102 protein-coding genes, 3 tRNA genes and 2 pseudogenes (1 of these 107 cut by a window edge) are annotated in these 114967 nt (G+C 70.0%); 50 read left to right on the top strand and 57 right to left on the bottom strand.

The window, feature by feature from the left end; all coding sequences use genetic code 11:
* Positions 1-293: the 5' portion of a VWA domain-containing protein gene (locus ABZS54_RS04285; RefSeq protein ID WP_355530877.1), read on the bottom strand. It extends 1114 nt beyond the left edge of the window; 293 of the gene's 1407 nt are visible here — the first part of the coding sequence; the start codon lies at positions 291-293; the stop codon falls past the left edge of the window.
* A gap of 137 nt (positions 294-430) precedes the next feature.
* On the opposite strand from ABZS54_RS04285, the gene ABZS54_RS04280 reads away from it, so the two are divergent.
* Complete coding sequence (locus tag ABZS54_RS04280; RefSeq protein ID WP_355530875.1) at positions 431-607, top strand: hypothetical protein; 177 nt, start codon at positions 431-433, stop codon at positions 605-607.
* A 314-nt stretch (positions 608-921) separates the two neighbouring features.
* Here ABZS54_RS04280 and ABZS54_RS04275 read toward each other — a convergent pair whose 3' ends face one another.
* From ABZS54_RS04275 to ABZS54_RS04245, 7 genes and pseudogenes are all read right to left on the bottom strand, one after another.
* Positions 922-1626 carry a transglycosylase family protein gene (locus ABZS54_RS04275; protein ID WP_355530873.1) on the bottom strand — a complete coding sequence of 235 codons (705 nt, stop codon included), beginning with the start codon at positions 1624-1626 and terminating at the stop codon, positions 922-924.
* Positions 1627-2671: 1045 nt separating this feature from the next.
* Complete coding sequence (locus ABZS54_RS04270) at positions 2672-3328, bottom strand: response regulator transcription factor (protein WP_355530871.1); 657 nt, start codon at positions 3326-3328, stop codon at positions 2672-2674.
* A 5-nt stretch (positions 3329-3333) separates the two neighbouring features.
* Positions 3334-4518 carry a sensor histidine kinase gene (locus ABZS54_RS04265; protein WP_355530869.1) on the bottom strand — a complete coding sequence of 395 codons (1185 nt, stop codon included), beginning with the start codon at positions 4516-4518 and terminating at the stop codon, positions 3334-3336.
* 5 nt (positions 4519-4523) lie between these two features.
* A complete protein-coding gene (locus ABZS54_RS04260) occupies positions 4524-6740 on the bottom strand; it encodes an MMPL family transporter (RefSeq protein WP_355530867.1) in 2217 nt (738 codons plus the stop codon).
* A gap of 585 nt (positions 6741-7325) precedes the next feature.
* Positions 7326-7562, bottom strand: a pseudogene (locus ABZS54_RS04255) (type I-U CRISPR-associated protein Cas7); the annotation flags it as partial.
* 43 nt (positions 7563-7605) lie between these two features.
* Complete coding sequence (locus ABZS54_RS04250; RefSeq protein ID WP_355530865.1) at positions 7606-9990, bottom strand: tetratricopeptide repeat protein; 2385 nt, start codon at positions 9988-9990, stop codon at positions 7606-7608.
* A 118-nt stretch (positions 9991-10108) separates the two neighbouring features.
* A complete protein-coding gene (locus ABZS54_RS04245; protein WP_355530863.1) occupies positions 10109-11005 on the bottom strand; it encodes a DUF2520 domain-containing protein in 897 nt (298 codons plus the stop codon).
* 1021 nt (positions 11006-12026) lie between these two features.
* Between ABZS54_RS04245 and ABZS54_RS04240 the strand changes: the two genes are divergently transcribed.
* On the top strand, positions 12027-12152 hold the full coding sequence (locus tag ABZS54_RS04240; RefSeq protein WP_355530861.1) for a hypothetical protein: 126 nt from the start codon (positions 12027-12029) through the stop codon (positions 12150-12152).
* Between the two features lie 51 nt (positions 12153-12203).
* On the opposite strand, the gene ABZS54_RS04235 is transcribed toward ABZS54_RS04240, so the two are convergent.
* Positions 12204-12292, bottom strand: a tRNA-Ser gene (locus ABZS54_RS04235).
* Between the two features lie 103 nt (positions 12293-12395).
* A complete protein-coding gene (locus ABZS54_RS04230) occupies positions 12396-13913 on the bottom strand; it encodes a trypsin-like peptidase domain-containing protein (RefSeq protein WP_355530859.1) in 1518 nt (505 codons plus the stop codon).
* A gap of 339 nt (positions 13914-14252) precedes the next feature.
* Here ABZS54_RS04230 and ABZS54_RS04225 point away from each other — a divergent pair, with 339 nt between their 5' ends.
* The 5 genes from ABZS54_RS04225 to ABZS54_RS04205 all read left to right on the top strand — a co-directional run bounded on the left by ABZS54_RS04225 (position 14253) and on the right by ABZS54_RS04205 (position 18454).
* Positions 14253-15080 carry a glycerophosphodiester phosphodiesterase gene (locus ABZS54_RS04225; protein WP_355530857.1) on the top strand — a complete coding sequence of 276 codons (828 nt, stop codon included), beginning with the start codon at positions 14253-14255 and terminating at the stop codon, positions 15078-15080.
* Between the two features lie 200 nt (positions 15081-15280).
* On the top strand, positions 15281-15754 hold the full coding sequence (locus ABZS54_RS04220) for an ATP-binding protein (protein WP_355530897.1): 474 nt from the start codon (positions 15281-15283) through the stop codon (positions 15752-15754).
* Positions 15755-15960: 206 nt separating this feature from the next.
* Complete coding sequence (locus ABZS54_RS04215) at positions 15961-16932, top strand: DUF5926 family protein (protein ID WP_355530855.1); 972 nt, start codon at positions 15961-15963, stop codon at positions 16930-16932.
* A gap of 401 nt (positions 16933-17333) precedes the next feature.
* Positions 17334-17615, top strand: coding sequence for a hypothetical protein (locus ABZS54_RS04210; protein ID WP_355530853.1), 282 nt, complete (start codon positions 17334-17336; stop codon positions 17613-17615).
* On the top strand, positions 17612-18454 hold the full coding sequence (locus tag ABZS54_RS04205; RefSeq protein WP_355530851.1) for a hypothetical protein: 843 nt from the start codon (positions 17612-17614) through the stop codon (positions 18452-18454). The genes ABZS54_RS04210 and ABZS54_RS04205 overlap by 4 nt, the downstream gene beginning before the upstream one ends.
* Before the next feature lie 172 nt (positions 18455-18626).
* Here ABZS54_RS04205 and ABZS54_RS04200 read toward each other — a convergent pair whose 3' ends face one another.
* Positions 18627-20192 carry a HAMP domain-containing sensor histidine kinase gene (locus tag ABZS54_RS04200; protein WP_355530849.1) on the bottom strand — a complete coding sequence of 522 codons (1566 nt, stop codon included), beginning with the start codon at positions 20190-20192 and terminating at the stop codon, positions 18627-18629.
* A 182-nt stretch (positions 20193-20374) separates the two neighbouring features.
* Positions 20375-21118, bottom strand: a complete 744-nt coding sequence (locus ABZS54_RS04195; protein WP_355530847.1) for a response regulator transcription factor — start codon at positions 21116-21118, stop codon at positions 20375-20377.
* A gap of 158 nt (positions 21119-21276) precedes the next feature.
* Here ABZS54_RS04195 and ABZS54_RS04190 point away from each other — a divergent pair, with 158 nt between their 5' ends.
* Entirely contained in the window at positions 21277-23520 is a 2244-nt protein-coding gene (locus tag ABZS54_RS04190; protein ID WP_355530845.1) for an MMPL family transporter, read from the top strand.
* Between the two features lie 322 nt (positions 23521-23842).
* On the opposite strand, the gene ABZS54_RS04185 is transcribed toward ABZS54_RS04190, so the two are convergent.
* Positions 23843-24466: a hypothetical protein gene (locus ABZS54_RS04185; RefSeq protein WP_355530843.1), complete on the bottom strand. Its 624-nt coding sequence runs from the start codon at positions 24464-24466 to the stop codon at positions 23843-23845.
* A 177-nt stretch (positions 24467-24643) separates the two neighbouring features.
* A complete protein-coding gene (locus tag ABZS54_RS04180; protein WP_355530895.1) occupies positions 24644-25297 on the bottom strand; it encodes a bifunctional DNA primase/polymerase in 654 nt (217 codons plus the stop codon).
* A gap of 498 nt (positions 25298-25795) precedes the next feature.
* On the opposite strand from ABZS54_RS04180, the gene ABZS54_RS04175 reads away from it, so the two are divergent.
* Both ABZS54_RS04175 and ABZS54_RS04170 read left to right on the top strand, forming a co-directional pair.
* Positions 25796-26557 (top strand): glycosyltransferase, encoded by a 762-nt coding sequence (locus ABZS54_RS04175; protein WP_355530841.1) that lies wholly within the window; start codon positions 25796-25798, stop codon positions 26555-26557.
* A gap of 49 nt (positions 26558-26606) precedes the next feature.
* On the top strand, positions 26607-28124 hold the full coding sequence (locus tag ABZS54_RS04170; protein ID WP_355530839.1) for a glycosyltransferase family 87 protein: 1518 nt from the start codon (positions 26607-26609) through the stop codon (positions 28122-28124).
* On the opposite strand, the gene ABZS54_RS04165 is transcribed toward ABZS54_RS04170, so the two are convergent.
* From ABZS54_RS04165 to ABZS54_RS04150, 4 genes are all read right to left on the bottom strand, one after another.
* Positions 28015-30186, bottom strand: coding sequence for a hypothetical protein (locus tag ABZS54_RS04165; protein ID WP_355530837.1), 2172 nt, complete (start codon positions 30184-30186; stop codon positions 28015-28017). The two genes, ABZS54_RS04170 and ABZS54_RS04165, sit on opposite strands and share 110 nt — an antisense overlap.
* 81 nt (positions 30187-30267) lie before the next feature.
* Positions 30268-31461, bottom strand: a complete 1194-nt coding sequence (gene larC, locus ABZS54_RS04160; RefSeq protein WP_355530835.1) for a nickel pincer cofactor biosynthesis protein LarC — start codon at positions 31459-31461, stop codon at positions 30268-30270.
* 124 nt (positions 31462-31585) lie between these two features.
* Positions 31586-32371, bottom strand: coding sequence for a nickel pincer cofactor biosynthesis protein LarB (larB, locus tag ABZS54_RS04155; RefSeq protein WP_355530833.1), 786 nt, complete (start codon positions 32369-32371; stop codon positions 31586-31588).
* An 81-nt stretch (positions 32372-32452) separates the two neighbouring features.
* A complete protein-coding gene (locus tag ABZS54_RS04150) occupies positions 32453-32893 on the bottom strand; it encodes an ATP-binding protein (protein WP_355530831.1) in 441 nt (146 codons plus the stop codon).
* Positions 32894-33155: 262 nt separating this feature from the next.
* On the opposite strand from ABZS54_RS04150, the gene ABZS54_RS04145 reads away from it, so the two are divergent.
* The 7 genes from ABZS54_RS04145 (at position 33156) to ABZS54_RS04115 (ending at position 40982) form a co-directional block, all read left to right on the top strand.
* Positions 33156-33905, top strand: a complete 750-nt coding sequence (locus ABZS54_RS04145) for a hypothetical protein (protein ID WP_355530829.1) — start codon at positions 33156-33158, stop codon at positions 33903-33905.
* Positions 33906-34033: 128 nt separating this feature from the next.
* Positions 34034-34783 carry a YcnI family protein gene (locus ABZS54_RS04140; protein WP_355530827.1) on the top strand — a complete coding sequence of 250 codons (750 nt, stop codon included), beginning with the start codon at positions 34034-34036 and terminating at the stop codon, positions 34781-34783.
* Between the two features lie 168 nt (positions 34784-34951).
* Entirely contained in the window at positions 34952-35671 is a 720-nt protein-coding gene (locus ABZS54_RS04135) for an SCO family protein (protein ID WP_355530825.1), read from the top strand.
* Positions 35668-36327: a copper chaperone PCu(A)C gene (locus tag ABZS54_RS04130; protein ID WP_355530823.1), complete on the top strand. Its 660-nt coding sequence runs from the start codon at positions 35668-35670 to the stop codon at positions 36325-36327. The genes ABZS54_RS04135 and ABZS54_RS04130 overlap by 4 nt, the downstream gene beginning before the upstream one ends.
* Positions 36314-38143: a copper resistance protein CopC gene (locus tag ABZS54_RS04125; protein WP_355530821.1), complete on the top strand. Its 1830-nt coding sequence runs from the start codon at positions 36314-36316 to the stop codon at positions 38141-38143. Before ABZS54_RS04130 ends, ABZS54_RS04125 begins: the two co-directional genes overlap by 14 nt.
* Before the next feature lie 1139 nt (positions 38144-39282).
* Positions 39283-40551 carry an iron uptake transporter deferrochelatase/peroxidase subunit gene (gene efeB / locus ABZS54_RS04120; protein ID WP_355530893.1) on the top strand — a complete coding sequence of 423 codons (1269 nt, stop codon included), beginning with the start codon at positions 39283-39285 and terminating at the stop codon, positions 40549-40551.
* 5 nt (positions 40552-40556) lie between these two features.
* On the top strand, positions 40557-40982 hold the full coding sequence (locus tag ABZS54_RS04115) for a hypothetical protein (RefSeq protein WP_355530819.1): 426 nt from the start codon (positions 40557-40559) through the stop codon (positions 40980-40982).
* A 132-nt stretch (positions 40983-41114) separates the two neighbouring features.
* Here the strand turns inward: ABZS54_RS04115 and ABZS54_RS04110 are convergent, their stop codons facing one another.
* The gene (locus tag ABZS54_RS04110; protein WP_355530817.1) at positions 41115-42056 is read right to left on the bottom strand and encodes an NADP-dependent oxidoreductase; all 942 of its coding nucleotides are present in this window, start codon (positions 42054-42056) and stop codon (positions 41115-41117) included.
* A 67-nt stretch (positions 42057-42123) separates the two neighbouring features.
* Between ABZS54_RS04110 and ABZS54_RS04105 the strand changes: the two genes are divergently transcribed.
* Positions 42124-42531 (top strand): helix-turn-helix domain-containing protein, encoded by a 408-nt coding sequence (locus ABZS54_RS04105; RefSeq protein ID WP_020557069.1) that lies wholly within the window; start codon positions 42124-42126, stop codon positions 42529-42531.
* 47 nt (positions 42532-42578) lie between these two features.
* Here ABZS54_RS04105 and ABZS54_RS04100 read toward each other — a convergent pair whose 3' ends face one another.
* Positions 42579-43637 carry a hypothetical protein gene (locus ABZS54_RS04100; RefSeq protein ID WP_355530815.1) on the bottom strand — a complete coding sequence of 353 codons (1059 nt, stop codon included), beginning with the start codon at positions 43635-43637 and terminating at the stop codon, positions 42579-42581.
* Between the two features lie 503 nt (positions 43638-44140).
* Between ABZS54_RS04100 and ABZS54_RS04095 the strand changes: the two genes are divergently transcribed.
* Positions 44141-45622: a serine/threonine-protein kinase gene (locus ABZS54_RS04095; RefSeq protein WP_355530813.1), complete on the top strand. Its 1482-nt coding sequence runs from the start codon at positions 44141-44143 to the stop codon at positions 45620-45622.
* Positions 45623-45925: 303 nt separating this feature from the next.
* Here the strand turns inward: ABZS54_RS04095 and ABZS54_RS04090 are convergent, their stop codons facing one another.
* Complete coding sequence (locus ABZS54_RS04090) at positions 45926-46156, bottom strand: DUF397 domain-containing protein (protein WP_355530811.1); 231 nt, start codon at positions 46154-46156, stop codon at positions 45926-45928.
* 15 nt (positions 46157-46171) lie between these two features.
* Positions 46172-47020, bottom strand: coding sequence for a helix-turn-helix transcriptional regulator (locus ABZS54_RS04085; RefSeq protein ID WP_355530809.1), 849 nt, complete (start codon positions 47018-47020; stop codon positions 46172-46174).
* Positions 47021-47273: 253 nt separating this feature from the next.
* On the opposite strand from ABZS54_RS04085, the gene ABZS54_RS04080 reads away from it, so the two are divergent.
* Together ABZS54_RS04080 and ABZS54_RS04075 are read left to right on the top strand one after the other, a co-directional pair.
* Positions 47274-47765 carry an ATP-binding protein gene (locus ABZS54_RS04080; RefSeq protein ID WP_355530807.1) on the top strand — a complete coding sequence of 164 codons (492 nt, stop codon included), beginning with the start codon at positions 47274-47276 and terminating at the stop codon, positions 47763-47765.
* A gap of 1153 nt (positions 47766-48918) precedes the next feature.
* On the top strand, positions 48919-50844 hold the full coding sequence (locus ABZS54_RS04075; protein WP_355530805.1) for an FGLLP motif-containing membrane protein: 1926 nt from the start codon (positions 48919-48921) through the stop codon (positions 50842-50844).
* A gap of 469 nt (positions 50845-51313) precedes the next feature.
* On the opposite strand, the gene ABZS54_RS04070 is transcribed toward ABZS54_RS04075, so the two are convergent.
* The 4 genes from ABZS54_RS04070 to ABZS54_RS04055 form a co-directional block, all read right to left on the bottom strand.
* Positions 51314-51484: a transposase family protein gene (locus ABZS54_RS04070; RefSeq protein ID WP_355530891.1), complete on the bottom strand. Its 171-nt coding sequence runs from the start codon at positions 51482-51484 to the stop codon at positions 51314-51316.
* Positions 51485-51661: 177 nt separating this feature from the next.
* Entirely contained in the window at positions 51662-52138 is a 477-nt protein-coding gene (locus tag ABZS54_RS04065) for a hypothetical protein (protein ID WP_355530803.1), read from the bottom strand.
* Positions 52135-53766 carry an alpha/beta hydrolase gene (locus ABZS54_RS04060; protein ID WP_355530801.1) on the bottom strand — a complete coding sequence of 544 codons (1632 nt, stop codon included), beginning with the start codon at positions 53764-53766 and terminating at the stop codon, positions 52135-52137. Before ABZS54_RS04060 ends, ABZS54_RS04065 begins: the two co-directional genes overlap by 4 nt.
* Entirely contained in the window at positions 53766-54089 is a 324-nt protein-coding gene (locus ABZS54_RS04055; protein WP_355530799.1) for a hypothetical protein, read from the bottom strand. Before ABZS54_RS04055 ends, ABZS54_RS04060 begins: the two co-directional genes overlap by 1 nt.
* A gap of 267 nt (positions 54090-54356) precedes the next feature.
* Here ABZS54_RS04055 and ABZS54_RS04050 point away from each other — a divergent pair, with 267 nt between their 5' ends.
* Positions 54357-54722, top strand: coding sequence for a BRO family protein (locus tag ABZS54_RS04050; protein WP_355530797.1), 366 nt, complete (start codon positions 54357-54359; stop codon positions 54720-54722).
* 334 nt (positions 54723-55056) lie between these two features.
* On the opposite strand, the gene ABZS54_RS04045 is transcribed toward ABZS54_RS04050, so the two are convergent.
* A complete protein-coding gene (locus tag ABZS54_RS04045; RefSeq protein ID WP_355530795.1) occupies positions 55057-55842 on the bottom strand; it encodes an ABC transporter permease in 786 nt (261 codons plus the stop codon).
* Between the two features lie 117 nt (positions 55843-55959).
* Here ABZS54_RS04045 and pheA point away from each other — a divergent pair, with 117 nt between their 5' ends.
* Positions 55960-56910 carry a prephenate dehydratase gene (gene pheA, locus ABZS54_RS04040; protein ID WP_355530793.1) on the top strand — a complete coding sequence of 317 codons (951 nt, stop codon included), beginning with the start codon at positions 55960-55962 and terminating at the stop codon, positions 56908-56910.
* A gap of 23 nt (positions 56911-56933) precedes the next feature.
* On the opposite strand, the gene ABZS54_RS04035 is transcribed toward pheA, so the two are convergent.
* Together ABZS54_RS04035 and ABZS54_RS04030 are read right to left on the bottom strand one after the other, a co-directional pair.
* Positions 56934-58580: a diacylglycerol kinase family protein gene (locus ABZS54_RS04035; protein ID WP_355530791.1), complete on the bottom strand. Its 1647-nt coding sequence runs from the start codon at positions 58578-58580 to the stop codon at positions 56934-56936.
* A gap of 30 nt (positions 58581-58610) precedes the next feature.
* Entirely contained in the window at positions 58611-59426 is an 816-nt protein-coding gene (locus tag ABZS54_RS04030) for a phosphatase PAP2 family protein (protein ID WP_355530789.1), read from the bottom strand.
* A 102-nt stretch (positions 59427-59528) separates the two neighbouring features.
* On the opposite strand from ABZS54_RS04030, the gene serS reads away from it, so the two are divergent.
* Together serS and ABZS54_RS04020 are read left to right on the top strand one after the other, a co-directional pair.
* A complete protein-coding gene (serS, locus tag ABZS54_RS04025) occupies positions 59529-60806 on the top strand; it encodes a serine--tRNA ligase (protein ID WP_355530787.1) in 1278 nt (425 codons plus the stop codon).
* Complete coding sequence (locus ABZS54_RS04020; RefSeq protein ID WP_355530785.1) at positions 60803-61600, top strand: HAD family hydrolase; 798 nt, start codon at positions 60803-60805, stop codon at positions 61598-61600. Before serS ends, ABZS54_RS04020 begins: the two co-directional genes overlap by 4 nt.
* Positions 61601-61677: 77 nt before the next feature.
* Here the strand turns inward: ABZS54_RS04020 and ABZS54_RS04015 are convergent, their stop codons facing one another.
* The 5 genes from ABZS54_RS04015 to ABZS54_RS03995 form a co-directional block, all read right to left on the bottom strand.
* A complete protein-coding gene (locus tag ABZS54_RS04015; RefSeq protein ID WP_355530783.1) occupies positions 61678-62943 on the bottom strand; it encodes an MFS transporter in 1266 nt (421 codons plus the stop codon).
* On the bottom strand, positions 62940-63740 hold the full coding sequence (locus ABZS54_RS04010) for a FadR/GntR family transcriptional regulator (RefSeq protein ID WP_355530781.1): 801 nt from the start codon (positions 63738-63740) through the stop codon (positions 62940-62942). The genes ABZS54_RS04015 and ABZS54_RS04010 overlap by 4 nt, the downstream gene beginning before the upstream one ends.
* 142 nt (positions 63741-63882) lie before the next feature.
* On the bottom strand, positions 63883-64476 hold the full coding sequence (locus ABZS54_RS04005) for a hypothetical protein (RefSeq protein WP_355530779.1): 594 nt from the start codon (positions 64474-64476) through the stop codon (positions 63883-63885).
* Positions 64473-65291, bottom strand: coding sequence for an alpha/beta hydrolase fold domain-containing protein (locus ABZS54_RS04000; protein WP_355530777.1), 819 nt, complete (start codon positions 65289-65291; stop codon positions 64473-64475). Before ABZS54_RS04000 ends, ABZS54_RS04005 begins: the two co-directional genes overlap by 4 nt.
* A gap of 187 nt (positions 65292-65478) precedes the next feature.
* The gene (locus tag ABZS54_RS03995; protein ID WP_355530889.1) at positions 65479-66873 is read right to left on the bottom strand and encodes an MFS transporter; all 1395 of its coding nucleotides are present in this window, start codon (positions 66871-66873) and stop codon (positions 65479-65481) included.
* 172 nt (positions 66874-67045) lie between these two features.
* Between ABZS54_RS03995 and ABZS54_RS03990 the strand changes: the two genes are divergently transcribed.
* From ABZS54_RS03990 to ABZS54_RS03975, 4 genes are all read left to right on the top strand, one after another.
* Positions 67046-67714 carry a TetR/AcrR family transcriptional regulator gene (locus tag ABZS54_RS03990; RefSeq protein WP_355530887.1) on the top strand — a complete coding sequence of 223 codons (669 nt, stop codon included), beginning with the start codon at positions 67046-67048 and terminating at the stop codon, positions 67712-67714.
* A 60-nt stretch (positions 67715-67774) separates the two neighbouring features.
* Positions 67775-68662, top strand: a complete 888-nt coding sequence (locus ABZS54_RS03985; protein WP_355530775.1) for an LLM class flavin-dependent oxidoreductase — start codon at positions 67775-67777, stop codon at positions 68660-68662.
* Between the two features lie 84 nt (positions 68663-68746).
* Positions 68747-69550: an HAD-IIB family hydrolase gene (locus tag ABZS54_RS03980; RefSeq protein WP_355530773.1), complete on the top strand. Its 804-nt coding sequence runs from the start codon at positions 68747-68749 to the stop codon at positions 69548-69550.
* Positions 69551-69721: 171 nt separating this feature from the next.
* Complete coding sequence (locus ABZS54_RS03975; RefSeq protein ID WP_355530771.1) at positions 69722-70696, top strand: phosphotransferase; 975 nt, start codon at positions 69722-69724, stop codon at positions 70694-70696.
* Between the two features lie 69 nt (positions 70697-70765).
* On the opposite strand, the gene ABZS54_RS03970 is transcribed toward ABZS54_RS03975, so the two are convergent.
* The 16 genes from ABZS54_RS03970 to ABZS54_RS03895 all read right to left on the bottom strand — a co-directional run bounded on the left by ABZS54_RS03970 (position 70766) and on the right by ABZS54_RS03895 (position 89858).
* Positions 70766-72352: a protein kinase gene (locus tag ABZS54_RS03970; protein WP_355530769.1), complete on the bottom strand. Its 1587-nt coding sequence runs from the start codon at positions 72350-72352 to the stop codon at positions 70766-70768.
* Between the two features lie 408 nt (positions 72353-72760).
* Complete coding sequence (locus tag ABZS54_RS03965) at positions 72761-73930, bottom strand: protein kinase (RefSeq protein ID WP_355530767.1); 1170 nt, start codon at positions 73928-73930, stop codon at positions 72761-72763.
* Between the two features lie 165 nt (positions 73931-74095).
* Positions 74096-74629, bottom strand: coding sequence for a bacterial proteasome activator family protein (locus ABZS54_RS03960; RefSeq protein ID WP_355530765.1), 534 nt, complete (start codon positions 74627-74629; stop codon positions 74096-74098).
* Between the two features lie 27 nt (positions 74630-74656).
* Positions 74657-77503 carry an FtsX-like permease family protein gene (locus ABZS54_RS03955; RefSeq protein ID WP_355530763.1) on the bottom strand — a complete coding sequence of 949 codons (2847 nt, stop codon included), beginning with the start codon at positions 77501-77503 and terminating at the stop codon, positions 74657-74659.
* Entirely contained in the window at positions 77500-78249 is a 750-nt protein-coding gene (locus tag ABZS54_RS03950; protein WP_355530761.1) for an ABC transporter ATP-binding protein, read from the bottom strand. Before ABZS54_RS03950 ends, ABZS54_RS03955 begins: the two co-directional genes overlap by 4 nt.
* On the bottom strand, positions 78246-78830 hold the full coding sequence (locus tag ABZS54_RS03945; protein WP_355530759.1) for a PadR family transcriptional regulator: 585 nt from the start codon (positions 78828-78830) through the stop codon (positions 78246-78248). The genes ABZS54_RS03950 and ABZS54_RS03945 overlap by 4 nt, the downstream gene beginning before the upstream one ends.
* A 98-nt stretch (positions 78831-78928) precedes the next feature.
* On the bottom strand, positions 78929-79741 hold the full coding sequence (locus ABZS54_RS03940) for a hypothetical protein (protein ID WP_355530757.1): 813 nt from the start codon (positions 79739-79741) through the stop codon (positions 78929-78931).
* Between the two features lie 144 nt (positions 79742-79885).
* Positions 79886-80644, bottom strand: a complete 759-nt coding sequence (locus tag ABZS54_RS03935) for a hypothetical protein (RefSeq protein ID WP_355530755.1) — start codon at positions 80642-80644, stop codon at positions 79886-79888.
* Positions 80645-80842: 198 nt separating this feature from the next.
* Positions 80843-81823: an NAD(P)H-quinone oxidoreductase gene (locus ABZS54_RS03930; protein WP_355530753.1), complete on the bottom strand. Its 981-nt coding sequence runs from the start codon at positions 81821-81823 to the stop codon at positions 80843-80845.
* 10 nt (positions 81824-81833) lie between these two features.
* The gene (locus ABZS54_RS03925; RefSeq protein ID WP_355530751.1) at positions 81834-82982 is read right to left on the bottom strand and encodes a potassium channel family protein; all 1149 of its coding nucleotides are present in this window, start codon (positions 82980-82982) and stop codon (positions 81834-81836) included.
* On the bottom strand, positions 82979-84169 hold the full coding sequence (locus ABZS54_RS03920; RefSeq protein ID WP_355530749.1) for a molybdopterin molybdotransferase MoeA: 1191 nt from the start codon (positions 84167-84169) through the stop codon (positions 82979-82981). Before ABZS54_RS03920 ends, ABZS54_RS03925 begins: the two co-directional genes overlap by 4 nt.
* Positions 84170-84192: 23 nt before the next feature.
* A complete protein-coding gene (locus ABZS54_RS03915; RefSeq protein ID WP_355530747.1) occupies positions 84193-85050 on the bottom strand; it encodes an NTP transferase domain-containing protein in 858 nt (285 codons plus the stop codon).
* The gene (locus ABZS54_RS03910; RefSeq protein ID WP_355530745.1) at positions 85047-85793 is read right to left on the bottom strand and encodes an RNA methyltransferase; all 747 of its coding nucleotides are present in this window, start codon (positions 85791-85793) and stop codon (positions 85047-85049) included. The genes ABZS54_RS03915 and ABZS54_RS03910 overlap by 4 nt, the downstream gene beginning before the upstream one ends.
* A gap of 88 nt (positions 85794-85881) precedes the next feature.
* Positions 85882-87171 (bottom strand): HTTM domain-containing protein, encoded by a 1290-nt coding sequence (locus tag ABZS54_RS03905; protein ID WP_355530743.1) that lies wholly within the window; start codon positions 87169-87171, stop codon positions 85882-85884.
* Positions 87158-87982: a DUF5819 family protein gene (locus ABZS54_RS03900; protein ID WP_355530741.1), complete on the bottom strand. Its 825-nt coding sequence runs from the start codon at positions 87980-87982 to the stop codon at positions 87158-87160. Before ABZS54_RS03900 ends, ABZS54_RS03905 begins: the two co-directional genes overlap by 14 nt.
* A gap of 229 nt (positions 87983-88211) precedes the next feature.
* Entirely contained in the window at positions 88212-89858 is a 1647-nt protein-coding gene (locus ABZS54_RS03895) for an AMP-binding protein (RefSeq protein ID WP_355530739.1), read from the bottom strand.
* A gap of 122 nt (positions 89859-89980) precedes the next feature.
* Between ABZS54_RS03895 and ABZS54_RS03890 the strand changes: the two genes are divergently transcribed.
* Positions 89981-90670: a PaaI family thioesterase gene (locus ABZS54_RS03890; protein ID WP_355530737.1), complete on the top strand. Its 690-nt coding sequence runs from the start codon at positions 89981-89983 to the stop codon at positions 90668-90670.
* Positions 90671-90694: 24 nt separating this feature from the next.
* On the opposite strand, the gene ABZS54_RS03885 is transcribed toward ABZS54_RS03890, so the two are convergent.
* Positions 90695-91027: a rhodanese-like domain-containing protein gene (locus ABZS54_RS03885; RefSeq protein WP_355530735.1), complete on the bottom strand. Its 333-nt coding sequence runs from the start codon at positions 91025-91027 to the stop codon at positions 90695-90697.
* Between the two features lie 242 nt (positions 91028-91269).
* Complete coding sequence (locus ABZS54_RS03880; protein WP_355530885.1) at positions 91270-92079, bottom strand: hypothetical protein; 810 nt, start codon at positions 92077-92079, stop codon at positions 91270-91272.
* Between the two features lie 182 nt (positions 92080-92261).
* Here ABZS54_RS03880 and ABZS54_RS03875 point away from each other — a divergent pair, with 182 nt between their 5' ends.
* Positions 92262-92849, top strand: coding sequence for a TetR family transcriptional regulator (locus ABZS54_RS03875; RefSeq protein WP_355530733.1), 588 nt, complete (start codon positions 92262-92264; stop codon positions 92847-92849).
* Positions 92850-93221: 372 nt separating this feature from the next.
* Here the strand turns inward: ABZS54_RS03875 and ABZS54_RS03870 are convergent, their stop codons facing one another.
* Complete coding sequence (locus tag ABZS54_RS03870; protein WP_355530731.1) at positions 93222-94544, bottom strand: DUF2252 domain-containing protein; 1323 nt, start codon at positions 94542-94544, stop codon at positions 93222-93224.
* Between the two features lie 171 nt (positions 94545-94715).
* Positions 94716-94799: transfer RNA gene (locus ABZS54_RS03865), tRNA-Leu, on the bottom strand.
* 387 nt (positions 94800-95186) lie between these two features.
* Between ABZS54_RS03865 and ABZS54_RS03860 the strand changes: the two genes are divergently transcribed.
* From ABZS54_RS03860 to ABZS54_RS03825, 8 genes and pseudogenes are all read left to right on the top strand, one after another.
* The gene (locus ABZS54_RS03860) at positions 95187-96077 is read left to right on the top strand and encodes a DUF3662 and FHA domain-containing protein (protein ID WP_355530728.1); all 891 of its coding nucleotides are present in this window, start codon (positions 95187-95189) and stop codon (positions 96075-96077) included.
* A 10-nt stretch (positions 96078-96087) separates the two neighbouring features.
* Positions 96088-96621 (top strand): FHA domain-containing protein, encoded by a 534-nt coding sequence (locus ABZS54_RS03855; protein ID WP_355530725.1) that lies wholly within the window; start codon positions 96088-96090, stop codon positions 96619-96621.
* A gap of 5 nt (positions 96622-96626) precedes the next feature.
* The gene (locus ABZS54_RS03850; RefSeq protein WP_355530722.1) at positions 96627-98213 is read left to right on the top strand and encodes a PP2C family serine/threonine-protein phosphatase; all 1587 of its coding nucleotides are present in this window, start codon (positions 96627-96629) and stop codon (positions 98211-98213) included.
* Positions 98214-98223: 10 nt separating this feature from the next.
* A pseudogene (locus ABZS54_RS03845) lies at positions 98224-99588 on the top strand (FtsW/RodA/SpoVE family cell cycle protein); the annotation flags it as partial.
* A gap of 337 nt (positions 99589-99925) precedes the next feature.
* A complete protein-coding gene (locus ABZS54_RS03840) occupies positions 99926-101449 on the top strand; it encodes a penicillin-binding transpeptidase domain-containing protein (RefSeq protein WP_355530719.1) in 1524 nt (507 codons plus the stop codon).
* Between the two features lie 206 nt (positions 101450-101655).
* On the top strand, positions 101656-103557 hold the full coding sequence (gene pknB / locus ABZS54_RS03835) for a Stk1 family PASTA domain-containing Ser/Thr kinase (protein ID WP_355530716.1): 1902 nt from the start codon (positions 101656-101658) through the stop codon (positions 103555-103557).
* 228 nt (positions 103558-103785) lie between these two features.
* Positions 103786-103923 (top strand): DLW-39 family protein, encoded by a 138-nt coding sequence (locus ABZS54_RS03830; protein WP_020557117.1) that lies wholly within the window; start codon positions 103786-103788, stop codon positions 103921-103923.
* 136 nt (positions 103924-104059) lie between these two features.
* Positions 104060-104132, top strand: a tRNA-Ala gene (locus tag ABZS54_RS03825).
* 135 nt (positions 104133-104267) lie between these two features.
* Here the strand turns inward: ABZS54_RS03825 and ABZS54_RS03820 are convergent.
* Positions 104268-104870, bottom strand: coding sequence for a DUF5324 family protein (locus ABZS54_RS03820; RefSeq protein WP_355530883.1), 603 nt, complete (start codon positions 104868-104870; stop codon positions 104268-104270).
* Between the two features lie 201 nt (positions 104871-105071).
* Between ABZS54_RS03820 and ABZS54_RS03815 the strand changes: the two genes are divergently transcribed.
* Together ABZS54_RS03815 and ABZS54_RS03810 are read left to right on the top strand one after the other, a co-directional pair.
* Complete coding sequence (locus ABZS54_RS03815; protein WP_355530713.1) at positions 105072-105602, top strand: peptidylprolyl isomerase; 531 nt, start codon at positions 105072-105074, stop codon at positions 105600-105602.
* A gap of 62 nt (positions 105603-105664) precedes the next feature.
* Complete coding sequence (locus tag ABZS54_RS03810; protein ID WP_355530710.1) at positions 105665-106546, top strand: rhomboid family intramembrane serine protease; 882 nt, start codon at positions 105665-105667, stop codon at positions 106544-106546.
* Positions 106547-106739: 193 nt separating this feature from the next.
* On the opposite strand, the gene crgA is transcribed toward ABZS54_RS03810, so the two are convergent.
* Positions 106740-106991: a cell division protein CrgA gene (crgA, locus tag ABZS54_RS03805; protein WP_355530707.1), complete on the bottom strand. Its 252-nt coding sequence runs from the start codon at positions 106989-106991 to the stop codon at positions 106740-106742.
* Between the two features lie 172 nt (positions 106992-107163).
* Between crgA and ABZS54_RS03800 the strand changes: the two genes are divergently transcribed.
* The 7 genes from ABZS54_RS03800 to ABZS54_RS03770 all read left to right on the top strand — a co-directional run bounded on the left by ABZS54_RS03800 (position 107164) and on the right by ABZS54_RS03770 (position 113253).
* Positions 107164-107871 carry a DUF881 domain-containing protein gene (locus ABZS54_RS03800; RefSeq protein ID WP_321184055.1) on the top strand — a complete coding sequence of 236 codons (708 nt, stop codon included), beginning with the start codon at positions 107164-107166 and terminating at the stop codon, positions 107869-107871.
* A gap of 49 nt (positions 107872-107920) precedes the next feature.
* Positions 107921-108613, top strand: a complete 693-nt coding sequence (locus ABZS54_RS03795) for a class E sortase (protein WP_355530704.1) — start codon at positions 107921-107923, stop codon at positions 108611-108613.
* A 46-nt stretch (positions 108614-108659) separates the two neighbouring features.
* A complete protein-coding gene (locus ABZS54_RS03790; protein ID WP_355530701.1) occupies positions 108660-108917 on the top strand; it encodes a hypothetical protein in 258 nt (85 codons plus the stop codon).
* A complete protein-coding gene (locus ABZS54_RS03785) occupies positions 108914-109552 on the top strand; it encodes an aminodeoxychorismate/anthranilate synthase component II (RefSeq protein WP_355530698.1) in 639 nt (212 codons plus the stop codon). Before ABZS54_RS03790 ends, ABZS54_RS03785 begins: the two co-directional genes overlap by 4 nt.
* 233 nt (positions 109553-109785) lie before the next feature.
* The gene (locus ABZS54_RS03780; protein ID WP_355530695.1) at positions 109786-110886 is read left to right on the top strand and encodes a class E sortase; all 1101 of its coding nucleotides are present in this window, start codon (positions 109786-109788) and stop codon (positions 110884-110886) included.
* A 70-nt stretch (positions 110887-110956) separates the two neighbouring features.
* Entirely contained in the window at positions 110957-111715 is a 759-nt protein-coding gene (locus tag ABZS54_RS03775) for a class E sortase (protein WP_355530692.1), read from the top strand.
* A gap of 242 nt (positions 111716-111957) precedes the next feature.
* A complete protein-coding gene (locus ABZS54_RS03770) occupies positions 111958-113253 on the top strand; it encodes a hypothetical protein (RefSeq protein ID WP_355530689.1) in 1296 nt (431 codons plus the stop codon).
* Positions 113254-113631: 378 nt separating this feature from the next.
* Here the strand turns inward: ABZS54_RS03770 and ABZS54_RS03765 are convergent, their stop codons facing one another.
* On the bottom strand, positions 113632-113913 hold the full coding sequence (locus tag ABZS54_RS03765; protein WP_355530686.1) for a hypothetical protein: 282 nt from the start codon (positions 113911-113913) through the stop codon (positions 113632-113634).
* A 68-nt stretch (positions 113914-113981) separates the two neighbouring features.
* Between ABZS54_RS03765 and ABZS54_RS03760 the strand changes: the two genes are divergently transcribed.
* On the top strand, positions 113982-114290 hold the full coding sequence (locus ABZS54_RS03760) for a transposase (protein ID WP_355530683.1): 309 nt from the start codon (positions 113982-113984) through the stop codon (positions 114288-114290).
* Positions 114287-114967: IS3 family transposase (locus ABZS54_RS03755; RefSeq protein ID WP_355530680.1), on the top strand; the 681-nt coding region annotated here is incomplete at its 3' end. The genes ABZS54_RS03760 and ABZS54_RS03755, both read left to right, overlap by 4 nt.

The following is a 114967-nucleotide window of genomic DNA, read 5'->3' as shown; positions in this document are numbered from 1 at the left end:
GTGCCCTCGTGCACCGATGCGGCCAGCACCACCCGATCCACGTCGGCGGGCAGCACGGCCAAGTCCACCGTGACCGCCTCGCCGCCTGCCGCCGGGCCGATGTGGCGCACCGCACCGCCGGCCGCGGCCGGTTGGTTGTAGAACACGAAGTCCTCGTCCGAGCGCACCTTGCCGTGCGATCCGAGCAGCAGCGCCGAGACGTCCGCGGTAGGCGCGTCCGCCGCGCGGCGGATCACCAGGGTCAGCGGGCCCGTGGGAACCGGGACATTGGCCCCGGCGATCAGAGTCGTCATGGTCGTCAGTGTGGCCCGAATCGACCACCTGCCGCAGAGGTGTGGGCGGCGACCGGAAGACGGACGTGATCGGCATCACGGGTGATGGACCATCACATCGTGAATGATCGCCCCCATCCGGTGGGAACCAAGCGGTTATGGGCAACAACGGTCATCATCCGGGCGGACATCGCGCGGACCCCGGCGAGTGGAGCGAGGCCGAGCACGAACGTGCCCGGCTGCTGATCGAGCGCGCGGCCTCGATCGCCCGCCGCCTGGAGTCGCTGTGCGCCGCCGAGGCGGCCGCGAGACAGCTCGGCCCGGGCCACACCTGACGGTGCAACCCCGGGCCGGTCGAGATGCCCGTGGGCCCCTCGCGACGCCCCGTCCCCTCCACGGCACGTCGTGGTACTGCCGTTCGTCGCTGCGGCCGAAGAAGCACCACACCGACCAAACCGCATGAAACGGCCGAAGGCGACCGCATCTCCCGGTGTTCACACAGGAGATACGGCCGCCCTCGACCGAACGCGCAGGACTCGCCTGCGGGCACTGCTTGTTCCACGCACCACTCACTCGACGCCGTGCACCGCGTCGTGGGCACCACACGGCGCACGCCGAACACTCGGGACCGGACCGGCCCCGGGGCGTTCTAGCGCAGGACCAGCTGCTGGCCCGGGAGGATCAGGTCGGGGTTGGTACCGACCACGCCCTGGTTCTTCGCGTACAGCGCCTGCCAGCCGCCGCCCACGTTGTTCGCCGCGGCGATGCCGCTGAGCGTGTCACCGGGCTTGACCACGTAGTTGCCGGCGGTCGACGCGGTCTCGGCGACCGGAGCTGCGGCGGGCTTGCTCGCCGGAGCGGCCTTCTTCGGCGTCTCGCTCTGGGGCGCGACGGCGACCTTCTTGGGGGTGGTGCTCTTGGGAGTGCTGCTCTTGGAGGTCGACTCCTTCTTCGGAGTCGTCGCCTTCTTGGGGGTGGTGCTGCCGGCGTCGGTGGACGGGCTGCCGCCACCGCGGGTCAGACCGGCCTTGACCGAGCACACCGGCCAGGCGCCCGGGCCCTGGGACTTGAGCACGTTCTCGGCGACCCGGATCTGCTCGGCCTTCGAGGCGTTCTGCGGGCTGCCGGTACCGCCGTTGGCGCGCCACGTGCTCTGCGTGAACTGCAGACCGCCGTAGAAGCCGTTGCCGGTGTTGATGGACCAGTTGCCGCCGCTCTCGCACTGGGCGACCTTGTCCCACGTGGAAGTCGTGGCAGCGCCGGCCGAGGTCGCGGTCGCGAGCCCGACGAGCGGGGTGGCGGCGACGACGCCGACGATGGTCGCGGTGCGCAGACGGCGCTGGGTACGACCCATGCCGCGGTGCGTGTTGGTGCGACCGAAAGCGTTGCGGAGAGACATACATTCCTCTCGGAATTCCCCTGGGGCGGATGGACCGGCGCGATCCTCGCGGATCACCCCCGCCCGGAACCGAACGGTCACGTCCAGGACGTGATGTCCGATGCCGCAACCCCGCGGCCCTCCCAGACCGCGAGTTCCGCCATGCCGTGCCGGCGGGAACCCAGGAGGTGCGATTTGCACATCGCCAGGACCATAAACAGGTTATCCGGCCCTTATCAACCCGCTCGGGCATTTATGCAGGTCAGGATAGGTATTAGAAATGCCCGGCGCACCCTGCGGGACGGCCTTCCGGGCCGGATTCGCGTTTACCGGGGCCCAAACCTGGGAACGTTTTGCCCCTTTTAGCCCCCACTCATACACGGTCCGCAGTGGATCTGTGACACATTGTCGAATCCTCACCGAAGGCGACCGGGCAATCACGCGGTCCGACGGGGCGAAAGTCGCATTCCAGCCGGGCTTTAAATGCCTTTATGTCCGGCTTACGCGTCCCGCGTGAGCGGCATCACAATTCTGCCGATGGCAGTCCGCGCGGGCACCGGGTATAACCGGCCGGCCATGGCCCGGCAGACCCTTCCCGGCCTGCGCGTATTCACCCTGCGAGAGCACTCCGCCACCGGCCGGAAAAGTATGCCGAATGCGATCCGGGCCACATCGGGAACTGTGACCCACGCCACTTTCACCCGCGCGTGGAACTATTCACGCCCCCTTTCGACGGACACCGACGCGGAACGCGATCCTCCGGAAGCCCGGACCCCCGGAAAGCGCGCCGATATCACGATGCGTGGCGCCGGGAAAGCAGATTCCGCGCGCCGAAAATCGCGCCGTCGCACCCCTATATATAGGAGCGCTCTTTCGCAGTCCGATGTGCCCCGATACGGGCGAATGTGTACTCCGGCGCGGATCGAGGCCCACCCGGCTCGTCGGGGGTCGCCGGGTATGCCGTGCGCGCCCGGACACCCGGTTCGGGAAATGTTGGGATACCGCACTTTTTCACCCGGGTTCAGTCGCGTATTCCGTCGCCGGACCGCGACAGCAGGCCGCTCTCGATCGCGGTGACCACCGCGTGCGTGCGGTCGCTGACATCGAGCTTGGCGAAGACGCGCAGCAGATGCGTCTTCACCGTCGCCTCGGCGATCACCAGCCGCTTGCCGATGTCCGCGTTGGAGAGCCCGTCGGCCACCGCGTCGAGCACCTGCACCTCGCGTGTGGTCAACACCACCGGGGCGGGCCGGCGCATCCGGGCGACCAGCCGCTCGGCCACCCTCGGGGCCGGCACGGTCTGGCCCCGGGCCGCCGAGCGAATGGCCTCCACGAGTTGCTCGCGGGTGGTGTCCTTGAGCAGGTAGCCGATCGCGCCGGCCTCGACTGCACGCTCGATTTCGACGTCGGTGTCGTATGTGGTCACGATCAACACCCGGGTCCGGCTGCCGAGACCAACGATCCGAGCGGTGGCGGCCACCCCGTCCAGGACCGGCATCCGCAGGTCGATCAGCGCCACATCGGGCTCCAGCCGCTCGACCAGTTCGATGGCGGCGAGGCCGTCGCCCGCCTCGCCGACGATCTCGATGGTGGGCTCCGAGGCCAACAGCGCAACCACCCCGGCCCGCATCACCGAGTGGTCGTCCACCACGACGACGCGCAGCGTGTCCTGTGTCATGTCCTTCACTCCTGACCATCGGTGGGAATCATCGCCAGGACCCGGGTGCCGTCACCGAGCGAGCTGGTGACGGTGAACTCGCCGCCCAGTTCGGCCAGTCGTCTGCGCATGCCGTCGAGACCGAAGCCGCAGGCCCGATCGACCACGAACCCTCGGCCGTCGTCGGTGATCTCCAGTTCGACGCCGTGGGCATGCCGGGCGAGCACGACACCGACCGTGCCGGCGCCCGCGTGCTTGCGTACATTCGCCAGCGACTCCTGGGTGCAGCGCAGCAGCGCGATCCGGGTCTGCTGGTCGCATTCGACGTCGGGCAGTTCCGCGTCCACGGTGATCCCGGTGTCCTCGACGAACCGGTCCAGGGTGCGGCGCAGGGCCCGGGCGACCGACCCGGGGACCACGCCGCTCTGCGGGGCCGAGCCGAGCAGCACCCGGGCCTCGGCCAGGTTTTCCCGGGCGGTGTGCTCGATCGAGAGCCACTGCCGACCACTGGTCGCGGGGTCGGCCGCAATGCCCGAACGCGCCGCCTCGGCCGGCACGATGATGGACGCGAACCCCTGGGCGAGGGTGTCGTGGATCTCCCGGGCCAGCCTCTCCCGCTCCTCCGCCGCGCCCCGGCGCTGATTGGCCTCGGCTAACCGCTGCTGGGCACTGGCCAGTTCGCTGCCCAGGACGCGCATCCGCTCATCGCTCTGCCCGACGAGCCGGTGGATCGACAGCCCGAGCGGCACGCTCACCGCGTAGGCGATCACGGTCGCCAGGGTATTGCCGGTGAGCAGATCCGGGCTCCAGCCCTGCGGGGCGACGCCGCCGAGCACGGTTGCGGCGGCGGCGAGGCCGCTGTACCCGATCGCGGACCCGGGAGCCGCGGCCGTGAACCAGAAATGCGGGAGGCTCGCCACGTAGGCCGTGGCACCGCCGTCGCGGGTGTAGGCCATCGCGCCCAGACCGCCGATCAGCACGCTCGGGAAGACCCTCGGCCGCAGCACCGGATTGTTGGGAAACACCCGGGTGATCAGGTAGCACAGGCCGAGAACGACCGGCAGCCCCATCGACCCGTACCTGCTCGCCCCCGGGTCGTCCTTCCCGGCGATGACCATCGGGATCAGACCCAGCAGCACCCAGAACAGGATGTACCAGCGGTGTGGCGTCCACGCCCGGAATCGGTCGATGGTCTGCGGCCGTTCGGACATACCGATCAGCCTACTTTCGCGGCCGGGTGCACGACGGCGGCGGGGTTTTGCTCCCGGGCCCGGCGCATCCCGATCGACGGCCACCAGCTGCGCTCACCCAGCAGCAGCATGGTGGCGGGCAGGATCATGATCCGGATCACGAACGCGTCCAGGAGTACGGCCACCGCGAGGCTGAAGCCGAACTGCTTCATCTCGATCAGATGCAGGCCGATGAAACTGGCGAACACGGTGACCATCACGAACGCGGCACTGGTCACCACGCCCGCCGAACTGCCGATGCCGTCGAGTACCGCCTGCCGGGTCGACGCTCCACGCAGCGCGGCTTCCCGGATCCGACTGATCACGAACACCTGGTAGTCCATCGACAGCCCGAACAGGATCACGAACAGGAACAGCGGTACCCGCGAGCCGATCGAACCGGTCGAGTCGAAGTCGAGCAGCCTTTCGGCCCAGGTCCCCTGAAAGACCAGGACCAGCAGCCCGAGGGCGGCACCGGCCGAGAGCAGGTTCAACACCACGCCGACCAGGCCCAGGGCCACGGAGCGGAACGCGAATACGGTGATCACGAAGGTCACCAGGAGCAGCGTCGCGATGATCAGCGGCAACTTCCCCTTCTGGTGCTCGGGGTAGTCCGCGTACCGGGCCACGTCGCCGGTCACCGCGATGTCGACGCCGGGCAGCCTGCCCACGGTGGCCGGCACATGGTCCTCGCGGACCCGGTCGAGCGAGTCCTGCGCCACGGCGGAGCTGACGAAGTGCGGTACCCGCAGCTCCAGCATGGTGATCCGGCGGTCGGGGGACGTGCGCAGCTCGGCGAGGCCGGCGAGTTGCGGGTCGGCGTGCGCGCGTCGTTCCAACTCGCGCAGGGCGCCCGCCACGTCGTCGGCGCGACCGGCTTCGGCCCGGACCACGATCTGGTGCATCGCCTTCAGCTCCGGGAACGCCTGGTTCTGCCGGTGCCAGGTGTCCATCGCGGGCAGGTCGCGGGAGTAGGTCTCCCGACCGATGTCGGTCAGCTCGAGGTTCGCGAGCGGGGCGGTCAGGGCCAGCATGGCGAGCACGGCGACGGCGAGCGTGGCGGCGGGGCTTCGGCTGGTGATCCGCAGCACGGCTGCGGTGAGCCGACCGGCGCCGGTGCGTCGCGACTTGGCCGCCGGCGTCTCGCCGCGTTGTGCCGCGCGCTCGGCCCGGCGGGCCGCGCGGCGCTCCGCCCGGACACCGAGCTTGACCAGCAGCGCGGGCAACACGGTCAGCGAGCCGACCACCGCGACCAGGCTGACCAGGATCGCGCCGGTGGCGATCGAGGAGAAGATGACGTCGTCCGCGAGGAAGAGGGTGGCGCTGGAGGCGGCGACCGCAAGCCCGGACACCACGACGGCGTGTCCGGAGGTGGCCGCGGCCAGTTCCACCAGGGCTCGGGTGTCGAGCCGGCCGCCGGACCGGGCCCGTTCCTCGCGTTCGCGCTTGAGATAGAAGAGTGCGTAGTCGACGCCGACCGCCAGGCCGATCAGCAAAATGACGTTGGTGCCGACCCCGGCGTCCGGGAAGACGTGCGATGCGAGCATCGACAGCCCGATGGCCGCCGCGATCGCGGACAGTGCGAGCAGCAGCGGCACGGTGGCCATCGCCACCGAGCGGAACACGATCAGCAGCGTGATCAGGGTGATCGGCAGTGCGATCAGTTCGGTGCGCGAGAGGTCCTCGCCACGCTGGCCCTGGACGTCCTTGCTGATCGAGGGACCACCGCTCTCCGCGATCCGCAGCCCGGGATAGCCGGCCCGCACCTTCGCGGTCTGCGCCAGCAGCGGGTCGACGTGGTTCTTCCCGTCCAGCTCGGCGCCCTTCATGGTGACGTCCACCCGGACCGCCGTACCGTCCGCCGAGCGCACCGGCGCGGCCACGGACAACACCTCGGGCAGCTTTCGCATCCGGTCCACGATCTCGCCGGCCGCGGCGTTCGCGGCGCCCGCGTCCAACGCCCCCGCCCCGGCCTTCGCGGTGATCAACACCCGCTCCACCGGTCGCTGTTGCAGGCCACCCTCGGTGGCCATCGCCTCACCGCGACCGGCCTCGCCGACCCGGAAGTCGTCGGCCGTGGCCGCGTTGGTCCCGGCGGCCATGCCGCCGCCGAGGCACAACGCGACAAAGAGAACCCAGCCGGCGATGGCTCGCCAGGGGTGCCCGGCGCTCCACCGCGCCACCCGAACAGGAAGTTTCGTCATGCCCGAAATCCTGGTCGCCGGGCCCGGGCCCCGGACAGGCTCGACCGATGGAACCCGCCGTCCATCGATCGGTGGACAAGGCCGCAACAACCGCGCACACCGAGGGCCTCGGGAGCCGATCGACCCCGCAGGGCCGGTTCGCAGGCGCCCGGCCACACCTCGGGCACACCAGGACGTCGCCGAGTCCGAGGGTGCCGAGGTTGTCCGAGACGAGGTATTGCCTCGCCCAATGGCCGGCCCGCTTGGTCCACCCGGCCGACCGGTCGTCGTCGAGGGCGAGTCCGGCGAGGGCCGGTTCGACGGGTGCGTCATTCGGCTCGCGTCCTCGCACCGCGCGCGGCCACCGGTGATCGGCACCGCTCTCCCGAGCCTCGACGGCCCACCCGCGCACCGGCGAACACCGATCCACGTCGGGAGACTCGGGGCCGGCAAAGCGGCATAATCAATGACAAGCCGGACGTGAAACCGGGCGACCCGGATCACCTGATCAAGCACCGGCCCGTCTTCCGGGCCAACAAACCCGGCGCCCCGATCAGCGCCCACCTGGTTGAGGGCTGCGAGAGGTCGGTAAGGCCACGCCTCGAGAACGGCGGAGGTAGCGCGGGGGAAGCGGGGTTGTCCGTGCCAGGGCTTCTGGTTGAAGAACACACCTTGCAGGAGGCTGAACGGGTCCAGTCGGGTAATGGCGTCGGCCATGGCGGGGGCGCCGAGGGGCTTGTCGTTGGCGAGTCCAAGGCGCTCGGTGATCGCGTCGACCATCTTGCGGTCGCCGAGGGCGGAGTCGCGTACGAGCGCATAGGTGAGGCGGTGGGCTTCCCATCGGCTGGAGGTCTTGTCTCAGCACAGGTATACCGAATCGTTGGGATCAGTGTAAATCCTGCTCCAGTTCGACCTCTGCTGTCGCAACGTCCTTGTCCAGACGTAGCCACTCCGGAATGGGCAAGGAGTCGTCGGCACCGGATGCAAGCCAGATTGCTCGAGCCCTCGCACCGACTGCCACGCTGCCCGTATTTCCGATCGCCTGCAACGACGCGCTGAGATTGGACAGTGCGACTGACACATCGACGTGATCCGGAGACAGGCTTGTCTCGAGGATTTGCACTGCCTTTTCCAAGAAAACCCTGGATTCCTGGTGTTGTGATTTCCTGGCTTTGACAACACCCAGGTTATTGAGTGTGACCCCTGTATCAGCATGTTCTGGCCCCATGGCGACCTCGTTGACATTCAACGCAGCTTCCAGTTCCCTCTCAGCAGCACTTGTTTCGCCGTGCTCGCAGAGGATAATCCCGTAGCCGATCCGATCCGCTGCCACCGCAGGGTGACGATCTCCGAAGACCTGTGTATCGATTCGAACGGCGCGTTCTGCGGATAGCCGAGCTCCTCCAAAGTCACCCAGATCGGCTTGCGCATTCGCAAGGTTGTTGAGTGTGGTACCGACATCGGGATGATCGGGGCCCAGAGTTTCTTCTCTGATGCGCAGAGCCCGCGTGTGCGACCTCACGGCCTCTCCTGGATTCCTTAAAACGCGTTCCACGTTTCCCAGGTTATTCAGAGTCACAGCACAGTTCGGGTGGTCCGAGCCCAGCGAGGTCTGGTCGATCAACAGAGCTCGGACGTGGCATTCCCGGGCTTCCTCAAGCAATCCGAGACCGCGTAGCACGGTACCGAGTGAATTCAACGAGACGGCAACCCGCGGATGCCGATCACCGCGACTTTCCTCCTGAATTCTAACGGACTCCTCTAGGACACTTTTGGCGCGATTAAGCAGACCACGCGCTCTCAGCACCATTCCCTGGCTATTTAGTACGTCTGAGAGATCCGGCCGCATAAAATCGTGCGGTCGGCGCAGTATTGCTTCGAGCTTTTCCCAGATTTCCAATGACTCTGGATAGAGTCCCTGGACGCGGAAATAAGTCGCCACGCGCTCATAGATCAAACTGACATCGCGCAGAGAAATTCCCAAACCTTCGGCGTGGCCCGCAGAACTCAAGGCGTGCGGAAGCAACGCAGCGCAGCGACTCCACGAGCTGGAGTTGGAGACTTCCTCAGGAAATGCAATACGCATCAATTCTACCGAAACTCCGGCCCACCGCCTCCGGTCGCTCGAGGTCATTGACTGTCGGATCATCAATTGGACGAGTCGATGGAACGTCAATTCATCTTGATTGATCTGGGCAAGCGAATAGCGGGACAATTGGCCCAGGGCGCGATTATAGGCGATGCGATCGTTGGCCAAAGCCCGCATGCGACGTGGTGACGAGGGTGCCATGGTTCGCATAAGTGAATGCGGGATTCCCTCTGAGGCATAAAATGACGCCACTCTCTGAAGGTCCTGCGTGACCGGCACTCTCGCTTGCGCAGCCTCCATGGCAACTTTCCAGGTAGTGGAAATAGTCCGCGGATAGTTCGCCACGCTACCCAGCGCTATCACTTCCGAAGTGCGCTCTTTCAACAAGGACAGGTAATCCGTGACGCTTGTGCTGGTTTCTCGCATATAAGCCGAAGCTTGATCCAAAGCCAGAGGCAGGTCGCCTAGATAGGAGGCTAGTGAACTTGCGGCCTCGGCTTCAGCGTGATTCGGTGCGAGAAATTCCAGGGACTCATCTCTGGTCCACGGCGGAACGATGACCACCCGAGAATCACGCCAAGCGCTTTCTCGACTGGTAATCAGAACGTGCCCTGAGGTCGGGATGTATGAATCCAGAATTTCTTCCGAATCTGCGTTGTCGAAAACCAGGAGCAATCGATTCTGTGTCTCGAGCCAGTTCCGCACGGTATCGATCTTCTGGACTACGGGAAGACCATCGGGAATGGTCAACCCGTACATCCGCGCGATCTCCATATAGTCGTTGCCCAGTGTGACGCTCTCCTCTGCCCGAACCCAGCAAATCAAATCATATGAACTACGGTTTCGATGAATGTAGGCCAAGGCCGTCTGCGTCTTTCCGATCCCGCCAAGGCCCACCAGTGATACACGCCCATGTTCGGCGAGAAAACCCGCGATATTGGCCAGGAGTGCGATACGCCCTGTGAAGCGTGAGGATAACCTTGGACGCGGTGTGGGCGACGGAAAGGAATCCGTGTCTCTTGTATTCATGGGGGCATCCTCATTATCTTCCGAACGCTCAAGGAACCCGAGCCCAAACAGAGCCGATCCTAGGATCGCGAGAGCTAATTGGCGGGGCCAGGAGTCCACAGCCGGAAGTTGAACGCCGGCCGCCTCGACGCTTCCTGCGCCGATGGCAGCCATCAGACACACTGCTCCGGCCGTCAAAGCTGACGGATTGATCTGGCGGCGGCTGCCTCGGCCCTTGAACCGAATACTACGGAAAAACCTCACTGTCCCCCCCCGATTAACGGTGTCAGGATCAATCTCCCTGCTCGGAGGTATTCACGTGTCGGAGGGTCGCTAATACCTTGTGTAGAATTTCCGGCGCGTTCAGTTCCTCGTTCAGGGCCATCTCGGCGGTAAAGCGAGCGAAGTCGACATATCCGGTAATCAATCCAGGCATTTCTTCCCGCAATGCCTTGATATGCCCGACCACCGTCCCGACATCACCCCGTCGTACCGGCCCGGTCAACGCCTTCGGGCCAAGAACAATTGCGTTCTCCAGAGAAGCTCGCAAAATTGGCGCCAGGAACCGCCCTGCATCATCGATACCCGCCGCCTTCATTGCCTGAATCGACGTCGCAACGAGCGAAATTAGATTGTTCGCACCGAAGACCATTGCGGCGTGATACATTGTGCGCTTTTCATCAGGGATCCATACGGGATTTCCACCGATGGCCTGCACGAAACCCTCGGCATAGTGTTTATGCTCTGGCAATGATGTGATCCCGAAAGGCGAACTTGCCAATAGATTCGCATCCTCATCCGTACCGGCGAATGTCATCGCTGGATGGCAGGCGAGGGGAATGGCCGAGACCATCCGGGCAGATCCAAGAACATCCAGCCCACAGCGCCCGCTCAAATGTACGACCAGGTCGCCTGCAACGATGGCGCCCGCCGCGACGATCTCATCGGACACCGCTGAGATGGCATCGTCCGGCACTGTAAGAATGATGCAATCTGCGCGCTCGGCAACTTCCTGCGGGCATAGAATCGGAATGTTGGGGATGCACTTTTCGGCGCGCCTTCGGGAGACATCGGATCGTGCCGAAACCGCTACCAACTCATAACCGGAACGTTGGAATACCTCGGCGGACGCAGCACCCAGGCGCCCGAGTCCAATGATGCCGATTTTTGTATCACGAGCTAACGTCATGCCCATCCTTTAACTTCACTGCCGAACGGTAAGCACTGGAGTGATCCACTGATTCATGGCGATGCGGCTTCAGGCAAAGAATCGTAGTGATGAGCTGCGTGTCACACAAGACCACTAGGTGTAATGGATCATGTCATGTCGCATCGATCTTCTGTCCGGACGATGGAATCCCACATCCGTGGCAACCATGCTCCGCGTCCTCGCTGTCGGCTGTGCTGCCTGGTACCGGATGATTTCGGAAGCGCGTTCGGTCGAGCAAGCGCGACGAGTGAGATCGCAGAGCAGGCCATCCCGTGACGGATCTGCGGGCAAATTTTCGAGTGCAGGTCCGATGTTTGGTCCAGGCCCACCGCAGAGCTTTTCGGATCAACGTTCTCACGAGTGAAGATCCTTTTTGGATGACCGTTAGGGGTGTGGCAGTCGGTCGTCGACCCGCCTGAGGCCGAAGGCCGCCAGTGCTTGAGAACCGCAAACAATCCTGGCAGACACTTTCCGGCGCCATGTGCGCGTGTAATACCCCGCCGAATGGATCCTGGGTGCTGTGGCGTGGGGATTGCGCTGGTCACGGATGGATGATGTATCTCGATGAACACGGCCAGCTTGGCCCGGAGCGCCCACAGGAAGGGCTTGACGAAAACGCCGCCCGTCCGCAGAACATCACCTTCGTTGGCGTCCTGGACGCCTGCCTGGCCCTGACTGGTGTTGCCGGGGAACTCAGTCGATTCGACCGGGCCGTCAAGGACGGGCTGTGTTGCCGCCCGATCGCCGAGACGGTCGCTGATACATGGGCATGGCTGCACTTGGGAGGGCGGGGCCCGTTGGCCTCTCCCGGGCTTCCCACGGCATCGACCCCGGGAAGGAGCAGGCGTTGTTGTCCCTGCTGTCGCCCGCCGGGGGTCGAGACTCTGACGAACTTGTGGACGGTTGGGCGAGGCCAGCGGGCCCCGGAGGAGCCGTGTCTTACGCGAGGCAGCGACGTTCGGAGAAGATCGGGCATCGGCCGGTCAACCGTTACAGAGGCATGACCGTCGGGAGCAGACGTCTACGCGACGCCGAGGAGGTCGCCGCCGCGTCGGCCGAGACCGCCGAGCAGTTCATCCCGCGCGCCAACGAGAAAACCGCCGGGCACACCTCGGGCACACCATAGGTCCCGAGCCGCGCACCGGCGGTCTCTCATCTCCACCTGACAGCAGGTCTGCGGAGGACGTGGGATTCGAACCCACGAGCAGAGTCACCCCTGCTAGCAGTTTTCAAGACTGCCGCCATCGGCCACTAGGCGAGTCCTCCAGCGCCGCGACCGGGTTGGGGCGCGGGCGGCATCAGTCTCTCATGAGCGATGGCTCGGATCACTGGGGATTCCGGACCGGCCCATGTGTGGCCGGGGCGGAGGTCAGTTGTCGCCCACCCGCTGGCCCAGGGTGACCTCGGTGGTGGCTTCCTTGCCGTCGCGCTGGTAGGTGACCTTCACCTTGTCGCCCGGGCGGTGGCTCCAGATCTCGCTGAACAGGTCCTCGTAGGAGCCGATCGCCCGGTTGTTGAGCCTGGTGATCACATCGCCGGCCTTCAGGCCCGCCTTCGCCGCCGGGCCGTTCGCGGTGACCGGGTCCTGGCCGTTGGTGCTCTGGGCCATGATCTGCGCGCCCGTGCCTGTGTAGCGCGAGTCGGGCAGGATGCCCATCTGCGCGTAGACCGGCTTGTTGCCCTGGATCAGCGTGTCCGCGACCCATCGGGCCTGGTTGATCGGGATCGCGAAGCCCAGGCCGATGCTGCCGGACTCCTGCTGCTGGCCGAACGGCGACTGGCCGCCGCCGCCGCCGGTCGAGCGGATCGCCGAGTTGATCCCGATCACCTCGCCGGCCGCGTTCAGAAGCGGACCGCCGGAGTTGCCGGGGTTGATTGCCGCGTCGGTCTGGATCGCGTTCATGTACGAGACCTTTTGCTGGTCGCCGGAGGCCACCGGGCGGTCCTTGGCACTCACGATGCCCGTGGTCACCGTGTTGGAGAGGGTGAACGGCGCGCCGATCGCGATCACCGGGTCGCCGACCGCGACCTTGTCGTTGTCGCCCAGCGCCAGCGGCTGGATGTTGGTGGGCATGTCGTCGACCTTGATCACCGCGAGGTCGTAGCCCTCGGCGCGGCCGACGATCTTGGCCGGCTTGGTGGTGCCGTCGGAGAAGGTCACGCTCAGCTCGCCGCCGGCGGCGGCCAGCGACACCACGTGGTTGTTGGTCAGGATGTGGCCCTGCTTGTCGTACACGAAGCCCGCGCCGGTGCCGCTCTCGGTGCCCTGGCCGGACACCTTGCCCTTGGTCTTGATCGTCACCGTGCTGGGGACCGCCTGCTTGGCGATGCCCGCCACGCTCGTGGGCGAGCGGTTGAGCGAGGCCGGGTCCGCCGGTGAGGAGGACGGGCCGACGCCCGCCGAGGCCGGCTTGTCGTCCCGCTCCACGATCCACGCGCCCACCCCGCCGCCGACGCCGCCGGCGAGCAGTGCGGCCACCACGGCCGCGACCAGGATCCCGGACGGCCGGCGCTTGGGCTTGGGCGGTGCGCCGAAACCGGGGTAGCCCGGGTAGCCGGGATAGGCACCGGTCGCTCCGAACGGCGGCACCCCCGCGCCGCCCGCGCCGCCTGCGGTGGGTCCGGCCGCGAACGCGGCGGGCACCTCGGCCATCGGTTCACCCGCCGGCGGCAGCGCGGTGGTCGACGACCCGGCCTCCCCGTGCGGCTGTCCCACGGTGGGCGCCCCGACCGGCTTGGCGGGCACCTCGGAGCGGAACTCCGGCTCCGCCGACGCCGGGCCGACCCCGGGCTCCGCCGGCAGTGGTGTGGCGGAGGACGATCCGTGGCCCTCCCCTGGCACCGGTGAACCGACTTCGCCGCCGGTCACGTCGCGGTCGTCGCTCACGGTCTTCCTCCCACACACATTCGGAATGTTGATGCCCACAGACTTCCCGACGGCCTGTCTGAACACCGTAAGCGCCGGACGTCCCGGCCGCCCGTCCCGCTTATCCCGTGGTTATCCGCGCAGGTCGCGCCGCTCGCACCGGGGTGGAAATCCCGGAAGAATCACCGAAGGTCGGTCCCGAAAAGACCGCGGCGTCCCGGTCCACGAGCCCCGGAAACGCCATCGACCGCCCGCCGAGGCCAGGCCAGGCCCCACCCGACCCACCCGCCGAGCGCAGGACACCACCGCCGGACACCCGGCCGTCACCGTGCGCTCACCTCGGGATGGCACGATTGTTCCGTGTCCACCACCGGGGCGCGCCCGCTGCGCGCCAACGTGCAGGTCGTCGCCCACCGAGGCGCGTCCGACACCGTCCCCGAGCACACGCTCGCGGCCTATCTCCAGGCCATCGAGGACGGCGCCGACGCCCTGGAATGCGACGTCCGACTGACCGCCGACGGCCATCTGGTGTGCGTGCACGACCGCAAGGTCGACCGCACCTCCAACGGCAGCGGCATCGTCTCGACGCTGGAGCTGGCGGACCTGTCCGCGCTCGACTTCGGCTCCTGGAAGGAATCCGGCGTCGAACGCGAACGCCCGCAGGAACCGGAGGCCCCCGACTGGGACCGCCGCTCGGTGCTCACGCTGGCACGCCTGCTCGAACTGGTCGTGGACTCACCCCGCCCGGTGCGCCTGGCGATCGAGACCAAACACCCCACCCGGTACGCGGGCCTGGTCGAGCGCCGGCTGGTCGATCTGCTGGAGCGGTTCGGGCTGTCCCGGCCCGGCGCGGAGGAGCCGTCGCCGATCCGGGTGATGAGCTTCTCCCAGTTGTCCCTGCGCCGGATGCGACTGATGGCGCCCGAGTTGCCCACCGTGTTCCTGATGGAGCACGTGCCGCTGCTGTTCCGCGACGGCACGCTGCCCCGCGAAGTGCGCATCGCCGGCCCCAGCATCGACATCGTGCGGGCCCACCCCCGCTACGTCGCTCGCCTGCATCGGGCCGGGCACCGAGTGCACGTGTGGACCGTGGACGCCGCCGAGGACGTCGAGCTGTGCCTGCGGCTCGGTGTGGACGCCATCATCACGAATCGGCCACGACAGGTATTGGCCCAAGTGTCCGGTTAGACCCCATTAGGGGGCGTACGCTGGTAGCCTTTCGAGCCGTTATATCCGTCTTGGCAGGATCGCATACCCCTATACGCCCCTGGGCGAGTCGGAGCGCGCGGTGCCCTGCCGTTTCCCGTCCGTCGGCATCGGGCATCTCAAGCCCGACGCGCGAGACATGCGCGAGGCAGGCGTGTGCACTAAGGAGGCCGGGGGTGGCAATGGTCGTGGCCCGTGGGGTGCCCGATTCCGCGGCGGTGTTGGTACCGCACGCTCCGGTCGGTGTTTCCGCGGCTCGGCACCGCCTGGCCACCGACCTCGACGAACGCGGCATCGCCGGGGACGTCGTGGACGACGCGGTGCTGATCCTGTCCGAATTGTTGAGCAATGCGCTGCGGCACGCCCGAGCCCTGCCGTCCGGCAACGTCCGCGCGGCCTGGTGGGTGCGTCCCGACGGGCTGCTGGCCATCGAGGTCACCGACGGCGGCAGTTCCACTCGTCCCCGACAGGCCAGCCCGTCACTGAGCGCACACGGCGGTCGCGGTCTGTCCATCATCGGCACCCTCGCGGCCGACTGGGGCGTGCGCGGCACGCCGGACGAGGTCACCGTGTGGGCGCTGGTTCCGATCAAGTCCCACGCGGCCGACCGCCTGTGGGATGAATTCGACCTGGACGCGGTGGAACCGCTCGACTGAACCCGGGCCGAGAGAGCCGTCCCATCGACGCACCGCGTACCGACGGTACCCGCGTGATCACACCCGGCCGGCCCCGCCCCCGCCCGGTCGACCGCCGCGTAGCGCACACATTCGAGCGTCAACCCGTGCCCGCGGAACTCAGTACCCTCGGAGCTGGTGAGTCGTCGACCACCATCCCCCCGACACCGAGGCGGAGAGACCGCAGCATGGGCAAGAAGGCCGCGCTGAAGGGCCACACCGGCAACAAGACCCAGACCGCAGCCGCCACGGGATCCGTCCCGGTCGTCGGCGGTCGCGAACCGTGCCCGTGCAACTCGGGCCGCCGGTACAAGGCATGTCACGGGCGCGAGGCGGCCTCCGCCGCCGAGACGCTCGTCCTGCGTCCCTTCCAGGGGCTACCGAACGAGTGCGACTGGATCGCGCTGCGCGAACTGGTCCCGGCCGCGACCGCGCGGCTGACCATGACCGGCGAGCACGCCGACCAGGTGGTCACGCTCGCGACCGTGCTGCCAATGGCCTGGCCCGCGCTGCGGCGCGCCGACGGTGCGATCCTGGTGGGTCTGCAGACCCACACCAGCTCGGGCGACGTCAGTCGGGACCTCGCGCACGCCTTGGAACGCGCGCTCGCCCAGGAGGACGGCACCTCGGTCGCGCCCGGCCCGCTGCCCGAGTCCGGTGACCGGCTGCAGGACCTGCTCGACCTGTCCAAGCCGCTGGAGATCACCGTCCACCCCGGCTTCGACTTCTGGGTGGACGACCCGGCCTCGATGAACGCCGAGGTGAGCGCGTCGCTGGAGCGGGCGAACGCGGCGGCCATGCCGACCGTCCGGCTGACCTCGGTGGACGCCGCGTACTGGTGCGGCACCACCGAGAAGAATCACCTGCGCTGGGTCATGCCGCACGCGGAGGAGGACCTGCTCGACGCCATCGCGCGGCTGCACGCGGCCGGCGAGTCGAGCCTGGGCGAGGGCACCCGCTTCGTCGGCTCGTTCCGCGCGCACGGGCTGCTCGTACCGGTGTGGGACCTGCCGACCACGATGACCGCCGAGGACGTGGAGAAGCCGGCCCGTGAATTCGGTGAGCGCCTCGCCGCCGCAATGGCGGACACCAGCCCGCTGACGCCGCGTCAGCGCAGCGCCCGCAACGGTCTGCTGAATCGCCAGATCACGCTGAACTAGTTCGACCCCCCGCTGACCTGCGGTAACGCGGGTTTTTATGACTCAGGGGGCACAAGTAGGGCACAAGCGGTTCGACCCCGGGTCATCGGCCGGGCTGAAAAACGCCCGGTCGATGGCCCTTCGCGCACGGCTCCCGCTGTTCGACAGCAGGTGTGTATGGACACGCAACATGAACGAATATTGACGCACCGCGACTCGACCGGGCTCGGCATGCGGACGTACGCCATCCCGGGGCAGCGCGACGGGGAGCCGGCGGGTTGGCGCTGATGCCCGACCATCCACTGATCGGGCTAACGCGCGCTCCGTCACCGGGTCGCCTCCCATCAGCTCTGGCAGAGTCGATGAGGGTTCAGGGATCCGTGGTCGACGGCGCCCAAACCTCAGTGACCTGGGGAGATGCCATGAGTGAAGCGGGAGACGGCCCTCGCCCGAATGCGGATGGGACTGCCGAGCCCCATACGCCTGCGGGCCCGGGAGGACCTACCGCAACACAGGGCACCGACCAGGGGCTCAAGCCGCCGTCCTGGCGTGCGCTGATCACGGGCCTGCTGATCGCCCTCGTGATGGCCACGATCATGGTCACGACAAACGGCCGCCTGCTGTGGTGGCGCGGAGCCAAGAGGCGACGCTCCCTCATCAGCCCCGAGGAGGAGGGCGGCATCGCTGCCCTCCCGCCCGCATGAGACGGCCCGAACAGCACGCCGAGGGCGCCGGACCGTTCACCACGCGGCTCACTTGGCAGCCGCCCGGCGGCGGTACCGCGGTCTGGGAATCCCGGCTCGCCCGGCGCCGCGGACTCATCACCGTCCACCCGCCCGGAGCGGCCGCCGCCCATCACGCCGGCGCCGACGACACCGCCGTCGCCCGGCTGCGCAGGCTCAACGCGATCGCCGCCACCGCCTTCGTCCTCGGCGGAGCGCTCTTCGCCGCGGGTGCCACCGTCGCCCAGTTCGGCTCCGGCGACGCCACCACCTGCGCGTCGATCTACTTCGCCGGCGGCCTGTGCTTCAACACCGGCGGCTATGTGTCCCTGCTCCAGGTGATCAACGCGCCTCGCCACGTGCCCGGGGGCGAAGGCGCCCTGGTCACCCGGCGCTGGCAATGGTGGAGCTATGAGCCGGCGCGGGCCGACTGGCTGAGCACGTTCATTCTGTTCGCCGGCACCCTGGTGTTCGCCGTCGACCTGCTCGACTCCTTCCTGCAAGGTCTGACCGTGCACCAGATCAACCGGCTGGTCTGGGCGCCCGACGTGATCGGCTGCGTCCTCTTCATGATCTCCGGGCACCTTGCCCTCGTCGAGATCTGCCACGGTCGGCCGCGCCTGCTGCCGCGCTACCTCGGCTGGTGGATCGTCGCCGTGAACCAGCTCGGTTCCGTCCTCTTCATGGTCTCGGCACTCGCCGCCTACACCCGCCCAGCCACCGGCAGCCTGATCAACGCCGACATCGCCAACTGGGGCACCCTCACCGGCGCCCTCTGCTTCTCCGTCGGCGGTCTCCTCCAGCTCTTCGAACGGCCCTAGCCTTCAGGCTCATCGGGCAGCCGTTGACGCCATCCGGCCTCGGGGATCAATGGAACCGTGGTCGGCGCTGAGACTGATCATGGTGGCGGAGGCGGTCGCACCGTCCGGCACCGCGTCGAACTTCGGCCCGACGACCCGTCGGCCGCGGCACCGACCTCGCGGGTGCGTACACCTAGCGGGATTCCGAGGTCGGGGACACGAGCGATGGCGGTTGCGGGCCGAGAGCGCCGTCCTTTCTCTGGTCCGGCGCGCTGCCGGGCCGGCGCGCGTCGGCGTCCGCCGCCGGCAGCTCGACGACGACGGTCAGGCCCGCCCCCGGTTCGGTCTCGACCCGCACACTGCCCCGGTTCGCGGCCACCCCCGCCCACACGATCGCCATGCCGAGCCCGCTACCGGTATCCGAACCGCTCCCCGAGCCGGCGCCGGCCGCCGTGCCGTTCCCACCACGTTCGCGCGCGGCCCGGAAGAAGCGGTCGAAGATGCGCTCGGCATCCTGCGCTCGCATGCCGGGCCCCTCGTCGCGCACACGCAGCACGGCGCGCCGCTCCCCGTCGTCGCCCACGGCCTCTGACACCGACACATGCACATCCGCGGACATCGGCGTGTGGGCGCGCACGTTGGTCAGCAGATTGCCGACGACCTGACTCAGCGTCGCCTCGTCGGCCAGCACCACGCAGGTGTCCGGCACGTCCGTATGCACCTGCCGAGCCGCCTGCTGCGCACGCAGGTCGGCGACCGCCCCCCGCACCATGTTCGCCAGGTCGATGGGGCGCGGCCGCAACTGCGGGCGTTGGTCCAGCCGCGCCAGCGCCAGCAACTCGTCGACCAGCCGGGCCATCCGCTCGGCCTCGACCCCCATGCGGTTCAGGGCCCGGGTGCGCTCGTCCTCCGACGCCAGCATGCCCTTCTCGTACAACTGGAGGTAGCCACGAATCGCCGCCAACGGCGTACGCAGCTCGTGCGACGCGTCGGCCACGAACCGCTTGAGGTGCGTCGCCGCGTGTACCCGGATCTCGAACGCCGACTCGACCTGCTGCAACATCGCGTTCAACGCGGTACGCAGTTGCTCGACCTCGCTGAACGACCTCTTGCGCGTTGCCACCCGCGCCGACAGATCGGGCCGGTCCGGGCCGCCCTCGGCGATGCCCGACGCGGTCTCGACCATGTCCTCCAAAGGCCGCAGCCGCCACCGGGCGACGAAGTAGATGGACCCGCCCAGGAGCACCAGCAGGGCGCCGCCGACCAGCAGTTCGAAGTGCACGACCCGGTCGACCACACCGTCGACGTCCTCGACCGAGCGCGCGAGCAGGATGTAGTGGCCGTCGCCGAGGCGCACCGCGACGGCCCGGTAGTCGTCTCCCGCGAGGGAGACGCCGCGCGGCTCGGCGTGCGGCGTCATGCCGCGTGGGTCCCGGAACACCGCCGCCAGAGCGCGTTGCAGGGCGTCCGGCGCCCGGTCGGCGAGCGGCAGGGCGATGCCCTGTTCATCGACCAGCACGAAGATCTTGCCGTGCAGCCCGGCCGACATCAACACGTCGCGCAGGCTCGCGGTCGGGCCCGGTTCGGACAACTGCGCACGGGTGACGCCGGTCCGCTCGATGGCGGCCCGGCCCGTGGTCAGGTCGTCGTCGACACCCGACTCCAGATAGTGCCGCACCCCCATCATGCTGAACCAGATCAGCAGCGCCAGCCCGATCGCGAGCACCGCGATGCTGCTCAGCGCCAGCGTCGCCCGCATGGCGACGATGTGCGGACGCTTTCGCGCGCCGCGCAGCGAAAAGCGCCGACGGACCCGGCCCGGCCGCGCGCCCTCGCCTGCGCTCGCGGGCCCGCCCGCCTTCCCCTCCCGACGCAGGCGCGGTCCTCCGCCCGATCGCCCGTCCACCCCGCCCACGTCACTCCGCTCCTCGAACCCGCCGGTCATCTCCCGCAGTCCGCCGGTCGGAGTCCGTATCCCACGCCCCGCCGCGTCGTGATCAGCGGTGGTCCGTCCGGCACCAGGGGGTCGAGCTTGCGGCGCAGATAGCTGATGTACGTCTCGACCACCGTCGACTCCACGACGTGCTCGTACTTCCACACCTCGCGCAGCAGTTGCTCCTTCGGCACGATCCGGTCGCCATGCCGGATCAGGTGGCGCAGGAGCGCGAACTCGGTCGGGGTCAGCTCCACGCCGTGTCCGCCCCGGCGCGCGGTGTACGTCGCCTCGTCCAACTCCAAGTCCCCGTGCCGCAGTACGGGCGGACGCGAGACCCGCGGCGCGCTCTCGTCCGGCGTCGGCCGGGTGCGCCGCAACACCGCGCGCGTTCGCGCGACCAACTCGTCCACATTGAACGGCTTGGTGATGTAGTCGTCGCCGCCGAGGGTGAGCCCCTTGACGACGTCCGCGGGCGCATCGCGGGCGGTGAGGAACACGACTGCGATTTCCGGTCGTTCGGCACGCAGCACGCGGCACACCTGGCGTCCGTCGCCGTCCGGGAGCGAGATGTCCAGCAGCACGACATCGGGCCGCACCCTGCGGGCGGCGGCCAATGCCGCGTGCACGCCGTCCGCCGTGACCACCTCGAAGCCGTGGAATCGCAGGGTGATGGCGAGGACGTCGGAGATGCTCGGCTCGTCCTCGACAACCAGGACCGTGGCGCCCGCGCGCGGCTGACTGCTGCTCATGTCCCCAGTATCCGGTGGAAGTTTGCGGAACTTCGGGGGACTGATTGTGAGCTTCCTGTGAGTCCGCCGCCCGCCCGCCTCGGCGCCCCCGAATCGACCGAATCTGGCCCGGAGACGGATGACCGGGCCACGAGGCCCGCACGAGGAAGGAAGCGATCATGGCGGCTTGGGCGCGCTGGTGCCTCAATCATCGGTTGGCGGTGCTCCTGCTCTGGGTGGCCGCGCTGTTCGGAACCGTCGCGGCGAGCGTGGCTACGGGCAGTGCGTACTCCAACGTGTTCAAGATTCCCGGGACCGAGTCGTCGAGCGCGTACGAGCGCCTGGAGAAGGCATTCCCCGACACGGCCGGCGATGTGGACAACGTCGTGTGGCAGACCGAGCACGGCACCGTGCACGATCCCGCGGTACGCGACCGGATGACCGCACTGCTCGCCGACATCGCGCGCATGCCCGACGTCGGCCGCGTGGTCGGCCCGTACGACCCGGACGGCGCCGCGCAGGTCAGCGCCGACGGCCGCATCGCGTTCGCCCAGGTGACCTTCGTCAAGCAGCAGTTCGAGCTGGACACCAAGGACCTGAAGCACCTGATCGAGCGCGCCGAGCAGGCGCGCGCCCCGGGGCTGCGCGTCGAACTCGGCGGACCCGCGATCGAGGATGCCCAGGAGCCCCCGGCCGGGCTCGCCGAGGTCGTGGGCATCGTCGCGGCGGGCGTCATCCTCTTCCTCGCCTTCGGATCGTTGTTCGCGATGCTGCTCCCGCTGGTCAGCGGAGTGTTCGCGGTCGGCACCGGGATCTCGACGGTCGTCCTGCTCAGCCACGTCACCGACATCCCCGAGACCGCGACGCTGCTGGGCAGCCTGATCGGACTCGGCGTGGGTATCGACTACGCCCTGTTCATCGTGACGCGGCACCGCAATGGCCTCAAGGCCGGCCTCTCCCCCGAGGAGGCCGCGGTACGAGCGCTGAACACCTCCGGTCGGGCCGTCGTGTTCGCGGGCGGCACGGTGTGCGTCGCGCTGCTCGCGCTGTTCACCGTAGACATCACCCTGTTCGACGGGATCGCGGTCAGCACCACACTCGTCGTGGTGCTCAGCGTGCTCGCGTCCGCCACTCTGCTGCCCGCGCTGCTCGGCTTCCTCGGCACGCGCGCGCTCAGCCGCCGCGAACGCCGGGACCTCGCCGCGAAGTCCGCCGCCGGTGCCGCCGGCGCACAGCACGAGGAAGCCGGGCGCGCCGCCATACGTTGGGCGAGCCTGGTACAGCGCCGGCCCCGATTCCTCGGACTTGTCGCCCTGGTCGTCATGGCGATGTTGTCGATCCCGGCTCTCTCGCTCCGCCTGGGCGCCAACGACCAGGGCAACCAGCCGACTTCGCAGACCGTCCGGCAGGCGTACGACATGCTCGCCGAGGGTTTCGGCCCCGGCTTCAACGGCCCGCTGCTGATGGTCGCCGAGCTCGACGCCCCGCAGGACCGGCAGGCACTGGACACCCTGATCGCCGAAGTACGCCGCACCCCCGGCGTCGTGCGCGTGGTCGAGGCCCCGGTGCCCGCCGACGCCCGCGGCCTCGCCGCCGGCACCCGGGCCGTGCAGGTCGTGCCCGCAACCTCCCCGCAGGCCGAGGCCACCGACAAGCTGATCGACACGCTGCGCGACAAGACCGTCCCCGCCGCCGCGAAGGGCAGCACGCTGAAGGTCCACATCGGCGGCGAAACCGCGTTGCAGAAGGACTTCGCCGCCGTGGTCGGCGACCGGATGCCGGGCTTCATCGCCCTCATCGTGGGGCTGGGCGCACTGCTCATGCTGGTCGCGTTCCGCAGCCTGCTGGTGCCGCTGACCGCCGCGCTGATGAACCTGATCGCCGCGTGCGCGTCGTTCGGCATGCTGGTCGCGATCTTCCAGTGGGGCTGGGGCATGGACCTGTTGGGACTCGGCAAGGAGGGGCCGATCATCTCCTTCCTGCCGGTCATCATGTTGCCGCTGCTGTTCGGGCTCTCGATGGACTACCAGGTGTTCCTGGTCAGTCGCATGCACGAGGAATGGCTGCAAACGCGCGACAACGGCCGTGCGGTACGCGTGGGCCAGGCCGGGACCGGGCGGGTGATCAACTCGGCCGCGCTCATCATGATCTTCGTGTTCGGCTCGTTCGTCCTCAGCGGCGACCGCGGCGCCATGATGGCCGGCCTCGGCCTGGCGGGCGCGGTCGCGCTGGACGCGTTCATCCTGCGCATGCTGCTCGTCCCCGCCATGATGCACATATTCGGACGCGCCAACTGGTGGCTGCCCGAGTGGCTCGACAAGCGGCTGCCGCACCTGGCGGTGGACCCGCCCGACCGGCCCGCCGGCGGCACGCCCGGCACCGCCGAGGACCCCGCGGAGAAGGTGTTGACACCCAGTCTGTAAGGGATCGAAACGGGGGGCCGAACGAACGACGATCGCCCGCACGCCCGACAACGGGCGTGCGGGATCGGTCGTGATCGGTCGACAACCGGCCCCGGATTGGAGATCCGCCGGCTTGTTGTTACCTTTGACCCAGCTCGGTCGCTGATGCATCCCCCGTCTTCAGCGGCCGGGCCTTTCACTTTTCCGGGGTCTTTTCCGGGCTTTTCCCGTGCTCTTTCCGGGTTGCCGATGGAGCTTTCCTCGACCGTTCCACAAGGAATTTCCGCATTCGCCGGCCGGTGTGTCGACCCGCATTCGTGCGCGCGTCGGGGGTGGTGCGGACTCAGCGCTGAGCGGTCGCCGACCCCGAACGAAGCAGCTTGGTCAGGCCGTCCTTGGAGGCCAGCTCGGCCACCGCGGACCAGCCGTCGAGGCCCTTGGGCGAGCGCACGCGCGGGGTGTCGCAGCGGCCCTCGGTCTCCTTGGGCTCGACCGCGCAGGTCACCCGCAGCGTGCTGCCGCCGGGCTGTAGGACGCTCATCACCAGCAACAGCGGTTCGGGCGTGGGGTTTCGGTAGTAGACCCGACCCCAGACCTCCGAGCCGTCGCGCTCGACACAGGTCTGCGCGCGGACCGCCTTGGGGCCGTCGATCGCCTTGCCGCACACGCTCTCCGTGCCCGCGGCCGGCAAAGTGGCGGTCCCCGCCGAGGACTTCGCGGCGGGCTTGCCGCCGATCAGTTCGAGCAGTCCGGCCGAGCCGGCCCGATCGCCGTCGCCCACCCCGTTGCCGAACTCGGCCGCCTTGGCGGCGCTCGGGCGGGTGGTCGGCCCCGAGTCGGCGGTGTGGCGACCCTTGTCCGGGCCCGCCGAGTCCGCGGAGGCGGCGGCGAGCGGGACGATCAGGCACAGACCCACGACCGCGCCCAGAGCCACCGTGCGGATGTGACCCGTGCGTGGGCGCTGCATGGTCTCTCCTAGCGCGCGAAGCCCCCTTCACGCGCGGCCCGACGGGCGGGATTGCAGCGCGGAACGGGGCGGGAATGATCGGCGCGCCGAGCCTATCGCGCCGCCACGACGTGCAGCGATCACACATGTTGCGGTTACGCCACAACGATCACTCCATTGCGTGACGGCGCGTCTCGCTCAGGCCCTGGGCCCGGCGTGTTGGCAGGTGTCCACGAGCGTGCGGACCAGGTCGGCCACACCCGGCAACCACGGTCCGCCGGCCGTCGGATCCCCGGAGGGCGCCGGTGGTCGGGCCCAGCGCAACAGGCCACCCTGCACCCGGGACGGCGGCAGCGCGAGATAGCCGCCGTCGCCGTGGAAGCGCAGGGTCGAGGGCACCGTGCCGTACCGATCGAGGCCGTATCGGTCCAGCAACTCACCCAGTTCGTCCAACTCGTATGGCTCAACCAGGAACGCGTAGCGGCCCGGCGCGGCAACGACCGGACCGGTACGCACACCGAGCCGGGCGAGTTGGTCGAGCGAGCGGGCACCGGCTTCCGACGGCACACTCAATGCCGCCACCCGCCCACCCGTCGCCAGGATCACCGACGCGTCGGGGGTCTGTTGCCACCACCAGCACGCCATGCGTTCGTCACATGTGGCCGCGAGCAGGGGAGGTTCACCCGGATGGGCGCCCGGCACGCGACAATCGGTCGCACCACAACGACACACGCCCGACCAGCGGTCGTATCCGACGCCGGGAACCACCGGCCAGCGCCATCTCGCACACGTCAGCACGGCCGACATCAATGCGGTGCGTTCCCTCCGTCGTCTTCCGAGGATCTCGCGCAGCATGCGCTCGTTCCTTTCCGTGAACGTGGAAGCACTATGCGTGACACTCAGGTACTCCGCAGCCGACCATGACGAGGCCGCTTGGCGGCACATGGCGCGAGGTGGCGCAGGGGTGGCGAATTACGGCGCCCGGTACGGGTGTTGCCCTCGCGGATCGGGCCTCGGGCGGGAGATGGGGGCTCCCGAGCGGACCGTTGTGCCATCCATTGCTGCGGTTTGCGCTGCGGTTGGGTCTGTTGGTCTCTGCCTGGGGAGACACCGCGTCGGATGCGACGCCGCGCCCTGTTCCAGCACTCCTCACCGAGGACGACGAACGGCCGGCCCTCGGAGGTTCCGCAGATCTCACGAGACCGCGATCACAGGATCCTGGAGCATACCCGCGATGTGGCTCCCTTCCGTTGTACCCCCAACGCCGGTGACCTTCACGCCGCCGCGCCGCGTCGTTGGGCAGGACGGGTGGAATCGGCCGGTATCCGGGTCGGCTCGTAGGATCACGCCATGGCGGAGCACACGACCGGCACACCGACCGGCGACACGGCCGTGGTGATCCCGGCATACGACGAGGCACAACGAATTTCGGCCACGGTCGAGGCGGCGCGATCGATCGCAGGCGTGGACCTCGTGGTGGTGGTGGACGACGGTTCGCGGGACGAGACCGCTGCCGCGGCCCGGGCGGCGGGAGCCGTGGTCGCCCGACACGGGCGCAACCGCGGCAAGGCGGGCGCGATGGAGACCGGGGCCGCCGTGGTGGCCGCGATCGACGAGCGCGAGGCCCGAGGCCGGCCGCGCCATCTGCTGTTCCTGGACGCCGACCTGGAGCACACGGCCGCCGCTGCGGCTCCGCTGATCGACTCGGTGCGGTCCGGGACGGCCGCGATGACCATCGCGGTGCTGCCGCCGCAGCTGCGCGCCGGGGGCGGACACGGGTTCGTGGTCCGGGCCGCCCGGGACGGGATCGCCCGCGCCTGCGGGTTCACCGCGACGCAGCCGCTTTCCGGCCAGCGCGCTCTGACCCGGGCGGCGTTCGAGGCGGCGCTGCCGCTCGCGGCCGGCTTCGGCGTCGAGACCGGGCTGACCATCGACCTGGTCCGCAAGGGCTTCCCGGTCGAGGAGGTCGAGGTCGAGCTGCACCACCGGGTGACCGGCACGGACTTCGCCGCGCAGCGCCATCGGGCCCGGCAGTACGCGCACGTGGCTCGGGCATTGGCCGAGCGAGGCGCGGCCGGGGCGTTGCCCGGGGCGATCCGCGGTCGTGGCTGAACCGATGGCGGCACGGCCCGCCGCGACGCGTCGCCCGTCGATGTTTCACGTGGAACACCCGTTTGGGACGCTCGCGCTCGGCCTGTGTGTGCTTGCGATCGCCCTGGTCGTGCTGACCGGCCTGCTCGGGCCCTCCGCCGCGCAGCCGCCGCTGCCAGGTGGGCCGTCGTGGTTGCCGCCGTACCACTTCGAGGCCCGTCCTGCCGCGGGGCTGGCGACCGGCCTGTTGCTCACGGCGGCCCTGATGGGCGCCATCGGCCTCGCCCTGGCGCTGCGCGCACTGGGCCGTGGCTGGGCACCGGACCCCGGTCGGCTCACCCTCGGCGGCGCGGTGGCCGCGCTCGCGGTGGTGTGCGTACCGCCGATGGGCTCGGCCGACCACCTGGTCTACGCCGCGTACGGCCGACTCGCGGCCACCGGCGGCGACCCGTACCGGGACACCGCCGCGACGCTGGTGCGGGAGGGGGATCCGGTCGGCGTCGCGGTCGAGGCGCCGTGGACCGACGTGCCGTCCGTGTACGGGCCGGTGGCCACCGCGGAGCAGTGGCTCGCGGCCCGGATCGGCGGCACCTCGGTGCATACGATCGTGCTGGTGCTGACCCTGCTCGGGGCGGCCGCCTTCGTGCTGACCGGGCTGCTGCTCCAGCGCGCGGCCGGCCCGGATCGCATCGCCCGGGCCCGGGTGGCGATCCTGTGGTCGCTCAATCCGCTGCTGCTGTTCGTGGCGGTGGGCGCCGGCCACCTGGACGCGTTCGCGCTGGTGTTCGCGGTGGGCGCGCTGCTCGCGGTGCGCCGCTCCCCCGTGCTCGCGGGTGTTCTGGTCGGCCTGGCCTGCGCGGCGAAGATCTCGCTCGGGCTGTACGTACTGGCCCTGGCCTGGGGCCTGCGCGGGCGACCGCGTGCGCTCGCCGCGATGATCGGGTCGGCGCTCGTGGTCGGCATCGCGACCTATCTGCCGGTGGGCTTCGGCGCGTTCGATCAAATGCGCGAGAACACCAAACTGGTCTCGCTCGCGGTGCCGCTGCGCCTCGTGCTGAAACCGCTGGAGTCGGCCGTCGGCCACGACACCGCCCGCTCGCTGATCGGCCTGCTGGGCTGGCTGCTGGCCGCGCTGGTGGTGTGGCTGCTGGCCCGAACGGCCGCCCGGGCCCGGCCCGCGGCGATGGCGCACGTGCTGCGCGACAGCGCTGCGGCGGCTGCGCTGTTGTCCCTGGCCTGGCTGCTGACCACGCCGTACAGCCTGCCCTGGTACGACGTCGCGGCCTGGGCACCGCTCGTGCTGCTCGCACCCTCCGCGCTCGACGGGCTGCTGTTGGCCCGCAGCACGCTCCTGGTGTGCGCGTACGTCCCGGGCCGGGTGATCCCACTGCCGGACGCGGTGGACACCCTCCAACGCACCCTGCGCGGCACCGTCGGCCCGTGGGCGGGCGCGGCGATCCTGGTCGCGGCGGTGCTGGTCAGTCGACGCGCGGGCGGGCTTCCCGAGGCGGGTTCTCAAACGCCGGCCGGGTTCGAGAACCCGTCTCGGCCGCGATCACCGCGATCGCCAGGGGTGCCGCGATCGTGAGCGCGACCGCCGGGATCTGGATGCCGGAGTCGTTCACCGCGTAGCCGACCACCGCGGTCAGCCAGCACGCGATCAGCGTCGAGCGCAGCCACGGCACCGCCTCGAAAGACCGGGCCAGGGCCGGCGCACGCCACTTCGCCGGGTCGCGCACGGCGAGGATGAGCAGCACGAACACGACCGGGATGATCAGCGTGAACGGCGTAGTGAACGAGTGCAGGTTGCCCATGATCTTGCGGTGCAGCGTGTCCCCCGCGTCGCCGTCGACGACTTCCTGCACGAACCGGCCCAGGTGCGAACGGCTCGCCGCCGGGCGACGCCAGTCCAGCACGGCGATGGTGCCGATCACCACCACCGCGCCCAGACCGACCAGGCCGACCTTGGCCCACGAGATCCGGGTGCCGGTCAGGAGCAGGCCGAGCACCGCCAGGCCCGGGATCAGCGCGAGCACGCCACCGAAGTCGCTGCCGAAGGCGGGCCATCCGTCGGCCACCACCGCGACCGCGCCCACCGCCGAGAGCACCACGATCGCCGCACGCCGGCGGTCGGCGGCGAGCAACCGGCCCACTGGCCACCCGACCGCGAGCAGCACGGCCATCGCGAAGATCGTCCAGGCGACGTTGCCGAAGCCGTAGAACCGGCCCGCGACCAGCGGGGACAGCCCGAACAGGGTATTCAGCTGGAGCGGTGAGCCGACCATCACGTCGCCGGCCAGGATCACCGCCGTGGCCGCGGCGACCACGCCAGCCGGGCCGTACGGGTGCCTGCGCCAGGGGCCGAGCAGGGCGAGGGCCGCGAGCACGGCGGCGAACGCGACGGTGAGTCCGAGCAGCGTCCAGGCCGGGTCGCCGGCCTGCTCCCACGGCAGCAGACCGACCAGGAACGACCCGCCGGGAACCGCGCCGAAGAACACCCCGATCACGGTCGCGGCGCGGATCACCGTGCCCCGGGCCCGAATCCGACCGCTGCGGCCGAATCGCACCGCGAGCCACAGCGCGATCGCCGCGCAGACGATCGGCAGCAGGGTGAGCCAGGTGAAGAAGTACCAGACCTCGCGCACCGTGCGCGAAGCCTGGGCACCCGCGTCGAACAGGCGCAGTTCGTCGATCGCGGCGCTGCCGGACGGGCCGGCCACCCGGGTGTACACCGCGCCGACCAGCGCGCTCGGCGCATCGATGCCCAGTGGCGCGAGCAGGCTCGGGGCCAGGTCGGTGAGCTGGACCAGGCCGTCGTTGCGGGTCGAGGTCGCGGTCAGATAGCCGGAGGCGAACGTCGTTCCCGACGCGGTGCCGGTGCCGCTCACCAGGAGCGCGCGCAGGTGCGGGGTGCCGGTGTCGTCGGCGAGGCCGGCCACCACGAGTTGGGTGCGCGGCGGCAGCGCGGCAGCGATCCGGGCCACCTGCGCGTCCACCACCCGCAGCCGCTCGGCGCGGTCGACGCCGGGTCCGGTCAGGCCGCCGAGGTCGACCAGGGTCAGCGCGGAGCGCTCGATCGACGCGGTGTCCACGGCGGTCGGGTCCGGCAGGTAGGCGCCACGCACCCGACCGGTCGGGTCGGCGCTCGCGTAGGCCGCGCCGGGGCCGACCGAGGTGACCGCTCCGCCGTGCTCGACAACCGAGGCGGCCAGTTGCCCGTACCCGGGGTTGTAGCCGAACTTCTCGTTGCGCTTGACGATCGCGCGCATGTTCGCCACCGTCGCCGCGCCGTCCGGGGCCAGGGTCGGCGGCAGCGGCTCGGCGCACGGCTCGGCGCTCTTGGCACTGGTGCGGACATCCGTGGAGCGGGCGCCCGCACCCGTGGTGAGCCACCCGTCGACGGGACACGCGCGCGGATGCACGGTGCGCACCGACATCGCGGCCGAGGTCGCGTGCCCGGCCAGGGCGGCCAGGCCCGGAGTGCGTCCGGCATCGATGTCGGCCCAGGTCAGGCCCGGGATCCCGAGCAGCACGACATGGTCGGCGGCGGCCGCGCGGGCGGGCGCGGCGCCGGCCGAGCCGGGCAGCGCCGACAACGCGACCACCGCCGTGAGCAGCGCGAGCAGCAACCGGAGGGGACGAGCGATCACGGGTGCCTGCTCCTCGACGTACGCGGCCTACACGGGGACGGATGATCGCCCCAGGCTATGCGGCGCGCCCCGCTGCCACATTCAGGGCAACAGTCCGGCCGCGTACGCCGCCGCGGTCGCCGCTCCCATCACCACCTTCACCGGTCGGCCCAGCGACGCCGCCACGGCGGCCACGTCCTCGTATTCCGGCTGGGCGTTGACCACCCTGCCGTCGAACATCGCGGTCTTGACCCGCACCGGCAGCCCCTCCACCCGTACCGTGCCGAACTCGCGGGCCAGCGCGCGCTTGGCCACCGGCACGATCCGTGCCCCTATCGTCGAGGTCTCCACGAACACCGTGTGCAACGCGGCGTCCACCCGGTCCGCCGGGACCAGCACGCACAGCGTGTGGGCGGGGCGGCCCTTCTTCATCAGAATCGGCACCAACCACGCGTCGCCCGCGCCGATCGCGAGCAGCTTGCTCAACACCGCCGGCCACAGGCGCGGGTCGAGATCGTCCACGTTGGTCTCGATCAAGACGTCCTCGCCGGTCGGTTGCACCCGTTGTGCTTCGTGCCGCTCGCCGAGTACGACCCGCAGGATGTTGGGCACCTCCTCGACCCGACGGCTGCCCGCGCCGGTCCCGGCCGCGGTGATCCGCAGGGCCGGCATCGGCCCCCAGGTCCGGCACACCGAGGTGAGCAGGGCCGCGCCGGTGGGCGTGCACATCTCGTACGGGGCCGGGCCCGCGTACACCGGGGCTGCGGCCACCCGCATCAGTTCGAGCACGGCCGGCACCGGCACCGGCAGGACGCCGTGCGCGGCCCGGACGCTGCCGCTGCCCAGCGCGACCGGCGAGCCGACCGCGTCCTCGACGCCCAGTGCGTGCAGCGCCGTGCAGGTGCCGACCACGTCCGCGATCGCGTCCAGCGCGCCGACCTCGTGGAAGTGCACCTCCTCGGGCAGACATCCGTGCGCGCGGGCCTCGGCGTGCGCGAGACGACCGAACACGTCGTGTGCCCGGGCATGCACGGGTTCGGCCAGATCGGCCCGATCGAGCAGGTCGCGGACGTCGTTCCAGGTGCGATGCACGTGGCTGTGCACGGTCTTGACCCCGGCCCGGGTCGCGGCGATCCCGTGTCGATCGGTGCGTTCGGCGGTGATCAGAATCGGTTCGACGCCCACCGCGTCGACGGCTTGCTGGACGGCCTCCAGCGGGGCGCCGGCGTCGATCAGGGCCCCGAGCAGCATGTCGCCGCTCGCACCGGCCTGGCACTGGAACCATGCGATGGCCAAGCGGATACCTCCCGTCGCGGCCACTGTGGCAGCCGACGGGGGACCCTGCCGGGAAAACGACGAAGCGACCGAAACCGACCGCTTTCTTGCGTTTGGCTGTTCTCGTGCTTCGGTGCGCGCTTGGTTACGGCGCCGTGTCGGGCCGGTCCGCCTGTGCGGACCGCGCCACCCGGGCCGCGAACACGCCTGCCCCGAAGCCGTTGTCGATGTTGCACACCGCGACCCCGGGCGCACACGAGTTGAGCATCGCCAGCAGCGCCGCGAGGCCGCCGAAGGACGCGCCGTAGCCCACGCTGGTGGGCACCGCGAGCACCGGCACCGAAACCAGGCCCGCCACCACGCTGGGCAGCGCGCCCTCCATGCCGGCGACCACTATCAGACAGTCCGCCGCGTCGAGTTCGGCGTGCACCGCGAGCAGCCGATGGATGCCGGCCACGCCCACGTCCTCGATCCGCTCCACCTCGGCGCCGTACAGGCGCGCGGTGAACGCGGCCTCGCCCGCCACTGCCGCGTCCGAGGTGCCCGCGGAGACCACCCGGACCAGGCCGCGGGTCGCCGGCGGCGTGCCCACCGCAACGCAGGTGCCGGCGTCGTCGGTGTACGCCTCGCCGGGAAACGCCGCGCGCACCGCGTCGACCACGGCCGCCGAGGCCCGGGTGGCGAACGCGGGCCGCCGACTCGTCTCGCGCAGTCGGCGAAAGAGCGCGACGGTCTGTTCCGGGGTCTTGCCGGCCGCGAAGACCACCTCGGGATCACCGGTGCGCAGTTCCCGATGGGTGTCCATCCGGGCGAATCCCAGGTCCGCGAAACCCGCTGCGGGCCCGCGCACGAGATCGTCGAGAACCTCGTCCACGCCCGCCTCGCCGGCAGCCACGCGGTCGAGCAATTCCCGTAACTCGGCCCGGTCCACTCCCCCGATCGTAACCTTCCACCGGAACGGCTCAGTCCGGCACGGCCGTTCGGGACCGGCGCCGGCCCGCTCGCCCACCGATCACGACACCGGGACCAACGCGTCCTTGCGCCAGCGCAGCGTCTTCTCGAAGCGCAGCACCGCCCCGCGCCGGGGATGGTTGCTGAGCTGCACGTGGTCGGTCATCGCCCGGATCAGCATCAGCCCGCGGCCGTTCTCCGCGCCCGGGCCGACCGTCACCGCCGACCCGCGCAGCCGATCGGGCGGAAAACCCGGGCCGCCGTCGATGATCTCGACCCGACAACAGTCACCGGTAATACCCGCACGAATCTGATATTCCGAATATGGGCCACCTCGGGCGTGCTCCACCACATTCGCGCACGCCTCGGACAGTGCGAGGCCGATCTCCATCGCGATCTCGCGATCCACCCCCGCAGTCTCCATCGCGCCGACCAAAAGCCTGCGCGCCATCGGCACGCTCGCCGTATCCCGTGGCAGGTGGACAGTCCACCTCATGTCCATGAGCGGCCTTTCGACTTCTCTGGGAGTCCGGCTGAATCCGGCGGATGACACACCTGTTTTTATTGCCGCCGGTCGGTCCCGGTATGCGCACATCACTTGATCGGTCGTCAATAGTCCGTGAAGACGATTCGTTCGGCCGCATCCCGGGGACACCACCTGCCCGCCCGGTCGGCGTCGGGTCGGCGGCGGCGGCCGGCTGCCGTTGTCGGCCCCGGGCACAGGGGGCTGTCGCGCGATGAGACGATGGGTCGTCATGCAGGCCGTGTCCGTACCTTTCCGCGCTGTGCGCGCCGCCGTGTTCGCGGCGGTCTGCGCCGCGCTTGCGGCATGCGGTCACGCGTGGATGTCGAGCGCGCCACTGCCGCTGTGGGCACCCATCGCCGGCTTCGGCGTGGTGTTCGTCTCGGCCTTCGCCGGCGCCGGTCGCCAACGCTCGCTCGGCTCGATCACCGCGCTGCTCGCGGTGGGCCAACTCGCGCTGCACTCCCTGTTCGCCACCGCCGCGAGCACCGGCACGCCGACCGGCTCGGCAGGCCCCGGCGGCTCGGGAACGAGCGCCCTGCTGGACCGACTGCTGTGCGGCCCGCGCGACTCGGCCGGACACATCCTGCTGCCCTCGGGCTGGACGTCCGAGCAGATCATCCGCACCGCGCGGGTGGATCCCGCGCTGTTCCCGGCTCCGGCGTCGGGCGGGCACCACCACATGTCCGGCTCGGGCCCGATGCTGCTGGACGGCGGCACCGGCATGGTGTGCGCGCACCTCGTGGCGGCCCTGCTCACCGGCTGGTGGCTGCGGCGCGGCGAAGCCGCGCTGTTCGCCCTGATCGAACTGGCCAAAGCGCCGCTGCGCGTGGTGCTCGCGGTGCTGTGTGGCCTGGTGATCCCGGCCGCCGAGCCGGCGGGTCGGGCCCGGCGGACCGGCGCGGAGCCGGACCTGACCACTCATCAGACGCTGCTTCGGCATGCGGTGACCCGGCGCGGCCCGCCGGCGGAGTACGCGCTCGCCTGCTGATCCCGTGTGATCCCGCTCGAACGGGTGGCGGATCGGCAGTGGCGCGCGTCCGCCCTCCCGCCGTCCCCTCCCGAACCGAGGCCGACCCCGTGTGCCCTCGGCCGGATCACCCATGGAGCAGACACCCCATGACCATGACCCCCACGCGCCGCCGGTTGTCCGTGCTGGCCGCCTCGACCGGCGCCGGCATCCTCGTCTTCGCGGGCTCGGCCTCCGCGCACGTGAGCGTGCAGCCCGGCACTGCGGACCAGGGCTCCTACGCCAAGGTCGCCTTCCGGGTCCCCAACGAGCGCGACGACGCGGGGACCACCAAGCTCGAGGTCACCCTGCCCGCCGACAAGCCGCTCACCTCGGTGCAGACCCGGGCGATGCCGGGCTGGAAGGCCGAGGTCGAGAAGACCAAGCTCGCCACCCCGATCGACAACCACGGCAAGCCGCTCACCGAGGTGGTCTCCAAGATCACCTGGACCGCGGACGCGGGCACCCGGGTCAACCCGGGCACGTTCGAGGAGTTCGAGGTGTCCATGGGCAAGCTGCCCACCGACACCGACAAGCTCGTCTTCAAGGCCGTGCAGACCTACGACAGCGGCGAGGTCGTGCGCTGGATCGACCTGCCCGGTCCGGACGGCAAGGAGCCGCAGTACCCGGCGCCGACCCTCAAGCTCACCGCCAAGGCGGGCGCCGGCACGACACCGACCACCGCCTCGGCCAAGCCCTCGACCGAGGCCAAGGCGTCCGTCGCCGCAGTCGCCGAGGACGAGAGCGACGACTCGACCGCCCGCACGCTCGGCGTGGTCGGCATCGTGGTCGGCGTACTGGGTCTGGGTGCCGGTGTGTTCGCCGTCCTGCGCGCGTCGCGTCGGAGCACCTCCGCCTGATCCGCGTGGTCCCGCCTCGGGCCGCGGTCTTTGCCACGGTTTCGGGTGCGAACTTCCCGGCCCGGGTGTGCACACCGACCCCATCGGTGCCCGCACCCGGGCCACCGGGCCCGCGCCGACGCCGCACGCGTCGGGTACGAGCCCTCGGCAGCAACGACCTGGAGAACGATGAGCAACGCAACGCAGTCCCTCGGCCGGGCCCGCCGCACCGGTCTTCGCCTCGCCGCGCTGGTCGCGGCCGGGCTGCTCCTGGCCACCGGGTGCGGCGACTCCGACAAATCCGACAACGGCGCGCCGGTGAAGGTGCGCGAGGCGAACTCCAAGTACAAGGGCATCGCCGTCGACCCGCCGTGGAGCAAGCCGGAGCTGACCCTGACCGACACCTCCGGGCAGCCGTACGACTTCCGGGCCAAGACCGCCGGGCGCACCACCCTGCTGTACTTCGGCTACACCCACTGCCCGGACGCGTGCCCCACGGTCATGGGCGACATCGTCCGTGCGCTCGGCAAGCTGCCCGCGCAGGACCGGGCCACCGTCGACGTGGTCTTCGTGACCACCGACCCGGAGCGCGACACCCAGGCGGCGCTGCGCGAGTGGCTCGACTCGCTGGACAAGTCCTTCGTCGGCCTGACCGGCCCGTTCGACAAGATCCAGGCCGCCGCGCGCCAGGTCGGGGTCTCCATCGAGCCGCCCACCACCGGCCCGGACGGCAAGGTCGTGAGCACCCACGGCACGCAGGTGATCGCCTTCGCCCCCAACAACGAGGGGCCGGTCATGTACAGCGCGAGCAGCGGACTGCTCCCGGACGGCACCCCGAACGGGAACTCCTCCGACGACTTCGCGCATGATCTGCCGCTGCTGATCCACCCCGAGGACGCCAAGAAGTGAAGCTCTTCCCCCTCCCTCGCAAGGCCGTACCGCTCGCCGTCGGCGGCGTGCTGGCGCTCGGGATCGGCGGCGTGCTGGTGGCATGCGCCGACTCCGGCTCCGGCTCCTCCGACTCCGCCGACCGCAAGGCCGCCGCGCCGGCGAACGCGGGCGCCGCCAAGGGCACCCCGCAACTGCGCATCGTCGACCCGTACATCCCGCAGCCCTCGTCGGCGGACGTCGCAGCGGGCTACCTGATCGTGCAGAACGACGGCGACACCGCCGACCGGCTGCTGTCGGTGGCCAGCCCGCTGTCCGGCGAGGTGATGCTGCACCAGACCAGCGGCAACTCGATGCAGCACATCCCGGGTCTGGACGTGCCCGCGCACGGCAAGGGTGTGCTGGCCCGCGGCGGCAACCACATCATGTTCATGAACCCGAACAGGGCCGTGAGGAAGGGCGACACCGTGCCGCTCACGCTGACCTTCCAGCACACCGGGTCGGTCACCGTCCAGGTGCCCGTGCTCGGGGTGACCGAACGCCCCGGGGACGCGCCGACCGCGGGCACGCCCGCCTCGACCGCGCCGACCGCACCGGCCGCGCCGGTTTCCGGGACGGCGTCGGCCCCGGAGTCGGCCGCACCCGCCGCGGACCACCCGGGCCATGCGGGTCACTGACCCGGCCGGCCGCCCGGCCGCCGTCCCGGCACCGCCCCCGTCCTCGGCCCGAGCGGCCGGCGGGCCCGGCCGCCGTGCGCTCGCGTGGCTGCTCGCGCTGCCCCTGCTGCTCGCCGCGCTCGTGCTCGGCGGGGCCGGGGCGGCGTCGGCGCATGCCGTCCTGGAGTCGTCCAACCCGGCGTCCGGCTCGACCCTGTCGACCGCGCCCGCGACGGTCACGCTGCGGTTCAGCGAGGGCGTGGAGATCGGACTCGGCGGGGTCAAGGTGTTCGACCCGGCCGGCACCCGGGTCGACAACAACCAGGCCAAGCACGGTCCGGACGGCGACACCAGCGTGGTCACCCCGCTGCGCGGCGGCCTGCCCACCGGTACCTACACGGTCGCCTGGCGCGCGGTCTCGGCCGACTCGCACCCGATCTCGGGCGCGTTCACCTTCAACATCGGCCAGGCCTCCGGCGGTGTGCGGGTCTCCGACCTGGCCGACCAGGGTTCCACCGCGACCGACGTGCTGGAGCGGGCCGCGACCGGGGTCGCCTACCTGTCCTTCGCGGTGCTCGGTGGCGCGGTGTTGTTCCTGCTGATCGCCCGACCCGCCGCGATCGGCCGATTCCGGGTCTGGCTGCTGTTGTCCGGCGCGTGGGGTGGGCTGCTGCTGTCCTCGCTCGCGGTGCTGATGCTGCACGGCCCGAACGCCTCCGGTCTGGGCCTGTCCTCGGCCTTCGACGCCGACGTGCTGCGCGCGACGCTGGACACCAAGCTGGGTAAGGCGATCGCCGCGCGGGTGCTGCTGCTCGGCGCGGCCGGCGCACTGCTCGGCTGGCTGATCGCCTCGCTCGCTGACACGGCCGGCCGCACCCGGCACATCCTGACCGGCGTCTGGGCCGTGCTGTGCACCGCGATCGCGATCACCTGGCCGATCGCCGACCACGCGTCCGTGGGTCGTCAGGTGGAAGCGGCCATGGCCGCGGACACGCTGCACCTGCTCGCGATGTCCACGTGGCTGGGCGGCCTCGCCGTCGTGGTCACCCTCATCGTGCGGCCGGGCGAGCCGGCGCCGGAGGCGGGCCTGGACGTGCCGACGGTGCGGATCTTCTCCCGGACCGCGTTCGTCGCGGTGTGCGCGCTGGTGGCGACCGGGTTGTACGCGAGCTGGCGACAGGTGGGTTCCTTCGCCGCGCTGTTCGACACCACGTTCGGCCTGCTGCTGGTCTTCAAGGTCGACCTGGTGCTGCTCATGCTCGCCGGTGCGTGGGTCTCCCGGCGCTGGCTGATGCGACAACTGGGGACGGCCGGCAAATCCCCACTCGGCAAGAGCACGGCCGGCAAGGGCACAAGGGGCGGCCCGAAGTGGGCCGTGCTGCGCAAGGCGGTCGCGATCGAGGCCGCGCTGGCGATCGCCGTGTTGGGGGTCACCACGGTGCTCACCGACACCGAACCCGGCCGCACCGCGCACGAGCGCAAGCAGTCCGAGGCGGTGGGCCCGGTCAGTCGCACCGTCCCGTTCGACGCCGGTGGCGCGGCGGGCAAGGGCAGGCTCGACGTCACCGTCGACCCGGCCCGGGTGGGTCCCAACGAACTGCACATCTACCTCTCCGATCCGATCGGGCAGATCCGTGAGGTGGAAGAGCTGACCGTGTCGATGGCGCTGCCCGGCAAGGGCATCGACGGCGCGGACGTGCAGGTGCGCCGGGGCGGTCCCGGACACTGGCTCGGCGATCTGTCGATGCCGATGGCCGGGCGCTGGGAGTTGTCCTTCGCGATCCGTACCTCCGATGTCGATCGCATCACCGTGACGGTGCCCGTGGAGGTCAAGTGAGGCACGTACGCCGCCTCGTGCTGCTGTTCGTCGGGGTGTTGGCCTGCCTGACCCCGACGAACAGCGCGTTCGCGCAGGACCTGTCCGGCCAGGGGCCGAGCAATTTCCACACCGTGATGACCTCGCCGAGCGAGCTCGACCCGGGGCTGACGGTGAAGGTGATCGAGAACGGCGCGCGCCTCGAGGTGCGCAACACCGGTCCGCAGGACGTGATCGTGCTCGGGTACATGAGCGAGCCGTTCCTGCGGATCGGCCGGGGCGGGGTGTTCGAGAACCGCCAGTCACCCGCCGTGCAGCTCAGCAGCGAGCGATGGGGTTCGGTCGACGAGAAGGCGAACCTACAACCGACCGGCGCCCCGCAGTGGCACCGGATCTCCGCCGAGCCGGTGGCCCGCTGGTACGACCAGCGGGTGCACTGGATCGTGCAGCAGCGGCTGCCACCGCGAGTGATGGCCGATCCGGACCGCGCGCAGCGGATCTCCACCTGGACCGTGCCGATCCGGATCGGCGACCGTGAGCTGGCCGCCACCGGAGAACTGCGCTGGTTGCCCGGGCCCAGCCCCTGGCCGGGCATCGTCGGGTCGATCGGGCTCGCGCTGGTGGTGCTCGCGGCGGTGTGGCTGCGGCCGGTCCGTCGTCGGGCCCTGCGCGGATACGGCGTACTCGCGGGCGTGGTGGCAGCGGCGAGCGTGCTGCACCTGGCGCTGGTCGCGGCGGCCCGGGCCGGCGGTCTCGGCGCCTGGGCGGGTGCGTTCTTCGCGGGCAATCTGCTGCAAATGTTGTCCGCGGCGGTGGCGGTCGCGGGTGCGGTGCTGCTGGTCCGCAATCGCGTGGGCGGCGCGTGGTTGACCGCGCCGGCGCTCGGCGTGCTGGCGCTGCGGGTGGCCGGCTACGACCTGCCGGTGCTGTGGCGCTCGTCGTCGCCGTTCGCGGGCGGGCTCGTGTTGGACCGGGCGCTGACCGTGCTGGTGCTCGGCGCCGGCCTGGGTGCGGCGCTCGCGCTGGTCGTGGTGGTGCGCCGGGGGTCGTCCCCGGCGGTGCCGGCCGGCGTCGACGTGGTGGACGAGATGGACGAGATGGACGGTGAGCGTGACGCCGAGGGCGCCCGCAAGCCGCTGGAACCTGCGAAGGACGACGTGATGAGCAGCCCGGAATCCTCCGATCGAGCGAGCAGCGGTTCCGCCGTCTCGCGCCGCCGCTTCGTCGGTGTCGCGGGCGCGGCCGGCGCGGGCGGCCTGGTGGTCGGTGCGGCCGGCGGCGCGGCCGCGTTTGCGGGCGAGTCCGACGGCGAGGCCGGCCCGGCGCTGACCCACGTCGGCGCGACCAGCGTGCCGTTTCACGGGAAACATCAGGCCGGCATCACCACGCCGGCCCAGGCCAAGGGCGTGTTCCTGGGCTGGGACCTGGAACCCGGTGCGGACCGAGCCGCGGTCGCCGCACTGATGCGGCGCTGGTCGGACGCGGCCGCACAGCTGACCTCGGGCCGACCGGTGGCGGGCGACGACCACGTGGCGGCGGACGCGGGGGCCTGCTCGTTGACGGTCACCTTCGGCTTCGGCGCCGCCCTGTTCGACAAGGTGGGGCTCGCCGCCAAGCGGCCCGCCGCGCTCAAACCGCTGCCGCCGTTCCCGGACGACGCGCTGGACCCGGCCCGCAGCGACGGTGACCTGTTCGTCCAGGTGTGCGCGGACGACGGTCTGGTCGCCTTCGGCGCGGTCCGGGCGCTGCAGAAGCTGGCCAAGGGGGTGGCCCGGATCCGCTGGCAGATGAATGGCTTCGCCCGCTCGCCTGGGGCCACCGCCAAGCCGATGACGCACCGGAACCTGATGGGCCAGATCGACGGCAGCAACAATCCGAAGCCGGCCGACCCGAAGTTCGACGAGAAGATCTTCGTCACCACCGCCGCCGGCCCCGAACAGGACTGGTCGACCGGCGGTACGTATGTGGTCTTCCGCCGGATCCGGATGCTGCTCGACGCCTGGGACGGCCTCGACAAGGCCCACCAGGAGCGGGTGATCGGCCGGGCCAAGGACACCGGCGCACCGCTGACCGGCGGCGGCGAACACAGCGCCGCCGACTTCGGCAAGCGTGGCCCCGACGGCGAACTGGTGATCACCGCGAACGCCCACATGCGGGTCGCGGCACCGGAGTTCAACCGGGGGGCGACGATGTTGCGGCGCGGCTACTCCTACCACGACGGGTTCGGCACGGACGGCGCGCCGGACGCCGGACTGCTGTTCGTCGCGTGGCAGCACGATCCCGACGACGGCTTCGTGCCGATCCAGCGCAAGCTGGCCCGCGGCGACGCGCTGTCCCCGTTCCTGCGGCACGAGGCGAGCGCGCTGTTCGTGATCCCGCCGGGCTGCGCCCCGGGCGGGTATGTCGGTCAATCCCTGTTGGAGGGCTGAGTCCGATGCGGCGTCGATGGTTGGTCGGGGCACTGGCCCTGCCGCTGCTGCTCACCGGCTGCGGGAGTTGGGGGGCGGAGGGCGGGCCCGGTTCGTACATGAGCGAGGCCGAGGCGACCGCCGCGGCGTCCGAGGGCGTCGCGGCGCTGGGCGCCGACGGGGTGCAGCGGATCGAGTTGCGGGTGGACGACAAGCTGCGCTTCTCACCGTCGGTGATCCGCGCCCGGACCGGCCCGCTGGTGATCACTCTGGCGGACACCGGGATCACCCCGCACCAGATGATCCTGCCCGGCGGTTCGCCGGTCGCGCCGTCCGAGGGCGGCAAGTCCCAGGACATCAAGCTGAGTTTCGGCCGGGCGGGCTCGTACACGTTCAACTGCATGTATCACGTGGGCACCGGGATGGCGGGCACGATCGAGATCACCGAGTAGGGCGCCGCCGAGCCGGACGCCTTTGGTCGACGCCCGGCACCCCGGCCGGCTGCGGCGGGAGTACCGGGCTTCGCGGCGGGAGTACCGGGCTTCGCGGTGCGCGGACCGGGCTTCGCGTTTCCCCGGCCGGGCTCAGGGGATCAGCACGATCTTGCCGGTGGTGCGGTTCGCCTCGGCCAGTTCGTGTGCCTTGACCACCTCGGTCAACGGGAAGGTCTCGGTGACGATCGGGCGCAGGTGGCCGGCGTCCACCGACTCGGCGATCAGGGCCAGGCGTTCGGGGTTGGGGTCCAGGTCGAACGTGATCCCGCGGCGGCCCGCCGCCTCGGCCTTGGCCGCCGTGGCGTCGGCGGCGGGCGGGTTGGTGATGTTGAGCAGGAGGCCGCCGGGGCGGAGCGTGGGCAGCGAGCGGTCCTCGTAGTCGCCGCCGATCAGGTCGAAGACGACATCGACGTCGCGGACCGCCGTGCCGAAGTCGGTGCTCGTGTAGTCCACGACCTCGTCCACCCCCAGCCCGCGCAGCAGTTCGTGCTTGGCCGCGCTCGCCGTGCCGATCACGTACGCGCCCCGGGACTTGGCGATCTGTACCGCCAGGTGTCCGACGCCGCCCGCCGCCGCGTGGATCAGCACCCGTTGGTCGGGCCCGATCCGCGCGCCCTCGACCAGGGCCTGCCACGCGATGGACGCGGACAGCGGCAGAGCCGCGGCGTGCACGTGGTCGAGGGAGGTCGGCTTCGGCGCGAACGACGACTCCGAGGCCACCACGAACTCCGCGTAGCCGCCGGCCAGGTGCGGGAAATCCGGGATGCCGTACACCTCGTCGCCGACCTCGAAGCGCCGCACCCCCTCGCCGACCCCGGCGACGACGCCGGAAACGTCCCAGCCGAGGGTGAACGGCGGTACCAGCCACATCCCGCCGGCCCGGATCTTGGTGTCGATCGGGTTCACCCCCGCGGCGCGCACTTCGACCAGTACCTCGCCCGGTCCGGGTGTGGGTATCGCGGTCTCGATCAGCCGGAGAACCTCCGGGCCGCCGAGCTTGTCCTGATGCACGGTGATCATGTTCGTCGTCATGTGGGCAAGCATCGGCGCCCCGGTACGTATTTGTGAAGAAGGCACTTTCCTGGTACCTGGGTACCTCATGCATACCCCTCCCGACCTGCGCCCTTTCGGCGGCGCCGACGTATATCTCAGCGACTGCGCGTCCCGGGCCGTGCTGCACCTGATCGCGAACAAGTGGGTGGCGCTCGTCGTCGGGGCGCTGCATCCGGGAACCCTGCGGTACGCGGAACTGCGCCGCCGGCTGGGCGGGATCACCAAGAAGATGCTCACCCAGACCCTGCGCGACCTGGAACGCAACGGCTTGGTCCGGCGCACGGTCCACCCGACGGTGCCGCCACAGGTCGAGTATTCGCTGACCGAACTCGGCGACAGCGTGAGCGGCCTGATGGAGGCGATCCGGGTGTGGTCGGAAAGCCACATCGAGGAGATCGCAGCGGCGCAACTGGCCTACGAGGAGGCGGCGGCAAGCCGAACGGCGGCGGTCTGACGGACGGCGGCGCGGGTAAGCGCGGGTCGGTGCGAGTCGGTGCGGGTTCAGCGCCGATCGCGGGCTTCGCGAAGTGCCGCTCGTAGCTTGGCGACGCCGGTGTCGGTGGTGCGGGCATAGCTGTCGTTGCGGCAGTCGACGCAGATCGCCCGGTCGTCGTGCGGACCCGGGGGCATGTCGCATTCGCACGTGCTGCACCGCGCATCGAGGCGTTCGGGCGGCGGTGCCGGGGCTTGTGCGGGGATCTTCGGGGGCGAGGCTTGCGCGGGGATCTTCGGGGGCGGGGCAGGTACGGGCGGCCACGGCGAGATGTAGCCGGGATCCGCCGGCGGAATCTTGTTCAGCAGCCGATACTCGACCAACCGCGCGGGGGCGACGAGCGGGTGGGGCAGGCCGCTGGTGAGGGCATGCACGACCCGGTAGTAGGGGACGCCGCGCGCGAGCCACTGCGCGGCGAGGGGCCTGAGATAGTCGATGTCGCGTTCGCCCAGGGTCAGGCGCGGGGCGTCGAGGCGGAGTTCGGCCAGCAACTGCCCGGCCTGCTCGAAGTGTTCGGGGAACATGAACGAGTCGAGCGGGTCCTGGCCGGGCGGGGACGCGCGTTCGTGCGCTCCGCGCGCGCACGTCTCGGTCGTGGGGAGGGAGGTGGGAAGGGATCTCCCACACGTATTCATCTTGTTCGTATTGGGGGGTTTACCGACCAGCCGCGCGGCAGTCGGCCGGCCGGTTGCCGGGACCCTGGCTGTCGGTACGACCTGGCACTTCTCCGCTTCCCGCGCGGCGGCGTCGAGCTCGGCGAAGGGGTCGGCGGCGTTGGGGTCCTCGCACAGCACGGTCTGGGTGATCAGGCGCCCGCGCTCGTCCCGGACGGTCCGCCGCCGCAGGTAGCCGTGCTCTTGGAGCTGGGCGAAGTAGCGGCGGATGGTACTCCGGCCTTCACGACAGCACTTGGCGGCGATCGCGCGCGAGTCGTAGGTGGCGACATGCCGCCGGGAGAGCAGTTCCTCGGCCAGTCCGCGAGCGCCGTACTCCAACCGGTCGTCGCGGGCGAGGGAGTTGGTCACCTGAACGAAGTCGCGCTTGTGCTCGGCCCGGACGATGGTCATCGGGCCGCACCCGAAGGGGTGGGATATGCGCGGTAGGGCCTTGCGGCGGAAGGGTTTTGGGTACGGTGGAGAATGTCCATACGGGATCCCGTTGTCTCGTATCGGGTAGGCCCCTGGTGCGGTGGTTGCACACCGCGCTGGGGCCGAAACCGGCTCAAACAAGCTTCTTACGAGCGTGAGTTTAGGTTTGCCAATCCGCCGAAAGATCCAAATCCCGTAGGATTCACCCGAACGGGTCTAGTCGTCACAACTCGCCCGCCCACGAGGCAAGTTCTGGGCCGATCGGCGGCTCCGGGCGAGTGCCGAAGGCCCTCGCCGCCGGTGCGACAAGGGCCTTGGGGTGGTTGAGGGTCAGTGGGCGTGGACCGAGCACCGGTCGACCTTCGGTTCGGGGTTGAGCATCCATCACCGTGCCTGCATGCGTTCGTTCCCGTGGATCTTGGGTGAACATAGGCTACCTAGCCTGCTGTTGGTGCCTTTCGAAACACACACGGGGTGAGTACATGGTGCGACGTGTCGGCGGCCGGTATGAATTACTCGAAGAGTTGGGCGCGGGCGCGTTCGGCAAGGTGTGGAAGGGCTGGGACTCGGTGCTGGGCACCGGGGTCGCGGTCAAGGAGGTCTTCCTGGCGGGGCTGTCGGAGGACGAGCACTCGCAGCGCCTGGCGAGGGCAGAGCGCGAAGCACGCAACGCCGCCAAACTCCGCGGTCATCCCAATATCGCGGCTGTCTACGACGTCGTCCTGGAGGACGGCAAGCCGTGGATCGTCATGGATTTCGTGGACGGCCAGTCCCTGGCCGAGGTGGTCTCCGAGCAGGGGCCGATGCCGACCGAGAGCGTGGCAAGGATTGCCCGGGGGCTGCTGGCAGCGCTGGGTGCCGCGCACGACATGGAGATCGTGCACCGGGACGTGAAGCCGCAGAACGTCATGCTCGGTGCCGGCGGGACGGTCTTCCTCACCGACTTCGGCATCGCCGTGCACTCGGCCGATACCGCGATGACCAGCAGCAACGGCCTGATCGGCACCTTGGAGTACATGGCTCCGGAACGGTTCAACGGACAGGACTCCGGAGCTGCCGCGGACCTGTACTCCCTGGGTGTGACCCTCTTCCAGGCCGCCGAGGGCTTCTCGCCCTTCCGTCGGGACACCCCGACCGAGACGTTGACGGCCGTGGTTTTGGGGACGGCACCGGAGACAACCCGAGCGGGGCCGCTGACTCCGTTGATCAGCCGTCTGATGGACAAGGACCCCGCCAACCGACCGACCGTGGAGCAGGCACTGGCCGTGCTGGAAGGCGCGCCGATGTCGATCTCGTCCGCGCCCACGGTGACCGCGCGCCCCGGTCCCCCTCGGCCCGTCCATGCCCCGCCCGTTCCCGCGCGGACGTCGGTCCCGGCCAAGCCGCGCCGCAAGGTCGGCCTCATCGCGGGGGGCGTCGTCCTCGCGTTGGCGATCGGCATCGGAACGGCGATCGCCCTGACCTCCGGGGACAGCGACGACGACTCCTCGACCAACAGCTCCTCGACCGAACACTCCTCGACCACCGGCACACCGGGACCGTCGACCGGGAACGGAAGCAAGGCGGTGAAGGGCCCGGACTGGTGCCTCGACGCCGACTCCAAGGGCAGGTGTCCCATCGACAAGATCGCAGGCTGCCAGCACCGCATAGAGATCGGGCAAAACGTGGGCGATGCCTCCCTAGTTTTACAGGACCGCTCCACCGGGGACGTCCGCTCGCTCCTCCAGCGGGCCCTCGACTTGAACGCGCAGGACTTGAGCACTCCCCACACGCCGCCCGACGTACAGAAGGCGCTGACAGACCAGAAGCAGCAAATCCAGAACGCTCTGGACGCCTACGCCGCCGACGGCAAGAACAGCCGCAGCCTCAGGGGTTTCCTCATGGGCGCGGTGCCGCGATTCGGACCCGGCTGCTCGGACTTGGCCTTGAATGAATGGAACCGGGTTTCATCGTCACCGGGTTGATCTGCCGCCGCCTACCCGATCATCCGGCCTGTCTTGTCGTGCGGCGCCCGGCGGCGACGTTCCGGGCGTCGCTGTCGGAGGCCGAAGTGCTTCGTCGCGAAAGTCGACGGTTGGGTGTTGCCGATACGGTCGCGCAGCTCAGGGCACCACGAAGATCGTGTGCCGCAGACGCACTACAAGAAGCCTCGGCCCGCTGAAGCTGCCATCGCTCCGACCGAACAACTTCGCTGCTTCTTCGAACTTCAGCGCCTGCAAGGGGGTGCCATCCGTGCGGATGGCACCCCCTTGGTCGGTTGGCTTTGGCTAAGGACGGTCGAACTCGCCGTTCTTGACGCCAAACAGGAACGCGTCCCATTCCCGCGCGGTGTAGAGGTGCGGCAGTTTCGTCCGATCCTTGGTATCGCGCACCGCGACTCCGCCGCCCGGCAGGTGCGCGATCTCTACGCAGGCACCCTGATCACCGGTCGCCGACGACGTGAACCACGCAAGAGATCTGAGGTCGAGGCTGTCGAGCCGGGGGGTCTCGTCGTTCATTGAACTGGTCACTCCTTAGCAGGCCCGGACGAGGGCCACGGACTCTTCGGGATCGAGCGCGCTTGCGCACAGGTGGTTGAACGTGCGGTTGAAGGCCACGACTTGGCGGTCCCGCTCCACGAAGGCGTTTCCGCTCGGACTCTCCACATACACCGTGTCCGGATCAGAGGCGCCGAACTCCAGGATCGAGAACGAGCCTCTGAGGCCAGGGTGCGTGCCCTTGGCGAACGGATAGACCTGCAGGGTCACATTGGGGAGGGCGGCCATCTTCAACAGGTGCTCGGCCTGTTCCCGCATGACGGCCGAGCCACCGATGGGTCGACGAAGAACGGACTCGTCAACGATGGCCCACACTTCCAAGGGTTCCGGCGCCGTAAGCCGCTTCTGCCGTTCGGTTCGCACCGACACGAGCCGGTCGATCTCGACCGCCTGGTCCACCGAGCGACTATCCGACAGCACGGCCCGCGCGTACGCCTCGGTCTGCAGAAGGCCGGGCACCCAACCCAGGTCCCAGGATCGAAGGGCCCGCGCATCGTACTCGAGGCCCACGTACACGCCGAGTCCGGATGGCAGGACTTGCTCGTACTCGGCTTGTTCCCACCAGCCCTGTTCACCGGCCTGCTTATGGATGTTCGTAACCTTGGCGCGAGCCTCCGGCTCACTCACCTTGAACAGATCGAGCATGGCGTTGATCTCGATCGTTTTCGCCAGCCCTTGGCCGTTCTCGATGCGACTGACCTTGGACGTGGAGCAGTCCAACACCTTGGCGACATCCTCCAGGCGAAGGTTTCCCGCCTCACGCAACCGCCTCAGCTCAGAACCCAAGCGCCGTCGTCGCACGGTCGGACCATGGGGTTCGGTCACGCGCTTGCCTCCCCTGCGTAGGCGTCCTGTGATTGCGTCCTGCAAGTCTGCCGCATGACATCCGATTCGTGGGACATCAGGAACTCCTGCATCGCCGACAACACTTCACTCGTTCTGCTTGGGAATCGCCGATGTCGTTGCACCATGGGATCCCATCACGGCATCGTGTGGAACGAACCCGACATGGGATGACATGGGGCTCGCTCGGCGTGCCTCACATCCGAAGAACGGTCAAGCACCCGCGAGGTACGCCGTGAACGATGACCGCCACCGGCAGCAGCTCGAACCCGTCCGCGCCACCGACGCCGACCGAGAACCGGGCGGCCTGCGGTGCCCGATCCGGCCTCAGGCGTTACCCGACGAGTCGGTGGCGGTCTACGCGGCGCCGGCCGAGGCCATCCACGTCGGCCGAGTCCGCAGGTGGGCCTGCCAGTTGTGCGTCGATTGGGGGATCGACGAGGACGGCCGCGACGCCGTCCGGGCGATCACCAGCGGGTTGGCCGGCAACGCCGTCGAACACAGCGGCTCGGCGGACATGACCGTGGTCCTGTCCTGTGATGCGTCGTCGGTGTGGGTCGAGGTCATCGACCGTGGCCGATGGCGATTCACCCCCACCGTCGGACCACAGGCCATGTCCGAGCACGGACGGGGATGGGACTTGGTCGAGGGCTACGCCACCCGGTCCGGCGTCCGTCGCGGCGCGCACGGGACCTGTGCGTGGGCCGAGGTCCGCCGCTCGCGGTAACCCCAATCCTCCGTATGCCTACGGGCGATACGGGGATCGCGTGGCAGCGGGCCACCCACGAGGCAGGCTCCCCCAGCCGCCGAATCGACTCGCTGCCACCTCGGTTTCGCGCTCGCGTCGTCCGGACGCGATGGCGTGGATGTACCGGGGTCGGGGGCGGCTTTGGCAGGCAACGCCCCCGGCCCCGCCCAAGGAGAGGAGACCTCGAATATGAAGCGGCAATCCGATCGTCGGGCCTGGCTCGTCGTGCCGAACCTGTGGGTCGCCGAGGCTCCCGGCCGGCCACCCAGTCAGCGCGTCGACGTGGTCGCAGGAACTCGCTCCCACCGGCTCACGCGCCGCCGATATCGCGAATGGGCCCTCGGCGAATGGGCGTTGCCGCCGGAGCAGGCTCCCGAGTTCGCCGTGGTGGTGGACCGGCGGGTGAACGACGGGCCGATTCGGCGAGCCGTCCGGCCGGTGTCCGTATTCCGATCTCCGGTACCCGAACGGGGAGTGGGCGACCATCCGGTAATCGCGCTCGAACAGCTGATCGACAAGGTGCTCCTCCTGGCCCGCCGCCACCGGGTCATCGTGCTCGGGGGTCCTGCCCACACCACGACGATCGCGGTGGCCGTGCTCGTTGGAGCGTGCGGATCCGTCGGCCGGGCGCACGAGATGTACGCCGAGCGAGGCACCGAGCCGCTGCCGCCCAACTGGGATCGGTTCCTCACCGGCTACCTGCTCCGATTTCGAGATGCCCAACCTGATGGCGCCACGGAACGAATAGACCGTCGCCTTCGGCGAACCCGCGAACGGCCCCGGTCGGCGAACAAACGGACCCCGACCTGCGAACGGCACCGGCAATCGTGGGTCCGTAGCCGTGGTGGACCGAGAAATCGGTGCCGGCGGGTGAGTGCGGACCGCTCTTCGGGTTTCACCAAGACACGTTGCGGGCCCGCGCCGGCCGGCATCATCGTCGGTGCTCGGCTACGGGGAACGGGGACCAATGAACGCAAAACAGCTGCGGACACGGATACGGACACGGACGCGGGCGCGGGTCGCGCTCGGGACGGGGATCGGGGCGGTGGCGTTGGCGCTGGCGCCCTTGGCCCTCGCGGCGCCGGCGACGGGAGCCACCGGCCCATCGGTGACCGTGACACCCGGAACGGCCATGCCCGGAGACATGGTGGCGATCCGGGGATCCGGGCTGACCGGCTGCGCACTGAACAAGGTGAACGTGTATCTGCTGTCGGCCAGCGGGGGCAGTTCCGGGGGGTATCAGGATCTGCTCGCGGCCGACCTGCCGGTGGACACCGCACACGGCAACTCGATCGCGTTCCGGCACGAGGTTCCGACCCCGGTCTTCAGCTCGAACGCGGAAACCACCATCGCCGGGCCGGTGAACCGGATCACCGTGCACTGCGCCGATGAGGAAGAGGACGTCCTCGCGCAGACCGCGATCGAGATCAACGCTTATCAAGCCCGGGAGACCAAGACCCCACCGGCCGAACTACCCGCAAAAAGGCTGATCGTGGAGCCGGCCGCGGGAGCACCGGGCACCGAGGTCACACTGTGGACCGACCTGCGCTGTGGACCATCGAACGCCGACGACGACGCGCGGGTGACCTGGGGCGGGCATGAGCTCACCAAGCTCAGCGTCCAGAACACCAGGAACAAGGGTGAGGCCTACCGCTTCACCGTGCCGGACGGGCCGGATCGCGGCCCACGGCCGGTCACGGTGAGCTGCTTTGCGCAGGGCGCCGGCATGCCCGACAACGGGGTCACACTGCGCACCGACTTCCGCGTCGCCCAGCCGGAGTTGACGCTGACGCCCGCTCAGCCGACCGCCGGGCAACCGTTGCGGATCGCGGGCAGCGGATTCGTCGCGTGCGGCCGACCGGTCGACGGCGGAACCGGCTCGCTGACGGTGCGTCATGGCACCGCCGTGCTGGGGACGGTGCCGGTGGCCGCCGACGGGCGGTTCGCGGGCGATGTTCGAGTGCCGCGTGAACTGCCGGGCGGGGACGGGACGTTGACCGTCGCCTGTACGACGGGCGCGGGGTACGACGGCGACTTCTCGGTACGGGTCGCGGTACTCGGCGCGGCCGAAACCGCGGCCGCGGCGGTGGCGGCGGACCGGTCCGAGGCGGCGGTGAACCTGCCGAGCCCGGGCGCGCTGTTCGACGAGCCCCGGCCGGTGCTGCTGGCCGGCGCGACGGCGGTGGTGGCACTACCCGTGCTGGGCTTCTCGGCCGAACTGTTCAACAAGACCTGGGAACAGAACCACCTGCGGATCCGACGCCGACTGCGCCCGGGGGCGGCGCGGCCTCGATCGCAACCACGGGTACCCGAGTTGCAGGTTCTCGCCTTCGTGCTGCTCTCGGCCTCGTTCTGCGTCGCGGTCGAACCGGGCACGGGCTGGAACGCGGGCACCGCCGCACTCGCCCTGGCCCTGGTGGCGGCGGTACCGCTGGGCGTCCTGGTGTACGAGGGCTCGGCGGAGGCGTACCGACGCCGCGTCTCGCGCATCCGGGCGCTGCCTCGGCTGCTGCCCGGAGCACTGGGCGTCGCCCTGGTCCTGGCCGCGGCCTCGCGCCTGCTGCATCTGACGCCCGGTTACGTGTACGGCCTGTTCCTGGCCTTCACTTCGGCCGGCCTGCGTCGGATGTCACCGGCCGACGAGGGGCGCGCGATCGCCATCGGCTCGTGGTCCCTGGCGGGCCTCGCGGTGGTCGCGTGGGTGTGGCGCATCCCGGTGACCCACATCCTGAACGAGTCGGACGGCGCACCCTTCGGCTGGGTCTTCGCCGAGGACCTGCTCACCCAGTGCTTCGTGGCCGCGGTGGTGGGCCTGGTCTTCGGCCTGCTGCCGATGCAGTTCATGGACGGCCACGCCCTGTGGCAATGGAACCGCTGGGCCTGGGCGGCCATCTACGCCTTGGCCGTGTTCCTGTTCGCCCTGGCCCTCCTGGACCCCACCGGCGCCGCCGAAGGCATCACCCGAGCCATGTGGCTCCGCTCCACCACCCTCTTCGCCACCGCCGCCCTCGCCTCCCTAACCTTCTGGACCATCTTCCGCCTCCGGCCTCCTCGATGAAGGCTTCCGACGTGGGTCGGTGGTCGTAGACAGTCGGTGAAGTCGGGTCGGCTGGTCGGCGTGGTTGGTGTGCCGAATGGCGGCCGTCGGCGCCCGGTTCGTAACAAGCTACGGACGACGACACCTGCCGGAATTCGGCCGCTGTGGCGTTCGCGGAATGGAATCGACCGTCCACACGTCGTCACCCCGCCATGTCGAGTGCGCCACAAGGACGCCGATGTCGTGTCGGACGAGTTCTCCCGCGTGCCGCAGGCGCTTGTTCCAGCCGCCCTCGGCCCCGGCTCGGGCCCTGCGTGGACGGCGTTGTCGGCCTTTTGTTCGGGCGTGAGGTGCTCCTATCCGCGACGGCCGGTACGGACCAGAGCCAAGGTTCTTTTATAGGCACCGTCCTCCAAGACCAGGGCATGGCGGTCGACGCCGGACTCAACGAAGGCCCGACAGTGGATCCCGTGTAGGCACAAGGGTGCTTTCAACGACGGCACGGTGTCCTGCCGCAGCCGACGCGCGGGCGGGATCGCCGGGAGTCGTGGTCCAGTACCTGATTTGCCGCAGACTTCGAGACCCCGAATAATGGAGCGACCCGCAACAACGTCAGGTTGGTCCGCCAGTAGGTGGCTATTGGCAACACCCGGTGCTGCAGGCAGAGCCGCCACGGTCAACCGTATCGGACGTCGCCGCCTCGACGGCTCACCAGCGCGACAAGCTTCCGAAACTGCAACTCGTTCATCCCGGAAAAACGGCTCAATTCCACGTCGGATCGCTTGCCGTACCAAACTGTGGGCAACGCAGTAGCGCGCCAGCGGTTACGGGAAAACTCTTAGGGAAACCTGACACAAGGCGAAGAAACCCGAATGATGACGCGATTCATTTCCTCGATAGCCTTGACCCAGATGACGTAGCTATCCCGAGAATTCTTGGCTTGCACAATTGCATTACCAACCTCTGGCGGCAGAGCATAGTCAAGAATCTGCCATTTCTGGATCTCTAGATACTTGCGCAGCCGGTCAACCGCCGCCCGAGCCTCCGCCACAGGCAAATCATCAATCTGCCAAAAATGCGTGACCAGCTGCAGGTTGGAACCTTCATTCACTGAATGAGATTCACAAAAAGTCGAATGAATCTCATCTGCATCGCCATGCCTGCCATGCAATTCGAGACCGTCGAAGACACGACTGGAGTACTCTCGGAGAGTCCGATCGATTTCAACACGACTCGCACCTCCAGCCGAGTTTTCTGACTTCCCGCAGCCTGCAATAAGTGAGACTAGAAGGAATAGACCCAGGAAGCATCTCATGGCCGCTCTCCCCACTCCAGGCGAACGTCTTGATAGTTTCCCGTGACGATCGCAGCCTGGTTGTTCAGACTCATTGGATTAGCCGTAGACCAGTACTCACTGTGGCCCCTGGAACCGTCAGAGGTGAATCGATTTGCGCCGAACTCTCGAGCATCTGGAGTTACGCGTCTACGAACACCGTCGTTCTCGGACATCGGTGCATGAGCCCCCGCACCCACATCGGTAACAAGATCACCGTCTGCCGCCCCTACCCACACATGCCTCGGGGAAATACCAAGATCCTTCGCTCTAGTCACATGCATGCCCGGACTGCCAGCCACGACAATATCCCGCGCAAAGAGTCCGCCACTGTAATGCGCCGCTTGTCCAACAACCACTGATCCATAGCTGTGCCCGATCACGGTGACATGTTCGTTGGAACTAATACCCTGAGCTACTCCCACTCCTCGCAAGAAGCGCGCAAAAGATGGCGCAGCCTCATCGGCGTCAGCGGTTGATATGGCATGCACCAGAGTGTCCGGAGCGTCATAGCCAACCCAAGTAATCGTGGAAATCCCGCCGCCTCGAGACTCCTGTCGAGCCGCCAGCCAAAGACTCCGCATCCGGTTGACATCCGAGCCAATTCTGGCCAATCCTGCCCCCGTCCCCGGGACGTATACCGCCGTGTGGGCGGCCATGTCGGGGTTGCCGATGGCGACGATTGCGCGGCCGTCGTCTTTGGCGCTGAAGCCCATCAGGTACAGGTCGTCGCCGGAGCGCAAGGTTGCCTCCAAGCCCTCGATGGCCGCCAGGCGTTCCTTGAGGGCGGTGACGCGGAATCGCCACTTCGCGTCGTCGGTGCGCCCCGCCGCATCCCGCTTGGCACGCGCGGCGGCCAGTTCCGCGAGCAGCGCGACCTTCGTCTCGGCCAGCGCGACCCGGTTGGCGCGGTCCCGGATCTCCGTCGGCAACCCGTCCATCGCCCCCAGCACCGCCGGATAGCCGGCCAGATACATCGCCCGCTCCGACGCATTTAGCCCCGCCCACCACTTGGCCGCCGCGACCGGATCGCCCTTCGGGATGGTGGCGAGGTCCAGCCCCGCCAACGCCATCACGCACGCACCGTCGGCGGCGGTGTCCGCCCAGTCGGCCGTACCGGTCGGGTGCAACCGCGCCAGCGTCTGCGCACAACGCGTGTCGACCTCGGTCGCCGTCCGGACCGGCACGGCCAACCGCTGCTCCAACTCGTGTCGCCGCGAGACCATCGCCGCGTCGGCGCCGCGCGTCGGGTCGGCCGCCACCAGTCGCCCGTCCTCGAACACGGTGAACCCCGCGGCCGCGGCCTCCTCCAGCCCCGCCCGCAGTTCGTGCTGCGCGTACCGCAGTTGCTCAGCCGCCGTGTCCAGCACGGTCAGCACGCACCGGGCCTCCTGTGCCGCGACCATGACCTGCTCACCACGCGCGGCCACACCCCGCTCCGCCGCATCCGCGTCCGCGCCCTCCCAGTGCGAGGCCCGCAACGGCCCGCCCACACCGGTCGTCGCCCGTCCGACCACACCGTCCAACGCGGCCGCCAGGTCGGTCCACTCGGCCACCGCCCGATCCAGCCCGCCCAACGCGGCGTCACGAAGCTGCGTCAGCGTCACCATCAGCGCCGAGCCCCCGCGAACGCACCCGCCGCCGCCTGATCGGTGCGATCGTGCGCGTCGGCGTTGGCCGTCAACACCTCACCGGCCCCGCCGTACCCGTCCGCGAGCGTCCGCAGATGGTCCGCCCACGCGGCCGCCAGCGCACCGGCCGCCGCGGCAACCGCGAACCCCGGACACCCGACGACCGCCGCGCTCGGCTTTACGGACGCCTGTCGCAGCACTCCCGCCACCTCACGAGCCGCCGCGGCCCCCTGCCGCAACGCCCCCGTCTCGACCCGAACCCGCGCCGAGCCGCCCCCGCCGGCACCGCCACCACCAGCCAAGATCCCTCCCCGTGGTTGTCTGATCACGCAATGAGATCAAACGATACCCACCGAAAACCTTCACCCGTCCGCCCGGACCCGAGAATCCCCCAAGGGCGAACAGACCCACCAATCAGCGCGTAACCCCGTCGCCCCAGGATCGTTCATACGTATGGGCGAACGCGGTGAGCCGATCGGGGGGACACATGAGCCTCTTTGAAGCAATGCGGCGGGAACAGCCCGCAGCGCATCCTGCGGACCACGACTCACCATGGTTCTGTGCCTCCGATGTCTGTGGGGCACTTGCCTTGCAGGCCAACTCGCGCCACACAGTCGGAGCCCTCGATCCGGACGAAAGGACTACGGCGATTGTGCGCAAAACCGCAGTTCAGGCGAAATACTGTGTCAAATCGACACGGTATTGATCGAGGCAATCCGAACATGACCTTCGTCAGCGAGTCCGGCCTCTACACACTGACCCTGCGCAGCAACAAGCCGGAGGCCAAACCCTTCCGCCGCCGCGTCACCCACGACGTCCTGCCCACCAGCCGCCGCACCGGCCGCTACACCCCGCCACCAGCGAAAACATGGACGCGCTGCTCTCCCGCGCGATCGGATCGATCACCGATCTCGCCTCCCGCACCGGTGACCTGACCAAGGCCATCGAGATCAACACCATGGCCACCATGGCCGTCGCCCGCCTCTCCGGCCGATTCGAGTCGGGCCCAGTTGTCCACAGACACTCCTCACACGACCCCTCCCACCTCGGAATCCCACAGCCCCGCCCAAGTTCTCCACAGCGATTTCCACAGGGTTATCCACAGGTCGGTGGATCAACCCACACCTGGCGATCGGTGTCGTCTCACCCCGAGGTCGGGGCCGCGTGTCGGCGTCGGGCCCGGGGCGGAGTGTCCGTGTACCGGCTCGCCCGCGAGCACGGTGTGAGCGACTCGACCACGCGCTCGGCGGTGCGCGGGCAGACCTACCGCTACGTGCCCGAGCCGCCCGCGCGCCCCGGATCCGCCCCCCTCCGCACCAGCCGTCCCCGCGCAGCCAACTCGATGGTCAGGGCCACCGCAACCGCCTGAACCTGAAGCAGTGCGACCAACACGAACAGCTGCACCGCCCCCGCCTGCAGTGGGGTCGCCCCGCCGAGCAACATGCCCACGAAGGCCCCCGGCAGGGTCACCAACCCCACCGTCCTGGTCTGGTCCAGGGCCGGGATCATCGCCCCGGAAGCGGCCGGCCGACAGATCTCCATCGCCGCGTCGCGATCGGTGAAACCCAAGGTCAGAGCGGCTTCGACCTCGCCGTGGCGCTGTGCCAACTCCTCCAACGCCCGCCGCCCCGCCAGCACCGTCGCGGTCATCGCGCCGCCGATCAGGATGCCCGCGATCGGGATCAGCACGATGCCCTTGGCCGGCAGCAGACCGGTCGCCCACAGCAGCACCAGGGTCGGCCCCGTCGCCGTCACGATCGGCACCGCGGGCCAGAGCAACCGTCGGTTCGCGGTCACTCGCCCGGCCGCCGTCAGGGCCGCGACGGTGTACATCATCACCACGAACAGGGCCGCGAGGCCGAGCCGATCCACCACGTGTGTGATGACGAACGACACCGCCAGCAACTGCGCCGCCGCCCGCACCCCGGACATCATCACCGCCCGGCCGTGGCCCAGTCGCGCCGCCCCGGCGACCGCCGTCGCGGCGAGCAGGAGCAGCACGGCGACGATCCCCAGCGTGGGGGTCACCGGCAGCAGCGTCGCGGCGTTTTCCACAGGCTCAGCCTCACCCTCCCGGCGGAAGCACGCATCGCGACCGTCCGCGACCGTCCGCGACCGTCCGCACCACGGAACACGACCGAAGCACGCGGGCCGGCTCAGTACAGTGACGACATGTCCGACGCCCGCACGCCCGCCGCCGCGCCCCGCTGGACCTACCTCGGCCCCGCGGGCACCTTTACCGAGGCCGCCCTGCGCATGCTGCCGGGCGCGGAGCACGCCGAGGTCACCCCGATGGAGTCGGTGCCCGCCGCCCTGGACGCGGTCCGCCACGGCGACGCCGACGGCGCGGTGGTCGCACTGGAGAACTCGGTCGAAGGGGCCGTGTCCGTCACGCTGGACGAATTGGCCACCGGTGTCCCGCTCGTGATCACCGCCGAGGTCCTGCTGCCGATCGCGTTCGCGCTGCTGGTCCGTCCCGGGGTGACCCTGGCGGACGTCAAGACCATCTCCAGCCACTCGCACGCGCAGCCGCAGGTGCGCAACTGGCTCTCGACCAACCTGCCCGACGCGCACTGGTACTCGTCCGCGTCCAACGCCGACGCCGCTCGCCTGGTCCAGGAGGGCCGCTACGACGCGGCCCTGGCCGGCGAGTTCGCGGCCGGGCCGTACGGCCTGGTGCCGCTGATCACCGACATCCACGACGTCGAGGGCGCGGTCACCCGCTTCGTCCTGGTCGAGCGCCCGGACCGGCCCACCGTGCCCACCGGCGCCGACCGCACCACGGTGGTCGCATACATCGTGGACGACCACCCGGGCGCGCTCCTGGAGATCCTCCAGGAGTTCGCGGTCCGCGGGGTCAACCTGACCCGGATCGAGTCGCGGCCCACCGGGGACGGGCTCGGGCACTACTTCTTCTCGATGGACGCCGAGGGCCATGTCGCCGACGCCCGGGTCGGCGAGGCGCTGATGGGGTTGCGGCGCGTGTGCGCGGCGGTGCGCTTCCTCGGGTCCTACCCGCGCGCCGACCGGGTCCGCCCCCAGTTGCGCCGAGGCACCTCGGACGCCGAGTTCGCCAACGCGAGCGAATGGCTGGCCCGCGCCCGCGGCGGCGACGGAATCTGAACCGAAGCAGCGCCGACAGCGCCTCAGGGCACCCGCACCGTGAGTGAGCCGGGCCGGATCCGGACCGCGAGCCGGGTGCCGGGCCCGATCGGATCGCCGTCCAGCTCGCGCGGCTCCGGCCGATCGGTCTCGATCAGCACCCGTCGGCCGGTGAAGTGCTCGATCGGGCGCAGCCGTTGCTGCTTGACCGGCACCACGGCCGGCTCCTGATCGCGGCGCCGGCCTATCACCCGCACCGTGGCGTGCGCCCAACCGGTCATCCCGTACGGCGCGAACACCACCACGTCCAACAGCCCGTCGTCCGGCACCGCTCCCGGCAGCAACTGCATGCCGGCCTGGAGTGCGCCGACGTTGCCGACCAGCACCATCCGGGCCCGCCGCCGGATCGGCTCGCCGTCATCCACGGTCAACGTCACCCGCATCCGCCGATCGCGCAGGTGCCGGGCGCCGGAGACCACGTACGCGGGCCAGCCGACCTTCTTCTTGAGCGCGTCCGGCGCGTCCGCGACCATCGCCGCGTCCAGACCGATGCCGGCCATCGCGGTGAAGCAGCGCGCTTCGATGCCCGCCGTACCGGCGAGTTCGTCGTCCGGGTCCACCGTGCCCAGGTCGATTCGCCGGTCCCGCCCGTGCATGGCCACGTGCAGCGCGTCGGCGATGTCGATCGGCAGGCCGAGGTTGCGTGCGAGCAGGTTGCCTGTGCCCGCCGGGATCACCGCGAGCGGGGTGTCCGTACCGGCCAGCGCGCCGGCGCACTCGCGGATCGTGCCGTCGCCGCCCGCGGCTATGACCAGGTCGACCCCCTCGGCCAGCGCCTTCGCGGTCACCCCGGCGCCCGGATCGAGCACCGTCGTCTCCAGCCACAACGGCTCGGCCCACCCGGCGTCGTGCATGATCCGGTCGATCCGGGTGCGCGACTCGGCGACGTCGAGCTTGATCGGGTTGACCACCACTGCCGCGCGCGGCAGCCCGCCGTCGGCTCCCTGCGGTGCCTCGCGCCGCCGGGACAGATATCCCCAGACCGACTTCGGGGACAGCAGTGCGCGGTTCATCACCGCCAGCACGACGCTCGCGTACAGCAGCGACATCAGCACGTCGCTGGGGTGATGCATGCCGCGGTACATCCGACTCCCGGCCACCGCGAGCGGTATCGCGCCGAGCAGCACCCACACCAGGACGGCCGGCCAGCGCCCGCGCAGTCGGCTCGTGAGCAGCACCGCCAGCCCGCCGTACAGCGCGAACGCGGCGCCGGTGTGCCCGGACGGGAAGCTCGACGTCGCGGCCGCCGCGTCCAGGCGCGGGACGTCCGGGCGATCGCGCGAGACGAAGAGTTGGACGAGGAAGAACACCAGCGCCTGACCGGCCACCGAGCAGGCCAGGAACATCGGGCCGCGCCAGGAGTGGCCCACGATTCGGGCCACCACGGCCGCGAGCAGCGTGGTGGCGATGATCACACGGGTGTCGGCCAGCGTGGAGAACAGGTGGGTGACGTCGTTCCAACCGCCCGAGCGATGCTCGGCGAAGGTGCGGTCGAGGTCGTCCTCGACCGTGAACGGCCAGACACCGTCGAGGGTCTTGGTGATCAGCAGACCGAGGCCGACCATGACGAAGGTCAATATGACAAGGGGCAGGACGATACGGCGCAGGAACCGTCCTGCTTCGGTCAGCATGACCGACATTCTTACCCGGCCGTCGATCCTTCAGTTCCGCCGATCCGAGGAGTGCCCATCGGTTCCGGGTCGAATGTGCGAAATCTCCGGATCCGGGCCGTGCCCGTCGATCTCCGGTTCCAGGCCCTCCTCGGTCGCATCCACGTTCCGTAGTCCCGCGTCGCGACGCCACCATTCGAACACCGCCGAGGTCGCGGCGAGCACGATCAGGCCGAGCACCCAGCCACCGACCACGTCCGTGACGTAATGCACGCCGAGCGCGACCCGGGTGAACCCGACGCCGACCGCCGAGACGATCGCGACCGCCCATGCGAGCGGCCGCCACGCGCGCGGGATCAGCGGCAACAGCGCCAGCAGCAGCACGCCGGGGCCGATGACACCCATCAGCGCGTGCCCGGACGGAAAGGACCAGCCGCCGGCGTGATCGACCGGATTGGGCAGATTCGGCCGGGCCCGGGTGAAGACGAGCTTGAGCGACGCGCCGAGCAGGCCGCCGACCACCATGGTGACCACCGCCCACACCACCAGCCGGCGGGCGCCGCGCCACCAGAGCCACCCGCACATGATCGCGACCAGGAGGCGATACATGTTCGGATCCCAGACCCAGTCGCTGAGAATCCGCAGCGCGTGTTGCCACCCGGGGTGCTCACGGACCCAGTCGTTGAGTCCGGTCGCGACGTCCTTGTCCAGGTCGAGCAGCGGCGACCACTTGGTCTCCACCAACAGCGCGAGCAGCCCGAACGGCAGGGCGCCCACCAGCAGCGCGAGAGTGACCAGGGTCAACCTGAGGCCGAATCGGCGGTCCGGGTCGAGGCGCTTCCTGGTCCAGGTGGGAGTCGAGGTCATGTCTCATTCTTAGCCCGGATTTCGGCCGGCACGTCTGTTTCGCCACCGTCGGGTTCGTCGCACCCGCGAAATCCGTTGGCGGGGCCCCGGTAGGCTTTGGCCGTGATCGACCTGCGACTGCTCCGTGAGGATCCCGACCGTGTCCGCGCTTCGCAGCGCGCCCGCGGCGAGGACGAGACCATCGTCGATGCGCTGCTCGCGGCGGACGAGCTCCGCCGCTCGTCCGGCTCCCGGTTCGACGCGCTGCGGGGCGAGCAGAAGTCGATCGGCAAGCAGGTCTCCAAGGCCAAGGGCGACGAACGGCAGGAGCTGCTGACCCGGGCCCAGACGCTGGCCGCCGAGGTCAAGACCGCGGACGCGGAGCAGGCCGAGGCCAAGACCGAGACCGACCGGCTGCTCAAGTCGCTGGCCAACCTGATCGACCCGGACGCGCCGGTCGGCGGCGAAGAGGACTTCGTCACGCTCGAGGAGATCGGCACGCCGCGCGACTTCGCGGCGGAGGGCTTCGAGCCGCGCGATCACGTCGAGCTGGGCCGGATGCTCAAGGCGATCGACGTCGAGCGGGCCGCGAAGGTGTCCGGCTCGCGCTTCTACTACCTGACCGGTGTCGGCGCGCTGCTCGAACTCGCCTTGGTCAACATGGCCGTCGCACAGGCGACCGAGGCCGGCTTCACGCCGATGCTGACGCCCGCGCTGGTGCGCCCGCACGCGATGGAGGGCACCGGCTTCCTCGGTCAGGCCGCGGAGAACGTGTTCCACCTCGAGGCCGACGACTACTACCTCGTGGGTACCGCCGAGGTGCCGCTCGCGGCCTACCACATGGACGAGATCATCCCGGCCGCGGAACTGCCGCTGCGCTACGCCGGCTTCTCGCCGTGCTTCCGCCGCGAGGCCGGCACGTACGGCAAGGACACGCGCGGCATCATCCGGGTGCACCAGTTCGACAAGGTGGAGATGTTCTGCTTCGTCGCGCCGGAGGAGGCCGAGGCCGAGCACCGGCGCCTGGTGGCGTGGGAGAAGGAGTTCCTGAACCGGCTCGAACTGCCGTACCGGGTGATCGATGTCGCTTCCGGCGACCTCGGCGCCTCGGCCGCGCGCAAGTTCGACATCGAGGCGTGGATCCCGACCCAGGGCAAGTACCGCGAGGTCACGTCGACCTCGAACTGCACCGAGTTCCAAGCCCGCCGGCTCCAGGTACGCATGCGCGACGAGCAGGGCACCCGCCCGCTGGCCACGCTCAACGGCACGCTGTGCGCGGTGCCGCGCACGATCGTGGCGATTTTGGAGAACCACCAGCAGCCGGACGGCTCGGTGATCGTCCCGCAGGCGCTGCGTCCCTTCCTCGGCGGCCGTGAGGTGCTGGAACCGGTGCAGGCGTGACCTTCTCCCTGGTCGCCACCGACCTGGACGGCACGCTCCTGCGCGAGGACCACACCGTCTCGGCGCGCAACCGCGCGGCGCTGGCCCGGGCCACCGCGGCCGGTGCCAAGCACGTGATAGTGACCGGGCGCGCGGTGTCCTGGACGCGTCCGATATTCGAGGCGCTGGGCTACCGGGGGCTCGCGGTGTGCGGGCAGGGCGCGCAGGTCTACCACGCGGGCGAGCAGCGGCTGCTCACATCGGTCACGCTGGACCGCCAATTGGCGAAGCTGGCCGCCGAGCGCTTGACCCGGGAACTGGGCGACGTACGGTTCGCGGTCAGCCGGGACGGGCTGACCGGCGAGGTCGTCGTGGAGCGCGGCTACCCGTACAACCCGGTGCTGCCCGTGCACGTGGTCCGAGACCGCGACGAGCTGTGGTCGGAGCCGATCCTCAAGCTCTACCTGCACCACGACGATTACGACGACGAGCGACTGACCGCGTGCGCGCGCAAGATCTGCACCGGTCTGGTGGACGTCACGCACGCCGGACGGGACATCGTCGAGCTGCTGCCGCTGGGTCTGAGCAAGGCGGTCGGCCTGTCCCTGGCCGCGCGCAAGCTGGGCGCCAAGGCCGCCGACACCATCGCGTTCGGCGACATGCCCAACGACGTCACCATGTTCAAGTGGGTCGCACACGGCGTGGCCATGGCCAACGCCCACCGCGAACTGCTCGCCGTCGCGGACGAGGTGACCCTGTCCAACATGGACGACGGCATCGCGGTGGTCCTGGAACGCCTGTTCCCGGAAAGCTGAACCGGAGTACCCGATCGCCCGGCCGCCAGGCCCCGATCGCTCACCGCGACGCCCGAAGTCCGCGAAACGTTTCCACCTCACGTGACGGGCGGACGGGCGGGTACGACAACCTCCCGCGCCACGCGTACGTGCACATGAACCGGCCGCGAAGCACCCACCCCACAGGCGAGCGCACACGCGGACAACACCAGCATCAGCACGATCGGCACCGTCCACCCGTCCGTGGCCTGATGGAGCGCCCCGGCGGCCAACGGCCCGAACGCGGCGAACACGTAGCCGACCGCCTGCGCCATCCCGGACAACTGCGCGGCCGTGTTCGGATCCGGCGAGCGCAGCACGATCAGGGTCAGCGCGAGCGACACCGCGCCGCCCTGTCCGAGTCCCAGCAGCACCGCCCACAACCACGCCCCGCCCGTGGGCGCGACCATCAGTCCCACATAGCCGGCCGCGATCAGGCCGACCGAGCCGAACACCAGCGGGCTCTGGTTCCGCATCCGACCGGCGATGATCGACCCCGCGAACGAGGCCGGAATCTGGACGAATGTGTTGAACGCGAAGATCGTCGCCGCGGTGCCCTTGCTCATCCCGTTGTCGGTCAGGATGGTCGGCATCCACGCGAGCAGTACGTAGAACAGCAGCGACTGCAGGCCCATGAACCCGGTCACCAGCCAGGCGAGCGGCGATTTCCACAGACCCGGCACGTGCGGCATCGCCGCCGCGACGCCCCCGCGCCGGCGGCGCACGTGCGGCAGCCAGACCGCCACCGCCGCGAAGGCGAGCAGCGCCCAGATACCGAGCGCCGGCTGCCAACCGTGCCCGATCGCGTTCTCCAGCGGCACCGTCGCGCCCGCCGAGACCGCGGCGCCGAGGACCATGGCGGCGCTGTACACGCCGATCATCGCCGCCGCCCGGTGCGGGAACTCGCGCTTGACCACGCCCGGCATCAACACGTTCAGCACCGCGATCCCGGCACCGACCAGCGCGCCGCCCGCGAACAGCGCGGTCAGGTCGGGAATCACCCGCAGCAGGATCCCGAGGCCGACCACGACCAGCGCGCCCAGCAGCACGAGTTCGGTGCCGTACCGGCGTGCCGCGATCGGCGCGAGCGGCGAGATCAGGCCCAGGAACAGCACCGGTATCGCGGTGATCAGGCTGCCCGTGGTCGCGGACAGGTGGAACACGTCACGCAGTTCGCCCACGAGCGGGGACACGCTGGAGAGCCCGACCCGCATGTTGAGCGCGATCAGCACGATGCCGGCGAGCAGCAGCGCGCCGCCGGTCGCCCGCACGGTGCTGCCGGCGGTCTTCCCGGTCGGGGGTATGCGCAACTCGGTCGTGCTCATGCGTCGTGCTCCATCGGGTGGTGCTCCATCGGGTCGTGCTCCATGGGTCGGTCCTCCACCTGGTCTTGCAGCAGTGCGTCGAGGGCGATCACGGCGGGTTCGAGGATTCGTCGCACGGCCTGCTCGGCCGCGTCCGGATCGCCCGCCTCGATCGCGTCGGCCAGCGCCACGTGCAGGGCGTGCGACGCGTCCGGGAGGGTGCCGTCGCCGACCACCGTGCGGATGCTGCGCCACAGCGAGTCGCTGAACCAGCGGTAGGTGGAGACCATCGCCGAGTTGTGCGACGCGATCGCGATCGCGGTGTGGAAGGCCACGTCCTGTTCGACCAGGTCGTCCAGCTCGCCCTCGGCCACACCGCCGCGGTCGAAGTCGTGCGGCTCGGGGTTGTCCGCGCTGCCGTCGGCCGCGCCGCGGCGGATCAGCGAGCGGCGGATCCGGTCCAGGTCCTCGGCATTCCGGCGCTGCGCGGCGAGTCGGGCGGCCTCCACGTCCAGCGCGCGGCGCATCTCGAAGATGTCCCGCAGGTCGGCGTGCTCGATCCGGCGGACCAGGTCGCCGGGATCGGTGGTGGAGCGCACGTACGTCCCGTCGCCTTGGCGCGACTCCAGCATTCCGGCGTGCACGAGCACGCGGATGGCCTCGCGCACGGTGTTCCGGCCGACCCGGAGCCGTTCGGCGATCACGCTCTCACTGGGAATGCGCGCGCCGATCGGCCATGTCCCGGCGGTCAGTTGGGCGCGGAGCTGGTCGATCGCGTCGTCGACGAGAGAACGTCTACCGGCAGCCTGGAGCGACATGGACTCTCCCGGATTCGTGGGGTTGCCCAATCATCCTACAAGTAGCTGCATAGTGCATGCGAGGCGGGCGCAAAGCCGGCGTCGGCGGGGATCGGCGACCGCTCCCGGTCCGGGACAAAAAGGCGGACGGACATGATCATGATCAGCCTCCGATCTCGGTGCTCGCGGTGTCCGAGGCGCCCGAGGCACCCGCGTCTTTCGAGGCGTCCAAGGTGTTCGAAGGGCCCGAGGCATTCGAGGCGCCCGCAGCGCTCCCCGTCGCGGGAGCGGTCGTCGCCGGAATGATCCGGAAGTCCCGCAGGAAGACCAGGTTGTGCAGGTCGGCGGCGGCGATCGCGCGCAGCGTGGGCAGTTCCTCAGCGGCCTGCTCGGGCGTGAACACGTTCAGCGGCCATTCGCCGACCGTGCCGCCGCGCAGGTGCGGGTGGTGGAAACCGGCGCCGTAGAACGCCCGCAGGACGATCGGCGCGACGCCCGCCGCGCGCTGTTGCGGCCAGGACAGCGCCCAGACAGCCTCCAGACCGCCGTCCCGAGCGCGTCGCACGCCGGTGGCGGTGTACTCGCCGGTGCCCAGCAGCAGATCGGTGTCCAGCTCCACGAGCGCCCGACGGGCGTGCGGGTCGAGCAGTGCGACGGCCGTGCGGAACAGTCCTTCCTTGTCCGGGCGCGAGACCGCGTCGCCGTGGGTGCCGTCGCGCAGGTCCGCGAAGTGCCGCAGCAGAGCGGTGGTGTTCATCGAATCCTCCGTACGGGTCGGGCGTCGCGCTGGGCCGCCGCGTACGCGGTGCCCAGGCGGTGCCGGAAGGTCGGGTCGGTCAGGAAGGCGCCGTGCCCGGTGCCGACGGGTTCGTGCAGCTCGACCGGGACGCCGGCGGCGCGCAGTCGTCGGGCGTAGCCGCGGACGTCGTCCACGACCGGGTCGAGCGAGCCCACCGCGAGGATCGCGGGGGCGGCCCCGGCGAGGTCGGCGGCCTCGTGCGGGGTGCTGTACAGCGCTCGCGCGCCGACGGCGGCCGGGTGGATCGGCTCCTGCCCCCGGTACGCCCGCCAGGCCGAGCCCAGCGCGGCCCGGGACGGGAAGGCCCCCGGTCGGCCGCGGTAGGACGCGGCCCGGCGGTCCGGGTCGATCGGCGGGTAGGCGAGCACCTGCGCGGTGAGCGGGCGGTCCGGGTCGCGCCGGGCCAGTGCGGCGCACGCGGCGATGGTGGCGCCCGCGCTGTCCCCACCGACCGAGGTCGGCTCGGCGCCGGCCCGGTCCCGGGCCCAGTCCAGGACGGTGAGCACGTCGAGCAGGGCGACGGGGTGCGGGTGTTCGGGGGCCAACCGGTAGTCGACGCCGATCACCGTCGTCGAGCCGATCCGGGCCAGGTGGGCCAGCGCGGGCGCCCAGTCGGCGGTGGCCCCCGAGCGCCAACTCCCGCCGTGCGCCCAGACCAGGAGGCCGGCCGAACCGGGGCCGCCGGCGAAGATCCGGATCGGGACGTCGTGATCGGCACCGGGAATGGTGCTCGACGGCGGCAGGGCGTCGAGGGTGGTGCGGGTCGCGGTCATGACGGATCTCCTCGGTCTGCTCGCGCCGGTCGATCGCGGCGGCTCGCGGCGGGTCGGGTCGGATCGCGGCGGTTCGGGGCAACTGCGGGCGACTCGGGCCGGGCAAGGTGGGGTCCAGCCGGGCTCCGGGCCGGTCGACCGGCATGCTGCGGGCGGCCCGAGCCGCCGTCGGACGGCGCCGCGGCGCTCAGGTCGTCGTCCGCCCGGCCCGCCGCGGGGCCAGGAACAGGCCCGCCAACAGCGCGCCGAGCAGGACCAGGGCCGAGTCGACCAGGATCGCCACGGCGACCCCGGACAGGACCGCGTCGGGTCCGGTGCTGCCGAGCGAACTCATCCGCGCGGTGGCGATCGCGCTCATGATCGGGATGCCCATCGTGATGCCCACCTGCTGGGTCATCGTGGCCAGACCGGTGGCCAGTCCCTGCTCGGCGTCCGGCAGGCCGGAGGTCGCGGTGACCATGAAGCCCACGATCATCAGCATGTTGCCCACCCCGCCGACGAAGGTCGCCGCGAGCAGCAGCCAGATCCACCCGCCGGAGCTGCCGAGGGCGACCAGCGACAGGGTGGCCAGGGCCTGGACGACGCCGCCCGCGACGATCGTGGTGCGGGTGCCGAACCGGCCCACCGCCCGGCCGCCGAGGGTGCCGCCGAGGACCGTGCCGATGCCCAGCACACCGAACGCGAGCCCGGTGGCCAGCGGCGAGTAGTCCAGGACCTCCTGGAGGTAGAGCGTGAGCAGGAAGACCAGCGAGGTCTCGGTGACGAAGGCGATCAAGCCGGTGACGTTGCCCCACAGCACCGAGCGACGCTTCATGATGCCGATCGGGACCAGCGGCGAGGCGGAGCGTCGCTCGATGAACCAAAAGGCGACCAGGAGCGCGGCGCCGGCGACCAGCGAGCCGAGGGTGGTGGGCTCGCCCCAGCCCTCGGCGCCGGCCTGGGTCAGGCCGAAGACCAGGGCCAGCAGGCCGCCGGTGACCGCGATCGCACCGGGCACGTCGAGCCTGGGCCGGTGGGTCGGCCGGGCGTCGGTGATCACGGACGGCGCGAGGATCAGCACCAGCGCGGCCACGGGCACGTTGACGAAGAAGGCCCAGCGCCACGACAACATGTCGGTGAGCAGGCCGCCCAGCACCGCGCCCGCGGTGAACCCGGCGGACATCAGCGCGCCGTTCAGGCCCAGCGCCTTGTCCCGCAGCGGGCCCTCCTTGAACGCGGTGGTCAGCAGCGACAGGCCGGCCGGGGTCACCGCCGCGGTGGCCAGCCCCTGGAGCACCCGGGCGGTCAGCAACATCTCGGGCGATGTGGCGAAGCCGCCGAGCGCGGAGGAGGCGCCCAGAAGGGCCATGCCGCCCAGGAACAGTCGCTTGCGGCCGAACAGGTCCGCGACCCGGCCGAACAGCAGCGTGAATCCGGCTGCGGTCAGCGCGAACGCGGTGGCCACCCATTGCAGGTTGTTCAGCGAGAAGCCGAGACCCTCGCCGACCACGGGCAGTGCGACGTTCAGAATCGAGAAGTCCACCGCGATCATGAACTGGGCGCCGAGGAGCAGGGTGAGGATCAGCTTCTGCCGACCGGTCATCCGGTGTCCGGTCGGTGCGGGGTGCGCGGCGGATGGGGCCGCGATGGGCCTGGTGCCGTGTTCGAGCGTGGACATGTGAATCTCCCGAGATGCTCAAACGGGTCTACATTCCCGTTAAGATGCCCCGAAGGTACACGCTGGATCGACTTAATGGAACAGGAGTCCCGTTATGATGTCGGACGGTCTCGTCGGCGATCCCTCTCCCGGCTCCGCCGGCCACACCCCGGAGCCGGTCGACGGCCCGGCCGACCCCGGCACGGTCCGCCCCGGCGGGCGCACCGCCCGGGTCCGCGAAGCGGTGCTGCGCGCGGCCGGAGACGCGCTCGCCGAGCGCGGCTTCGCCGGCCTGGACCTGGCCGACGTCGCGCAGCGCGCAGAGGTCGGCAAGACCACCGTCTACCGGCGCTGGGGCAGCCCCACCGCGCTCGTCGCCGACCTGCTGGTGGACATGGCCGAGAGTTCGGTGTCGCGCACCGAGACCGGATCCCTGCTCGGCGACCTGCGGGCCAACGCGCACCTGGTGCGCCGCACGCTCACCGACGAGCGGCAGGGCGCGCTGTTCAAGGCGGTGATCGCGGCGGCGACCTGCGACAGCCGCACCTCCGACGCGCTGCACTCGTTCTACGCGACCCGGATCAAGGAATGGGCACCGTGCGTCGAGGCCGCGATCGCCCGGGGCGAGGCACCGGCGGGCACGGACCCGCACGAGGTGATCCGGGCGGTGTCGGCACCGCTGTACTACCGGCTGCTGGCGAGCGGCGACCCGCTGGACGAGGCGAGCGCGGAGCACGCCGCGTCGGCCGCCGCCGCAGCGGCCCGGGCGGGAGCATACGTGCGCTGACCGAGCCGCGGCGACGGCCCGTCCGCAGGGTCGGCACACCCGGGGACGTATGGTCGACCGATGCGTTTGAGCACTGTCATCCTGCCGATCCACCGCTGGACCGAGGGCCGCAAGGTGTGGCGTCACGCCGAAGACCTCGGGTTTCACGCCGCGTACACCTACGACCACCTGTCCTGGCGCAGCTTCCGAGAGCTTCCGTGGTTCGGGGCGGTGCCCACCCTCACCGCCGCCGCGACGGCCACCGAGCGGCTGCGCCTGGGCACGATGGTCACCTCGCCGAACTTCCGGCACCCGGTCACCCTGGCCAAGGACCTCGCGGCCATCGACGACATCTCCGGTGGTCGGTTGATCGCGGGCATCGGCGCCGGCGGCACCGGCTTCGACGCCACCGCCCTGGGCCGGCAGCCGTGGTCCCCACGCGAGCGTGCCGACCGGCTCGCCGAGTTCGTCCCGCTGCTGGATCGGCTGCTCACCGAACCCGCGGTGACCCAGGAGGGCACCTACTACACCGCGCACGACGTCCGGATGATTCCGAGCAGCCGGCAGCAGCCCCGGATGCCGATGTACATCGCCGCGACCGGGCCCCGGGGCATGCGCCTGACCGCACGGCACGGTGAGGGCTGGATCACCTACGGCGACCCCCGCGATCCCACGGGCATCCCGGCCCGGGACTGCCCGGCCGTGATCGCCGAGCAGCTCGACCGGCTCTCCGACGTCTGCGCGGACGAGGGCCGCAAGCCCGACGAGTTGGAGAAGGTCCTGCTCCAGGGCTCGACCCTGGAGCGACCGCTGGATTCGGTGGACGCGTTCGTCGACTACGCGGGCCGCTACCGCGAGGTGGGTATCACCGAACTGGTGCTGCACTGGCCGGTGCCCGACTCGATCTTCGACGCCGACCAGGCCGTCTTCGAACGCATCGCGACCGAGGGGCTGAGCCAACTCGACTGAACGATCCGGCCCGGCGCGCCGGCCGCCCGAGCACTCGGCCGGCCCCGCGGATTCGGCGGATCGTTTCTGAGCGAGGATGTACCCGTGACGATCACGAATCGCCCACGCCTAGTGGCCACCGACCTCGACGGCACCATCGTGCGCGACGACGGGTCCATCTCCGAACGCACCCTCGCCGCGCTGGAGCTCGTCGAGTCCGCCGGCGCGGAGGTGGTCTTCGTGACCGGCCGTCCGCCGCGCTGGATGAGTCGCGTCGCCGAGGTCACCGGCCACCACGGCCTGGCCATCTGCGGCAACGGGGCGGTGGTGTACGACCTGCGCGCCGAGCAGGTGGTGGGCACCCACACGATGGATGTGACCGCCGCCCGCAAGGTCACCCGGCTGCTCCGCGAGGCGGTGCCGGACGTGTCCTTCGCGGTGGAGACCGAGACGGGCTTCATGCACGAGCCGGACTACCCCGCGCTGGAGCGCGACGTGTCGATCGTGCACGCGGTCGGCCCGGTCGAGGAACTGCTGACCGGGCCGGTGCTCAAGCTGCTCGCCCGGCACCACACCCTGGACCCGGACGTGTTCCTCGCGCTGGCCCGCGACCGGGCCGGTGCGTACGCGGAGTTCACCCACTCGTCGGCGATCGCACTGGTGGAGATCAGCGCACTGGGGATCAGCAAGGCCAGTACCCTGGCCTGGTTCTGCGCGCAGCGCGGGATCCGCACCGAGGACGTGGTGGCGTTCGGCGATATGCCCAACGATCTGCCACTGTTGGCCTGGGCCGGACAGGCGTACGCGGTGGCCAACGCGCACCCCGACGTACTGGCCGCGGTGGCCCGGCATACCGGGAGCAATCAGGAGGACGGCGTCGCCCAGGTGCTGGAGAAGTTGTTCGGCTGAGCCGAGCCCCGGCGCCGGTCGGTTTCGGTGTACGCACCAGCCGCCTCCCCGAACGCGTGACATCAAAGACACGCTTACGCGTGAAGGTTGCACAGAGTAGTTATTCCATAGCTTTCCGTGACATAGATTGACGCCGTGTACACCCCCTCCCGGCCAGGGTCCCCACTGGCTGTGACGATCGACCGTTACCGGGTCGGCAAGGCTCTCTCGTTCCGGCCCATCGCCGAGGGCCTCCTCAACCGAGGTTACGAGGTCGTCACCACCAGGGGACGCTGGTTTCTCAAGCACTATCTGGACCAACGACCCGACACCATCCGCTTCCAGCACCACATCACCCAGCGGCTCGCCGCCTGCGGGATACCCGCGATCGCGCCGGTGGCCGACCGGCGCGGGCGCACCGTGCTCACCTCGCGCGGACGCTGGTTCGCTCTGTATCCCTGGGTGGACGGCATCCACCGACGCGGCATCGAACTCGACGCCGGGGGCTGTACCCGGGTCGGCGCGCTGCTCGGCGGCGTGCACGTGACGTTGCCGAAGCTGCTCCCTCCCGTGCAACAACCGCTGCTGGTGCCCACGGCCGACCCGCACGAATCGTTGGCCACCATCGAGCGCCTACTCACCCGGATCCGGGCCCGCTCCAAGGCCAACGCGTTCGACCGGCTCGCCGAACTGCGCCTGATGGAACGGCGCGCGATGCTCCTGCGGCACGCGCACCGGCGACCGCGCGACCACGATGCGCCGCGGACCGGCTACGTGCACGGCGACTTCCATCCGCTGAACCTGCTGTACCGGGGCAACGAGCCGGTGGCGATCATCGACTGGGACCGGCTCGCGGCGCTGCCCGACACCGAGGAACTGGTCCGGGCCGCGCTGATCTTCTTCACCGACCCGATCTCGGGCACCCTCGACCTCGACCGGGTACGCGGCTTCGTGGCCGGGTATCGCGGCGTGGTCGATCCGGGACCCACCCAACTGGCCGCCGCCGTGCACCGACTGTGGTGGGAACGGCTGAACGACTTCTGGATGCTCAGCCGGCACTACCTCGAACACGACCCGCGGTGTGCCCCGCTGTTTCCCGCCTCCGCCGCGCTGATCGTGTGGTGGACGATGGCCTACGACGAGGTCCTGAAGGCGTTCCTGGGCTGAACCGGCCCCGGTACGAGGAAACCCGCGTGCGCCACGGATCGTGGCGCACGCGGGTTTCGCCATCTCGGATCAGGGGGTCGTGCCGCCGCCGCCCGGATTGCCCGCACCGCCGCCGACCGGGTCCGGCGGCTTCGTCTCGCCGCCGCCCTTGGTCGAACCCGACGGCGTGCCGGCCGACGTGGTCGGTCGCGACGTCTCGGACGGCTTGGTCGGCGGGGGCGAGGACGGCGCCTGCGAGTGGCCCGAAGTGGTCCCGCCCGGATCCCGCGTGTTGCTGGGCGCCGTTGCCCCACGCCACGTCTGCGTCGGGTTGGACGGGGTGGTGCCGGACGTCGCCTTGCCGCCCGGACTGGGCTGGTTGCTCGTGCCCAGCTGCGCGCCATCGTTGCCGCTCGGCGTCACGGCGGGAGGCTTCGGCTGCGTCGCCGGACTGTCACTGTTCCCCTGCATCCCCTTGACCAGGAACACCGCCCCGACCACCACCAGGATCACCGCGAGCGCGGCCACCAGGTAGAGCGGCATCCTGCGCTTGGGCGGCGGCTCCTGCGGCAGGATCGGCAGCGGCCCGGTGCCGCCGTCGTTGGCGGCCTGCCCGGGCACCGCCGCCCCGGTGCCGGTGCGACCCGCGAGCGGCGGCATCGCCGCGGTGGCCTCGGTCGAGCCGGTGTGCGCCGAGGCTGCCGCCGTACCCGCGGCGACCTGGCTCCACGAACCGAACTCGGGCCGTTGCCCCTGCTGGGTCGGCACCCGCGGCGGAACCGCGACCGAGACCTGCTGGCCGGCCAGCGCACGGCGGATGTCCATCCGCATCTCGTCGGCGGTCTGGTACCGGTCGTCGGGGTTCTTCGCCAGCGCCTTCAACGCGATCGCGTCCAGATGCGGAGGCACCCGCGGATCCATCATCGACGGCGGCCGCGGGTCGTCCTGGACGTGCTGGTACACCACCGACAGCGGAGTGTCACCGTTGAACGGCGGGCGCAGCGCGAGCAGTTCGTAGAGCAGGCAACCGCTGGAGTACAGGTCGCTGCGCGCGTCCACGGTGCGGCCCAAGGCCTGCTCCGGCGACAGGTACTGCGGCGTGCCCATGACCATGCCGGTCTGGGTCATCGTGGTCGCCGCGCTGTGCATCGCGCGGGCGATGCCGAAGTCCATTACCTTGACCGCGCCCGAGTTGGTGATGATCACGTTCGCGGGCTTGATGTCGCGGTGGATGATGCCGTTCCGGTGGCTGTACTCGAGCGCCTCCAGGATGCCCTCGGTGACCCGAAGCGCCTGTTCCAGCGGTATCGGGTTGCCCTCGCTGAGCAGTTCCCGCACCGTCCGGCCCTCGACGCACTCCATCACGATGAACGGCACCAGCTCGTCGCCGACCCGGTCCTCGCCCGTGTCGTAGACCGACACGATCGCGGGGTGGTTGAGCGATGCCGCGTTCTGCGCCTCGCGGCCGAACCGCGAGCGGGCCACCGGGTCCTGCGCGAGGTCCGGGCGCAGCGTCTTGACCGCGACGGTGCGGCCCAGCCGTACGTCGTGTGCCATCAGCACCTCGGCCATGCCACCGCGACCGAGCTGGCGACCGAGTTCGTAGCGGCCGGATCCGACCGTCTTCACCTGTGTGCCGGACGCCTCGCGGTCGTCCGGTCCCTGCGGCGGGGTCATCGCTCCTCACCCTGCGCGTCGGGGCGGCCCGCCCGGGGCCGCCGAACTGGGGCGATGGAGTCCGCCGCGAACCGGGCAGAGCGGAAAGCACCACGGGGGCGGGGGAGCACGACGGTTCCAACGATCGACCGGCCACAAAGGCACGCCGATTCGGGCGTCAGGGTTGTGGCCGGGGACTCGACGATCATCCTCGGCAGTCCCCTCACGTGGCGCCCGGGCGTGAGCCCGCGCCGAAGTGCAGATGAAATGTGGTGCATCCTCGCTTCAAGTCCCGAAACGATACGGGATCAGCGGTACTGCCGACTGGGGAACCCATGGTAACGGGATTCCGAATTCCCGGCCGGTGCCTTCCCCCGCCGGGCCGGCCCACACGGCGGGATCCGGCCGGCTCACCCGCGCGGAACCGGTTCAGCGCAACATCAGGATCGACGCGAGCACGGCCAGTACGCCCAGCACCGTCGCCGCGAACGCCGCTCCCGCACCGCTCCTGCGGCCGTACGCGCCCGGTGCGCTGTGTGCGCCCGCCGAGCGGGCCCTGGGCCCGAAGCCGGACAACACCCGGGCCCACGGCGGGCCGCCGCCGGGCGAACGCTGAGAGCGCTGCCTCATCGAACCCATCGCCCCCATCGGCCCCACCGACGCCGCCGGTCCCGACGACCCGGCCGGCGGCGCCGGGACGCCGGCGCCGTACAGGACCGAATCCCAGACGTCCTCGGGCAGGATCCGACGCACCGACTCGCGCATCCGAGCGGCGGTGTCGAAACGCAGATGCGGATCCTTGCGCAGCGCGTGCAGCACCAGATCGTCCACCGCACCGGGCACGTCGGGCCGGTACGCGGACGGCGGGGTCGGCTCCTCGCGCATGTGCCGATACGCGATGTGCACGGCCGTACCGCCGTCGAACGGCGGCACGCCGACCAGCAGTTCGTGCAGCAGGCAGCCCACCGAGTACAGGTCGCTGCGGGTGGACGCGGGATGCCCGAACGCCTGCTCGGGCGAGAAGTATTGCGGGGTGCCCATGATCCGACCGGGGTCGGTGAGCGCGCCGTCGGTGATGAACAGCGCCCGGGCGATGCCGAAGTCCATCACCTTGACCGCGCCGCCGGGCGTGATCATCACGTTGACCGGCTTGATGTCGCGGTGCACCAGGCCGCGGTCGTGGCTGTACTCCAGCGCGTCCAACACCTTGGCGGTGATCGCGAGGGCACGTGGCCACGGCACCGGGCCGTGCGCCTCCAGCAGATCGCGCAGGGTCAGCCCCTGGATCAGCTCCATCACGATCCACGGCACCAGCACGCCGTCCTCACCGGGGTCGGCGCCCGTGTCGAAGACGGAGACGATCGTGGGGTGGTTCAGCGCGGCGGCGTGCTCGGCCTCACGGGCGAACCGCGAACGCGCGATGGTGTCCTCGGCCAAGTCGCTGCGCAGCCGCTTGACCGCGACGACCCGGTCGAGCATCAGATCGTGCGCCTCATGCACTACGGCCATGCCACCGCCGCCGATCCGGCGCCCGGTGCGATACCGCCCACCGCCGAAGACACGCCCGTTCGCCCGAGCCGGGTCCCCCGAAACGGTCACCGTCAGGCCGCCCTCCACGCTGCACGACTCGCGCACGACCTCGGTGCGCGTCGACCTACCGAAAAGCGCCCCCGTCGCATCGCCGACAGCCTGTCAGAGACACGACGAGAGCGCAGCGGGTCGGTGCCATCGGGCACCGACCCGGGGTACGCCCCTACCGGAACGCTAGAGGTAGGGACCCGACTGGGTGTGCGGCGGTTCGCCCTGCCCACCGGGGACCATGCCGGGCGGAAGGGCCCGACGCATCGTCTCCAACTGCGCGCGCGCCGCCATCTGCTGTGCGAACAACGCGGTCTGGATGCCGTGGAACAGGCCCTCCAGCCAACCCACCAGCTGCGCCTGCGCAATCCGCAGTTCGGACTCGCTGGGCACCGAGTCGTGCGTGAACGGGAGCGAGAGCCGATCCAGCTCCTCGACCAGTTCCGGGGCGAGCCCCTTCTCCAGTTCCTTGATCGAGCTGGCGTGGATCTCCTTGAGGCGCACCCGGCTCGCCTCGTCGAGAGGAGCCGCGCGCACCTCCTCCAGCAGTTGCTTGATCATGCTGCCGATGCGCATGACCTTCGCGGGTTGTTCGACCATGTCGGTCACCGCGAGTTCACCGCCCTCTTCACCGAGGCCGCCGCCGAGCGCCATGCCATCCGGCCCGACGATCACCACCTGCGGGTTCTCACCATTCGCTTCGTTGTTCGGCGTATCCATACATCTCATCCTAGGAGCGCCGAGGGCTTACGCCGTCCTCCCGCGCACCACCGCGCGCGATCGTGTCAAAAGCGCCGCGAGCAGGGCCGCGAGGATCGGCAGCAGGATCAGCGCGAGGCCCATCCAGGTCCACGGAATCACCAGCTCGGGCGCGTGCCGCCCGCTCTTGGCGCCGGCGGACATCACGTCCCACAGGGCCGACTTCTGGCCCCGTCGTACGACCACCCCCGCGAGCACGCCGGCCGCCAGTCCAAGCCCGGTGCCCAGGAAGGCGATCACCCCGCTCTGGAACGCGGACAACCTGCGCCGCACGCTCGGCGGCGCACCCACCGCGCCGAGCGTGGCCAGGTCCTTTTGCGCATCCGCGAGCGCGAGCCCGGTGGCCACCCCGGACGCGCCGATCGTGATCACCAGCGCGAAGACGCCGAGCAGCAGCAGCCGTGCGTCGTCCTTGGGCTGGAAGCCGCGCTCGATGAAAACGAAGTTCCGGTCGGAAACCCTGGCCACCAGGTCCTCCAGCCGCTGCTTCTGCGCGTCCGAGGGCGAGTGTCCGGCGTCGTAGACCAGACCGGCCGGTTCGACGGTGCCGCCGAGCGTGGCGACCGCCTGCGGCGAGGCGAAGAAGCCGGGAAGCCCGAAGGGTGCCCGCACCGAAACGGCCGGCAGCCGGATCGTGGGGGGAGCCGCCGCGGATTCCCCCTGCGGCGACATCACCTGTGGGCCGTTGCCTTTCGTGATCTCCTGCACCCCCATCTCGGCCGTCCCGTCCGGCCCCACGTATCCCTCCTCGAACAGCACGATTCCGCCCCGGGACAGCACCTCGGCCGCACGCGGATCGTCCGCGCCGGTCAGCTTGCGCAGGAGGGCGGCATCGCCCACCGCCGAGCGGAAGAAGCTGCCCCGAGCGCTGCTCCCGTTGCACCGCGGATCCGTTTGCCACCGCTGGGGATCGCCCCCACCGTCCGCCATCGGACAGCGGAACTCGGGCAGCTTCCTGGGCAGGTAGTCCACACAGGTGTTCGCGTCCTTGCAGGGTCCGACCGGCTGTCCGATCGGGCCGCCCTTCGCGCCGGGCAGGACCCGCTCCACGCCCCGCCTGATCCCATCGGCATCCGCCGTGGTCAGCGACAACTCGACCGTTCCCCCGAAGAGCGTGCGATCGGGGAATCCGACCAGGACGTGGTTCTTCTGCGCATTGGGTCGATAGGCGTTGCGCTGATCCGCGGTCTGGCTCTGCCAGACCACCGCGATCACCACCGAACCGGCCACGGCGGCCATCACCGCCGCCACCGCGGGCGCGCTGCGCGGCCGGCTCCGGGCCGCGTCGCGCAGCGCCAACCGAGGGCTCAGCGGCAGGAACCGACCGAGTCTCGCGGTGAGCCCGATCAGCGCCGGACAACACCCGACCAAGCCGAGTTCGGCCACCACGACGCCGGCGACGATGATCGTGTCGTCCGCCCGATCCGCGCCGTACAACGCGATCGCGACGCCGAGCGCGAAACTCGACGCCCCGACGAGCGGCAGCACCCGTGAGCCTCGACGCACCCCGCGGCGGCCGGTCAACGACGCGGCGATGTCCTCGCGGGACGCGAGCCAGGCCGGGATCAGCGCGGCGAGCACGCCGACGGCGACACCCACAGCGCCGATACCGAGCAGTTCCAGAATCCGGACGTCGTAGCGACCCAGCAGCGTGCCGGTGTGTTCGGCGAACCACGGCCGCATCAGCGCCGCCGCCGCCAAGCCCAGCGCGGCACCGATCAGGGCGCCGACCGCACCGAGCACGACCCCACCGCCCAGGACCACCCCGGCCACGTGCCGACGACTGCCGCCCGCGACCCCGATCAGCCCGAGTTCGCGCCGCTTGCGCCGGGCACCCACGGCGAAGGCCGGACCGGCCAGCAGGATCATCTCCAGCAGTCCCAGGCCCAAGCCGATGCCGCCGAGCCTGAGCGCGCGCGAGTCGGCCCACTCTCCGGGGCTCTCGTATTGCCGATCCGCCCTGGCCGGTGGATCCCGCAGCACCGCGGCGGACTCGACCAGGAAACCCTGCCGGTTCGCGGCCAGAACCTTGGTCCAGGGCATGCCACCCCGGACCCGGAGCAGGACACGGAGGGTCTCGTCCCTGCCCTCGCCCGCACCCGGGCGGGCGAGCATCGCTTCGATCACCGCCCCCGGCATGGCGATCACCATCTGCTCGCGCAGATCGTCCGGCAGGTCGACCGTGCCGACGATGCGGAACGTGCGACCGGTGGACTTCTCGGTCAGTTCGCCGCCGATCCTGTATCCGGCCGATCGGCGCAACCGCTCGGTGACGACCACCTCGTTCGGGGCCCGGGGGGCTCGCCCTTCGCGTTGGAAGACCATGCCCTTCGCGATCGGCTTGACGTAGTCGAATTCACGGATCGCGACGTCGGTCCGTCCGTTCGCGGTGGAGATCGTGCCGAAAAGGGTGCGGTCCGTCAGCTGCTCGGACACGTCGGGGATCACCGAGCCCGGATCCCGGACGGGCCTCGCCGGGTCCGACGGGCGCGGCGCCATGGACACGGGGGCCGTCTCCGGGGACGTCGGGCGACCCAGGTCGGCGGGCTGCCAGTTGTTGCCGCCGGGCTCCTGGAAGATCGCGCGCGGGGGCTCTCCGGCCGGTCGCCCACGCATCTGCTGCGAGGTGTCCAGGACCCGGGCGTCCGCCTGCCCCATCGAGCGCGAGATCACCTCGTCGGTGTCCAGTTGCACGCTCCGCCAGGTCACGTCGGCCGCGCTCATCCCCAGCACCGGGATCGCGATCATCGCGACAATCAGCGCGCTGCGTCCCTTGGCCCGCAGCGCGTCCCGACGGGCGATCCGCAGGGTCGCCCGCCACGAGCTCACGCTCATCGCGAACCGCCCCGGGACAGCAGCGACTCGGCGCCGGCCGAGGGGCCGGTGTCGTCCACGAGCCGACCGTCACGCAGGAACACGATCCGGTCCGCCCACGCGGCGTGCCGGGCCTCGTGGGTCACCAGGACCACCGCCGCGCCGGCCTCGCACCGTGCGCGCAGCACTCGCAACACCGCCTCGCCGGTGGTCGAGTCGAGCGCGCCGGTCGGCTCGTCTGCCAGCACCAGCCGGCGTTCGCCCACCAACGCGCGGGCTATCGCGACCCGTTGTTGCTGGCCGCCGGACATGTCGTCGGGGAAACGCTCGCCGAAGTGTTCGAGGCCGACCTCGGTCAGCGCCTGCTGCGCGGCCTGCCGGGCCCGGCGGATCGACACCCCGTCGAGTTCGAGCGGCAGCGCGACGTTCTCCGCGGCGGTCAGTGCCGGAACCAGGTTGAGGTCCTGGAAGACGTAGCCGACGCTGCGCCTGCGCAACGCGGCCATCCGACGCCGGTTGAGCCCGCCCAGCGGCCGGCCCTCGACCAGGACCTCGCCGTCGGTGGGACGGTCCAGGCCGCCCGCGAGCATCAGCAGGGTCGACTTGCCCGACCCGCTCGGTCCCATCACGGCGAGCATCTCGCCCGGTGCGACGGCCAGATCCACCCCGGCCAGGGCCTCGACGCGCACGTCGCCCCGACCGTGGACGCGGCCCACCGACCTGAGTTCCAGTACCGGTTCCACTGTGCCCCCTGTAACCGTGGTCATCGTCGCGCCCCGCGCTTGCGGGCGGGTGCGGGTCGCTCGTCCGCCACGGGCACGGCCGGCTCCCGCTCGGCAGCCCGGCGGGCCAGCCGTGCCTCGCAGTGGTCGAGCCAGCGAACCTCGGCCTCCGCGTGGAAGATCAGTGATTCCAGGACGAGTTGCCACGCCATGTCGTCCTCGGCCGCGCGCGTCTTGAGCCGGGTGTAGTCCTGCAGCGCCCGCAGGGTGTGCGCGCGCTGCCCTTGGACCACCGAGCCGACGTCGATGCCGGGCACGGTGACGGCCATCGCGAGTTTGATCGCGAGTTCGTCCCGGGGCGGGTTGGTGCGCGACACCGGCGCCTGGAACCACGCGCGCAGTTCGATCCGACCTTCGTCGGTGATCCTGTAGAAGACGTGCCCGTCGTCGTCCTCGCCGTCGGGCGCGACCAGTCCGTCGCGGTCCAGGCGGCCGAGCGTGGTGTAGACCTGGCCGACGTTGAGCGGCCAGGTGGATCCGGTCCGGGACTCGAATTCGTTCCGGAGCTGATAGCCGTATCGGGGGCCCTCATCGAGCAGTGCGAGCAGGCCGTGCTTGATGGACATACCGAGTATGTATACCCGGTATGCTCGTGAAGGCAAGTCCGACCCGCGATGGAAAGACCTGTGGGAGGAGGCGGATCGGCCGGCGAACGGGCCAGTCGTCAGTTGTCGTTGGGGATTCCGCCGCGACAATTGAAGTTGAACGTGTAGCGCTCGGTCTGCGCGTTGGCGACCGGCTGCAGGATCAGCAGCTGCACGACCCCACTCACCTCGCCGAACAATTGCGGCGGGATCCGCCAGGTGACCGCAATGGTCTGCTGGCGCGGGCCGGCGCCGGTGAAGTGCAGGATGTCCTGCGGATACGTGAACACCTTCTCGTACACCCACTGGAAGACCACGTCACCGGGGCCCGCCCCGTCCACGAGCACGGTCCCGAGGAACTCCACCTGGTCGAGCCCGTTGCAGCGCACCCATGAGCCGTTCGCCCGGTCGGCGCTCAGCCGCAGGTCGCTCACCCGGAACCGCTGACCCAACGGCGGCGGCGGGGTAGGCGAGGCGCCGCCGGGGCCGGCCGTCGCGGCGCCGCCGTTCGATCCGCCGGACTGCCCGCCCGGGGCGGGTGTGGTGGGCGGGTTGCCCGAGCGACCGCCCGAGCCCGGGGCGTTTGCGGGCGCTGCGGTCACCGTCTCGGTCACCGTGACGGTGGGCACCGGAACCGGCTGCCCGTTCGTGGTCGGCGAACCGGCGGACGTGGGCGTGCCGCCGGACGGCGCCGGGGTCGCCTCGATGCTCTGGTCCTGGGCGGGCAGTTGCGGCGGGATGTCCGCGGGGGAGGGCCCGGCCCCGTTGTGACGGGCCTGGATGCCGGGGCCGGAGCCGCAGACGTTGGTGAGCACGAGCAGTGTGATGAGGGTCAGCGCGATGATCGTCGGGCCCAGCGGTATCCGCCGGTGAAACCCGCCGATCGAGAACATCACGCCTCCTTCCCCCACCACCGGTCGGACGTTTTCGGAAGGTACCGCTGTATCACGATCCGCATCCTCGACGAGCCTGCACCCTTCATCCGCGATGCGCCAGACACACAGTCTGCCCGGCGGGACCGACTCCCGTCCCGCCTCTCAGCGTCGTCGCGGCGCCGGGAAACACCGGACAAGCAGTCCACCGGCGCAGACGATACCCGCTCCTCCGAGGGCGACCAGAGTCAAATTCACAACGGATGGACCGGTTTTGGGCAACGTGGGCGGCGCATCGAAGGCCGGAGGGGTGACAGGAGCGGAGGCGTCGGTCGAGGTGCTCGCCTCGGGCTCCATCAGATACCGCGCGACGATTCGCCCACCGGAGCGCACGGCGTACACGCCGGGACGATCTTCCTCGGTGATCTCCGCCCCCCAGGAGCGGAGTTCGTTCAGGCCGTCGGCGCCCCCGGTGAGCAGGAGTTCGTGCTCGACGTCGAGCACCGCCCGACCCGACTCGTCGGTCAGCGGCCGGGCGCCGTGTGCGGCCAACCGGTCCAGGAGTCGTTCCCACTCCTGTCGAGTCGGCGGATCCGTGACCGGGGCCGGCTTCGGCGGGCCGGTGGGCTCGGCCGGCGCATGCCCGTGCACCGGTGGATCGGGATGCAGTTCGGCTGCGGCCGGCGCCCGACCGCGGGCGGAGGCGGCCGAATCGCCGGCCGGGGTGTTCGCCGGCGGCGGCCCGTCCATCGGGGCGGGCGAGGGACCCGACGCCGCGCTCGCGAGCACCGGGACGGCGGCCGGCGTCGCGGCGCCGGGAAGCGCCGACGTGCCGGCGAGGACCGGGGCACCCGAGGGGGCAAGGGCCGCCGCGAGCACACACCCGGCAGCCAATCGACGTGCGAAGCCGCCGGGGGTAGGCATGCCGTCAGACTAAGGAAAATCGACAAAAGACCCATCCAGCGACATTCGCCTCACCGGGATGGTCATCCGATTTTCATTCGTCCGGCGGCAGTCCGCTCCGAGCACCGCACCGGCACCCGTCCGGGGCGCACCCGCACTCGCCCGCGGCACACCCGCGCCCTGGGCCGCACCGGCACACCGACGGCCCGCGCCCGCCGGTCAGCGCACCTTCAGCAGCACCTTGCCGATGTGCCCGCTCTCCTCGACCACGCGGTGTGCGTCGGCCGCCTCGGCCACCGGCAACACCCGATCGACAACCGGCTGGACCCGCCCCGCGTCCAGGAGCGGCCACACATGCTCGCGTACGGCCGCCACGATCGCGGACTTCTCCGACATCGGCCGGCCCCGCAGCGAGGTCGCGGCGATCGCGGCCCGCTTCGTCAGCAGCTTGTTCAGGTCCAGTTCGCCCCGGGCGCCGCCCTGCAGGCCGATCACCACGAGTCGGCCGTTGACCGCGAGCGCGTCCACGTTGCGATCGAGGTACTTGGCGCCCATGTTGTCCAGGATCACGTCCACCCCGACCCCGTCGGTGGCCTCGTGGATCCGGGCCACGAAGTCCTCGTCCCGATAGTTGATCGTGACGTCGGCGCCCAGCTCGCGGCAACGCGCCAGCTTGGTCGCCGAACCCGCGGTGGTGAACACCCGGGCCCCCGCCGCCGAGGCCAACTGGATCGCCATCGTGCCGATGCCGCTGGAGCCGCCGTGCACCAGGAAGGTCTCGCCCTTGCGCAGATGGGCCACCATGAACACGTTCGACCAGACCGTGCACACCACCTCGGGCAGTGCCGCAGCCGTAACCAGGTCCACTCCCTCGGGCACGGGCAGCAGTTGGCCGGTGGGCACCCGGACCCGCTCGGCGTAGCCGCCGCCCGCGAGCAGCGCGCACACCTCGTCGCCGACCGCCCAGCCGGACACTCCCGCGCCGACCTCGACGATCCGGCCGGACGCCTCCAGGCCCGGATACGCCGACGCGCCCGCGGGTGGCTGGTAGAACCCCTGGCGCTGCAACAGGTCGGCCCGATTGACCGCCGACGCGGCCACCTCCACCAGCACCTCGCCGGGTTCGGGTTTCTCGTCCGGGACCTCGGTCCAGCTCAGTACCTCGGGTCCGCCCGGCTCGGCAATCGTGATCGCGTACATGGCATCCAGCCTATGAGTCGCCCGCCTTCGGCTGCGGTTTGTGCGATTTGATCACCACGAGTCGGTCACCCGCACCGAGCACCGCCGCCTCAGGGTCATCGTGCCGCAACGTACGGTGTCCGCGCACCACGGCCACCACCAGATCGCCGCATTCGCTCGGTGACTTACCCGCCTCGCGTTTGTCGATCGGCCGTTCGACCAGGTCCATGCCCTCGCCGTAGTGCATGAGGTCCTCCATCACCTCGCCGACGTTCGGGCTCAGCATGGAGACCCCGAGCAGTCGGCCCGCGGCGCTCGCGGTGGTGACCACCGAGTCGGCCCCGCTCTGCCGGATCAGTGGCGCGTTCTCGTCCTCGCGGACCGCGACCACGATCCAGGCCCGCCGATTCAACTGCCGCGCCGTCAGCGTGACCAGGGCCGCGGTGTCGTCCCGGTTGACCGAGACGATGATGTTCCGCGCCCGTTCCACCTCGGCCCGGCGCAGCACCTCGGCCCGGGTCGCGTCGCCGGATACCACCACGAGCTTGTCGTCGTCGCTCGCCTCGCCGGCCGCCTCGGGGTCGGAGTCGACGACGACGATGTTCTCGCGTGAGATCCCCTGCGCCATCAGCGTGTGAACCGCGCTGTACCCGGTCGTGCCGTAGCCGACCAGGATCGTGTGGTCGCGCAACGTGGACCTCCAACGGTTGAGCCGCAACTGCTCCCGCGTGCGCTCGGTCAGCACCTCGAGGGTCGTGCCGACCAGGATGATCAGGAAGATCACCCGCAGCGGGGTGATCAGGACGACGTTCACCAGGCGGGCGCCGTCACTGGCGGGGGTGATATCGCCGTAGCCGGTGGTGGACAGGGTGACCGTCGCGTAGTAAATCGCGTCGAGCAGTGAGACGTGCTCGTCCACGGCGTCGCGATAGCCGTCCCGATCGAGGTAGACCACCAGGATGGTGACCGCCAGGACCAGCAGGGCCATCCCGAACCGGCGCAACACCTGCACGAGTGGACCGGGACGGTCCTTGGGGATGTGTACGGTCGCGCCCGCCTGACCGGCCAGGCCCGCCGGTTCGTCGGCGCGCTTCTTCAGCGTCGGCAGCGGTCGGGCGAGCGCGCCGCGCGGCCCGCGGCGATCGGCCGGCCGGTCGTCGGGAAAGCGCGCGGTCTTCATCGCGGCGCCCCGAGCACCTCGACCCGATCACCCGCGCGCACGCCGCCCGGCGGCACCACCGCGATGCCGTCGGCGACCGCGAGTCCGCGCAACATCGCCGGGCCGGAGAAGGCCAGCGGACGATCCGCGCGCATCGGCACCAGGCGGGTGTCGCACGGGTGGCCGGCGATGTCGGCGCCGACCCGGATCCGGCGCGGGCGCGGTTCGGGGCGACCGGAGAGCCGGCGCAGCAGCGGCACCGCGAGGGTGAGCATGCCGGCCACCGCGGCCAGCGGATTGCCGGGCAGGCCGACCAGATAGCGGCCGGCACCGGGGCGCTCGCCGGGCAGGTGGGCGAGCAGCATCGGATGCCCCGGGCGGACCGCGACGCCGTCCACCAGGACATCCGCCTCCAGATCGGCGAGCAGTCGGTGCACATGATCGCGTGGACCGTCGGCGGTGCCGCCGGTGGTGATCACCACGTCGGCGCGCGATGCGCTCACGTGCCCGCGCAGCGTGTCCAGGTTGTCCCCCACCCGGCGAACCCGCAGCAGGTCGGCGCCGAGCGTACGCAGCCACGGCGTGATCAGCGGGCCGAGCGCGTCCCGGATCCGGCCCTCCCCAGGCAGCCCCGCGTCGAGCAACTCGTCTCCCAGCACCAGGAGTTCCACCCGGGGCCGGTCGACCACCACGAGTTCGTCGTAGCCGGAGGCGGCGGCCAGCCCGGTGACCCCGGGGGTGACCGTGGCGCCGGCCGGCAACAACTCGTCACCGCGGCGGCACTCCTGGCCGCACGCGCGGATGTCGGTGCCCTGCTGGACGTGCACGTCGCCGAACAGCGTGCGGCCCTCGACCCGGCTCTGTTCGCTGCGCAGCACGGCGGTGGCCCCGTGCGGGACCCGCGCGCCGGTGGCGATCTCGACCGCGTCCCCGTCGCGCATCACGCCGATCTCCGTACCCGCCTCGCCCGCCAGCAGTCGCCCGCGTACCCGCCACGGCCCGGGGCCGGCGACCGCCCACCCGTCCATCGCCGAGGTGTCGAAGGAGGGCAGGTCGGTGAGCGCGACGATGGGCCGGGCGAGCACGTGGTCGCGCGCGTGGTGCAGGGTGCGGGAGACCGCGGGCAGCGGTCGCCCGGCCGCGCGGGCGGTGGCGCGGGCCTCGGGCCAACCCAATGCCTGCTGCGGGTGCGGCTCGGAGCGCGTCATGGTCCGACTCTCCCGAGGGATCATCAGGCGCCCGGCTCGGAGCCCGTACCACGGCGCTCGGCGAGGTCCTGTGCCTGGCGCAGTGCCTCGGCCACCGCCGTCGCGCCACCACCGCGACTCGCCGCCGCGTAACCGACCAGGAAGGAGGTGAGCGGCGCGGCCGGTCGCTGTACGTTGTGCGCCGCCACCCGGGTCATGTCCAGCAGCGCCGCGATGTCCACGTCCAGCTCGATGCCCAGCTCCTGCTTGACCGCTTCGGTCCACTCTTCCAAGCCAGTCATGTCTCTCCTCTTCGGGGCTGTGTCCATCCTCCCCGACCGTGTGCGCGCGTCGCGCACATCCGCCCAGGTGTCGCAGTCGAACACAGCTTCGGAATCGGCCCGGATCCGGCGCGGCGCGAGCGGCTCGACCACCCGGCGCAGCGGCACCCCCGCCGGTTGCGCCAGGTCCGCGACGCCGGCCCGGAGCGCGGCGGTGCGATAGGCGGCGAGCAGGATCTGATCGCGCCCGTCGGCGTCGACCGCGACCGCGCCGGCCGGCGCGGGCTCCCGGTCCAGCTCGGCAACCAGGCGCTCGATCAACTCGGCGGGTACGAACGGCAGATCGGCCGCGAGCAGCACGACCACCTCGGCCCGGACCAGCGGCAGCGCGGCGGCCAGCGCGGCCACCGGGCCGCCGCCGGGCGGGTCCTCGCGTACCCACACCACCTCGTGCCCGGTGGCTCGGCGCGGCCCGGCGACCACGATCCGCTCGGCCCCGGCAACCGCGGCGAGCACCCGGTCGAGCAGCGAGACGCCCGCCACGAGCAGGCCCGGCTTGTCGGCGCCGGCCAGCCGGCGGGCCGCGCCGCCGGCCAGGACGACCGCGTCGTAGCCGCTCACGTCGGTGCGTTCGCGGAGGTCGTGGACCAGCGGAAGAGCGTCATCCCGACGCTGGTCGCGAGGTTGTAGCTGGAGACCTTCGGCCGCATCGGGATGGCCACGAGCCGGTCGGCGCGCCCGCGCAGCGCCGCCGAGACACCGTGTCGCTCGGTGCCGAACGCCAGGATCGCGTCGTCCGGGATCTCGGTGGTGCGCAGGTCGGCGCCCTCGGGGTCGAGCACGAAGATCGGCCCGGCGGGCAACGTGTCCGAGGTCACGCGCGCGACCGTGGTGGCGAAGTGCAGCCCCGCACTGCCCCGGACCACGTGCGGGTGCCACGGGTCCAGGTCGCCGGTGGTCAGCACGGCGGAGACGCCGAATCCGGCGGCCAGGCGCACCACGGCCCCGACGTTGCCCAGGTTGCGCGGGTTCTCCAGGAGCACGGTCGGCGCGGTGCGGGTCCGGGCCGGCTCGGGCTCGGGGCGGGCGGCGAGGGCCACCACCCCGGTCGGGCCGGCGCGCGGGACCAGGTCGCGCAGGAACGGCTCGGACACCTCGTGCGCGGTCTCCTCCAGATAGCCGCCCACGTCGGTCGCGAGTTCGTCGGCCAGGGCACGGACGGCCGCCCGGTCGGTGGTCACCACGAGTTCGATCTCGGCGCCGAACCGCAACGCGTGCTTGACCGCGTGGAAGCCGTCGAGCAGCACCGCCCCGGGCGAGGCGGCCCGCCACAGCGCGAGGATCTGCATCTCGTGGGGGTTCATGACAGCAGCGTAGGACCTGTCGAACGGGTCCCGGACGCCCGGCGGCGGCGTGCGCCGCCGGCACCGGGACCCCACCGGCACAGCCGGATCAGACCCGGCCCGAGGCCACTCCTTCGAGTCCTTCGGACGTGCCCGGCACGGGCGGCTCCGCGCCGACCACGGGTGCCGATCGCGCCGCGGCCGGCCCGCGGCGCAGCCGAGCCGTCAGGCGGGTGACGACCCGCGTTCGGGTCCAGATCAGGAACGTGGTGGGCAGGAACAACGCGTCGCCCACCGACATGGACGCGGAGAACGCGGGCAGGCCCAACATGATCGCGATGCCGAAGTGCATGCCGAGCAGGATCACGATCGCGACGTACTTGACCCGCTTGGCGAAGAGCATGAACACGAAGCCGACCTGGACGAACACCGTGAGGTAGGCCAACAGCACGCCCATCTCCGCGTTCTCGCCGAGCATGTGGCTGAGCCCGGGCCACGGCGCGAAGTACTCCAGGTTCAGCACGTAGTGCATGGCCGTGCCGTCCTGCCAGTACGAGCCCTGCACCTTGTACAGCCCGGCCGCGCCGTAGATGAAGCACACCTCGGCGGCGATCACGAACAGCGCGCAGTTGTGCACGACGGTCACCAGGCCGGCTCGTACCTGTTCGACCTGGCGCGGCAGCCGCCACAGCGCGCCGAAGGCGACCCCTATCCCGGGGATCCAGATCCAGCGGCAGACGAACGCGAAGGAGAACTCGGGATCCAGGGACCACGAGTCACCGCGGCAGGTGGTGCCGAGCGCGACCATCGCGATCAGTGCGACCAGCACGCCGACCTCGTGTCCGGGGCCGGTGCCCGGGCGGATCCCGGTGCGCCTGGCCCGGCGCGCGTCCAGCGACCACACCCGTCCGCACGCGGTGAATGCGAGGTAGATCGCCATCAGCAGCAGGACGGTGTCGCCGCCGTCGGTCATCAGGATGGACCGGCTGTTGAAGGACACGACCATGATCGCGAACATGATGCTCATCGCCCGGGTGTGCCACCCGAGCACGAACAGCGCGCAGATCACGATCGCCGCGATGTAGACGCCCTCGAACCACAGGCGCGAGTTGCTCTCCAGGAGCAGGCTCACCCCGCCGATGCCGCCCAGCAACTCCCGGGCCATGTCCGGTGACCAGGCCGACTGGTCACCCCAGATCTCCCGGCGGTTGACGTACTCGCGGAGCAGGCCGACCAGGAAGACCAGGCCGTAGCCGATCCGCAACAGGGCCGCCTGATGCACGGCGAAGGTACGGGTGCTGACGGTGTCGAGGGCGCGCACCAGCCACCCGCCGACGGCGTCCTCCACCCGGCGATACGCACTCGCCGCGACGCGCGGCTGCGGCTCAGCGGAAGTCATCGGGCTTCGTCTCCCACCAGCCGAGCGTGCGGTATGAGGTTTCCGGCTCGGTCTTCGCGTCCGGCTTGCCGATCGGCGTGGTCGCGACCCGGATTCGCACGGATTCGAGTCCGCGGTTCGCTCCCGCGTCCTGGAACCGGTGCACCACGATCCGGCGCAGGTAGCGCTGGGTCAGCGGACCGCGCGTGCCGATCGCCGACTCGTCCTTGGCGTCGTGCGCGTCGGCGTAGCTCGACCACGCGCGCCGGATCATGTTCTGGTCGGCCTTGCTGGGATAGAGGTTGCCCCGGATGTGGTCCAGGTCGTCCCCGGTCAGGTCGGTCCAGCCGGACTCGACGACGGTGCCGTCCGCGTTGCGCACCCGCGACTGGGCCTGCAAACGAAAGTTCTCCGACATCGGATTGGGCGCGAACAGCGCCCAGTTCTGCTCGAAGTACGGGTAGATCCAGGTGCCGGTCTGCTTGCGGTAGTCCTGGCTCACCGCGTTGCCGGGCGCGACGTGCAGGAACACGAAGAACACGTGGACCAGGGTCACCAGGATCGCGAGCACGGCGAACAGCGCGGAGATCGAACGCACCGCGGTCGAACGCCGCTCGTCGGAGGGCACCGCCGTCTCGATCGGTGTGTCGACGGGGGCGCGTTCCCCCGCCTGTGCCGGGATCCAGGCCGGTGGCCGGGCCGGATCCGGTGCCGGGGCCCGGTCCGCCGTCGTGTCGGCGGTCGAGGTGCCCACCGCCGTCGCACCGGCTTCGGAACCGGGGTTCGACCGATCCGCCGGTTGCCCGGGCGCCGCGTCGTCAGGCGACTGCATGCCTCTCCCGTGGTCGATGGGTCCGCCGGTCCGGACCCGTGCTGCCGGCACGCTACCGGGTCCGGTCCGCCGGACGTACCGGAACCGTCACCAACCACACGGTCGAGACGGTTTCCGTGACCATAGAACGTGTTCTACTCTGAGCGCCGGTGCGGCTCCGATTCCGCGGCGATGTCCGGCACGGGGGTGCGGGCATGCCGGGGCCGGGGTCGCACCCCTCACAACCGGCTCACAGGTCCAGCACGCCCTCGCGGTCGTGCGCCCGGTAGCGGCCGAGCAGTTCCTCCCGCCCGGCGTCGTCGAGGAGCCGGTACGCCGCGCCACGCTCGGGCCGCCACCACACCTGCCCCTCCCCCCGAAAGCCCGCACGCCGCAGGCCGACCTTGTGCACCTTGTTGGTCGCGGTGGTCGGCACCTCGTCCACCACCCGCACGAACGTCGGCGCCATCTTGGTGCCCAGGTCCGGTTGCTCGGCCATGAAGGCGGCGAACTCCCGCGGGTCGAACACGGCGCCCTCGCGCACCTGCACGCACGCCATCACCTGATCCCCGGTCACCGGGTCCGGCACCCCGTACACGACCACGACCTCGAACGGCGCGAAGCGCGCGAGGATGCCCTCGATGCCGGCCACCGCCAGGTTCTCGCCGTCCACCCGCAGCTTGTCGTCCGCGCGGGCGGCGAAGTAGAGGTATCCGGCCGTGTCCCGGTAGAAGTGGTCGCCCGTCCAGTACTGCCCGTCGCGCGCCCGGGCCGCCGACGCCTCCTCGTTGCGCCAGTACCCCTCGAACCCGTTGCGCCCGGTGTTGACCAACTCGCCGATCGCCGCGTCCCCGTTGACGAGCCGACCCGCCGCGTCGAACTCGGCCCGGGCACACTCCCGGCCGGTCGCCGGATCGAGCACGGCGGCGTGCTCGGGACACGGCCCGACGGCGCCCGCGGGCGTGCCCAGCCGCCAGTTGACGCTCATCCCGCCCTCCGAGGAGCCGTACCCCTCGGTGAGCGCACATCCGAAGCGGGCTTCGAAGCGCGCCATGTCCACCGCACCCGCCTCGGTGCCGAACCCGGCGCGCAGCGGGTTCTCCCGGTCGTCGGGCCGCTCCGGGGTGGCGAGCAGATAGGAGATCGCCCGGCCCACGTAGGTGAAGTAGGACGCGCCGTAGCGACGGATGTCGGGCAGGAACGCGGACGCCGAGAACCGCCGGCGCAACGCGACCGCCCCGCCCGCCCGCAGCGCCGGCGACCAGTTCGCCATCAACGCGTTGCCGTGGAACATGGGCATGCAGATGTAGTTGACGTCGTCCGGCCCGAAGCCGAACTGCTCGGACAACACCGTCCCGGCGCCGGCCAACCGGCCCTGCGAGCAGACCACGCCCTTGGGCGCGCCGGTGGACCCGGAGGTGAACACGATCAACAGGCGGTCCGCGGGGTCCGCGACCAGGGCGGGCAGCGCGGCGTCCGCGTACGGGCGCAGCAGTTCGTCGTACTCGGGGTCGTCGACCACCAGGATCCGCTCCGCCGGGATGCCCAGGTCGAGCCCCTCCAGCAGCGGCAGGTGCGCGCGCTCGGTGACGATCACCCGGCACTCGGCGTGCGTGATGTCGCGCGCCAGCTCCGCGCCGCGCCGCGTGGAGTTCACTCCCACGAGGGTGGCGCCCGCCACCGCCGCGCCGGAGAGCCAGTGCGGGAACTCGGGCACGTTGTCGAGCAGGACGCCCACGTGCGGCTCGACGCCGCGCGGCAACAGTTCGGTGAGCAGTGCCGCCCGGACGGCGGCGGCTCGGGCGAGTTCGTGGTGCGTCCAGGTTCGATCCTCGAAGTGGAGCCCGGTCCGTTGGTCGCCCCACTGGCGATGCACGAGTTCCGCGATCGTCACCATGCCGCACTCCCTCACCGAGATCCGGTCACGCCGGATCTGATAGACCGTTAGATCTGATGCACCGTCATATTCTTTGCCCGCATTCTTGGCAAGATCAAGAAAAGTGTCACGGAGGTACGGGTATGAACTCGAACACCAGGCCGCTGCCGCCGGCCTCGGCCACCGCCCTCGCCGAGCTGATGGCCGGCACGCTGCCCGGACCCTCCAGCGTGAGCGCGGAGGCGCTGGACCTCGCGGACCGGGTGCGGGACCTGGTCGAGGCGGTGGTGTGGACGGACGTGGACGCGGCGGTGCGCGCGGACGCGGCCCGACGGGTCGCCGAGCTGACCGCACTGCTGGGCGCCGCCCGACGCCCGCAGGCGGTGTCCCTGATCCGGTATCCGAACGGCCGGCTGGAGCACCTGACCCAGATGGGCTCGGGTCGACTCAACCCGCAGGCGCCCAGGCTGGTCTTCGAGGAGGTCGAGCCGAGGCCGGACGCGGCGGCCGACCCGGAATCGGTGGAGATCCGCGCCCACTGCACGCTGACCGCGGCCCACGGCGGGCCGCCCGCCCGGGCGCACGGCGGGATCGTGGCGGTCGTGCTCGACCAGCTGCTCGGCGTCGCCGCGTCCGCGGCCGGGGCACCCGGGCTGACCGCCGGGCTGGACATCCGCTACCGCCGGGCCACGCCCTACGACGTGCCGCTGGAGCTGACCGGGCGCTGGACCGGTCGCGAAGGCCGCAAGAGCTTCGCGACCGGTGAGGTCCGCGCCGCCGGCGAGGTGACCGCCGAGGCGACAGCGGTGTTCATCGCGGAACGCCGGTCCTGACCGGACCCGCGGCCGATCCGGGAGTCACACCACCGCCGGGGCGGTCTGCGTCTCGCTCACCATGGGCCGGCCGGCGGCCTCCCACGCCAGCATCCCGCCGTCGACGTTGATCGCGTCCCAGCCCTGCTGCCCCAGGTAGTGGGTGACCTGGGCGGACCGGCCGCCGACGCGGCACATCACGTACACGCGCGTATCGTGCGGGACCTCGTCGATCCGCTCCAGGAGCGTGCTCATCGGGATGTGCCGGGCACCGGCCACATGACCGGCGTCCCATTCGTGCACCTCCCGTACATCCAGGACGAAGGCGTCGTCAGGGACCGCAGCTGCGGACACGGCCGGCGGGGGCGACAGGTGCATCGGATCTCCGGGAGGTCAGGCGTCCGGACCCGTCCGGCCGCGCTCACCGCACATTGTCGGCCATCGGCGCCGCGCCCACGTGCCTCGAAAGAGCGAACCACCCGGGCCGCCCGCACGACACGCGACCGAAATGCCGGCTGTGTGCCTACCCCGGGAGCAGGCTGGACGGCAACCCTCCCGGGCCGACCGACGCCCATCCGGCCGGCCCGGGAGCGGGCACGGCCCGTCCGACCGGCCCGCGGTCAGGGATCGACGAGCGTGCCGAGCACCTTCTCCTTCTCCGCGATGTCGTGCAGGAGCTGATCGGCCAGGTGCTCAAGCAGCCCGTCCGGGTCGTTCGGGGCGAGCTCGAGCAGTTGCCCCATCGCGCCCTCCATCAGCTGATCGCGCAAGCCGGCCAGCTCGGCCCGCCGGTGGGTGAGCCAGGCCAGCCGGCTGCGCAGCCACTGCCCCCGGCTCTCCGCGTCCGGACCGATCGCCCCCTCCGGGGAGGTCGCCCATTCCGTACCGAGGGCCAACAGCTCGGTCACGTCGCCGCGCGCGTAGGCGGCGTTCACCCGGGCGATGAAGGTGCCTCGGCGCTGCTTCTCCTCGGGATCCTGGACCAGGTCCGGGTGCGCCCGGCGGGCAAGCTCGCGAAAGAGCTTGCGCGCCTCGGCACCGGGGCTGACCCGATGCACCTCGGGCACCGGCATCGGCTCGTCGGCCGCCTCGCCCGCCGCCGCGCCCGCGCCGTCGAGGGCGCCCAGAAGCGAGTCGAGGTCCGGCATGTCCGTGACCACACCACGCAATTCGACCGCGCGCCGGATGTCGGCCGGATCGCCGGTGTGCGCCGCAATCGCCTCCGCGATCAGTGCGTCCAACTCGTCGAGACGCTCGTACAGCGGTCCCAGCCGGCGGTGGTGCACGATCGCCAGGTTGTCCAGCTCGACCTGAAGGGTCGTCACATCCACTTCGTCGTCGAGCAGCGCGGTCTCCGCCGCGGCGACCTGTCGTTCCAACTCGGCGATTTCGGGGTCCGACCAGGGGGTCGGCGCGCTGACCTCGTCCATCACGTCCCTTGTGTGCTGTTCTGTTCCCGCGCGACACCGGCCGGCGGGCGCGTCTGCCGGACTTTGAAGATCAAATCACTCGCAACACCCCCCAGCAGCCTATGTGGTAGGGCAGCATGGTCAGGCCGTCCCTGGCCAGTCGATCCAACAAAGCAGTTGGCTAGAGGGGATAAGATCCAGCCATGCCGCCCGACACCGCACGCACCCGAGCCAAACTTCTCGACGCCGCCCGCGCGGAGTTCGCCGAGCACGGCATCGCCGGCGCCCGCGTCGACCGCATCGCCCTGCGCGCCGGGGTGAACAAGGAGCGCATCTACGCGTACTTCGGCAACAAGGAGCAGCTCTTCCAGCACGTGCTGACGGAGTCGCTCCAGGAGCTCAACACGGTCGTCACGATGCCCAATGCCGACCCGGCCGAGTACATCGCCCAGGTCTACGACTTCTACTGCGCCCGCCCGGAGCTGCTCCGGCTGCTGGTGTGGGAGGCGTTGTACTACGGCCACGACCCGGTTCCGGACGAGGAGCGGCGAGTCACGAGCTACGCCGCGAAACTTCAGGAGTTCGCCGATCATCTCGGCGTGAAGCCCTCGCCCGACGTCGCCCAACTGCTCTTCTCGCTCATCGGCGTCGCCGCCTGGCAACAGACGATGCCGCAGATGTCGCGGGTACTGCTCGGGGCCGACTCGGAATCCGAGGAGGCCCGGGCGAACCGGCGCAAGCACCTCATCGAGTTCACGCGAGCGTCCATCGCATCGATGAAGCAGTCATAGGCGCACGGCCGGATGAAGGGTCCACCCTTCATCCGGCATGCCCACGCAATGCCGGCCTTCCCATGACGTCATCCCCCGGGGAAGGCGTGCCGAGGTCCTGCTCGTCCCCGCGGATCCACTGACCCCCGTCGCACCGACGCACACTTCGTCCCCGAGGCAACGGCCGCGCTCGCGTCGGGGATCCCCGGTGGCGCGCGTGGACCACAAGCCCTCGTGCGCGGCGACGCGCACGAGGCGGCACACCCGCACCCCACACTCGCGGACCGCCGCGCCATCGGGGTCGGCAGATCCCCGCGATCTCGGACCTGTCCGCCGACGTCCCGGCGGCCGCGCCGGCGGCACGGCTGTTCGCCGGCCGCCCGCGCCCCGGGGTCAGACCCCGGTCTCGGCCGGCAGCCGCCCCGATCGCACGGCCGCGAGCAGTTGTTCGTGGTCGGCCTCGGTGCGATCCGCGTAGCGCACCGCGAACCGGGCGAACGCGTCGTCCAGCCGGTCGCTCTTGCCGCAGTAGCCCGCGAGCACCTTGGGGTCCACCGAATGACTGTGCGCGCGGGCCAGCAGCGCGCCGGTCATCCGGGCGTAGTCGTCTATCTCGTGTGCGGCCAGCACGCTCGGGTCGATACTCCCCTTCATGTTGCGGAACCGGCGCACCATGTACGCGTGCCCGTCGATCGAGGTCCACCCGAGCAGCGAGTCGGTACCGGCCTGCATCCACTTCTGGCCCACCACGACCCGGCGCCCCTCGTGCTCGACGTGCACAGGCGGCAGATACGGCGCGAGCGCCGAGGGCCGCGCCTCCTTCACCTGGAGTACCAGCGGCTCGTCGCCGTTGCCCAACAACAGCACCACGTAGGCTCGGGTGCCGACACTGCCGGTGCCCACCACCCGAAACGCCACGTCCTCGATCGCGAAGCGGGCCAGCAAAGGCCGGCGCTCGGTGGAGAGCGTGTCCACATAACTCTCCAGGCCGGCCGCCACCGCATGGGCGAGCGCGTCGTCCACCGAGGTGAGCACCGGCGGCTCCGGGACGAAGTGCCAGGTGCCGTCGGAGCGCCGCCGGGTCGCCTTGGCCGCGAACCGGGCGCTGGTGTTGCGCCGGGCCTTCGCGGTGACCTGGGCCAGCAGACCGGACAACTCGGCCGCGTCCGCGTGCGCCACCAGCGACTCGTCGGCGATCGCGTGCCACGCCTGCAACACCGGCATCCGGGCCAGCACCGTCATCGTCTTGCGATAGGAGGCCGCGGCGTCGTAGGCGGCCTTGCGACACGCGTCCGCGTCCAGGCCGCCGACCCGACCGGCCACCACGAGCGAGGCGGTCAGTCGTTTGAGGTCCCACTCCCACGGTCCCTGCACGGTCTCGTCGAAGTCGTTGAGGTCCATCACGAGCCGACCCTCGGCGGTGCCGAACACCCCGAAGTTCCCGGCGTGCGCGTCACCGCAGATCTGCCCGGTCAATCCGGTGACCGGCTGCGCCGCGAGATCGGCCGCCATCAACCCGGCCGAGCCGCGCAGGAACGCGAACGGCGAGGCCGCCATCCGTCCGATCCGCAGCGGCACCAGATGATCGAGCCGCCCGATATTGGCCCGCTCGACGCTCTCCACCACATCGGGCCGATCCACCGCGGGTTCGAAGCCCGCGTGCGCGGTCCGCGACACGCGCTCGCGCAGCCCCTTGCCCCGCGCCTTCGACGCCACATCCGACCTGTCCCGAAAACCCGGAACGATGAATTCCCGCCCTGCCGAAGTCCCCGACATGTACCGATCCTCCCCGGATCAAGCGCACGGCCCACCACCAAGACACAGCCGGGCTCACCCGGCCGGAGATACAGAAAGGCCCCAGGTCGATGACCTGGGGCCTTTGCTCGGTGCGCGAGGGGGGAGTTGAACCCCCACGCCCTTTCGGGCACTGGAACCTGAATCCAGCGCGTCTGCCTATTCCGCCACCCGCGCGAGCAATCAAAGATTAGCACGGGCCGAAGGTCCGATACGAATCCATACCCGCAGGCCGCACCGCTCACACCATGAGCATCCGTATGGACACCCACAGCAACCAACGGTTCATCTTTGTGGACCGGGATCCCCACGACCCCCGCCTCTCCGGCATGCTTGCCCTGCACCGTACGGTGAACGGGCTTCGACCCCGTCCACGCACACGGTCGCGGGACAACTACTGCAAGCGAGCCACTGAGGGAGCAACAGGGTGTAGGAATCCCTGTGAAAGCCAACACTCCTTACAGTGGCCACGGTAGGGAACCGCGCCCGTTTCCCACGCGTGGATACGATCAGTGAGCAGACTGTAGGACCGGACCGGCCGATCGCGTACGGAAGGAGGTGCCCGTGGGTCCCCTGAAGAAGTTCGAGCAACGGCTTGAGGGCCTGGTCAACGGCGCCTTCGCCAAGGCGTTCAAGTCGGATGTCCAGCCCGTCGAGATCGCCAGCGCGCTCAAGCGCGAGTGCGACAACAACGCGACGATCTGGAACCGAGACCGAACCATGGTCCCGAACGACTTCGTCGTCGAGCTCGGCCAACACGACTATGAGCGCCTGAGCCCGTACGTGCAGCAACTCGGCGGCGAACTGGCGACCGTGGTGCGGGACTACGCGCAACAACAGCGCTATTCGTTCATCGGTCCGGTCGAGGTCCACTTCGAGCATGCCGACGACTTGGACACGGGTCTGTACCGTGTGCGCAGTCAGGCACTCGCAGGCAGTCAGTCGCACCACGATCAACAGCAGCCCCCACACCAACCGCCCTTCCCGGGCGGGGGGCCGCAACCGGAGCAGCCACCTCAGGGTTATGGATACGGTCGGCCCGGCGGGACACCCCCGCCCGGGGTGCCCGCACCACCACCCTTCGGCCCGCCCGGGACCCCGGGAACGCCGACGCCTCCCCGGCCGCAGCCGGGGGAGCAGGCGGCCTACGGTCAGAGTCCGCCGCCGGCATCACGGCTGCGTACCTGGCTGGAGGTCAACGGGGTGCGTCACGAGCTCACTGCCCCGGTCGTGAAGTTGGGCCGCAGCACCGATGTGGAAGTTCGCGTGGACGATCCGAGCGTCTCGCGGCACCACGCCGAGATCCGCATCGGCGCTCCGGCGTCGATCACGGACCTCGGTTCGACCAACGGGATCGTCGTCGACGGCCAGCACTGTCAGCGTGCCGGTCTGCGCGACGGATCGCGCATCGTGCTCGGCAGCACCACTGTCGTGTTCCGCCAAGCCGAGGGGTGACAACGGGCGCATGTCTGAGCTGACCCTCACCGTTATGCGGTTGGGTTTCCTCGCTGTGCTGTGGTTGTTCGTGATCGTCGCCGTACAGGTGATCCGTAGCGACCTCTTCGGCACACGCGTGACCCAACGACCCGCGCGGCGCAGAACCGCCGCGCCCGCCGCCGGAGGAGGTGCCACTCCGCCTCAGCAGGCGCAGCCGGCTCCGCCCCCGCAGCGGCAGCAGGCCCGGCCCCGCCGCGGCCAGCGCAACAATCCCAGCAAGCTGGTGATCACCGAGGGCTCGCTGACCGGCACGACGATAAATCTGACGGACCAGCAGATCACCATCGGCCGGGCCCACGATTCGACCATCGTGCTCGACGACGACTACGCGTCCAGTCGGCACGCCCGCATCTACCCTGCGCCCGACGGCAGCTGGGTGGTCGAAGACCTCGGGTCGACGAACGGTACCTACTTGGACCGTACGCGCCTGACCGGTCCGACCCCCGTGCCGCTCGGAGCGCCGATCCGTATCGGCAAGACCGTTATCGAGCTGCGCAGGTAGCCTGAATGAGCCTCTCTCTCCGCTTCGCCGCCGGATCCCACAAGGGCATGATCCGAGAAGGCAACGAGGACTCCGGCTACGCCGGCCCTCGCCTGCTCGCGGTCGCCGACGGCATGGGCGGGCAGGCAGCGGGCGAAGTCGCCAGCTCCGAAGTCCTGTCCACCATCGTCGAACTCGACGAGGACGTGCCCGGAGCCGACCTGCTGGACGCGCTGCGTTCGGCGGTCGATCGCGCCAACGACCGACTGCGTGTGATGGTCGACGACGACCCCCAGCTCGAGGGCATGGGGACCACGTTGACCGCGCTGTTGTGGACGGGGAGCCGACTCGGCCTCGCCCACATCGGCGACTCCCGTGCCTACCTCCTGCGTGACGGCGCCCTGGAACAGATCACCCAGGACCACACCTGGGTGCAGCGCCTGGTCGACGAGGGCCGCATCACCGAGGAGGAAGCCGACCACCATCCGCAGCGCTCGCTGTTGATGCGTGCCCTGGACGGGCGCGGCCACGTCGAGCCGGACCTGTCGGTGCGCGAGGCACGCCCCGGCGATCGTTACCTGATCTGCAGCGACGGCCTGTCGGGGGTGGTCAGTCGGGAGACGATGGAGGGCACCCTCCTGACCTACGGCAACCCCGGCGACGCGGTGCAGGAGCTGATCCAGCTCGCGCTGCGCGGCGGCGGCCCCGACAACATCACCTGCATCGTCGCGGACGTGGTGGACCCGGCCGATCAGCCCTCCGACAGCCCGATCGTGGTCGGCGCGGTGGCCACCGTCGTGGACGACACCTCGACACTGCCGACCACACCCGCCTCTCGGGCCCGTGAGTTGACCGCAGGCGAGTACGAGACCGAGGCCCTGGTCTCCGAGCCGGGCAGTCGGCGCAAGCCCAAGCCGAAGTCCACGCTGCGCAGGACGCTGCCGATCTGGGGCGGGCTCGCGGTGCTCGTGGCCGCGCTCGGCGGCGCGTACTACTGGACGCAGACGCAATACTTCGTGGCCGACAAAGGAGACCACGTCGCGATCTACCGGGGGATCGACTCGAAGATCCTGGGTCTCAATCTCGCGAGCACCTACCAGAGCTACGACGACCTGAAGCTCACGATGATCGGCCAGACCAACAGGGACGCGGTCAACAGCACACTCGACGCGGCCAGCCTGACCGAGGCGCGGCACACCATCGACCGGCTCAAGCGGCAGGCCGACGTGTGTCGCAGGGCGTATGCGGCGGACGAAGCGAAGAAGGCGGCCGAGGGCAACCCGGGCGGGCAGCCCGCGGGCAGCGTGGACACGTTCCCACAGCAGAACCCGGGCTTTCCGGCCACGCTGCAGAGCAACGCGCCGGTCGCCAAGCACACCCCGACCACCGCATCGCGAAGCACTCGAAGCTCGTCGCCGTCAACGGCCGACCCTGGGTCCAAGGGCCGAGGCACCTCGACCACGAGCCCAACCACACCGGCGAGTTCGGCGCCACCGAGTTCGTCGCCGCCGGCCGCGGCGCCGGAGGCGCCCGGATCGGGACTCTCCGCCGAAGAGGCCGACCTGGCCAAGCAGTGCTATCCGCGACTGCCCGGAACCACCGGAACGAACTGAGGGGAGCGCCGTGAGCAACACGACGATCACCCCCCAAGCCGCACCGAATCGCCGCAACACCGAGCTGATGATGCTCGGCTTCGCGGTTCTGGTGCCGATGCTGGCTTATGCCAACGTGGGACTGGCGGGGGACGGGTCACTGCCGGTGGGGAGCCTGGTCAAGTACGGGCTCGGCCTGGGCGTCTTCGCGGGCCTCGCACACCTGCTGGTGCGCAAGTTCGCGCCGTACGCCGACCCGCTGCTGCTGCCGTTGGCCACCTTCCTCAACGGCATGGGCCTGATGCTCATCAATCGGCTCGACCTGGACATCATCCAGGGAGTCGGCCTCCTCAACGGCGCCAAGGGCACCGCGGCGGCCGGGTCCCAGCTGATGTACTCGGCGATCGGTGTCGCCCTGTTCGCGGTCGTGGTGGTCGCCTTGCGCGACCACCGTCTGCTGCAGCGCTATACCTACACGTTCATGGCGTTGGCCCTGGTGCTGCTGGTGTCCCCCATCCCGTTCCCGGGTGACACCTACGGCGCCAAGATCTGGATCCGGCTCGGACCGTTCTCGATCCAGCCCGGCGAGTTCACCAAGATCGTGATCACCATCTTCTTCGCGGGCTACCTGATGGCCAAGCGCGACGCGCTGGCGCTGGCCAGCCGCAAGGTGATGGGCCTGTACTTCCCGCGTGGCCGGGACATGGGCCCGATCATCGTGGTCTGGCTGCTCAGCATCCTGATCCTGGTCTTCGAACGCGACCTCGGTACCTCGCTGCTGTTCTTCGGCGTCTTCGTGGTGATGCTCTACGTCGCCACGGAGCGCACCAGTTGGCTGCTGTTCGGCGTTGTGATGGCCGTGGCCGGCGCGGCCATGGTCGGCACGCTCGAACCGCACGTGCACGACCGGGTCGCGGCCTGGATGGACCCGATGGACGCGTACGCCCACCCTGCGCCCGGGAAATCGCAGCAGCTGGCCCAGGCGCTGTTCGGCTACGGCACCGGCGGGCTGCTCGGCACCGGTCTCAACCAGGGTCACCCCACCGAGATCGGTTTCGCGGCGCGCAGCGACTTCATTCTCACCACGGTCGGTGAAGAGCTGGGTCTCGCCGGAATGATGGCCATCTTCATGGTGTACGCGCTGCTGATCGAGCGCGGCCTGCGTACCGCGTTGGCCGCTCGCGATCCGTTCGGCAAACTGCTCGCGGCGGGCCTGTCGATCGCGCTCGCGCTCCAGGTCTTCATCGTGGCGGGCGGCGTCACCGGACTGATCCCGCTCACCGGTATGACGATGCCCTTCCTGGCGCAGGGTGGTTCGTCCGTGATCACCAACTGGGCCCTGGTGGCGATCCTGATCCGGATCAGCGATACAGCCCGCAGACCGGCGCCACCGGCCGGCGCGTTCGATCCGAGCGAGGGTGTCGCGCCCAGACGCGGCTCGCATGCCTCGGGGCGAAGCGCCACGCCCGCCGCCGGCTCCACCCCGCCACCACCGAGTGCGACGCCGGCCGACGGCTCCGCCTCTCCCGAGGCGCTGACCGTGGCGGGCGGGGTGCCGAGCGCACCCGGCGGGCCACCGTCCTCGGGCGGATCCCCGACGCCACCCAGACCATTCGTTCCCCCGCCGAACCCCGGCGGCGGAACGCCATACGGCCCACCGGGCCAGAGCGGCTCCGGCGGGCAGCAACAGTGACGGCCGCCGCCGCAACGCAAGCCCAGGGGAGGGACATACCGTGAACAAGCCTTTGAGGCGGGTCTCCGTCTTCTGCCTGATCCTGGTCGCGGCGCTGATGCTGCGGGCCAACTGGGTCCAGGTCGTCAAGGCCGACGACTACGCGGACAACAAGCACAACAGACGCGCGGCGTACGAGAAGTACTCGCACCCGCGCGGCGACTTCCTGGTCGAAGGCAAGCCGATCACCAGCTCGGTCAAGACCGACGATCGGCAGTTCGAGTACCTGCGCAAGTACGAGTTCGGCCCGATGTACGCGCCGATCACCGGCTACATCTCGCCCTACTTCGGCAGCAACCTGCTCGAGAAGCTCGAAGACGACATCCTCAGCGGCAAGGACAGCCGGCTGTTCGTCCGCAAGGTGCTCGACACCGTGACGAACAAGGGCACCCGGGGCGGCAATGTCGCGCTGACGATCAACGCCAAGGCGCAGGAGGCCGCGTTCAACGGCCTCGACGGCAAGACCGGCGCCGCGGTCGCGATCGACCCCGACACCGGCAAGGTTCTCGCGATGGTCAGCACGCCGTCCTACGACCCGAACGTGCTCGCCCAAAACGACAACGACGCGGCCTCGAAGGCGTACGACGGGTTGACCCTGGACACGTCCAAGACGCGCAAGACCCCGGACACCAACTTCGACCCGAAGAAGCCGATGGACAACCGGGCGATCCGGTACACCTACGCACCCGGCTCGACCTTCAAGCTGGTCACCGCCGCGGCGGCACTGTCCTCGGGTCAGTTCAAGCCGGAGACCGTGCCGAACGTCCCGCTCCAGGGCGGCAAGCTGTTCTACCCGAACTCGACTCAGTTCCTCCCGGACTCGCACGAGGAGTGCAACGGCGCGACGTTGCAGAAGGCCCTTGAGATGTCCTGCAACACCGTGTTCGCCAGCGTCGGTCAGCAGTTGTCCCAGGAGAAGGTGAAGGCCCAGGCCGACGCGTTCGGCTTCAACAACTTCGGCAAGGGCACCAACCAGAACCCGCTCGACATCCCGAGCCGGGTCGCCCCCAGCGTGTTCCCCGCCGGACTGGACCAGGGCCAGCTGATGCGCTCGTCGATCGGCCAGGACAGCGTGGCCTCGACCCCGATGCAGATGGCCATGGTCGTTGCCGGGATCGTCAACAACGGCAAGGTGATGAAGCCCTACCTCGTGGACGAGTTGCGCGCGCAGAACCTCTCGGTGCTTGAGAAGACCCAGCCGGAGGTGGCAAACGAGGCCGTCACCCCCGAGGTTGCGCAGATGCTCCAGGACATGATGAAGGGCGTCGTCGAGAACGGCACCGGCAAGGCGGCCAAGATTCCCGGGGTCACCGTCGGTGGCAAGACCGGCACGGCGCAGCGCGGCGTCAAGAACAGCGAGCCGCCCTACGCGTGGTTCGTCTCCTACGCCAAGGGCGCCGACGGCAAGAAGGTCGCCGTGGCGGTCGTGGTGGAGGACAGTGACGCCGAGCGCAACGAGGTCAGCGGCAGCAGCCTTGCCGCCCCGATCGCCAAGGCAATGATGGAAGCCGTGGTCAAGAAGTGAGCCATGGCCCGCAATCACACCGATAGAGACTCCGACCACTACTGCAATCAGATACCGACGTGTCCTCGTGACTCGGGTGTGGCGACCCCCCGGGCCGTCACACCGGTACCGTGTCGGAGAACGTGCCGGACCGGTCGGGCAACCGCCTCGGTCCCGGCCGGCCGAAGACCGAAGGCCGTGGACCGGTAAGGGAAGGGCTGGAAGTTATGGAAGAGCCGCGTCGCCTCGGCGACCGGTACGAGATCGGCGCGGTCCTCGGCCGTGGTGGCATGGCCGAGGTGTACATGGGCCGTGACATTCGTCTGGGACGCAGTGTGGCGGTCAAGACACTGCGCGCCGATCTTGCCCGTGACCCTACGTTCCAGGCCCGGTTCCGACGCGAGGCGCAATCCGCCGCCTCGCTGAACCACCCGGCGATCGTCGCGGTCTACGACACCGGTGAGGACTACATCGACGGGATCTCGATCCCGTACATCGTGATGGAGTACGTGGACGGCTCGACGCTGCGCGAGCTGTTGCACTCCGGCCGTCGGCTGCTGCCGGAACGGGCGCTGGAGATGACGGCCGGCGTGCTCCAGGCCCTGGAGTACAGCCACCGCAACGGCATCATCCACCGCGACATCAAGCCCGCCAACGTCATGCTGACCCGGCAGGGCACGGTCAAGGTGATGGACTTCGGCATCGCCCGGTCCATGGCCGACAACGGCATGACGATGACCCAGACCGCGGCCGTGATCGGCACCGCCCAGTACCTCTCCCCGGAGCAGGCCCGCGGCGAGACCGTGGACGCCCGCACCGACCTGTACTCCACCGGCTGCCTGCTCTACGAACTGCTCACCGAACGCCCGCCGTTCATCGGTGACTCACCGGTCGCGGTGGCCTATCAGCACGTCCGCGAGGACCCGCTGCCGCCGAGCACCTTCGACCCGGAGGTCTCGCCGACGATCGACTCGATCGTGCTCAAGTCGCTGGCGAAGAACCCGGACAACCGGTACCAGAGTGCCGACGAGATGCGGGCCGACATCGAGCGGGCCCTGCATGGGCTCCCGGTGGGCGCACCGAGCGTGATGGCCGCGCCGATGGGTGCCGATCCGGCGACGCAGTATCTGCCGCCGACCGCGGGCGGGGCGACACAGGTCATCCCGGCCCACGGTCGCGGGCCGAACACCGGGCAGTACGAACTCGACGACAACGACCGCCGCCGGGACGAGCCCCGCAAGTCGCGGGGCGGCGCGTGGATCCTGCTCGCCCTGGCCTGCATCGCCGTCCTGGTCGCCGCGTTCTTCGTGGGCAAGGCCCTGATGGGCGACGGTGAGGACACGTCGGCGAGCACGCCGTCCCTGATCGGCAAGTCCCTGGACGAAGCCAAAACGGCGGTAGGGAACGCCGGCTTCAAGATCAACATGAACGACGACCCGTCGAAGTGTCCGCCGGGCGCCACCGGGACCAAGGAAAGCATCTGCCTGCAAACCCCTCGGGCCGGTACGAGTGCCAAGAAGGGCGACACGATCCAGGTCTGGGCCTTCGGCGGTCCGAAGAAGACCACCGTGCCCACCGGCCTCAAGGGTCTGTCCGAGGAAGAGGCCACGGCCAAGCTCAAGGCCGCGAACCTGGTGGCCGACGTGCAGCGCAGCCAGACGCTGACCAGCTGCCAGCGCGACACGGTGTGCTCGGTCAGTCCCGACTCCGGCACCGAGCTGAACGAGAGCGAGAAGGTCACCCTCAACATCTTCAGCGGCAAGACGCAGGTACAGGTGCCGAGCGTGGTCGGCCTCTCGTACGAGGAAGCCAAGGCCAAGCTGGAGAACCTCGGGTTCAAGGTCACCAAGTCCCCCGACCAGTACACGGCGGACAAGCCGGCGGGACAGGTCTACAAGCAGAGCGAGAGCGCGAACTCGAAGATCAACGAGGGCGGCACCGTCAACCTCACGGTGTCCAAGGGCCCGCAGCCGGCCACCACGTCGCCACCGCCGTCCAACTCGACGGGCACTCCCGGTGGCAACACCGGCAGTTCGTCCCCGCCTCCGTCCGGCGGCGGCGACAACCGCGGCGGCAATCCGCTCGCGGGCGGCGACCTCCGCGGCGGCCACGGCAATTGGCCCAACTGACCCCCGACCCCAGTCACCCGCAGGAAGGCCCGAGGCCCCGGAAGCAACCGCTTCCGGGGCCTCGGGCCTTCCACGGCGGTGGGTGGCCTCGATTGCCGCCTGACCGGGGGTTTCGGTATTGGTCGGTGCCTCCGTGCACCTGTTATTGTCGAGCCCAACCCGGCCGCGGCGCCCCAGGCGTGCGGACAGGTGCACGAACGTCACTCGCAGGACGGAGAGGCCACGCTGATGAAGAAGCTGATCCTGGTGGCTTTGGCTGCTGTAGGTGGCCTGTTGGTCTACCGCCAGATCCAGGCGGATCGGGCCGAGCAGGATCTGTGGACCGAGGCGACGGACGCGGTTCCGGCGGGTACTGCCACCCGCTGAGCAGATCCTGTGGGAGACCCCGCAGAAGCTTGAACCCATCCGGAGAAACGCACGTTTCACGTGAAACGTCCGTTTCTCCGGGTGAGGTATTGTCCAACACCGACTCCGATTACCGGTAATCTGGTTCGGACACCGAGGGGCCTTAGCTCAGCTGGTAGAGCGCTGCCTTTGCAAGGCAGATGTCAGGGGTTCGACTCCCCTAGGCTCCACAGGATCAGACCTCGCCGACTTGCGACTACGCAGTCGGCGGGGTCTTTTTTTGTCTACCCGCCCGGCCCACGCGCACGACGCAGGGCCCGCCGCATCGAATGGTGCCGCGGGCCCCTGCCGAGCGCGTGTCGTGGTCAGTCGGTTTTCGGGGTGCTCGAGCGGAACTCGTCCTCCGCGGGCTTGGCCTCATTGTCGAGTGACTCGACGGTCTTCGGCGTGGTCGCGGAGCCCTGGAGCGTGGGGTCCGGCTCGTCGGTCAGCCACTCGGGCTGCGCGTTGCGCCGACGCCACCACACGAAGACCGCATAGCCGCCGCCCGCGGCCGCGGTGATCAACAGGATGCGCCGGCCGCGGCCGCGTCGTCGCTTCTTCCGGGCGACCTTCTCGATCTCCGCCGCGGTCACCTCGCCCTTGATCACCGACAGCGCCGCACCGGCCCGGGAGCGGGCCTCGTCGCGGACCGGCTCGGCGGCGACCCGGGCCTGATCGACCGCCTGATACACGCGCGGCACCACGTCGTGGCGGACCCGCTGCCGGGCCACCTCGACGGCGTGCTCCACGCGCGGGCCGGCATTGTCCTTGGCGTACACCAGGGCGGGAACCACACGTTCGCGGGTGGTCTCGACCGCCAGATCACGAGCCGCGCCCGCGTAGTGGGCCGCCGCGTCCTTGGCGTTGGCGGCGTGTGGGGCGAGGCGCTCCCTGGTCCTGCCGGTCGCCTCACGTACCGGATCCATGCGGGTCACGACATCCTCCTACTCGCCGGGTTCATCCGCTATCTGTTCCCGACGATCCCGGGATCATGCGCCCCCCTCGTGCCGGGGATCCGTACGGTGGAACGGTGCCTGCGGCGGTCTCGTGGCAGGAGCCGGCCGGGGCATGCGAGGATTTCGAGGATTCAAGAAGACCGTCCGTGTAACCGTAGGGAAGGCGCATCAGTGGCCGAGGAACTTTTCGCCACCATCAAGACCAACCACGGGGACATCCGTATCCGGCTGTTCCCGAACCACGCACCGAAGACGGTCGCGAACTTCGTGGAACTCTCCCAGGGCCGGCGCGAGTGGGTCCACCCCGGCAAGGGGCAGAAGACCACCGACCGGCTGTACGACGGCACCGTCTTCCACCGTGTCATCGCCAACTTCATGATCCAGGGCGGTGACCCGCTGGGCACCGGCACCGGCGGCCCGGGCTACCGCTTCGCCGACGAGTTCCACCCGGATCTGCAGTTCTCCAAGCCGTACCTCCTGGCGATGGCCAACGCGGGACCGGGCACCAACGGCTCCCAGTTCTTCATCACCATGGGTGCCACGCCGCACCTGAACCACAAGCACACCATCTTCGGCGATGTCGCCGACGCGGAGAGCCGAAAGGTCGTCGACGCGATCGCCGGTACCGAGACCGACATGCGGGACCGTCCGACCTCCGACGTCGTGATCAACACCGTCGAGGTCGAGACCGTCAAGTCCTGAACCCCGAGCACGCGGGCCGGGGCCTTCGGGTCCCGGCCCGCGTCACGTGTCCGAAGGTGAGCATGAGCCCCGACGAACAACGACCGGGTGCGGCCGGACCGGCCGGTCCGCCCGTGTGTTACCGGCACCCCGACCGTGAGTCGAACATTCGCTGTACCCGCTGTGAGCGCCCGGTGTGCGGCGATTGCATGGTGAGCGCGTCGGTCGGTTTCCAGTGCCCGGACTGTGTACGGCACGGCACCCGTCAGGTACGCGAGGCGCGCACAGTGGCCGGCGGCCGAGTCGCATCCGCGACCGCGAACGCGATCGTGACCAAGACCCTGATCGGGCTCAACCTCGCGGTCTTCCTCCTGGTGCTGGTGATCGGCGACAAGTTCGTCGACAGGATGATCCTGGTCGGCCGGTTCTTCGACGGGGGCGAGTGGCAGGGGGTCGCCGAGGGCCAGTGGTACCGCCTGCTCACCGCGGCGTTCCTGCATCAGCAGGTGTGGCACATCGGATTGAACATGGTCGGCCTGTGGATGCTGGGGCCCCCACTGGAGGCCGCGCTCGGCCGGAGCCGGTTCCTCGCCCTCTACCTGGTCTCCGCATTCGGCGGCACCGCGCTGTCGTACCTGATCGCCGACCCGCGGCAGGGCTCGCTGGGTGCGTCCGGGGCGCTGTTCGGCCTGTTCGGCGCGATGATCGTGCTCGGTCGCCGACTCCGGTACGACCTGCGGCCGCTGACCATCCTGCTCGTGCTCAACCTGATGATCACGTTTCTCAACATGGGCACGATCGACTGGCGTGCGCACATCGGCGGACTGGTCACGGGCACCCTGGCCGCGATCGGCCTGGTCTACGCACCGCAACGCAATCGCACGCTGATCCAGGTGGGGAGCCTGGTCGCGGTGTCCGCGGTCATCGTGGCGATCGTGCTGATCCGGACCGCCCAGATCGGCTGATCGACCGACCGAGGTGTCACGCGATGGATCGCCCTATTGACCCAGAGTGATGAATCCGGGATGCGAGCCGTTACTCGCATCCCGGCCACTCGTTGGATCGTGAAGGGTTATCCACAGGATCCGCTTGGTTATCCCCACTGTGGATAACTCTGTGGAGTCTCCCTCGGAAAACTCGCTGAGCTGCGCCGATGCGCTACTTCCACTGGGTGGACACGCCGAAGCCGGCGGCGATGAAGCCGAAGCCGACGACGATGTTCCAGTTCTTCAGAGACTCGATCGGGAAGCGCATGTCGGTCACGTAGAAGACCACGATCCACAGCAGGCCGATCGCGAAGAGAGCCAACATGAACGGCGCCACCCAGCGGCGCGAGTCCAGCTTTATGGTCGTCTTCTTGGGCGGCGGCGGGGTGAAGTCGTCCTTCTTACGGATCCGGGACTTCGGCACGAGAGTCTCTCCTGTCGATGTAGCCGGACGAGTGGGTGCGCAGCACACGCGACACGATCCGGTGATGTGTCGGTTAGCGTAGTCGCTGTCAGGTCCGGAAGGAGGGTACGGCGACGTGCGTATCTCCGCCATGCGGCCGTTCGGAACGACTTGGCGTGCGATCGTACCCCGGTTGTCCGCTCTTGTGGTGTTCGCCCTGGCCGGGCTGCTGTTCTGGATCAGCGCGGACACCTCGCACGGCACCAATCTGCGCAGCGACGCGCAGATGCTTCGGCTGTCCGATGTGATCCGGGACCAGGGCAGGCGCAACGAGAGTGCCCAGCAGGATCTGTCCCGGCTGCAAAAGGACGTGGACTCGCTCGTGCAGGAGCAGGCCAACGACCCGCAGGCACGCGGTCGGATCGACGCGGTCGCGGATCCGGCCGGGGTCACCCCGGTGTCCGGGGAGGGGCTGACGGTGACCCTGACCGACGCCCCGCCGGACGCCAAGTCGCGGGTGCCCGGAGTGCGCGAGCCCACCGCGGACGACCTGGTGGTGCACCAGCAGGACATCCAGGGCGTGGTGAACGCGCTGTGGAGCGGCGGCGCACGGGCGATCCAGATCATGGACCAGCGGATCGTGGCCACTTCGGCCGTGCGGTGTGTCGGCAACACGCTGATCCTGCACGGTCGGGTGTACTCGCCGCCGTACGTGATCTCGGCGGTGGGCGACACCGGTGCCCTGCGGCGCGCGTTGGAGCAGAGCAAGAGCGTGTCCAACTACACGGACTACGTGGAGGCGTTCGGACTCGGTTGGAAAGTCGAGGACAAGAAGCGCCTGGACGCGCCGGGGTATACGGGACCCCTTGGCCTGGAGTATGCGAAAGTCTCCGGGACGTGATCGGCAGCGGTGAACCGAGGGGAGTCTGACGACAGTGTTGCGGACCACGATGCGAGGCCTCGGGGAGGTCTTCATCACGCTGGGCGTCGTCATCCTGTTGTTCGTCGTCTACCAGCTCTACTGGACCGGCGTACTGGCCGATCGGGCGCGGGCCGACGAGATGCGCAGGCTCGACGAGGCGCGCAAGCGGATCGTGGCGTCGGTGCCCAAGGACGTACCGGTCGCGCAGACGCCCAAGCAGGCTCCGTACGAGGACGGCGAACCGTTCGGCACCATGTACGTGCCCCGCTTCGGGAGCGACTGGTACAAGACGATCCGTCCCGGCGTCTCGCCCAAGGAACTGCAGAAGGGCCTGGGCTGGTACAAGGGCAGCGCGCAGGCGGGCGATGACGGCAACTTCGCGATCGCCGGGCACCGCAAGACCTACGGCGACCCGTTCCTGAACGTGCCCAAGCTGCAGGTGGGCGACAAGATCGTGATCGAGGGCATCACCGAGTGGTTCGTCTACTCGATCGACAAGCCGATCAGCCTCAGCGGGGACAAGGCGGTCCTGAAGACCATTCCCGAGGACGTGCACGTGCTCGACGCGGTCCCGGAGAAGGCCTACAGGACTCCCGGAAAATACATCACCCTGACCACCTGCGAACCTGAGTTCGGCAGCACCCACCGGTTGATCGTCTGGGGCCACTTGGAGTCGCGCACTCCGTTGGCGGCGGGCAAACCGGCGGCGTTGCAGGGATGAGCGAGTCGAGCCGCGCGGGCGGCGAGCGAGAGAGGGCCTGGGCCTGATGTACGGCTGGATCTGGCGCACTCTGCCGGGGAACGCGTGGGTGAAGCTGTTGATCTCCCTGCTCCTGGTGTTGGCGATCGTGTACGCGCTGTTCACGTGGGTCTTCCCGTGGGCGGAACCCCTGCTCCCGTTCAGCGATGTGACGGTCGATCAGGAGAACGTCACGAACACCACCGGCCCCGGCGGCGCACCGCGCCCGGCCGGTGCGACCGGTGCGACCTCCCCCACGGCGCTGCCGGGAGGGCTGCCCGGATGAGTGCGCGCATTCTCGTCGTGGACAACTACGACAGCTTCGTCTTCAACCTCGTGCAGTACCTGTACCAACTCGGCGCGACCTGCGAGGTCCGACGCAACGACGCGGTGACCGTCGAAGAGGCCGAGGAGTTCGACGGCGTACTGCTCTCGCCCGGTCCCGGGACGCCCGAGGCGGCCGGGATCTGCATGGAGATGGTCCGCCGCGAGGGCGGCCGGGTGCCGGTCTTCGGGGTGTGCCTGGGGATGCAGTCCATCGCGGCGGCGCACGGCGCTACCGTTGGCCGGGCCCCCGAACTCCTGCATGGCAAGACCAGCCCTGTGCTGCATGAGGGGGCGGGCGTCTTCGCCGGCCTGCCGTCGCCGTTCACCGCGACGCGCTATCACTCGCTCGCGGTGGATCCGGACACGATTCCGGCCGAACTGGAGGTGACCGCATGGACCGAGACCGGCGTGATCATGGGCCTGCGGCACCGCGACCGACCGGTCGAAGGCGTGCAGTTCCACCCGGAGTCGGTGCTGACGGAGTACGGCCACCGGATGCTGGCGAACTGGCTGATGACGTGCGGGGACCCGACGGCGCCGGCCCGGTCGGTGGGACTGGCTCCCGTCGTGGGGCGCACGCCGCTCCCGGCCTGACCGAGGCCCCGACACCCGAGGGCGGGTACGGATCCGGCGAGATCGCCCCGTACGTGCCCGGAGCGTATTCGGGTGACCTCGTCCAGCCCCGCTTCGCGGAACCGCCCACAGCGGCCCTTCCCGCCGTTTCCGAGCCGATTCCCGGTGGCCGCGCGGCGCGACGGCGGGCTGCGCAGAACCGGGCGGCCGGAGCCGGCCCGCAGACTCCGGTAGGGACGCCGCCGGTCACGCCGGTGCGACCGTTCCCCGCGACCCCGGGGGTGGCGGCGGGGTTGCCCGCCGTTCGACCGTCGTCGGCCGAGGCCCCGAACGGCCCCAACGCGTGGCCTCGGGCCGGTGCGGGGGCACCGATCGGCAGGCCGGCGCTCGGCCCGGCCGTCGCCCCGCGGCTCGATCCCACCGTCGAACCGGTACTCGATCCGGCGAGCGACCCGCCGTCGCTCGACCCGTCCCTCGCCCCGGCCGTGCGGTCGAGTCCGACGATCGCGACTTCGACCGTCCCCGGTGGGCGGGCGGCCCGACGCAAGGCGCAGCGGAAGAAGCCCGGCCGGCCCGGCGGCGGCCGACCGCCCGCGGGCCCGGCGGTCGCCGAGGGGGCCGGTCGGGCCGCCCGGCGTCGGGCGGCCAAGCCGTCGATGGGTTCACGGGTGTTGACCGCGGGTGCCCGACTCGTCGGCGAACTCGCCATGACGGTGGGCCTGCTGCTGGTCCTGTACGTGGTCTACCTGAAGTGGTGGACGAACATCGTGGCGGAGGAGAAGGCCCGGGACGAGGCGCACAACATACAGCAGAGCTGGAGCGACCCGGCTGCGGTGAACCCGCGCGCCCCCGGCCAATTCGTCGCGCCGAACAAGGGGTTCGCGCTGTTGTACATCCCCAGGATCGGAATGGAGAAGCAGGCGATAGCGGAGGGCACCGACCGGGCCAAGGTGCTCAACAACGGCCTGGTGGGCCACTACACGGACCCGCAGACGGCGATGCCGTGGAACACCCAGGGCAACTTCGCGGTGGCCGCGCACCGCAACGGGCACGGTGAGCCGTTCCGCTACATCAACAAGCTCAAGCCGGGCGACAAGGTGGTCGTGGAGACCGCCACGACCTACTTCACGTACACCATCGACGCGGACCTGCCGCAGACCTCGCCGCAGCACATCGAGGTGATCGACCCGATCCCGGACAAGGGGCCGTACAAGAAGGCCGGCCGCTACATCACGCTCACCACGTGCACCCCCGACGGGGCGTCCACCTACCGGCTGATCGTCTGGGGACATCTGGAGGAGGAGCGGCCCCGGACGCAGGGAAAGCCGGACGCGCTGCTCGCCGCGGCCAAGTAACGGCGCAGCGCATCACATTCCGGTCTCCGGGACCTGACCAAACTGCTTGTCTGTGCCAAGCTGTCGGTTCATGGGCGTTGTACGCAAGACCATTCGCGTCGGGGCGGAACTCCTCCTGACACTCGGCCTGGTCGGTCTGCTGCTGTGTGTCCACCAGCTCTACTGGACCAACTTCGAGGCCCAGGCCGAGGCGCGGAGCGAAGTGGAGCAACTGCGCAAGGTCTGGGCCAAGGGACCCGCGGCGGACGCCGAACCGCCCGGTGCGCTGCCGCCGAGCGACGTCCTGGAAGGCCCCACCGACGTCAGCGTCGACGGCGGCAAGGACGGCCAGAAGGTGTCGGGTTCGCACAGCATCCGCGGCGAGACGCTGGCCATCCTGTGGATCCCCAGACTCGGCTCGGACTGGTTCCAGCCGATCATCGAGGGATCCAGCCTGGCGTCCCTCTCCAAGGGCGTCGGCCACTACACCTACCCGCCGTACGTCGGCCCCGGCGGCCCCGGCAACTTCGGGCTCGCCGGCCACCGCAACGGGCACGGCGAGCCGTTCCGCTACCTCAACAAGCTCAAGCCGGGCGACAAGGTGGTCGTCGAAACCAAGACGCAGTGGTTCACCTACACGATCGTCAAGGGCCCGTTCATCACCAAGCCGTCCAACGGCTCGGTGCTCACCGCGCGCCCGCCGGACCTGGGCGGCCCGGCCGGCCGCCGGCTGATCACCCTGACCACGTGCGATCCGGAGTTCACTTCCCGTAACCGAATGATCTACTGGGGCGAACTCACCACCACCGACGCCAAACAGGGCGACAAGAAACCGGCGGCCCTGCGCTGACCCACCCGCCGGAGCCGCCCGGCTCCGGCCCCGGTATCTCGCCGGCCGACTACTTGACCGGCAAGCCCAATCTCAAGAATTGGGCGAAGAATTGCTCGTGATCCTCACTTGACCATCCAGGGTCATTCAAAAGCAGACATTCTTCTCACTATCGAACATTCCTCGCTCGAATCGATTACCCTGCCACCAGGTCGTATCAGTGGTTGGGGGCTACTGTGGCACTTCCGACAGCATCGTTGTTGGTGCAGTGGTACGACTCGCCGCACCAGAGGCTGCAGTTGGAGGCCCGGGGCGGAATCGCCTCGATGGTGCTGGGCCCACTACCCCCGGACGTCCTCGGTCAACTGCGCTGGGACACCATTCGCGCACCGCGCCGCGTCATGACACCGGCGCAACTCCTGGACGGTTCGGTATTCCACCGCCTCGCCGACGCGGGCGCGCTCGACCTTGCGCTGGGCAGTGAATCAGGTGACGGGCGATACCCGTTCGAAGTGCTGACCGAGGGTGGATCACTGGCCGGTTCGCTTCTCGACATCGCGCACCGCGGCTTCCTGTTCACATCGCTGGCAGCACCGTACGACCAAAGGCGCGCGATTCAGGAAGCACTGGCCGCGAACTACTCCGCCGACGAAGTCAGCCGACGCTGCACACGTGACGGCGTAGTTGACGGTCTCGTGGGACTGCTGCGCGACACCAACCTCGTCGAAGCCACCGAGTGCCGCCGCCTGCGAAGGGCCTGGCGGTTCTGGCTCACAGCCGAGGACGAGGGGCGGCTGACCACCATTCCGCAGCGCCTCATACCGGATGATTCCAGCTATTTTGCCGCCGAAGGCTTCGACCGGTTGCCGTTGCTGACGTCTGCGGGCAGGAGCGCCGCGGAACGCGTAGTTTCTCCGGCAACGTTGGACCCGAACAACGGTCAACGCAGGCGCAGCCTTGCCTGGCGTGAACTGAGCACCACACTCGACGCCTCGGACTTGGCCCAGTTGTCCGACGCCGAGACGATTCGGAAGGCCTTCGACCGCTGCTACTACCGAGCAATCGCCATCACACACGGTGTGGGGCTTTCGAGCGAGGACACCGAACCCTTGCGTGGCGTCCGTCGCCGAGCCGCCCTCGCCTATCGGGATCCGTCACGTACGATCGTTCTTCCGCATGAGTACAAGCACCTTCTCGGCCGCCTGACAAGGCGACAATGGCATGACTTCCTGGATGCCTGCCGTGATGATCTGCACGCCTGGCACGCCGATTCCGACATCCAGGGGTTGCAAAACGTCGGTGAGCGATTAAGCCACGTCGGCGGCGTGGATGCCCGCGTTCCGGCATCGTTGTCCAGCCGGTCCGTAACCGCGATCGTCAGCACAATCGGTGGTGCGGCCGGCACCCTGGCCACAGCGTCACCCTTGGGAACCCTGGCCGGTGGCGGCATCGGACTGGCTACCTGGCTGCTCAGCGGACCGGCTCCGGAGTACACCGCCGAATGGAACGCGCGACGTCGTACCCGATACGACGTAGTCGAAGTCCCCGAGAGCCAATGATTCGGACTCGGGCAAGTGGTCCCTCGCGACGCTCTGGGGGCGCCGGCTCGACGTACGCCCGTTCGGCGACGCGGACGGCGACAACGCAGCCCGCTCCGCAGAGAGCTTCTTACGCCCTTTGTGGCGCGCCGAACAAGTCCGGGCCCTTCACGGCCTCCCAAGCCTCTGTGAGGGCTCCACGCCGGTGGTCGGCCGCCGGGACCTCGCCGGCCGGACATACGCCCGGAGAGGCGCTCCCAGCCGCTGGTGTCCGCCGAGACCTCGACCTCAATCGCCGGACAGCGAAGGAAGAGCTCGCCTCTTCAGGGATCGCTGATCGGCTCGGCCCGGGGACCGTTGGGCGACGGCCCCGGGCGCTTCGGTTCACGGGTCGTGGTGTCAGTCGAGCCGGTATCGGGCCCATTCCCGGGCGGTGTCGGCGAGTGCTCGGGAGTGCGGCCGTGCCCGGGGGGATCGGGTGATGAACTCCCACATTCCGGAGAGTTTCGCGGCGAACGCGTCGATCACCCGGTCGGGCGCCTTGGCGAAAGCGGGCACGTGCATCGCCCACGCTTCGGCCGCTTCGGGTGTGTGGCCTTCGTGCATGAGGCGGACGACCACGTACGCGGCATCGATCCACGCGGCACCTCGCGCCGACCATGCCCAATCGATCACGCGCACCCTGGGCTTGATCCGGTTTGACGGACACCCTGTCTGAGGGCTTTGCCCCTCTTGGGAGGATGTCCATCATGGAGCGTATGGGGAAGAAGAAGCCTCGGCCTCGCCGCTCGTTCACGTCGGAGTTCAAGGCCGAGATCGTCGAGCTGTGTCGGCGCGGTGATCGTTCGGTCGGTCAGGTCGCGAAGGATTTCGATCTGACCGAGACCGCGGTGCGCGACTGGGTCGTGCGAGCCGAGGTCGACGCCGGGGAGCGTGAGGGCCTGACCAGCGGCGAACGCGAGGAGTTGACCGCGTTGCGGCGGGAGAATCAGCGGTTGCGCCAGGATGTGGAAGTCCTCAAGCGGGCCACGGCTTTCTTCGCGAAGGAGACCCGGTGACGGTGCACCCGTTCATCGAGGCGGAGAAACGTGCAGGTCACAGTGTCAAACGCGCCTGTGAACTCCTCAAGGTCTCCCGAGCCGCCTACTACCACCGCCGAACTGCGGCGCCCAGCCCTCGCGCCGTGCGCGATGCGGAGCTGACCGAGCAGATCACGCAGGCCCACCGCGCATCGCGCGGCAGCTACGGTGCCCCGCGCATCCATGCGGTCCTGGTCCGCGGCGGCGCCCGTGTCGGGCGCCGCCGCACCGCCCGGCTCATGCGTCGGGCCGGACTGGCCGGCCGGCATCGCAGGCGCGGGCACCGCACCACCGTCGCGGACCCGCGCGCCGCGAACCGCCCGGACCTGGTCGAGCGGGACTTCGGGCCCGGCCCGTCCGTGTCCGGAGCGCGCTGGTGCGGCGACATCACCTACCTGGCGACCGGCGAAGGCTGGCTGTTCCTCGCCACCGTCATCGACATCGCCACCCGCAAGGTCGTCGGCTGGGCAACCGCCGACCACCTGCGCACCAGTCTGGTCGCCGACGCTCTGCGCGACGCCGTCCGCAGACAGCGCCCGCAGCGGGGAACGATCTTCCATTCCGATCGCGGCTGCCAATACACCAGTCGTGAACTCGCTGTTTTGGCCGACGGGTTCGGGATCCGACTCTCGGTCGGCAGGACCGGCCAGTGCTGG

Source organism: Embleya sp. NPDC005575, from assembly GCF_040605455.1.
GTDB lineage: Bacteria > Actinomycetota > Actinomycetes > Streptomycetales > Streptomycetaceae > Embleya.
This window is presented reverse-complemented; position numbering and strand designations above follow the sequence as displayed.

What these genes read in the sequence shown, in the direction of transcription:
- ABZS54_RS04280 (WP_355530875.1), top strand. Translation starts at nt 431, where the DNA reads ATGGGCAACAACGGTCATCATCCGGGCGGACATCGCGCGGACCCCGGC.
- ABZS54_RS04275 (WP_355530873.1), bottom strand. Translation starts at nt 1,626, where the DNA reads ATGGGTCGTACCCAGCGCCGTCTGCGCACCGCGACCATCGTCGGCGTC.
- ABZS54_RS04270 (WP_355530871.1), bottom strand. Translation starts at nt 3,328, where the DNA reads ATGACACAGGACACGCTGCGCGTCGTCGTGGTGGACGACCACTCGGTG.
- ABZS54_RS04265 (WP_355530869.1), bottom strand. Translation starts at nt 4,518, where the DNA reads ATGTCCGAACGGCCGCAGACCATCGACCGATTCCGGGCGTGGACGCCA.
- ABZS54_RS04260 (WP_355530867.1), bottom strand. Translation starts at nt 6,740, where the DNA reads ATGACGAAACTTCCTGTTCGGGTGGCGCGGTGGAGCGCCGGGCACCCC.
- ABZS54_RS04250 (WP_355530865.1), bottom strand. Translation starts at nt 9,990, where the DNA reads ATGGCTGCCATCGGCGCAGGAAGCGTCGAGGCGGCCGGCGTTCAACTT.
- ABZS54_RS04245 (WP_355530863.1), bottom strand. Translation starts at nt 11,005, where the DNA reads ATGACGTTAGCTCGTGATACAAAAATCGGCATCATTGGACTCGGGCGC.
- ABZS54_RS04240 (WP_355530861.1), top strand. Translation starts at nt 12,027, where the DNA reads ATGACCGTCGGGAGCAGACGTCTACGCGACGCCGAGGAGGTCGCCGCC.
- ABZS54_RS04220 (WP_355530897.1), top strand. Translation starts at nt 15,281, where the DNA reads ATGGTCGTGGCCCGTGGGGTGCCCGATTCCGCGGCGGTGTTGGTACCG.
- ABZS54_RS04215 (WP_355530855.1), top strand. Translation starts at nt 15,961, where the DNA reads ATGGGCAAGAAGGCCGCGCTGAAGGGCCACACCGGCAACAAGACCCAG.
- ABZS54_RS04210 (WP_355530853.1), top strand. Translation starts at nt 17,334, where the DNA reads ATGAGTGAAGCGGGAGACGGCCCTCGCCCGAATGCGGATGGGACTGCC.
- ABZS54_RS04205 (WP_355530851.1), top strand. Translation starts at nt 17,612, where the DNA reads ATGAGACGGCCCGAACAGCACGCCGAGGGCGCCGGACCGTTCACCACG.
- ABZS54_RS04200 (WP_355530849.1), bottom strand. Translation starts at nt 20,192, where the DNA reads ATGCGGGCGACGCTGGCGCTGAGCAGCATCGCGGTGCTCGCGATCGGG.
- ABZS54_RS04195 (WP_355530847.1), bottom strand. Translation starts at nt 21,118, where the DNA reads ATGAGCAGCAGTCAGCCGCGCGCGGGCGCCACGGTCCTGGTTGTCGAG.
- ABZS54_RS04190 (WP_355530845.1), top strand. Translation starts at nt 21,277, where the DNA reads ATGGCGGCTTGGGCGCGCTGGTGCCTCAATCATCGGTTGGCGGTGCTC.
- ABZS54_RS04185 (WP_355530843.1), bottom strand. Translation starts at nt 24,466, where the DNA reads ATGCAGCGCCCACGCACGGGTCACATCCGCACGGTGGCTCTGGGCGCG.
- ABZS54_RS04175 (WP_355530841.1), top strand. Translation starts at nt 25,796, where the DNA reads ATGGCGGAGCACACGACCGGCACACCGACCGGCGACACGGCCGTGGTG.
- ABZS54_RS04150 (WP_355530831.1), bottom strand. Translation starts at nt 32,893, where the DNA reads ATGGACATGAGGTGGACTGTCCACCTGCCACGGGATACGGCGAGCGTG.
- ABZS54_RS04140 (WP_355530827.1), top strand. Translation starts at nt 34,034, where the DNA reads ATGACCATGACCCCCACGCGCCGCCGGTTGTCCGTGCTGGCCGCCTCG.
- ABZS54_RS04135 (WP_355530825.1), top strand. Translation starts at nt 34,952, where the DNA reads ATGAGCAACGCAACGCAGTCCCTCGGCCGGGCCCGCCGCACCGGTCTT.
- ABZS54_RS04125 (WP_355530821.1), top strand. Translation starts at nt 36,314, where the DNA reads ATGCGGGTCACTGACCCGGCCGGCCGCCCGGCCGCCGTCCCGGCACCG.
- efeB (WP_355530893.1), top strand. Translation starts at nt 39,283, where the DNA reads ATGAGCAGCCCGGAATCCTCCGATCGAGCGAGCAGCGGTTCCGCCGTC.
- ABZS54_RS04115 (WP_355530819.1), top strand. Translation starts at nt 40,557, where the DNA reads ATGCGGCGTCGATGGTTGGTCGGGGCACTGGCCCTGCCGCTGCTGCTC.
- ABZS54_RS04110 (WP_355530817.1), bottom strand. Translation starts at nt 42,056, where the DNA reads ATGACGACGAACATGATCACCGTGCATCAGGACAAGCTCGGCGGCCCG.
- ABZS54_RS04105 (WP_020557069.1), top strand. Translation starts at nt 42,124, where the DNA reads ATGCATACCCCTCCCGACCTGCGCCCTTTCGGCGGCGCCGACGTATAT.
- ABZS54_RS04100 (WP_355530815.1), bottom strand. Translation starts at nt 43,637, where the DNA reads ATGACCATCGTCCGGGCCGAGCACAAGCGCGACTTCGTTCAGGTGACC.
- ABZS54_RS04095 (WP_355530813.1), top strand. Translation starts at nt 44,141, where the DNA reads ATGGTGCGACGTGTCGGCGGCCGGTATGAATTACTCGAAGAGTTGGGC.
- ABZS54_RS04090 (WP_355530811.1), bottom strand. Translation starts at nt 46,156, where the DNA reads ATGAACGACGAGACCCCCCGGCTCGACAGCCTCGACCTCAGATCTCTT.
- ABZS54_RS04075 (WP_355530805.1), top strand. Translation starts at nt 48,919, where the DNA reads ATGCCCGGAGACATGGTGGCGATCCGGGGATCCGGGCTGACCGGCTGC.
- ABZS54_RS04065 (WP_355530803.1), bottom strand. Translation starts at nt 52,138, where the DNA reads ATGAGATGCTTCCTGGGTCTATTCCTTCTAGTCTCACTTATTGCAGGC.
- ABZS54_RS04060 (WP_355530801.1), bottom strand. Translation starts at nt 53,766, where the DNA reads ATGGTGACGCTGACGCAGCTTCGTGACGCCGCGTTGGGCGGGCTGGAT.
- ABZS54_RS04050 (WP_355530797.1), top strand. Translation starts at nt 54,357, where the DNA reads ATGTCTGTGGGGCACTTGCCTTGCAGGCCAACTCGCGCCACACAGTCG.
- pheA (WP_355530793.1), top strand. Translation starts at nt 55,960, where the DNA reads ATGTCCGACGCCCGCACGCCCGCCGCCGCGCCCCGCTGGACCTACCTC.
- ABZS54_RS04035 (WP_355530791.1), bottom strand. Translation starts at nt 58,580, where the DNA reads ATGCTGACCGAAGCAGGACGGTTCCTGCGCCGTATCGTCCTGCCCCTT.
- ABZS54_RS04030 (WP_355530789.1), bottom strand. Translation starts at nt 59,426, where the DNA reads ATGACCTCGACTCCCACCTGGACCAGGAAGCGCCTCGACCCGGACCGC.
- ABZS54_RS04015 (WP_355530783.1), bottom strand. Translation starts at nt 62,943, where the DNA reads ATGAGCACGACCGAGTTGCGCATACCCCCGACCGGGAAGACCGCCGGC.
- ABZS54_RS04010 (WP_355530781.1), bottom strand. Translation starts at nt 63,740, where the DNA reads ATGTCGCTCCAGGCTGCCGGTAGACGTTCTCTCGTCGACGACGCGATC.
- ABZS54_RS04005 (WP_355530779.1), bottom strand. Translation starts at nt 64,476, where the DNA reads ATGAACACCACCGCTCTGCTGCGGCACTTCGCGGACCTGCGCGACGGC.
- ABZS54_RS04000 (WP_355530777.1), bottom strand. Translation starts at nt 65,291, where the DNA reads ATGACCGCGACCCGCACCACCCTCGACGCCCTGCCGCCGTCGAGCACC.
- ABZS54_RS03995 (WP_355530889.1), bottom strand. Translation starts at nt 66,873, where the DNA reads ATGACCGGTCGGCAGAAGCTGATCCTCACCCTGCTCCTCGGCGCCCAG.
- ABZS54_RS03990 (WP_355530887.1), top strand. Translation starts at nt 67,046, where the DNA reads ATGTCGGACGGTCTCGTCGGCGATCCCTCTCCCGGCTCCGCCGGCCAC.
- ABZS54_RS03985 (WP_355530775.1), top strand. Translation starts at nt 67,775, where the DNA reads ATGCGTTTGAGCACTGTCATCCTGCCGATCCACCGCTGGACCGAGGGC.
- ABZS54_RS03970 (WP_355530769.1), bottom strand. Translation starts at nt 72,352, where the DNA reads ATGACCCCGCCGCAGGGACCGGACGACCGCGAGGCGTCCGGCACACAG.
- ABZS54_RS03960 (WP_355530765.1), bottom strand. Translation starts at nt 74,629, where the DNA reads ATGGATACGCCGAACAACGAAGCGAATGGTGAGAACCCGCAGGTGGTG.
- ABZS54_RS03955 (WP_355530763.1), bottom strand. Translation starts at nt 77,503, where the DNA reads ATGAGCGTGAGCTCGTGGCGGGCGACCCTGCGGATCGCCCGTCGGGAC.
- ABZS54_RS03950 (WP_355530761.1), bottom strand. Translation starts at nt 78,249, where the DNA reads ATGACCACGGTTACAGGGGGCACAGTGGAACCGGTACTGGAACTCAGG.
- ABZS54_RS03945 (WP_355530759.1), bottom strand. Translation starts at nt 78,830, where the DNA reads ATGTCCATCAAGCACGGCCTGCTCGCACTGCTCGATGAGGGCCCCCGA.
- ABZS54_RS03940 (WP_355530757.1), bottom strand. Translation starts at nt 79,741, where the DNA reads ATGTTCTCGATCGGCGGGTTTCACCGGCGGATACCGCTGGGCCCGACG.
- ABZS54_RS03935 (WP_355530755.1), bottom strand. Translation starts at nt 80,644, where the DNA reads ATGCCTACCCCCGGCGGCTTCGCACGTCGATTGGCTGCCGGGTGTGTG.
- ABZS54_RS03930 (WP_355530753.1), bottom strand. Translation starts at nt 81,823, where the DNA reads ATGTACGCGATCACGATTGCCGAGCCGGGCGGACCCGAGGTACTGAGC.
- ABZS54_RS03925 (WP_355530751.1), bottom strand. Translation starts at nt 82,982, where the DNA reads ATGAAGACCGCGCGCTTTCCCGACGACCGGCCGGCCGATCGCCGCGGG.
- ABZS54_RS03920 (WP_355530749.1), bottom strand. Translation starts at nt 84,169, where the DNA reads ATGACGCGCTCCGAGCCGCACCCGCAGCAGGCATTGGGTTGGCCCGAG.
- ABZS54_RS03910 (WP_355530745.1), bottom strand. Translation starts at nt 85,793, where the DNA reads ATGAACCCCCACGAGATGCAGATCCTCGCGCTGTGGCGGGCCGCCTCG.
- ABZS54_RS03905 (WP_355530743.1), bottom strand. Translation starts at nt 87,171, where the DNA reads ATGACTTCCGCTGAGCCGCAGCCGCGCGTCGCGGCGAGTGCGTATCGC.
- ABZS54_RS03900 (WP_355530741.1), bottom strand. Translation starts at nt 87,982, where the DNA reads ATGCAGTCGCCTGACGACGCGGCGCCCGGGCAACCGGCGGATCGGTCG.
- ABZS54_RS03895 (WP_355530739.1), bottom strand. Translation starts at nt 89,858, where the DNA reads ATGGTGACGATCGCGGAACTCGTGCATCGCCAGTGGGGCGACCAACGG.
- ABZS54_RS03890 (WP_355530737.1), top strand. Translation starts at nt 89,981, where the DNA reads ATGAACTCGAACACCAGGCCGCTGCCGCCGGCCTCGGCCACCGCCCTC.
- ABZS54_RS03885 (WP_355530735.1), bottom strand. Translation starts at nt 91,027, where the DNA reads ATGCACCTGTCGCCCCCGCCGGCCGTGTCCGCAGCTGCGGTCCCTGAC.
- ABZS54_RS03880 (WP_355530885.1), bottom strand. Translation starts at nt 92,079, where the DNA reads ATGGACGAGGTCAGCGCGCCGACCCCCTGGTCGGACCCCGAAATCGCC.
- ABZS54_RS03875 (WP_355530733.1), top strand. Translation starts at nt 92,262, where the DNA reads ATGCCGCCCGACACCGCACGCACCCGAGCCAAACTTCTCGACGCCGCC.
- ABZS54_RS03855 (WP_355530725.1), top strand. Translation starts at nt 96,088, where the DNA reads ATGTCTGAGCTGACCCTCACCGTTATGCGGTTGGGTTTCCTCGCTGTG.
- ABZS54_RS03850 (WP_355530722.1), top strand. Translation starts at nt 96,627, where the DNA reads ATGAGCCTCTCTCTCCGCTTCGCCGCCGGATCCCACAAGGGCATGATC.
- pknB (WP_355530716.1), top strand. Translation starts at nt 101,656, where the DNA reads ATGGAAGAGCCGCGTCGCCTCGGCGACCGGTACGAGATCGGCGCGGTC.
- ABZS54_RS03830 (WP_020557117.1), top strand. Translation starts at nt 103,786, where the DNA reads ATGAAGAAGCTGATCCTGGTGGCTTTGGCTGCTGTAGGTGGCCTGTTG.
- ABZS54_RS03820 (WP_355530883.1), bottom strand. Translation starts at nt 104,870, where the DNA reads ATGGATCCGGTACGTGAGGCGACCGGCAGGACCAGGGAGCGCCTCGCC.
- ABZS54_RS03810 (WP_355530710.1), top strand. Translation starts at nt 105,665, where the DNA reads ATGAGCCCCGACGAACAACGACCGGGTGCGGCCGGACCGGCCGGTCCG.
- ABZS54_RS03795 (WP_355530704.1), top strand. Translation starts at nt 107,921, where the DNA reads ATGCGAGGCCTCGGGGAGGTCTTCATCACGCTGGGCGTCGTCATCCTG.
- ABZS54_RS03790 (WP_355530701.1), top strand. Translation starts at nt 108,660, where the DNA reads ATGTACGGCTGGATCTGGCGCACTCTGCCGGGGAACGCGTGGGTGAAG.
- ABZS54_RS03785 (WP_355530698.1), top strand. Translation starts at nt 108,914, where the DNA reads ATGAGTGCGCGCATTCTCGTCGTGGACAACTACGACAGCTTCGTCTTC.
- ABZS54_RS03775 (WP_355530692.1), top strand. Translation starts at nt 110,957, where the DNA reads ATGGGCGTTGTACGCAAGACCATTCGCGTCGGGGCGGAACTCCTCCTG.
- ABZS54_RS03760 (WP_355530683.1), top strand. Translation starts at nt 113,982, where the DNA reads ATGGAGCGTATGGGGAAGAAGAAGCCTCGGCCTCGCCGCTCGTTCACG.